The organism is Sporosarcina cascadiensis, assembly GCF_009650995.1.
GTDB classification, from domain to species: domain Bacteria; phylum Bacillota; class Bacilli; order Bacillales_A; family Planococcaceae; genus Sporosarcina; species Sporosarcina cascadiensis.
This window is the reverse complement of sequence record NZ_WHVV01000013.1, coordinates 1-96026: the sequence shown is the minus strand read 5'-3', so window position 1 is coordinate 96026 and position 96026 is coordinate 1. Positions and strand designations below refer to the sequence as shown.

The following is a 96026-nucleotide window of genomic DNA, read 5'->3' as shown; positions in this document are numbered from 1 at the left end:
GCGAAGGACGGATTTGGCTTTGATCAGATGAAAAGTCATGATTTCACAGTCAATACCGCTCGCATGATGATCAGTCTGCTTGCCTACAACCTGACGAATTGGCTGCGCACGCTCAGCTTTCCGACCACTTCGAAAGGCATCCAGATCGGAACGATCCGTACACGATTAGTGAAAGTCGCGAGTAAATTGGTGAAGTCCGGGCGCTACTTGCATATGAAGATCTCTTCCCACTTCGTCTACGATCGCTTTTTCTGGGACGTGCTGGCACGAGTCCAACGTCTCCAATTCAATTGAAGTAGAATAACGTATTTAAAAAAAGCGGTTGGAACCAAGGGAGAAGTGCGCCCAAAAACTAAAAGAAATCTCCAATTAAATTCCAAACGTGTCGATAAAGTAGTTTAATGGCCTAGCAGATCACTTACAGGCCAAAAATTTGTGGGAACTTTAGGTTTTTCATCTGACCATGAATAATTCAGGTTAAAGTATATTGTTTTTTGGCTTTTGGCTGCATTACTATCAATAATTCCAGCCTACATAATATGGTATTCCCGTGCTGATCACTTAGTTTCTAGTATTATTACGGCTTTACCAATCTATGTAATTGCATTTGAAGGATATAAAATCTATCTTTCCACAGTGGAATATTATGAAAGATATGCGAACGTCGAAAATGTTCTTGTAAGTGATGGAAATTATTATTATATGCTTGGCATTGAAATATCATACGCTTTAATGATTATTATGATTTTGCTTTTTGTACCGAAAAGAAAAAAGCAATGTTTATATATTATTCCGCTTTCCGTAGTCGTATTTTTTGCCTTAGTGACAGTAATACCTTAGTTATTAGGATATCCCAATGAGCCAATTTTCAAGAATTGGGCGTGTTTTCTTTATAGTGATCGCGCCTTTAACGCAATAAATATTCTGCACTTTAGATTAAGGTACAGGATTTTTTAGAATCTAAATGTAATATATAATTTACATTTGAACAGTATATGTTACAATAGAAGTACAAAATAGAGGTGACAGTATTGAAAGAAATCCCAGTAAAAAATAAGGTTAAAATTACTCGTATTGAAAAAGGGAATATGACACAAATAGATTTAGCTAACTTGGTCGGAGTTACTCGACAGACCATGAATCTAATTGAAGCACAAAAATATAATCCTTCTATTCGAATATGTCTTTTAATAGCTCGATTCTTAGAAAAACCATTAGACGAACTTTTTTGGATAAATGATTAAAAAATTTTGAGTTGGAAAGGAGAATTATTTTGCGTTTACCAAAATGGAGTTTATTGATGTTCAATTTGTTATTGTGCGTTGCATTTGCGTATGTGAGTATTTCATCATTTTCAAATGGGGCAACAGTTTGGTGGATATGGGGGCTAGTCGCTATCATATATGGATATACCACTATCAACCGATTTATAAAGGGATATAAGGAGGGCTGGTCTACCACTGAAATCGTAGGAGATGAACGTACTTGGAATGCTCGACTCGTATCGTGTTCCATTGCTTTCATTTATATACTGATTTTCTTAACTGTTGGCATCTTCACCTTCTACACGGACTATCTTGTCTTTGACCCTGTTGTCTATATGGTTTTGGCAGCAAGCACAAGTGTAGCTGTATTTGCCACAGCTCAAATTGTACAGATGATACAAAAGAGTTAATGGAGGGCCGTGAGCGGTATAAAGCAATCGGGCGTGATTCCTGCCGGAAGGATTTGCGCTCAATCAGTAATTCGGCCATTTTGTTTGCTTGCAGGTATTATTTTCAAGGGGGGGTAAACTATGCTTTTACAAGCAGGTATTACTGGTTTTCAACCGACACTATCAATTGGAGAGAGCGAATTTAAAGCAGTTTGTTATTCTTCATTTGGTTCAAACAGGGTGACTTTTGTTGAGGGTTCAGGTTCAATGAAAAACTTCTACGAATGTATAATTAATCGGGAGAATAAAAGGGTTCATGTCCTTCTTAATAGCCATTATCCATTCGTGGCGTTTACAACTTCCCGTGAAGCTGAAGATCATTATTTGACTTTCATTAACGATATTGAGCTATCAAATACCTTTAAACCTTATTATAAAGTATTATATCTTGAGCAGCTGAATGAACCTGTAAATTATACTCAACAAGGCAAAAATATAATTATTAAAAATGAAAACAATTTACACCAAGATGAATTGAAACAACTTGTCTATTGGAAACCAAAAACAGTAGGGGAAATCGTGTTTAATTATTGGGACTAAGTATTATAGAAAGTCAGATTACAAGTCCTTCGGCAATGTCTACATGACCAACCGTACTTCATTCGGATGTCAGCTGGAAACGGTCGCTCCCGATATTCCTCTTCTATAATTATACTGCCTGAAACATTTAGCTTGCGCCAAACCCACGCCTCATAGATCAATCCCCAATTCTTCAAAAGAAAAAGTCTCCGTTGCTTCTACATCCTCGTATTCAGCACTGCTGAATGAAAATGTGACCATCTCTTTCATCGCTTTCAACTCCTATTTCAAACTGCTGTTTTCATTCTCCAGAGGATTAAGCATGCTATTATACAAGTCTTCCATTTTCCCAATAAATACATCAAAATCATTGACTGTCATCTGAACGCCTTGACCGAAGCCATTTTCCCGCAGAACAGAATACAGCGTCTCATAGTTGCTTATACTTGGATTCGCGTCCTCCGCAGTTTCAGGCTCAATGCCATTCAGTAATTAACAATCATTGTGACGCCGCGCTCCGTTACCAATGTGCTGTGCTTCAATTCTTCCATCCAGTATTTATTTGCGAACTGGAAAGTACCGAGGCGGTTTTGCAAAGTGTAACTCCCCAGATTGATGAAGAGCGGTTTGAACTCCGCCAGCTTAATAAACTTTCACTGCTTCATAGCTAAAACCGCAATACTCGTAGTTTTGCTTTCTATACATATCCTTCGGAGTATCTTCCCCATCGGCTACCAAAATGACTGTTTTGTTCGGGAATACTTCCATCGCGTATTTTTGCAATCGGCTTCCAATGCCTTTATTCCGAAATGATACATCAACAAATAGATTATCGATTTCCACTGTTTCCTCAGCAGCAATCAATCCACAGAGCCGGCCGGTTTTCCTTTATAAAAGGCTAAGACTTGATGAATATTCGGCTCGCTGAATTGCCGCTTCAGTAAATCTGTCTTCTGCTTTGCGAATTCTTCTCCATACTGCACATCACTTAGATACTGTAAATCAAGGAATATCTCCAAATTATCTTCCGTGACAGCCTGAATATCTATGCCTGAATTCATTGTTACTGAAGGGAAATGGCTCGGCTGAATCGCGTACAACTCCAGAAATCCGATATCGTAGCCTTTTCCTTGTAAATATGTATTCAGTTCATATGGCAGCTCTACACTTTCCGGAAAGCAGAATTTCACATGGTTCTGACCTTTGCTGACATGGAACGTCCTGAGAAACTCTTCCTTATCTTCAAAATCCTCTATAGATGGCAAGTCTTTAAATGCAATAAAATTACTGTCATATCTGGACAGCATCTTGGGGTAATGAACATGTCGGTATTGATTAGTTTCCGTGACGATGTTACCCAGTGTATATATATTGGCAAACGTTATTTTTTTCATTTGTTAATTCTCCTCATCTGCGAAAGGTCGTTGTAATTTGGAGATGATATCCCTTAATTCCAGCAAGTCGTCGATAACAACATCCGCCTGTGCCAGCTCATCTTCACGGGCAAAATCAAAATTGCAGCCAATTGCCAGTAAGCCGTTTTCTTTCGCAGCATGTATATCGGACAGGCGGTCACCCACTACAGCCCCGTCGGTAATATAATATTTCTCCATAATACTCCCGACCAAATCGGATTTATTTAATGAATCAATTTGCTGGATGCTGAATGTTTCTGTCACCCATTGATCCAAACCATAATAGTTCACGATGGCAGCCAGATAATCGACCAGTCCGTTACTTGCTATGTAGATTGAACAGTCCTGCTCTTTCAGATAACCAAAGATTTCTTTTACGTTCGGATACAAGGCTCCGTTCCCGTTCCTGATATTCTCCAGCAGTCTGTCGAGAAAATAGGCGTCCGTATAGTTTCTTTCTTCTATTGAATGATGAGGCAGCAATGTTTCCCATACTTTCGGTAAAGGAGCTCCCATCATTTCACGAAACTTATCAATAGGTGCGGCATCGTTCCACTTTTTGATTGACTGCAAGTGAACGAATGTATCATCCAGTGCCAGCTGTAAAATAGTATTTGTCTGAAAAAGTGTACCATCCATATCAAAAATTATTGACCGTGTCATCGTTGCCCCTCCTAGTTTAATTCCTTGTTCATCTGCTATACCATCCCCAATGAAATCATTCAAACAATCAATTCATGCACTTCGCCCATGATGAACATTGTCAGACCGATTATCGATAAAGCGATTCCTACATAAAACGGCCATGGATTGTCCTCTTTTTCCCGATCGAAAGTAAACAGCGTCACAATGCAAAAAGCCAATGCGATAACCGAAATGATTCCGTATTCCGGACCAAAGGCAAATGCAACTCCGCCGAATATCATTCCCAGGAGACCGTACGGGTTTTGAGTAGGTATCCTATCCAGATATTCCTTTTCGTCAGCAGAACGTTCTTCGGTTTTATTTCCCCAAACATCAACTTCTTTCAGTCTGTTCAAGAAATCAATCACTCTGTCAAAATGCTTCATGCAGCACACCTGCCCTATTATCGATGTCAGAACCGGCCATCAATTCATCGGCCCAACTATTGTGATCAGACGCCCTGTATAAACATCCAGCACGACTGTCGGCCTGATCTCTTCAGATGTACGGTTACTTCCCAAGCGGTTGAACGTATGGCTAACCTTACTATCTGTCCCCATTTGCGTTCCTCTCCTTTTCGTTTTATCGCACAGTCACACCTCTTTTTTCTTCCACATAGTAAAATTATATAGAAACTGAATAACCATACACAGAATCAGAAACAGTCCTAACCATACCTTTGCCAAAATGCCCCAATCCGTATAAACGTTTATAATAAATAAAAGTAAGATGATAAGGGGAATGTTGATCAATGTCCTATTCATCTTGCGCCGATAGGAAAGCTTAAAATAATTTAATGAAAAACCTTTGTCCACTTTTACAGAATTCCGGAAAATAAATGAGAATAAAATAGTAACAGCCAGCCCTATACAAATAGGTAGAATAAGATCTACCATACTCTCCCCCTCCTCGTCTTCTTAAACTAACCAAGCAAAAGGTAAAAACAGCCAATAATCATCAATAGTCGTTATGCTGATATACCACAAGATCATTCCAATAACTGCAAAAATCACATTTTGCCAAGGTCTCTTCACCCAGCTGAACGAGTGAGCCAGCGCCAATGACCAAAAAATAAAAGGCACGATGAGAAGATAAAGCCCGATGGACCAGCTTCCGAGGAAACTGACCACATACATGACCAATCCCGCCAGCCAATACGTTCTTGCTACATTTTTAACTATGGCTAAAATCATTAAAAGGAAGCCGACTAAAAATAGTCCATAAAAAATGAATGTCCACATAGACACTTTACCTCGCTTTATTTTTGATAAAGTCCTTGCCGCGGCAAGATAAGATTATTTACTTCTTTCCAAAACTTTCACGTTGAAATCTCGCCAGTAATCCATCCCTTAATGAATGTCTCTAAAGATGCAACATCCCAGGTCCTGCTGTCATCTTCTTGGTTCCACACATAAATATCCTCGGTTTGAATCGTTCCGTTCAGTATTCGATTGCAAAACAAGTCTCCGCAGCCATTATCAGAGAAAAACAGCAACTGGTCGAACGACATATACATTTCCTTATACTCGTCAAAGTTTCTAAAGAACATATTATCTTCGATGATACGAGAAACAGGCCAAATCAGATGACAATCAAAGCTGTCGAAAACTCCATTTGTTTCACTGTATAACTCCAGTAACTTCCTCGGCAGATCTACACTTAGTTCGTCAGCCAGTAGGAAGATTTCCGCTTCAGATGCTGGTTCGGCGAATGAATGGTCTTTTGAGATTTTATTTATATAGGACTTCCACATGCACTCTATTACACATCCTTACAGCAGATTGGCATAAAGCAAACCATAGCGATCTACGTTTATAATCAAAAGAATTCAAGTTGCCAATATGATAACTAGCATCAGCCAATACACCTTGCTTTTTGATTTCCTCATGCCATTCATTCCTTGACAATAGCGTTAGTCAGCGCCACTAATAAAATGTTCAGCCTGGCCTTTGACCAGATCAATATAAGCATCTTTATCAATGGTCAGATCACCTAGTTCCTCGATGTCTCCCTGGATATGAACGGTGTCATTTTTACAATCTACAATGACCGTCATATAAATTTTCTCTTTGTATATGACAGTACAAGTAACTTGTTGTGCCACATAATCTACTTCGGGTTATTCATGGCGGACTTGTCAGAATTAATTTGCTCGCCGTTCATCTCCTGTCAACACCCCTCTCTGCATTCCTATCTGCTGCTTTCATTCCGCTGATGAACTAGCAGAGTAACAGCAACCTTCATATACTGTCCGGCAAATGATGGATATACATTTCCAGCGTATCTGTATGGGCTGCCAGAGTGGATACCGTCTCGGGATTCGGATTTACATAAATGACCGGATAGTCTTTCTCGTCCAATTCCTCACGAACTACAAACGCCAGTTTTTCTTCATCTAATGAAAATTGAGCATCCACGCCTTCCTTATTGCCGCGCGCATCCAGTCTGATCCATTTGCCAAGCTTTGCTAGATATACGGCATTCAAGGCATGGAGGGAGTATCCTTTCTCCGGCGTATCAAATAATAGTAACCGCTGATAACAAAATCCGGCCGGTATGCTCTGAGACCGCAAGAAAGCTGCCAATAAATTCGACTTCGCATAGCAAATTCCTTCCCTCTCATGCAACACTTCCGAAGCGTTACAAGTGATCTTTGAACTTTGGATATCCCAAGAATGAGAAACTTCATCTCTGACGAATTCAAAAGCGATTTTTGCTTTTTCTATATCGGTCTGTGAAGAGTTGAAAAGCTTAGCGGCATGTTCTTTAATCAACGGATCGGAAAAATCTATTTCGCTAGTTTCCTGTAAATAGTCGTTCAAATTATTTGATTCGCAAATCATAACCTGACTTTCCCCCATTCATTATCTCTTAATATACGAGTCGACCGCAGTTGGCTAACCATCATTAAAAAACAGTTTTCAGCCAAGTCAATATATAAATCAATGTCATCGGCTCAAACCACACCAGGCAGAATAAAATAATGAAAAAAGCTGCAGCTGATATGACCTTAACCACGCCTTTTTCCCTTCTCATAAAAGCGAAAAAGCTTAAAATTATACCGACTAGTAAAAGGATAAGCCCTAGTAATACAACTGGTTCCATCATGTCTGCGGCCGCCCAATTGATCGCGTTTCCAGAACGATGAAAACAAGTGACCACATGCTAAAAGGTTTTCTCACATTATACTACCTCCTTAGGACTGATACTTTTCTAGATTTTCATGTAAGTATTTTTGCGATTCCCCTCTTGGAATGCTCAGGTTTCCCCACTCATCACCCTTCAATTGCTTTCCGATATACACCATTTGACCAACATGATAAGAATAATGAGACATTTGTCTTTCAATCGCTTCCAGCACAGTGTGTTTCTCGCCTCTTATAGTGATTTCATTCAGTAAGTCTTCAGCTTTCAAATCACTCAAAGCATCCAGAAACACCAGCCAGCCTTTTTCCCAGGTATTCCTCAGTTCTTGTTTCGAGCTGATATCATCTTCAAACTCCCGGTCTCGATTCCGGTAAGACTTCTCCCCGTCCGTTGTCAAAAAGTCCGTCCACCTGGAGACCATGTTGCCGCTTACATGCTTTACAATGACGGCCATGCTGTTTGAAGCATCATTTAATTTCCAATGAATGTCTTCTTCTGATAATTGGCTAATCGTAGAGTCGCCCAATTTTTTTACACTGTTAAACCGTTTCTGAACAATCTCCAAGTATATAGTTGCTGCGTCCATATATGCCGCCCCCTTTTTATGGAATATATGCTGTAGAGTTATACCACCCCTATTCCTACTTGGCACTTTCATAGAAAGGTACCACATAAAACCGGAAAGCATCTCTAAATTCTCCCCGCAAATTATCGAATGAATAGGCAAGGTTTTTTCTGGACATGTACTTCGAATCCACCAGATATTCGATGCGATCTTCCAATTGAAACATATTATGTATGCTGTTCAGCAGTTCACGCCGCTGCTCCTGTGTGTAGTCCTCTTGGAGAGTAAAATCCAATAAAATATCCCGGCTGTTTTCTGTAAAGTGCAGGATAACTTCTAATTGCTCTTGGTTAATGGCTGCGGGATCGGTCCCGACCAGCCAGTTCTGTTCAAAAACAGGGAGCAAATACTGAGTCTGGACGACCATTTTATTTATTTCTTCCGGAGAACTTTCATAGGCTTTCTCCAGATCTTCCCGGTAGACTTCTGTAAATTCATTCAGCAATTCCTCATACGTCTTATTGTTGTAGAGTACCTCTGTCGGTTTATACGTATAGCTTTTGTACAGACTGAATGGCGAAAAAGGATAGAACCATGTCATGAAGGAAACAAATATGATGAATAAGGCTGAAAGAATTCCAGTTTTGACGAGCCTGCCTTTCTTTTTATTCACAGCTTCTCTCTCCTTTCCATTGATGACTTCAATTGAGCTTCACGGCAGATGACCGTTCCCTTTTTATCTTCACGAAATAAATAATATATCCCACTATCAGCAACCTTATATTAATGATCGTCCTCTCCTTTCCAATCTCTCCTGCCCACTCTCCTTTACTTACGCAGAAGACATGTAAATGGTTGCAAAATTTTACAACTCGTCAATGAATGCAAACACTTTCCGAGTCATACACTTGCTCTGTTCCTGCCAATCCAGGATACATTCTGTGCTTAGGTCGAAATAACATCAATCACAGCAGGCTCCCCATTTATTAAAATATTAATCGTATCCGTATTATCGCCCGTTGTGAATAAGTATATATTTCGTGTAACATCGCCAGCTTCTCCATTTGTGACGTCCAGCTTGATTGTCGCCACATTCTCGATTGCCTCGACACTCGCTTCCACCTCGCCGGCAGAGTGGAAGATTAGATAATTCACATGTTCTTTATCAATAATTAATTGCAGCTGTAGATCGGAAACAATTTTCTCCTGGACGCGGTCAGGTACCTTAGACACTTCTTTCAAACCCAATTCAGGGGAACTACAAGCCGATAAAGCTAAGACTATTAGCACTAACATAACCCATACCTTTTTCATCGCCCGAACTCTCTCCATTCTCTTACACTCCAAACTTTTGCAGCCTGCTGGACAAACTATCAATCCTTGACGACTGTCATATGAATTTTTTCAGGATTAAATCTAATATTCACAAACGCGTCTGGTTCTGATGCACCTTTCTTTTTATTTTTGAAATGCAGTAGTAAAACCTGATCCCTCAGCTCGACATCTACATCGCTGTATTTATTCGAATGGCCATAGAGAAAATAACGTTCATTCAGTTCATCATTAATCTCGTACACTCGCGTAGGCGTTTGCTCTGATTCGTTTAACCAGCTCTGAATTATCTGCTCATCTTCCTTTTCAATAAAGTCCTTTTCATAGGAGAAAGTAAACTCATCGTTAAGCAGAGAATCCTCTTTATCGCTGTTCACACAGCCTGCCAATAATAGAAGAAGCAGACCAATCCATCCTGGGTATCTCATGGCATCTTCCCCCTTCATAATAAACGCATCTATTACGAACTTGTCACCTCATTCTCTACATCTCTGGATTCCGTTCATTCATACTTCTCCTGTCATACAATAATAATCCAATGGCGGCTCTAATAGGTCGGATTTTTCAAATTTATTTCAAATGTATCAACTCCAAATTAGAACTAAAAAAACGCCCGGATTTTTTCGGGCGTTCAGAATATAACGATATAATAATGACACTACTTTAACACTTCTGCTTTTTTCTCTCTGCAATCACGCTTACGCTTCCTAAGGCGAACAATAACAAGACACCAAGCAACGTTAATGTAGACCACTCCAGTCTCGGATCGAATGCTTGCAAGAAAAAGGTGAACACAGGAATAAAGCTCAAAGACATCATGACTAAAAAGGGTTCACAGTATTGAATTCCTTTTTGCAATAAATACATGGGGATTAGAACACCGGTCAGCGTAATTACTAAAATCCAGCCTATGTTTTCAGCCATATAATCGACTATCAAGTCATATGTGAAAATGAACGATAACAAAATAATCCCGTAAAATCGTTTGGATAAGATCATTGAACTGGTCCAGCCAATCGTACTCAGCTGTTTAGAGTAAATAGTACAAAGCACAGCTCCCAGTCCGCACGAAATACTCGCTAATATACCAAGCAGCATCTTCCCATCAAATTGCATAGCCACTGCCGACTGGCCAGTAAACACTGCGTAAATTAAAATCATTGTCGTCATCAAAGTTCCTAACGCGATTATCAAGGTCTCTCGCTTAACAATTTGCCTTTGCGATAGAGCAATCAAGACGACAAACAAAGGGCCAATTCCCATTTCCAATGAACTCACGATGGCCGGTTCAATATACTTTAATGCAAAATAAAATCCCATGAAGGTCAACATGGAAGCTAGATTCAGCTTCAGCAAAGGATACTTAGCCTTCCCCCATCGATAAGATATTTTTTGCCTTTGTGCAAACCAGTGAAAATAAAAAGCGGTGATAAAAAAACTGATTCCGGTGAATAAAAAAGGATGAATAGCCTGTACGCGGTTTCCATAATAAACCTGGCTGCCCGCTGTCAGAATTGCGGACAGCAGGAGGGCCATGACACCTATCCAATAAGTGCTCTTGCTATGAGGCGCCACATGCTCCATAAAACCGTCCCCTTATCCTGCTTAGTTGATATGTTCGAAATTACCGACGGCGTAATTGAAAGATTCATCCTATAATTCCTGAATCATTTCCACTCGATTGCCGAATGGATCCCTAAACTCAAAACGGTCGAAACCTGGAATCGGAACTCCTTCTATGACTTGAACATGAATTTCTCCTAACACACTTCTCCAATGTTTTATGTCATACACCAAATACGCTAAATGGGCTTTAGTTGTCTTTCTATCAAAACCATCTTCAGTCCCTACATGAACTTCTCGATCGCCGACCTTTAACCAAAATCCTCCGCGGCCTTCTAATGACTCTGGTTTCTCTATTTCTTCCAGCCCCAATATGCTGCAATAAAACTTTTTCCCTTCCTCTTCCATCCCTTTTGGAATAGTAATCTGTGCATGATGCAGTCCAAGAATCATTTAAATTTCCCCCTCTTTTCAGATAATCATATAACTTGCTTTAACTTACTATCTTATCGCTAAAACGCTATAAATCAATACAAAAAGAGGACATCGATTCTCCTGCAAATGATGTCCTCTTTTTATCTATATTTCCCTCGTAATTCACACTATAACTGTCTTTGTGAAAGTGTAAACGCGCGAAAGTGTCCCGGCACTGCACGAAAAATGGTGGTAAACGAACCAAAAACAGCTTCAACCGAGCGTTACTCAGTCCGCAACGCGCCATTCACGATTTTCAACGAACCAAACCCGCCGCGAACCGCACCATTCCACTGCCGGCCCACTTCCCTGCCCGCTAAGTCCGGCCGTTATTTCACCACAGTCACCGGACAGTTCGCATGCTTGAGCACTTTGTGGCTGACGCTGCCAAGAACCATTTCCTGAAATGCGTTCAGGCCGCGGCTGCCCATGATAAGCAGATCTGTGCCTGAAGAGTTCACATGCTTGATGATCTCCTGACTTGGATTGCCCTTAAGTGTGGTCAGTTCCGAGTAGATGTCTGCTTCTTCCGCCATCTTCAGTACGGGATGCACTTTTTGTTCCCGCTTCAGCGCCATGCTTTCCGGTGTTTGTGTCAGCAGCCGCTCGTCCATTGCTTTACTCAAATCCGCTACAAAAATAATATCCAGCACCGCATCAGGCAAGTAGCGGGCAAGGAGCACGGCATGCTCAGCTGCACGCATTGCGTTTTCTGAACCGTCTATTGCTACAGCAATTTTCATTTCATTCCACCTCACAATAACTTTTCATATAATAATTCGCTTGATGAATTCAGCCCTTTGATTGTTACCTCTATCCCTTTATCCGCGAGCTTCTGCTTCAGCTTAAAGATTGCACCGACCGCCGACTCATCCCACAGCTGACTGTTTTCAAAATCAATCACGATAGTTTTTTCAGTTACCGAATCAAACGAGTGAAGGAACTTCGTAGTGGAAGCGAAGAACAAAGGACCGCTTACCTTATAGACGCCCGATTCATTCGTAACACTCACGCGGGAAATCTTTGCAACAAAAAACAGCGAACTCATAATGACTCCAGCCACTACGCCGATTGCCAAGTTATGCGTATATAAAATGATGCCGACTGTAATCAGCATGACGAGCGATTCTGAACGGGGCGCAGACCGCAGGAATTTGAATGAACCCCAGTTAAATGTCGTCATACTTACCATCACCATGACGCCGGCCAGTACAGGCATCGGGATTTTCACTACGATATCCCCCAGCACAATGATTAGAAACATCAGGAATACACCAGCGGTAAATGTCGACAGCCGTCCTCTTCCTCCTGATTTCATGTTAATCATGGATTGACCGATCAGCGCGCAGCCTGCCATGCCGCCGAAAAATCCGGTGATGAAATTGGCGATACCCTGTCCGCGTGCTTCCCGATTTTTATTGCTCGGCGTATCGGTCATATCATCGAGCACCTGCGAGGTCAGCAATGATTCCAATAAACCGACAACCGACAAAGCCAATGAATACGGCAGAATGATTTTCAAGGTTTCAAAGTTCAGCGGGATATCCGGCAGGAAAAATGCCGGCAATGTATTCGGCATCGTTCCTAAATCGCCGATGGTCTGCAGTTTGATGCCGCTGAACAGGGCCACTGCCGTCATGACGACAATCGCAATCAGCGGTGCCGGTATCGCGGTGAAAAAACGCGGTACTGCGTAAACTAAAATCAAAGTCGCGATGGCAAATACATAGGTCATGCCGCCGGAGCCCACCAGATATGGCAGCTGCGTCATGAATATCATAATGCCGAGTGCGTTGACGAAACCGAGCATGACGGAGTTCGGGATAAACCGCATTAAATTCGCGACACCCAGCCCTCCCAGTATAAATTGAATGATTCCTGTTAAGACGGTAGCTGCAAGAACATATTCCAGGCCGTGATCTGCCATCAAGCTGACGAGAACCAAAGCCATCGCGCCGGTAGCTGCAGAAATCAGCCCCGGTCGGCCGCCGACAAATGATGTAATGACTGCAATAGTAAATGAAGCATAGAGCGCGACACGCGGATCGACTCCGACGATGAAGGCGAATGCGAGCGCCTCCGGAATAAGTGCCAGTCCGACGACAATTCCCGCCAATAAATCGGCCCTTACATTTCCAAACCATTGCTGCTGTAAAGAGTGCATAACGTTCCCCTTCCGTGTTATTTATCTCGAGACAGCATATCACCTTGAGTTATTTTCGTATAGGATTTTTTCTCTTTTTTGCAGCTCGCCGTCAATTTTCGTCATGATAAACAAGCACTCTTCAATCTCATATTCATTCCAGTACTTTGTATAATACTGAAAGCATTTTTCCGCATGCTTCTTCCATTCGTGAAGTTCTTTCACAGTGCAATGTACCATTTCTTGCTGCACAGCTTTGCGATCCATTGTCCATCACCTCATCAATTAATAGGGGTTCCCTGGATGCCGGCCATTTTTCTTCTTGTCTGCTGTACGATTCTTGTATAAATTCCCTCTCTTAAACTCCGCCACGTCATACACCGCCACATAGGCATGCTTGTCCACATCCCGAATGATCTCCTTCATCTTACTGTCTTCGAGACGATGGATAATGCAAGTGATTTCCATGAAGTTTTGATTGGAATAGCCTCCTTGCACCGTTTGGTACGTGGCACTGTGACCCAGACGGATGCGAATTTCCTCAATCATCGCTTCAGATTCATCGGTCATGATTTTATATGCCTTTGAACCGCTCAGACCGACTTCCATAATACTGATCACTTTTGACGCGATGAAATAAGCAATCGCGGACATGATGGCCCCTGTCAGCCCGAAGACGAATGAAACAATGATAAATACAAAGATATTCAAAAATAAAATCAAGTCGCTCGTCGCAAACGGCAGTTTTCTTGAAAGCAGTACGGCGAGCATATCAATACCGTCCAGTGCGCCGCCGTTCCGCAGTGCCAGCCCGATTCCGATCCCGATAATAATGCCGCCCACTACCGTCACAAGCAATGCATCGCCCTGTACAATAATCGGCACATGGTGCATGAGCGAGGTGCTGATCCCGAGTGCAGCAATCCCGATGACAGACAGCACGGCAAACCGGCGGCCGATCTGAAAATAGCCCAGAATGACAAACGGGATATTGAGTACCGCAATCAACATACCAAGTGGTACGCCGAATAATTGCGAACCTACAATACTCAGTCCCGTCACACCTCCGTCTGAGACTTTATTCGGAATAAGCACGGACTCAAGCCCATATGCCGTAATGACAGAGCCGGCCACTACCATAAATGCTTGAAAAAAGTTCCGAATCCATAGATGCTTCTGCTTTACCATTTTCACCATCACACCGCCTCTTTCCATTTTCATTTCGTGTGCTTTCTTTTAGTATACCCACTGCGGCATTTGGTCAGTCCCTAATTTAATGAAGGTGCCGCTGTTTCGCTATGAGCGCCCCGAGATGCCGTATGATCAAGTTCACTGGCTCTATGATCACTTGGAAGTCGCCTATGAGCGGCGAAACCTCTGCTATGAGCACCCCGGCGGAATCCATGAGCGCTTAGCCGCTTTCTATGATCATCCGGCCGTCAAGTTTTTGGGAATATGGTATGATGTAGAAAAACATGAACGGGGTTTTCATCTTGACACAAAATGAGGAGCAGAATCAGACGACCTGTGACTTGTACCGGAGCGCCATTGAGTTTATCGGAAAGCGCTGGACAGGAATCATCGTCTATCAATTATTTGAAGGACCGAAACGCTATCACGAACTGCTGAATTCCATCGACGGTATTTCGGACCGTCTGTTATCCGAACGGCTGAAAGATTTGGAGCAGGAAGGGCTGCTCATCAAGCATGTGCTCGCTGACGCACCGAAAAAAGTCGAGTATGAGCTGACGCCGCCGGGTTATGAATTCAAGAAAGTTTTTCAGGCCATGATGGACTGGGCGGCGACAAAGGAAGAGTTCAAGCGACAAATGAAATGACGGACGCCTGTGCAGCAACCATGGAATTCACATGCTTGCTGCACAGGCGTTTTTATTTGGAAGATGAATTATAAAGCCTTTGTAAACTATCGGGATGCTCGCAGATCCGGTGATAAAGTACAGTCAGGAGGAGTTGCTATGGAGGAACGGATATTGCTCGTGGAAGATGACGCGGAAATCGCACGGATCATACGGGACACGCTGCGGCTGGAAGGCTACCGGGTAACGTGGGCAACGACGGGCCTGGAAGGATGGGAGGACTTCCAAGCCGGGCAGTATGACACGGTGCTGGTCGATTGGATGCTGCCGGAAATGGACGGAATCACATTGTGCAAAAATATCCGTCTGGCGAGCGACGTGCCGATCATCATGATCAGCGCGCGCAATGAAGATGAAGATAAAGTGACGGGGCTTGATATCGGTGCGGATGATTATGTAGCCAAGCCGTTCAGTTTGACGGAATTAACAGCGCGAGTGGCGGCCCAGCTGCGCAGATGGCGGCGTTATAACGGACAGGAACTGCAAGCAGAGCAGACAGTATATCGTGCCGGACTGCTGATTGATTGGCAAAGCGAACGGGCATTTCTCCACAACACGGAAATTTCATTGACCCGCAAGGAATTTGAACTGCTGAAACTGCTGGCGCAGCATCCGGAACGCGTCTTTTCCAAAGAGGAACTTTACCGCCACGTCTGGCAGCAGGCAGAGCTTGGCGAAACCCATACAGTGACGGTGCATGTGAAGGCACTACGGGAAAAATTGCAGGATCCGGTCAAAGAACCCCGCTTCATTCAGACGGTCTGGGGAAAAGGCTACCGCTTTATCGGTGACCTGCAATGAAGATCAAAACGTGGCTTTTGCTGTCCTATCTTCTCGTCATGCTGCTGCCGATCGCTGCGGGTTATGGACTGTTCGCCTGGATCAACTCCTACCATCAAGATCAGAATGTAGAAGAATATTTGGACAGCTGGCTGGAAGTGCAGAAAACAGAAGAGCTATTACAGGATCCGTCACTCTACCAACTGAATGCTGATTGGAAATCGATCGACAGTTTGGCTAACGATCAAATTTCGATTACGCTTTACTTGAGTTCGGGATATATGCTGTATTCTTCCCATCCGTTGAAGCCTCTGTCATTCGTTTCAAAGAACGACCTCTATGAAGACTTTTTTAAGCTGCAGCGTAAATTCGGAACTTATATTTATAAAGAACCCGTTTTTGTCGGCAATTCGCTTGTCGGAGTCTATGAAGTGGAATTGCCGCGTGATCAATGGACGGCTGCGGTCAAACAGCGAACATGGCTCGTCGTCGCTTTATTTACCGTATTTTTCCTTGCATTGTTCATCGCAGTTGCTCTGCTCGTCAACCGCAAATTAATTCGGCCGCTGCAGTTGCTGATGGAACAGATGGCATCTTTCGCAAAAGGGAAAAACGTTGCACCTATGCCAAAACGGAATGATGAAATTGGTGAGCTGGCTGAGAGTTTTGCCGCTATGCAGGCAGAATTGGAATCTGCCAAGCAGAAACTCGCTGCGGAACAAAAGCAGAAAGAATTGATGATTGCAAGTATTTCCCATGACTTAAAAAACACCGCTTACTTCGATTCGTGCTTATACGGAAGCATTGCAATCAGGGATGCGGTCACCCGCAGAGCAATCGGAATATTACGATGTCATTGTCGCAAAGGCAAATTATATGCGGCAAATGCTCGATGATTTATCGATGTATACATTATTGCAATCCAGCACATATGACATGGAATTTGTGGCAGTCGAAGGCGATGAGTTTTTCGATATGCTGCTTTCCGGTTATCAGACGCTATGTGATGAGAAGCAAATTTCATTGGATATGCAGGTGGATGTGACCGGAGAATTTGCAGTCAATGCCAAACAAATGATGCGGGTTGTGGATAATGTAGTTGCGAATGCTATTTCGCATACTGCAGTTGAAGGAAGCATCGGTTTATCTGCAACTGATGCAAAGGTGGTCCCTTCTTGGACATATGATTTTGTACAGCAAGCAATGACGGCTGATGACGGTTTATATTTAATTGTACAAAATGAAGGGAAAGGTGTATCCGAACAGCAGCTCACTCGTGTGTTCGAACCACTTTTCCAAGCAGACATGGCGAGGACAAAAGCCGGCGACCGCGGAAATGGGCTCGGCTTGAGTATCACAAAACAAATTATTGAAAAACACGGCGGCACGGTTCGAATGGTGTCTTCTGAGGCAATCGGCACGGCGATCATTTGCTGGCTGCCGCCAAGTAAAGGAGAGGAAAATGGATGAATTGGTTGAAACCATCCTTATCTATTATGGTCCTGCTGTTTTTCGCAGTCGGACTGGCAGCATGCACTTCTGAAGAGAGTCAGTTTTCACCGCAGGAGGTCGTCAATGCCGCACTGAAAGAAGCGGATGAAACTACGTCATACTACGCCGAATATACGATGCATTTCAGTGACGATGAAAGTGATTTTTCTGCAAAAGAGTGGGTGTCTGAAGATGGAAAAAGAAGAGTGGAAATCGCATCTGGGGACGGGGATGAGCAGAGTATTGCAATCAATGACGGTCAGCAGCTGTCAGTTTATGATCAAGCAAGCAACACCGTCAATATCATGAAGTTTTCTAGCGAAGACCAAGCAGCGCTCATGCAGCAGTCTCCCCGCCAGCAAGCTGAGCATTTATTGAAACTAATAAAAGACACACATGATTTCACCAATGAAGCGGATGAAAAAGTTGCCGGACGAGATACTTTCCACATAGTCGCAAAGACAAAAGACGATGCATCCTTGATTGGCGATCAAGATATCTGGATCGATAAAGAGACCTGGATGGTACTGAAATCGGTTTCAAAAAGCGCTCATACTGAACTGACACAGGAATATACGAAGATTGATTTCAAGCCCAAATTGGAAGAAGAATTATTTGTCTTAGATTTCCCCGAAGATGCGACTGTTGAAGTAATGGATGATGAAAGTTACGCACCAAAGGAAGTTTCATTGGAAGACGTGAAGGAATCACTTGGTTCGTATTATCAAATACCTGAAACAGACGGACTTCAATTAGACCGGATTACTGTATTAGAAGGAATTGAGGATCGTCCGGAGTATTCGTTTGACTATAAGAGAAATGACTTGCCCGCCTTTTCCCTGACTGTTTTAAAACCATTGCCGAATGCAGTAGACTTCGGACAAGTGGGTGCTGAAGAGGAACTGACCATCCGCGGGCAGCAGGGAACGAAAATGGACAGCAGCGGATTCCGGTTCATGGAATGGGAAGAGAACGGATTGCAGTATAATATCATATTGGAAAACCCCGAAATTGATTTTGACGAGGCACTAACCTATTTAGAATCGATGAAGCTGACAGAAGAATAGATGAGGAGGAATTCTTGTTGAATTGGTATTTGACAGTCATCATGTTTTTGCTGATCTATTCAATCAGCGTCACCTTGCTGTATTTGAAGCAGAGTAAAAAATAAACTCAAGTAATCCATGCCCCCGCACATAGATGCAGGGGTATTTTTTGAATACTCCCATACTTCCCTCACAGCTGATAAAAAAGAATTTTTTAAGTCTTTTTCACTAGCTCATAGTAAACACTATGAAAAAGAGCTATACTATAAGCACCTACTTTCATCGGTAGTTTCATATTTTCACTGAACACTCGTTCTTATTACATATAACTCATGAAAATCCGATGATCATTAATTGTCAGTCAGGAGAGTGGAAAAATGGGTACTTTCAAAAGTATTCGGGGGAAGTTGCTGTTTGGTTTTTCGGTGGTCGTTCTATTAATCGTGCTGGTCGGGTCATATATGATATATACCCTGCAGCAAAACAATAAGTTAACACAAAATATTTTGGAGAAGGAGCTGCCACTGCTGATTGCAGATGAGCAGCTGTCTCTAGATATGGCGAACCGCATAGCTACATCGAGAGGCTTCATCCTGACAGGAGAGCAGCACTATCAGGATTTATTTGATGAATATACTGCGGACAGTGCAGCTCATCAAGAAACCATCCGTAAACTCGGCACCAGCCAGGAGACGATGGATCTGATGGACCGCACTGTCAAATGGCGGGAAGCGATCACGGATGATGTATTTACAGAGTATAAGAGAGGCAATGAGGAGGAAGCCCGCGTCAATCTGCTCGCATTAAATGAGGAAGCCCTCTCCTTGATGGGCGCCTATGAAGAGACTGCCAGTAACCGGGAGCAATTCATCATTGAACTGGAAAAAGAGATGCTGGCAGGCGGTAAAACAACTGCCGTCGTAGTAACCAGTGTGATTATACTGGTGATACTGCTGAGCATTGCCGCCGCGCTCGTCACATCGAATTCAATTACCCGGCCGCTTGGAATTGTCAACGACCGCATGAAGCGGCTGGCAGACGGTGATTTGACCGGCGAACCGCTTGAGACTCATCTCCGGGATGAAATTGGACAGCTGATTGCATCTACGAATGAGATGAACAGAAGCACTCATCATCTGCTCGACGAAATCGGGCATGTATCCTCCACTGTTTCTATACAGAGCGAGGAGCTGACCCAGTCAGCTAATGAAGTGAAAGCCGGCACGGAGCAAATTGCCACGACGATGGAAGATTTGGCACACGGTACTGAGTCGCAGGCAGACAATGCGTCCAGCCTGTCAAGCAATATGGAATCTTTTGTGCTGAAAGTCGCTGGTGCCAATGAAAGCGGACGTTTCATTCAGCAGTCTTCTGATGAAATTTTGGGAATGACGGTTGAAGGCAGCGAATTGATGAATTCCTCTTCCAAACAGATGGGATTGATCGATAAGATGGTGCATGAAGCTGTCCTGAAAGTAGAGGGGCTGGATCAGCATACCCAACAGATTTCAGAACTCGTCTCCGTCATCCAAGACATTGCGGCACAGACCAATCTGCTCGCCTTAAATGCAGCAATTGAAGCTGCGCGAGCCGGCGAGCACGGCAAGGGATTTGCAGTCGTGGCTGATGAAGTCCGGAAACTCGCTGAGCAGTCTTCCGCTTCCGTAACGACCATTACCGATATCGTCCGTCGGATTCAAAGCGAGTCCAGTATGGTGACAGATTCGCTTCAAATGGGTTATAAAGAAGTCGAGGAAGGAACGGGCCAAATCGAGCGAACAGGAGAAACCTTCCAGAAAATCAATGAGGCCGTAACAGCAATGACTGAACGAATCCGCGGTATGGCACAAGATCTGCAGGCTATTTCGACGAACAGTGAAGAAATGAGCAGTTCTATCGAAGAAATTGCTGCCATCACAGAAGAATCCGCAGCTGGAGTACAAGAGACATCCGCTTCTTCCGAGCAGGCAAGCAGCGCGATGGAAGAAGTCGCAAAAAGTTCGGGTGACTTGGCAGCGTTGGCAGAAGAACTGAATAATCTTGTCCGACAGTTTAAACTGTAATTATTTCAAATCTTAAAAGCGCCTGTTCTGTAACCTTCAGAACAGGCGCTTTTCTAATTGCCTTTCAAGATTCATTCCAACACTCACATCCTACGCATTTACACTGACAGCATTCATACTTTCCAAAAGAGTTTTCGCATCATCATTCAAGTACATCAGCGAATCCTTTCTGCTAATCAGCGGTGCCTGATCTTTTACAATCAATTTAAACGCCCGTATGTCAAAATTGGAAGCATAACGGTTTATTGCGTGGAGCATATTGATATCTTTTTGGCTCAGCTGCTCACCGCCTCTGTCTGTGACAAATTGGAACAGCTCCTGTGCATTTCGATTGAGGCGATGTTTTCCCCGTTGCAGCAAGGTCTTATTCTGCTCCATATACTTTCTGGCAGAAATAAAATCCAGTTCATCCACACATTGATTAATTGCTTTAAATAACTCTTGGGCATTCATGTTAACCACTCCTTTTAAACTATTATTACAGTATACCTTACAGAGTTCTAAAGTTCTATAAAAATATGCTTTTAGGCTCACTAAAGACTTTTCCCTTTAAGGCATTATCACCCATACCATCCTTAAAAACACAATGGATGATCATAGAGTAATCTAAGCGGCCGTAACCCAAAAAGGAGCCGCCCGCAAAGCCAATTAAAAATGACTTTACGGGCGGCTCTCATTAGTTATCTGCGTAATCCAGCCGGCTTCTTCAGCGGATTCTTCTCCATTAAATATGAAATGAACGTTGCGTCTTCCGCCAGTTTCGAATGTGAATGATTCAACAACACTGCAAGATTTTTCGCATCATCCAGCGCTCTGTGCGCCTGCTTCACGTCAATCCGGTGTGCGTTCAGCAGCTGCTGCAGTTTGCCGTTTTCAAAACCATAATCTTTCCATCTGATCTGCCGGACGGAACAATACCAGTCCATATCAAGCGTTTCGGGCAGCAGCCGGCTGACGAACCCCCTGTCAAATGCAGCATTATGCGCCACGATCCCATCTGCCTGGCTTAAAATTGATATGATTTTATTCATATCAAGCGACTTCCCTCTCACCATCCGATCATGGATCCCTGTAATTCTCGTAATCGTCGAAGGTATCGATTGAAATGGCTCCTGAAACTCGCAATACTCGTCTGTCACACGGACAATCCGGTTATTTTCAAATTCCCCGAGCATGACTCCGAGTTCAATCACTTCACTGCCTTCCGCACTCATACCCGTCGTTTCCACATCTATAAAGGCTATCTGTTTATTCATTGAAAAACTCCTTCTCTGTCAATTAATCACTAGCAACTGACTCTTCCAGCGCCGTCTTTTCTTCTATTATACCAGCGCACCCATGTTCTGCAGTAGCATCTTGCTCTGATCATTGACAGGTTGCCAGACAAATCTGTCTGCTGTATACTAGCATTGCTAACATAATTGTCCGTACGGGTGCTTGAGTGAATCAGGCTGAGATAGCAGATGAAACCACTGCTGACCGTGAATCTGATCTGGGTAATGCCAGCGTAGAGAGCGTGTTCGATGGAATAATCGGGATGAATTTCCCTCCTCGGCTGTCTGCTCTTTCAGACGGCTTTTTGTTTAGGCAAAAATAAAAGGAGTGGAATCTATTGAAGAAATTAAAGTTTACAGATTTGCTGATCACCATCATGATCGGCGTGGTCTTCGGCATCCTCATGAAATTCTGGGATGACCTTTACACGGTAGTCAAACCAATCATGCCGGTTGCCCGCCAGCTTATCTATGGAATGTGGTTCATGGTGGGACCCTTCGCCTACCTGCTCATCCGCAAACCCGGCACCGCATTGATTGCCAGTATTGCAGGTGCAAGTTTATCAGCGTTTGCAGGCCACGGTATTGAAGTATTAATGTACGGATTTGTACAGGGTCTGGCAGCTGAATTAGTATTTGCGGCAGCCCGCTATAAACGATTTTCCATGCTGGTTGCAGGACTTGCAGGTGTTGCTTCCTGTGCTGCCAGCTTCACACTTGATTTGGTGTACGGTTATGCCGCGCTCGAAACTTGGGCTCTCATTGTGAAATATGGACTGCGTGCGATCAGCGCATTTATCTTCACCGGCATATTTGCTGTACTGATTGTCCGCGCTCTTGAAAAAACAGGTGTGACCTCTTTAATCCGTCCTGTTGATAAAAAAGAATATTCGATGCTGGACCGGTAACATGAAGATGGTTCATTCGAAACAATGCCCGGCCGGCGTCACCAATCTGCGTCTAAAATTTCCGGGTGAGGATTCATTAGTTTTCAAAGATCTCTCGTTTTCTGTGCAGCGGGGTGAAAAAGTTCTGCTGCTCGGACCAAGCGGCTGCGGAAAATCGACACTGCTTCAAGTACTGAGCGGCATCATTCCAAACTCCATTGAGCTGCCAATGAAAGCAGACCAAATTGAACTGCCTGAATCTTGGGGATTCGTCTTCCAAGATCCTGATACGCAATTCTGCATGACGTATGCAGATGAAGAACTGGCATTTGTGCTGGAGAATCTGCAAGTGCCGCGGGATGAAATGGCACCTTTGATTGAAGAAGCGCTCAAGCGTGTAGATCTGCAGCTGAACACATCACATTCGCCAATTAACGAAATGTCGCAGGGCATGAAACAGCGTCTGGCGCTGGCTTCTGTATTGCTGCTGGAGCCCGATGTCCTGTTTCTTGATGAACCGTCCGCCCTTTTGGATCCCGATGGTACGGAGCAGATCTGGTCTTCCATTAAACAGGCGGCAGCTGATAAAACAGTGATCATTGTAGAGCATAAAATTGATTTGATTGCCGACTGGGTAGACCGGGTTGTACTGTTCAGCGACAATGGAATAATCATCGCAGAAGGTCCGCCGGCGGCTATTTTCGCAGATTATCAAGAAGAATTGAAGCGCTATGGCATCTGGTATCCGGGCGTGTGGAAAGAGTATCTGGAACTGAATAGTTTCCGCTCGATGATGCACAACCGCAAGCCCGCCGGTTCTTCCAATAAAATTCGATTAAAAGACTTTACCGGTTTTCGCGGAAACACACCGAAAATCCAGGCAGAATGCGCAGAGGTGAAGTCAGGGGACTGGATTACGATTACAGGTGAAAACGGTACAGGCAAAAGCACTCTGCTGCTGTCACTTATGCAACTGCTGCGAACAGAAGGTATTTATGAAGTGAACGGCGAGCCTGTTATCCAGAAAAAGAAGAAACGGCCCCTTCCAAAAGGCCTGTCCCTCGTCTTTCAAAATCCCGAACTGCAATTTGTCACGAACTCGATTGCGGAGGAATTGACCGTTTCATTACACGGCATGCCAAAAGATCAGGCGGACATGTATGCCGAGGAGCTGATGCATTTGTTTAACTTGCCGGATTCAGCCGGCCGCCACCCCTACCAGCTCTCAACAGGTCAGAAACGCCGGCTTAGTGTCGCAACCGCGCTCACTCCCGAAACTGATATTGTGTTGCTGGACGAGCCGACTTTCGGACAGGACGCCCGCAATACGTTCGCGATACTTGAAAAACTTGAACAGCTGCGGACAGAAGGCGTCACGATTCTAATGGTGACGCATGATATGGAGATTGTTGAACACTTTGCTACATCAGTCTGGACAGTAGCTGACGGCATAGTGCACACGGATTCTGCGGGAGGTGGCCGGAATGCTCGCATGGTTCACGCCTGAGCGCAAAACATGGCTGTTTCAAGTGAATCCTGCGCTGAAATTTGTCGTGTTCTTTGCACTATTACTCATCACGCTCTTTAATCAAAATTTCCCGTTTGCTGTCTGGCAGGCTGTTTTCTACGGAATGTTGTTCTATCTATTCAGCGGCTATTCCATCAGGAAGCTAGCCCTGCTGTCGATTCCGCTGCTGATTTCATTCCTGTCTTCCGCACTGACACTGATCATGTTCGGTAAAGGAGATACCGTGCTATGGCAGTGGTATTTAATCAAGATTTCTGAAGAGAGCATACAGCACGGTCTGCTGCTCGGCAGTAAGTCGCTGTCATTCGGATTTGTCGGCTTCACATTTCTGCTGACAATTCAGCCTGTGCTGTTTTTCTACGCGATGATGCAGCAATTCCGGATGCCGTCAAAATATGCGTACAGCTTTATCGCGTCATTCCGGCTGATCCCTGCCGTAACGGAAGAACTTCAGATTCGCAGGAATGCGTTGAAAGTCCGGAATATCCAATTTTCTAGAGGTGTTAAAGGCGTTTACGAACGTCTGCAGATGTACACCGTTCCCCTGTTTGCAGAGAGTATCCGCCGTGCGCAGCGCATTGCGGTTGCCATGGAAGCCAAGCAGTATCAGATGGGCGCAGCGAGGACGTACTATTACACTACTCACTACAGCCGGATGGATACAGTCTTTGTGATCGTGATGATTACAGTCATTGCCACCGCCTTATCGCTGGCTTTTATATAAGGAAATCAACTAATTGTTTACAGGCCAGCTGTTTTCCGGCGACCTCTATGTCAACCCGAAAACAAAGCTGGTATTGCGGGAAGAGCATATCCCCGATATCATCCGATCGATTGAGACGGTACTGTCACATGATTATGAGGAAATGTTCTGCTGCCATGCGGGCTATGTGAAGGACGGGCGCAAAGCGATGGAGAAGAAACTGGAGTATCTCACCGGGCTGGGTCAGAAAGTATTGGATTTGCACGGAGAAGGCTGCGATGATAGAGAAATACAGAATCATCTGTTCCCGAAAAAGTATCCGATTACTAAGTTTTCATTCGGAGAGTGGGACTCGATTCATATGATTCGGTCGATCTTGGCGTAAGAAGGACTTTCTCGAACCAGATTTGTAAGATCACTTACTATATAAAACACAGCCCTTGATCCGCCAGATCAAGGGCTATTACAATTAATGTTATTTTTAAATAACCTGTTGTGAAGAATCATATGTTTCCCGAACTTTCATTGGGAACTACTTAAATTTAAACACAACCCTACATTGCCTATTAATTTCCCCATAAACCTTTTACAAAATGACCAATGGTATTGTAAAAGAGGATTTTACCGATAATTATAACGGCGAAAATAAGGAGTGCTGAAATTACATACGCTTTTGTTTTCAACTCACAATATCCCCTCTCGCTCATCGCTTCCTTCTGTTAATCAGAGAAGTCTAAATTTGCAGGTTGCACAGACAGATGCCTCTTTGAAAGCATATTGGTAACGGGCACATTGAGATCTACTTCTTCAAAACGGAATCCATCCATCCAGACCTTGCCTGCACCGGACAGCAACACACCGAAATGAATCGACACACTCTCGGGCAGCACATCTAAAACGACGGCATAATGGTTCCATTCCGTTGTTCCTGAAATTGCACGTGAATCCATATTATCAAACTGAATCGGATCGCCAGAAGCATTATCAATCCGCATCCATGCGCCGCACTTCGTTGCATTTTCTGATTTCAAATAACAGGACAGCCGCACTCTTTTTCCATTGTACGCAGCGGATTGAAACTCCTGCATCAACGTAGCAAACTGCTCCTCACTGTTCTCTTCCGTAGAATATAAAACAGCCGACTGCTTTCCTGAATGAAAAACTTGAGTATCTAACTTGGCTTCATACAATTCTATGTTCGTCCCGCTCAACATCCAGCCCTTGATCTCTTGATGTTCCATACCATTCTCCCCCTCTAATCTAAACATTTTCATTAGCTTGCGATACTGACCTGGCGGAAAATTATATATTTCCTTAAATGCCCTGGAAAAAGCCTCTTGCGAATTAAATCGTAATGTAAAAGCAATAGTAATTACGGTTTCATTCGAATTCACTAGTAAATTAGCCGCCACAGCCAATCGTCTATATCTAATGTACTCTCCTATCGTTTTTCCAGTTTCTTTCTTAAATACCCGCAACAAATGGAATTTGGAGTAACTTGTGAGCGCCGAAAAATACTCTAAATCCAAATCTTCCAGCAAATGCTCCTCGATACAGGCAATGACGGTTTGAGTCACTTCGCTATATTCCATCTCCACCACCTCATTTCCATCATACCTGACTTTCTCACTCCTTTTTTGATGCAAATTGCTAAGGTTTTTCTGAAATATAGCTTGTTCTAAGAAAGGGATAAGTCTTATGTAAATGAAATAAAAGACACCTCCAGTTTGGAAGTGTCTCTCTGTTAAAGCATGATAACCGTCTATCCCAACTTTATTTGTTCAGTCGGTGCTTTGTGTAAATCCGAGCACTTCCCTGCCTTCAGCAAGAAACTGTCCGATTCATTCGGAAACTTTTCCTGCAGCAATTTTGCAGTATTAAGAATCCGGTCCAAGTCCAAATTGGTTTGGATCCCCATTTCTTCAAAACCATGTACAAGATCTTCCGTTGCAATATTGCCGCTAGCATTCGGAGCATACGGGCAGCCGCCGAGCCCGGCCAATGAACTGTCAAAATCAACAATTCCTTCTGCCAGGCCCGCCACTGCATTCGCGAATGCCATTCCTCTTGTATTATGGAGATGCAGAGAATACTGAAATTCAGGGAACCGCTCTTGTAAACCAGAGACAATTCTCTTTACACTTTCTGGATTAGCCATGCCCGTCGTATCCGCCAATGAAATATCAGTTATGCCCAATTGTTCGTAACGTTTACAAATTTCAATATGCCGCGTAATTGGAACTATTCCTTCATATGGACAACCGAATGCAACAGAAATAGAACCGCTGACTTTTATTGGAGAAGACTCTGCTCGCGCTGCCAATTCTTCAAAACCGCGCATCGCGTCCATAGTCTTAGCGTTCGCATTGTTCAAGCTGTGTGAATCAGTTGCGGACAGCATGAGTTTTGCTTTATCCACTTTTGCGGCAATCGCACGTTCAAGACCCTGCAAATTTGGTACGAGTGCTCGAAGAATAACGCCATCAGGACGGTCAATCGCTTGCAGCACTTCATCAGCATCGCTCATTTGCGGGACTGCTTTAGGATGGACAAATGAAGTGACTTCCACCTGCTTAAAACCACAAGTCAAAATACGATTGATAATATCGATTTTCATTTCAGTCGGTACAGACTGAGGCAGGCTTTGAAATCCGTCTCTTGGAGAAACTTCAGTAATGATCACCTTTTTAGACTTTTCCATTAGTGAACGCTCCTTATATGATACTTCTTTCATGTAATGATTGAATATCTTCATCTGACAGACCAGCCAGACCTTTCAGGATTTCTTCATTGTTCGCCCCTAAATCAGGGCCAATCGAACGGATGGAACCAGGCGTTTCAGAAAACTTCGGTATAATCCCTGGCATCTTGATTTTTCCGAGTCTTGGGTGCTGCATCTCTACAATATTCTCACGCGCTTTAAAATGCGCATCTTCGAAAATATCTTCTATGCTGTTGATCGGACTGACGGGGACGCCAAAGTTATCAAGATGATTCTGCAATTCATCACGATTCTTTGTTTTCACCCAATCCGCTACAATCCCATTCGTCAAATCAAAATTCTCCAGGCGTACAGCATTTTTATAGAATCGGTCATCCGCCAGCATATCCTGACGATCCATAGCTTCTGCCAGTCGTTCAAACGTACGGTCTGAACTCGTGACCAACACAACCCAGTGTCCGTCTTTTGTCTGGAATGTACCTGCTGGGCTGGAGTGTCCGCTCAATCCTGGCGAACGTTCTTTAATGATGCCGTTTTGATCGTAATCGGTCACTAAAAACTCCATCATACGAAAGACCGTTTCATACAAACCGATATCTACAAACTGGCCTTTTCCATCTTCGCCGGCATCCCGGTGGTATAAAGCTGTCGATACAGCAAATGCCACATATACACCCGTAATATAATCCACCAATGAAAATGACGGACTGATTGGCGGCCTGTCCGTATAGCCATGCAAGTAAGTAAATCCGCTGAACGCGGTAGCCGGAGTCCCAAAACCAGCTTTATGTGAGTAAGGCCCTGTTTGTCCATAGCCCGTGACGCGTATCATAATCAGGTCATCATTTACTTTTTTCAAGTCTTCATAACCGACATTCCAGCTTTCGAGAGTGCCAGGCCGGAAATTTTCGATGACCACATCCGATTTCGCAACAAGCTTTTTTAAAATTTCCTGTCCTTCTTCATGATGCAGATCAAGCGTCAGTGATTTTTTATTTCTTGCAAGTGTTGGCCATCTTAATGGCTCTTCTTCCTTAAAAGGTCCCATTCCCCGCAATGTGTCACCTTTATTTGGTATTTCAATCTTGATCACGTCAGCTCCGAAATCCCCCAGTAAAGTCGCTCCATACGGGGCAGCAATCATCGTAGACAAATCTAAAATCCGAATGCCGTCTAACGGCCCCTTACTAGTCGTCTTGTTGATTATTCTCCCCTCCAGTGTCCGAAAAGCATGCCTCTGTCAGTTGACAGGGACTCTTTTCTTTATTTATAGGGGCGGCCAAAATAACCCAGCTTCTCGCAAGTTTCTTTTGCACCTGCCACCAGCGTTTTCAATAATTCAGTTTCGCGTTCATCTGTTAATCGCTGGATTGGTCCTGCGATTGTCAGACTCGCAATCATTTCCTCTTTATTGTTAATAATCGGGCAGGCGATAGCAAAACTGCCTGGCACCCGCTCCCCTTTTGTGATCTCATATCCTTGTTCCCTAATTCTTTGAATATCAGCACGAAAACTTTTTTCATCAAAGTCTTCTTCCTGATATAAATCATTGATTACACTATCCATTTCTCCGTCAGAGAGGAATGCGATCAGTACTTTTCCTGAAGCGCCGCGTCTGGCGGATTTACGGTCACCAATACGTACAAAGTTACGGATATCCAGCGGACTGTCCACTTTCTCTACACAGATACGGTCCGTACCGTCAAGAATATTGAGCTCCACTGTCTCGCTCATCTCTTCAACAATTCTTTTCATGATTGGCAATGCAGCCACTCGGAAATCAAGGTTCCCTGCATAAATACTGCCTAGCTGAAAAAATTTGAAGCCCAGCGCATAACGGTGATTGTCTTTATTTTGTTCAATATAATTAAATGCTTCCATCGTACTCAGAATTCTGAATATCGTACTCTTCGGATACCCGGTCTCTTTCTGGATTTCACTGATGGACAATGTTGTTTTATCCATAGAAAACAGACTTAGTACAGCAAACATTTTTTCGAATGATTTATTCATATTATAACCCCACATCTGACTGTATTTAGAACATACGTAATGTCTAAGAATTTTGTTAAATAACTTTAAAACTATCATATTTTGGATCAATAGTCGATAGCTTCAGGTCAGTGTGTTGATTGTACAATTGCATATATGACGGAAATACAACAGCACCTTCTGCAGCGGAACTTTAGCTTCCCTCTGCAGAGAATGAGCAGCTGTTTACAGCTCTAAATTACACTACTTTTTGTTCTTTAATGATCGTACGTTTTACTAGTTCTCCGTTTTCGAACCACTGCCATACACGTGCACGATGCTGACCGTCCGGGCTTAGGTTAATCATTTCATACAAGTATTTATTTTCATCGTTTACATATTTCCACGTCAATACAATGGTGTTTTCATCAATTTCCCAAGAATGACCGTTGATGCGATCCGTATCGAAAATGATGTGCTTGTCTTTATAGGAACCCGGGAATTCAATTCTTTCCGATTTTCCGTCAGCCCATGTATAGGTGTTTGTCTGAAAATACGGATACTCTTCATTATCATCACGTAAATGGCAAGTTAGATATGAATCATGCTGATCCAGAACTTTCCCGCTAGGATCTACTACTGTATAAACACCTTTCCATTCTCCCTCATGTCTTGCAAACACTGGCATCTCTTCTCTGATATTCATCTTACATTCCTCCAAAAATAGTTTTTATATGTTATCTTTCATAAAACACATGTTAGTTACCGATTACACATCATACCACCAAGGATCTTTTGCCCCAGTATTGATCAAAAATGCTTTTTTTCGGATAAAACGTTTGATAGATGCGGAGCCCATTCGTGAGCCGCCCATTCCGGAGAATTTGAATGAATTCTTTTCTCCTTCGTACATGATCGCTGTCAGAGCCGCGTCATTTATACTGATCGCTCCTGCTTCCAGCTGACTTGCTACGCGAACAGCATCTTCTTCTGTCTCGCCAAATACCGCCCCCCCGAGACCGAATCTGGTGTTGTTTGCGTACTCTACAGCTTGCTGCTCGTTCTTCACCTTCATGACAGGCAGCAAGGGACCGAAAGTTTCTTCCACTAAAACGTCCATATCGTGATTCACATTTGTCATAACGGTCGGACGGCACCAAAGACCTCCGGATAGCTCCTCAATTTCACCGCCGCTATGGACTTTTGCACCTTTTGATGCCGCATCCTTCAGCTGCGCTTTAATGATTTCCGCTTGCTGCTTGGTGATAATCGGACCTACTTGACCGTCTTCAACTGCCGGGTGCGCCAGCTGCATCTTCTTTGCCTTTTGTACAAGCTGCTCGACAAATTCGTCGTAGGCTTCTTCTACTACATAGGTTCTTTCAATCGATAAACAGGACTGACCTGCATTTGCTACGGAACCCCAGAGAATTGCAGAAGTGGCTCTTTCCAGATCAGCATTTTTCAGAACGATGGCAGGATCTTTACCGCCAAGTTCGAGAGATGCAGGAATGAAACGCTTTGCACAGGATTCCGCAACCAATCTGCCCGTTTTGACACTACCTGTAAAGGCAATGAGATCAACTTCTCCAATAATATTCGCACCCGTTTCGCCGGCCCCTGTCACTACTCGCAGTGAATCTTTTAAGACAGGTGTAGCATGTATAGTCGCAAGCAGCGGCTCAACAAACCTTGGTGTGAATTCACTTGGTTTAATAATGACTGTACTGCCTGCTAATAAAGCAGGAATCGCATCAATCAACGACAGCAGTAGCGGAAAATTCCAAGGACTGATCACGCCAACAAGCTGATACGGTTTAAACTCCTCTTCAATTTTCAAAAATGGAATCGAAGAATCTTTTCTTTCTTCCGGTTGAAGGATCTCCGGCGCCAACTTGCACCAGCGGTCAATCATTGAGAGGATTGAGTTGAATTCTAGAACCGTTTCACTGGCACGTCCCGTATCAGCTGTCAGTGCTGCAATAATTTCTTCTTTATGATTTTCTATTGAAACTTTCCAGTGCTGCAATACTTCTCCTCGTCCCTGGACACCAAGTTTCTGCCAGTCAAGCTGCGCATTGCGCAGCCCGCTGCAGTATTCAGAAAGCTCAGCCGGAGACGGCGGTGTAATCTGATAATCCATTTCCCCATTGCGCGGATTTCGAACTGCAATTCTGGTCATTTTATCACGCTACTTTTCTTTAAATTTTCAATCACTTCAAGCTGTGACTGGATAAAATGACTCCGTTCTGGTTTCTTTCCTGCCAAACTGTTTGCTGGATAAACGCTTATATCGCTGTAAATCGGTGCATACAATTCCAGTCGCTGACGGGAGAGAATATTTCCCATCCCTGGTCTCTGTCGAGCACGGCGCAGTGCAGCCAAATCGATTTCTGCATTTGCTACCATACTCTCTCCAGGTCCTGCTTCCGCAAGAATCAATCCGCGGTAATCAATTACAGCAGAGGATCCATCGGTGGAAGCCATCGGGATGGGTATGTTCGACATACCTGCAGAGTTTGCAGAAACCACATACGTCATATTTTCAATAGATCGCGCCAACCTTCCGATATGCTTCTGTGTCAGCTGCGGACTCGCCACTTCCGAAGAAGAATGGAGCAGAATTTCAGCTCCTTTTAAAGCCATAGAACGCGCGATTTCTGGATACAGGATTTCTTCCGAGGCAATTAGTCCAATATTTCCAATTGCCGTTTCAGCTACCGGGAAGACGCCGTCAATTCCGTAAATTTCCAAGTACTCATCCCAAACATCATGTGGTGTCGGTGCAAACAATGAATTCAGCCTTCTATAGCGCAATACCACATCACCCGAAGGATCAATTAGAAAGCTCGTCTGAAAATACAGATCCGGGAAATGGGGATCCAACTCATATGCATTGCCCGACAAGAAAATCTGCTGGTCCTGCGCTATTTTACCAAGCGCTTCATACTCCGGCCCATCCATTTCAATGCAGGCCTTATTCTTCCATTCTTCAATTGATTCACCCATTGGAAATCCAGTAAGAAAGTATTCGGGCAGGACAATCAGCTTTGTATCTTTACCAATGAAGTTCATGCTCGCCTTGATCTGCAATGAGACACGCTCGATGGTCTCCATCATTTTCGCCCGAATTTCTGAAGGGTCTTTCAATTGATTTACCGCATCACAAGTAACCTGTAAAGCCAATGCACGATAAGATAAGATTGAAGTTTCTTCTACTTCATTTCTAGTCAATAAGATCACCTCTGCCTATTTTCATTGCGCAGGTATTGATTCGTCTACAATCACTTCTGCTGTTTTCATTTTGTCATTGTCATCTTGATCCACTTTGATGAAGATGGATGCTACCATGAATATTAGCGTTCCGAATATCAGGAAGCCGATTCCCGCAATAAACGATCCGTTCATCGCAGTAATCAAGAAACCAATTGCCATCGGTGAAATAAATCCAGCAATTTGACCCGAGAAGTTAATGAGCCCTGCTGCCGATCCTATGATATTGGATGGGAAGGCTTTGTGCGTTACAGCCCAGAAACCGCCCATGCCGGCCTGCATGAATAATCCAACCATTGCCTGGAAGAATATCGCCATCGCTAATGATGAAGTAACATACATCGCGTAAATAAAGATGGCCCCGAACAAGCCTGCAATAATAAACATATATCTTTCACGTCCAAGGAATACTGTCCCTACCAGATAACCACCAAGGAGAGTACCGATGACTCCGACTGTTGTCGGAATAGCAGACAGCATCCCTGCGTTAAATAAGTTCAGTCCTCTGTCCATCATGAGATACGACGGCAACCAGCTTGCGAAGCCCCACATGTAAATACAGACGCCGAACCAGGCAATAACGAAACTCCACATTCTTGGCAACTTCAATAATTCTTTGAAAGTAAGCTTTGGATGGTTTGCATTTTCTGCTTCGAGCGCCAATTGATCGCGCTTTGGAATAATCAGATAGGACAGTGCCAGGAATATGCCGACTATTGCGATAACGATAAACATAGCGCGCCAGCCGAACGCAACGATAATCGGAACCGCAATTAACGGTGCAAGTGTCAGACCTACTGGATCACCTGATTTAATGAACGCTTGAGATCTTGGTCTTTTTTCCCTAGGAATATACTCAGCAATTGCTTTCGTACTTGCTCCCGGGAACCCGCCTTCACCAAGTCCAAACAAGAAACGAATGATGATTAAAGATGTGACCGACCAAGCCAGTCCGCTTAATCCCGTAAATAATGACCAAGCCATAATAGACACGACAATTACTATTTTCGAACCGAGCTTATCAGCCAGCCAGCCACCAGGGATGGTCATAATCGCGTAACCTAGAAAGAAACTGCTTAGAATAATTCCTTTCATCGAAGCGTCAAGTGCAAACTCTTCCCCTATCCCGGCAATAGCCAGACTCATAACCATGCGGTCGAAAATTGATACAACTGCCCCCAAGAATAACACAGTAACAATAAACCTCTGACTTTTCCCCAACCTTTTAAAATAGCCCAAAACGCACCTCGCTTTTTCAAATTTAGAATCTATTCAAAATAGTTTCCAGGTTTTTTATCTTCTTCTACGCACCCGATTTGATATTCTGACAATCGGATTTTATTGATTAAAATGAAGCTACCCACTGTTCCCATGTCTTACCTGCAGTCTTCAGGACATTTTGATAAAATGCTGTCCAGCTCGTTGCGTTCGGTGTAGGATCCACTTCTTCTAATGAGGATTGGTAAATTGGATAATGATCCTTGACTTCTTCCTTAATCCATTCCGGCAGATCATCGAAGCCGTCTAACACTTGACTTCTTGCATGGAAAACCAGATTGCCGGGATGTTCTGTTTCATCTAAGCCCATCCATGGTGTCCACGGACTGACTCTTGTCCAGGAATTCGTGATTGGAACAATACCTTCAGGTGTCTTATTACCTTTCATACGGTTCAGATATTTAGTTGGTACTTGGAAATCAAAAAACTCTGCAGATGTATAAACACCATTTTTCACATTCATTGGATCGTTAATCTGGTAACGCTGCTTCAGATCGTAAAGCGGGAAGGCATCGGCATGAAATACATATGTTTCACCGAGGCGTTCCGGTGCGTCAAGCGGGAATGCGCCAATCTCTTTATCTCCAACTTTGATAACGTTTCGCAAACTTCCGTCAACTACACGATAGTCAAAGTTCACATGATCATTTTCAATATGTGAAACTGGGAATGTCTTGCCTGTGACCGGATTTCTCCAATCCTTTAAGATTTCACCTGTTTTTAGATCTGTATAAAAGACGATTTCTCTCGTCAGGATTTTGAAATCATTTGTTCCTTCAACCTGTACTGCTTTTCGGATATTGTAGCCTTCTACACCAAACAATGCCTGGCCGTGTTTTAAGTCTTTGTTGAAAATATCTCCCGGCACGTAAGCATAGGCCTTACCTTTAATGTGGTATACCATGTCTTCGCCGTCAGGACGGGCTAACGCATGAAAGAACAGTCTTTCTTTCGGATCTTTAATTGTTTTATAGAGTGTTGCGGGATCTTCCCACTTTTCCTTTACCGCTTCCTTAGAGTCAGCAGCCGCTGCTCCACCGGGTTGAAAACCAAAACTTGCAACCAACAAAACAATCATCAAAATCCCTTTCATTAGCAACGAACTCTTTTTACCGCCAGCTTGATTGATATACCTATCCAATAAACGCGCCCCCTTATAATTTAGAAATATTTCGCGTGCTCAAAATATCTGCTTCATTGTTTCGGGTGATACTGGTATTACAGGTCTTCTTTATTGACGTAAGTTGTTTTCAGGGGACCGTCTGTGCGGAAAAATGTCAGACAGCCCCACTCGGTACTGAAGTCACCATGAGGAATTTCAGCAGGGCGCCAGAAATAACTGCCCTGTTTAAAATCGCCCCGGCTGGTTCCCATCTCTCCGTGAATCTGAAATGCTTCTTCCATCACCGGATGAATCTCATAGCGCTCATCCCTAAATTGCGGAAGAACACCAAGCAGCCACGAACTCGCGCCGGTAACTGGATCTTGAAACAGACTCTTCCTCATCGCACCGGTTGGGAAACCCGGTGTAATCGTTCCCTGCCATGCTACATCGGATGTTTTCTTAATTACGACCTCTTGGTTGTCTGATGAGTTGTTTCCATCTGTTAACTCTAATCGTCCGTCTGTCATCCATAATAATGTGCAGGCTTTCTCAAACGTCAGCGCTTTCAATTCGACATCTTTCTGAATGAAAACATGCGTCATATTCGATAATGTCTTCTTTCCGATTTTTGCCTCCCCTTCTAGTAAAAGCGCCTCAATTGATGCGTTATACGAAGCTCTTTCACATGTTGATCCTGCTGATATATATATGAGACTCGTCGATGCACCATTGTCAGTATCTGTACTGAGCAGCTTTTGCGATATTTCTCCCGTAAATCCAGGCAATTCAATGGGTTGCCATTCCATCTCATGAATATTGACGAATTCTATATGTTCTCTAGCCATATGTTCAGCACCCCTTAACTTGTTTCATTATCATATTGACCTTCTGATGTAGCTGCCGCGTCCGTAGTCCATTACAGGCTGTCCGTCTTTGACAATCATCTCACCTCTGCTGATCGTATAGACAGGCCACCCGTTTACTTCTTTTCCTTCAAAGACACTATAATCCGCAACGGAATGCATTCTTTCCGGTGTAATGATTTCTTTCTTCTCCAGATCTACAATGGCAAAATCAGCATCTGCTCCCACTTCAATTTTTCCTTTGGAAGTTAAATTGAACGACTCTGCCGGTTCATAGGAAGTGATTTCAGCAATTCTTTCTAACGGAAGGCCCCGCTTTATGTGACCCTCTGTAATCATCACCGGTAATAAGGAACCTACACTTGGAAAACCATAAAGTGCGTCAAAGACCCCTTCACCGCCTCCATACTTTTTGGCACGTGAACTCGGGACATGATCTGTTCCAATTGCGTTAATTGTGCCGTTTTTAATGCCTTCCCATAATCTGTCGGCATCATGCTGGCTATGCACGGGCGGTCCTACTTTGGCATCCAGACCCACTTCCGAATCTTCCGTTAAGCTGAGATAATGTGCACACGTTTCAACTTTCACGCCTTTTTCATGAAGCCAAGGTGTTGATTCAAGAACATCAACGCTTGCCGCTGACGTTAAGTGAACGATGTAGACGTTTCCGCCAACCACTTTATTTAAATACAATGTGCTCATCAGTGATTCTGCTTCAGCAAAACCAGGGCTGGTTAAAGACCATGTACGTAAACCGTCTTCTGCACCTTCTGCTTTATATTTTGAAATTAAGCTCCTATTAATATCCATGTTTTCGCAATGAACGGCGAGCAGCAGTTTTGGTGAAACTGACTTGAACTTTTCCAGAATTCTCATTAAGTCATACGATGACAAATCCAGGCCGTTGCTAATTTTAAATTTACCATTTAGTTGCTTTTCATAATTCCTGAAAAACTTGAATGAAGTCAGTCCAAATCTCTCCACTGTTTCTTCTAGCTCATCCAGATGCTGTTCCGTTAAGATTCCCAGGCTGTATGTAAAATCTATATAGCTGTTTTTCTCTCCGATTGCCTGCACCCTTGGGAAGAAGTCCAAATAACTTTCTACTTGTCTATCATAGTTGACGACTGTTGTTACACCGCCAACAGCATGTTGTTTCGTATCTAGAAAGTCCTCTTCGACTGAGTTATAGATTCCAAGATGTTCATGTGCATCGACTAATCCCGGAAAGACATGCAGCCCGGATGCATCGAGTATTTCATTCGCTTCAATTACTTCAGCATTTTCAAAAATACCGACGATCTTTCCGTCTCTTACACCTATATTGACGTTCTTTACTCCTTGTTTTGGAAATACAACTGCTCCGTTCGTAATGAGTAAATCAATTTTCATGTAAAACCCTCCATTCACGAATTAACTAAGACTAGTTTCTACCTGTTGCACTTCATTGAAGTAGTTCAGAATTTCTTCGGATGTTTCTACATCACAATACTTCATCCATAGATCCAGCAATGCTGCTTTATGGGATAATTCGATTCTGTCATACACGCAATCTTCTACTACTGCTACGTTAAAGTTGTGAGTCACAGCATCAACAGCAGTTGCACGGACACAGCCGCTTGTCGATCCACCAACAAGTATCAGTGAATCTATTCCCATCTTGATTAAATAACTAATGAAAGGAGTTCCGAAGAAAGCGCTTGCATAACTCTTGTCAATAACCAAATCATGATCATCCGGCGCCAGCTCCTTCACAATATCAGCCGCAGGATGCCCGTCTATATACTTCGTGTTGTCTCGCTTTGCTTTGGCTGCAAATGAATCAAAGTTTGATGTTTTCTTCTGTACATTTCTTGTATAGAATACCGGTATATTACTTTCCTTAGCCGCCCGTTTCAGCTGCTCGATTCTACGAATTGCCTTCCAGCCTGCTTCACCGCCGCCGCTTGGCCACTCATCAAGCTGCTCTGCAATCGGCTTGTCAGCACCGACATAATTTAACTGAACATCAATGATTACTAATAGAGGTTTTTTACCCAATCCCCGCTTTGCTCCATATCCACCCTTTTCAATTACCAGACGGTCATTTTCAGTAATGGCATCTTCCCAAATAGGTTTCATCAATTAACAATCCCCTTTATATCTAATATTTTATTCTATAATATGGAACTCGTTTCAACTACTGATGAAAACTTTACCTATGACTCAATCGGATGTCAATATGGTAATTTCACTTATTTCTATCCTATGGTTTTTTAAAATAGAGAAGTATCTTCATACTTTTATAACTTTCCAGTTTCATAATGCGGAACGCGTTTCGTTTATCTGATTTCTATATTAAAGACTGTTTTATAATAAGTCAACAACAAATTGTGCCTATTCTAAATTTATCAAATTCTATTCTTTATGGAGTTGACTTTCTCTTTACACGACTATATTATTAACTGAAACACAAATATAGAACGCGTTCCTCATTATGAAACGACATGAAGAGCTGCCTATTACATGAAAGAAAGGTGATTATTTTATGGAGCAAACACTTATAGAGAAGATTATATCCAACCATTCTTCACATCCCGTTATGGCAGGTGATATCGCGATTGTAGATGTAGATTTGGTAATGGCAACAGATACTACAGGGCCACTTACTATTAAAGCTTTTGAAAATATGGGCGGTACAGAAGTGTGGGCTCCTGAAAAAATGGTACTGGTGATCGACCATGCATCACCAGCTCCAAACGAAGGAATCGCCGTGCTTCATGACTTAATGAGGAAGTTTGCCAAAGAACAGAATATTAAACTTTATGATGTGGGTGATGGAATTTGTCATCAATTAATGATTGATCATGAACACGTAAAGCCAGGGCAGCTTGTGCTCGGGGCGGATTCACATACTTGTACGTATGGCGCTCTCGGTGCCTTCTCGACTGGAGTCGGTTCGACAGACTTAGCGGGTGCTATGTTAACTGGTCAAACATGGGTGAAGGTCCCCGAAACAATAAAAATTAATCTAACTGGAACACTTCCAGAAGGAGTCGTTGCCAAAGACCTCATTTTACATTTGGTCGGAAAATTAGGAATTCAAGGTGCGACCTATCAGGCAATTGAATTTACTGGGGAAGTCATTGAAAGAATGACCCTAGACAGTCGTATGGTTATGGCAAATATGGTCATCGAAATGGGCGCCAAGGCAGGGTTAGTAGACTTGAAGGGGCTGGATTTACCTTACGAGTTCGATATGCTTCAACCTGATAAAGACGCGAACTATATTCAGGTCCTGAATGTAGATGTCAGCAATTTAGAAATACAAGTCGCTGCGCCGCACTCTCCTGATAATATAAAAAACATCTCTGAAATTGGAGATGTTTCGATTCAACAGGCATTCATTGGAAGCTGCACGAATGGAAGATTAGAAGACTTGCACGCAGCTGCTGAAATTTTGAAGGGGAAAAAGATTCATCCGAATGTGCGCTTAATTATCGCACCTGCATCCAGGCAAGTTTTTCAGGATGCGTTATCTGATGGTACAGTTGAAATCTTATCCGCTGCCGGCGCATCCTTCCTGCCTTCTGGCTGCGGACCATGTGTAGGCACTCACCAAGGAATACCTGGAAATGGGGAAAACGTAGCTTCTTCTACCAACCGTAATTTTCAAGGTAGAATGGGTAACCGAAACTCGAACGTTTACTTGGGATCTCCCGCATTCGTTGCATCTGCAGCTTTGCACGGTAAAATTATCAACCATAATGAATGTAAGAAGGAGGCTATTGACTCGTTATGATACTTAAAGGAAAAGCACACGTATACGGAGACAATATTGACACAGATCGCATTATCCCTGGTAAATACACAAAAACTTTAGACATGCAGCAATTAGCCGATCATGTTCTTGAAGACGTGGATCCGGACTTTCATAAAATCGTCCAGCCCGGAGATATGATTGTTGCAGGTGAAAACTTCGGCTGCGGTTCTTCAAGAGAACAGGCTCCTTTAGCCATTAAGGCGGCTGGCGTCTCAGTTGTAATTGCACATTCATTCGCCCGTATATTCTTTCGAAATGCAATTAATATTGGTCTTCCGTTGATCGAATTAAGTTCTTATAATATCCAAACCGGATATGACTTGGAAGTCGATGTCACAAATGGAATCGTTAAAAACCTTTATAATAACGAGGACTATCAGGGAGCGAAGATGCCCGACGTTATGGTGAAGATCTTGAGTGAAAATGGTTTAGTTGAATACTTGAAGAAATATAAATCCTATTCTTAATAATCTTTAGTTTTTAAGAACTCAATATCCGATCACCATATTTTCTTCAGGTGAATGCGATTCGATCCATATGATTCGTTCGATATTGGCGGAAAGATAGTCTGATATAGAGCAAACAAAGGACAATTTCATTTCATAATATCAGGAAATAAGAAAGGCCCGTGCATATTAATAAAATGCATGGAGCCTTTCTTATTTTGCCATTTCTTATCCATTCTTCAACCTCTGCTTCATATAACTGCTGCCAGCCCGATTGATAGAAAGTTTTGGAAAGTACTAATGGTACCCGACTGTCTTCGAACGAATTCAAACATCGCCTAAATCTTTACTTTGCAAATCTCCTTTCGTCGCCGTCTGATAATCTTTCTTCAATTGAATCGTCACCGCACCGTCCATCTCCAAATACGCCCGCTGAATTTCATCCATCGAAAAAACTCCTTGTTTGCGCAGCGCATGTTCCAACTCACGTTTGTCGATGCGGTTCTTCCGCATGGTTTCCCTATCCGGCTGTCCGTCTTTGATCAGGAGTTCTCTTTCACCTGTAATGATGACCTCAATTTTGTCGGATTTATACATAAAATAATCAAACAGCATCTTAATCAGGCACCAGCCCAGCAGTGTCAGTAGCACGGTATACCACTTAACCTCCGTATCATACAGACCGTTCCCGACGATTTCCGAAAGCAAGATGCTCCAAATAAAATCGATCGATGTCAGGTTGGAAACTCCCTTCGCACCTGTCATCTTCATACAAAATACCAACGCTAAAAAACCACTGACCAATTTAAGTCCAATCAACCAGGCTTCCATGATATCTTCCCTCTCCGAAACTACTTTGTTTTACTTAGTTAGTTTCCCTTAATTCGGCAGGTTGAATCATGAAAATAACGGTAAATTAAGGATTCACATTATTTGTCGGTCTTCAAATGTTTGATTTGCTGACCCTATGAGCGAAACCTGCAGTTATGATCACCGACCTGTAAACGGGATGGCCTCACACCAAAAAAACCATGCAGGAAGTCATTAGAAAATACGCACACAGCCCTTATCTTTAATTAGCTAGAATATCATATACGTCTTACTCCTATAAAGTACAGTTGCCTGTATTTATTTAGTACTTTCAATCAATGAAAATAAAGCGCCGGCTCTTTAGAAGAGCTGACGCTTTATTTTTATGCTATCCGCCTTTTTGCAGCAGCAATTACTTATTCTTCTTTTTCATCGGGATATGAACATGACGCTCTTCCGCTACTTCAATCGCACGGGAATAGCCGGCATCTGCGTGACGGATGACCCCCATACCCGGATCTGAAACGAGTACGCGCTTAATCTTTTCAGCTGCCTCATCTGATCCATCAGCCACCAGTACCTGACCTGCATGGATGGAGTAGCCCATTCCAACACCGCCGCCGTGGTGCAGACTTACCCAGCTCGCTCCGCCGCTTGTATTCACAAGTGCATTCAGGATCGGCCAGTCAGCCACTGCATCACTGCCGTCTTTCATGGATTCTGTTTCACGGTTCGGCGACGCGACCGATCCGCTGTCTAAGTGGTCGCGGCCAAAGACGATCGGCGCACTAATTTCTCCGCTTGCCACCATTTCATTCACTTTGAGCGCGAATTTATGGCGCTCTCCGTATCCAAGCCAGCAAATACGTGCAGGAAGTCCCTGCCATGCCACCATTTCCTGCGCCATATCAATCCAGTTTGTCAGCACTTCGTTATTGCTGAACATTTCCTTCGCCAGCTTATCTGTCTTGTAGATGTCTTCCGGATCGCCTGACAGCGCCACCCAGCGGAACGGTCCGTTACCTTCACAGAACAATGGACGCAGATAAGCGGGGACGAATCCTGGGAAATCAAACGCATTCTCTACTCCTTGTTCTTTCGCATAATGACGGATATTATTTCCATAATCAAATGTTTCCGCTCCGGCTTTTTGCAGGGCTAGCATCGCTTCCACATGCTTCGCCATTGTCTCTAAAGACAATTTCTCATACTGATCCGGGTTTTCTTTGCGAAGCTTCAAAGCTTCTTCGTATGTCATGCCGTTCGGCACATAGCCGTTTCTCGGGTCATGCGCACTTGTCTGGTCCGTTACAATATCGGGAACAATTCCGCGGTCTGCAATTTCCTGATAGACATCTGCGCAGTTTCCGACAAGACCGATCGATCCCGGCTCGCCTCTATCCGTAAGTTCTTTCACTTTCGCCAATGCTTCATCTAGATCCTCATAGATAAAGTCACAGTAGCGTTCTTTAATTTTCCGCTCGATGCGATTTTTATCTACTTCCACGACCAGAATCACTGCTTTCGCCATCTTTCCTGCCAATGGCTGCGCGCCGCTCATTCCGCCCATACCGCCTGTTAAAATAAATTTCCCAGTCAGGTCCGGACTGCCGAATACTTTCTTTCCTGCTTCGACAAAGCTCAGATAGGTTCCCTGAAGAATTCCCTGTGCACCGATATAGATCCAGCTGCCCGCCGTCATCTGTCCATACATCATGAGTCCTTCTTTATCGAGTTTATTGAAGTTCTCCCAGTTTGCATATGCCGGCACTAAGTTGGAATTGGCGATGAGTACGCGCGGGGAATTTTCAAATGTCCGGAACTTGCCGACCGGCTTGCCTGATTGGATCAGCAACGTTTCATCGTTCTCCAATTCCTTCAGCTCTTCAATGATGGCATGATAGCTTTCCCAGTTGCGCGCAGCTTTTCCGATTCCGCCGTATACGACGAGCTCGTCCGGATTTTCTGCTACTTCCGGGTCTAGGTTATTCATGATCATCCGCATAGCGGCTTCCTGCGTCCAGCCTTTACAAGTCAATTCAGTTCCGCGCGGTGCACGGATATTTTTTAACGGTGTATTATTCAAATCAAACCACTCCTCTTATTTAGCTACATAGCTTGAAATAACCATTTTTTGAACTTGAGATGTTCCTTCGAAGATTTCCAGAATGCGCTGGTCACGGTACAGTCTTTCCACTTTGTATTCTTTCATATAGCCATAGCCGCCGTGAATTTGCACTGCTTTGTTGACTACACGGTTGGAAGCTTCTGATGTGATCAGTTTTGCGATAGAAGCTTCTTTAGACAGACGGTAACCTTTCTTATCTTTGAGGCTGGCAGAGTAGTAGGTGTACAGACGGCTGACAGCAACATCTGATTCCATTTCTGCCATCATCCATTGCAGTCCCTGATAGTTAGAGATTGATTTTCCAAATGCTTCACGCTCTTTTGCATAGTTGACAGTTTCGTCAAGCGCTGCCTGTGAAAGACCGACTGCCATAGCCGCAATTCCGATTCGTCCGCGGTCCACGACCGTCATGGCGATTTTGAAGCCGTCTCCTTCTTCGCCGACTAAATTTTCTTTCGGAATTCTGACGTTTTCGAAAATGACTTCATCTGTCTTCGCGCCGCGGATGCCCATTTTATCATCGCCTGCTCCGAATGACAGACCAGGCGTGCCTTTTTCAACGATGAACGCACTGATGCCTTTTGTCCCTTTAGATATATCTGTTTTCGCATAGACAACCAGAGTATCAGCATATGCACCGTTAGTAATGAAAATTTTGGAACCATTGATGACATACTCATCTCCATCAAGTTTTGCGTTCGTTTTCATTGATCCCACATCTGTTCCGCCGACCGGCTCTGTCAGACAAAAAGCGAATAATTTTTCGCCCTGGCATCCAGGCACCAAATATTTTTCTCTCTGTTCTTTATTGGAAGCAAGATATAAACCGTCAATTCCTAAGTAGTGTGCAGTCAGGATAGAACCTGTCGCCGCACAGCCGTATGTGATTTCCTCGACAGCGATTGCTTCAGCAATTGCATCTGCACCTACCCCGCCATCCTCTTCCGGGTAAGCAATGCCGAGAAGACCGAGTTCAGCCATTTTGGGAATATGCTCTTCAGGGAAACGGTTTTCGCGGTCGATTTCTTCGGCTTTTGGTGCGATTACTTCCTTTGTAAAGTTTCTAACCATGTCACGTATGCTTTTTTGCTCATCTGTTAAGTCGAAATTCATTATTCTTCACTCACTTTTCAGTAGTTTTTTTAATCATATTGTTATGCTCACCTAACGCAGGACTTGGTGATTTTATTTGCACAGGCGTCGCCGACAGTTTTACCGGGTTACCTGGAATTCTTGTTTTCCCTGCTACAGGATGCTCTACATCAAGCAACATTTCGCGTTCTTTTATATGATCAGATTCGCTGATTTCTGCAATATTTAAAATTGTGGAACAAGGGACGCCTGCCTGGCTGATTAAATCAACCGCTTCATCAGCTGTGTAGCCTGACAGCCATTCCTCAAGAATTACTTTAAGCTCCGCTTCGTTCTTTCCGCGCAGAATATCTGTTTTGAAACGCTCATCTTCCAATAACTCTTCCTTGCCCATTACACTGCATAGCTTTACGAATAAAGGTTCATTTGCTGTCGCAATCACGATACTGCCTTCTTTCGTTTCAAAGACATCGAACGGCGCGCTGATCGGGTGACGGCTTCCTATACGCTCAGGAATCACGCCTTCGGATGTATAGCGCATGACGTTGTGCTCGAGCAGAGAGAAAATCGTATCGACCATTGCAACGTCGATCGCCTGGCCAATACCCGTACGCTCGCGGTGGAATAATGCCACCATAATACCGTATGCCGCATAAAGCGCCGCACTCATATCACCAAGGGAAGCACCTGAGCGGGTCGGCGGATTGTCAGGATGACCTGTAATACTTGCGATTCCGCCCATCGCCTGAGCAACCAGATCGTATGCGGGACGCTTTTTCAGCGGCCCGTATTGTCCGAATCCGGAAATAGAGCAATAGATTAAACCTTCGTTGACTTCTTTCAGCGTCTCATAACCCAGTCCGAGATTTTCCATTACACCAGGACGGAAGTTTTCGACGATTACGTCAGCATCTTTAATGAGTTCCATTAAGCTCTCACGGTCATCAGGATCTTTCAAATTCATTTCGATACTCTTCTTGCCGCGGTTTAAAAACATGAAGTAACCGCTCTCTCCATTTTGGAAAGGGCCGAAATGACGCGTATCATCCCCCAGTTCAGGACGCTCAATTTTTATGACTTCAGCTCCCATATCGGAGAGCATCATCGTACAATAGGGGCCTGCCAGAACCCTCGAAAAGTCCAATACCTTTATTCCTTCTAATGGTTGATTCAATATTATCCGACCTCATTTCCAGCGCGTAATAAAAGCGCTTTCATTACCTTATTTCTACTTTATCAAAAGGTGGATTTTTTCACAGTAGAAAATTATACGATAAAGTACACTTATCTACTGTTGTTTTGTATACTTTTCAATCTTGGGTTTTCTGCAACAAAAAGAGTTATGCAATGAGTCACATTTAAAGGACTTTTTGCATAACTCTTCTTTTATTCAGTATTTAGTGGATAGCACACTGTTCCGATATGCAGTTGGCGTCATGTCTACATGATTTTTAAATACCCTGCTGAAATACTGTGAGGAACTGTAACCAACAGATTCAGCGACCTCATAAATTGTCATATTCAAGTCTTCTAATAGATGCTTGGCTTTCTTCATCCGTCGTTCGGTCAGATAGTAGCTGAATGAACTGCCAGTCGTCTGTTTAAAAATGGCACTGACGTAGTTCGGGCTTAATTCCACTTGCGCCGCCACTGTTTCAAGTCCAATATCTTCGTGATAATGATCTTCAATGAATTGCAGGATTCCCTTTACTGACTTCAAGGACTGTTCATTATGTCCTTCGTCGACTTGCTCGCTATATTCCGTAATGATGGTCTTTACGCAAGCATCAATTTCAGCAAGTGTTTCTAATTCATGTAATTCTTTTGCATGCTTAATTTGCAGCGGCATCATATTTTTCGGACTGGCTCCATTTTGAATTGCGGATTTTGACAGCGAAAACAACAGGTCTAGAACTTGCAGACGGAATTCCTCCGGTTCAATATGAACATGAGACGCAATCGAACAATAAACATCTTCCCACTGCTGACGAACGCCATCCAGATCGCCCAATGAAAATTTCTCCGTTATCGATTGAATTTGCATTTTGTAGTCATAGTATTCCGTTGTCTCAAAGTAATCCAGGTCTTCTATATGAATAATCGAATTCTCGGTTGAAAATAGACGGTATGCCTGTGCTTGCTTACTCTCTTGATAAGAAAGATGCAAATTACGCGCATCTTCAAAGTAATTGCCTATACCAATAGTGACGGTATAATCTGTTTTCCGATTAATTTCTGCACGGATTTTTTCTGCATACTCAATCGAGAGTGCTTTATAATTCGCTTCGTCTACCTGCACAGGCAGCGCAAGCAGAATCGCATACTTCTCTTCCGTCACGAGTACTTTCAACGATTCATAATGTAAATGAGTTTCGCGGATTGCCTGGAGCACTTCTTCTCTCAGCGCATTCTTCCACAGTTCGCCTTTATTTTCCACCAGCCAAGAAAAGTGGTCAATACTTAAGAGAAGAACGGTATTTGGGATGAGAGACAGCTCTGCCAGTTTACTGCGCTCCCAAATCTCTTTCGCATTTTTACTATTGCCGTACAGCAGATCGTACGCGAGACATTCCCGTATAGACCGCAGCATATAAGCCGTATCTCTTTTCTTTTGTCTTCTCTCTCTCTTCAGGTCAGCCCCCGCTTTCATTAGAACCGGCAGCAATTTTTCGGGATCAGCACAAGTTTCTAAGGTATCCAGACAGTCATAAGCGCCGGCTTTTATCAATTGTTTCATTTCATTAAATGAAAAGGTGTCCTTCAGAAATATGATTTTCAGCTGTACGTTTTCCTGCAGTATAGAGGTAAATGTCCCTCTATACTCCACCTCTTCATCCAATGAAATATCGGCAATCAGTAAATCCAGGGCGCGAATCATCTCTGCTTCTTTCAGGCTCGGGATCCATATCACCTGAAATCCCTCTTGTGCTGATAAAATCTGAAATAAAGCTTCATGATGATAGACCCCTACAGTGATCATCGTGTAATCACCCCTTTTTCATCTTAATTTTATCGAGTGCCGTCTGTGCCTCTTCGTATCCAGCATCTGCATGCCTGATTATGCTCATGCCTGGGTCCACGACTAATACCTTTTTCAAACGGTCGGACGCGTCTTCACTGCCATCCGCTATGACCGTCATGCCCGAGTGAACAGAGTTTCCGATCCCGACGCCCCCGCCATTTTGAATACTGACCATCGAAGCACCTGCACTGGCATTTAACATGGCGTTTAAAATAGGCCAGTCTGCCACTGTATCACTGCCATCCATCATATTTTCTGTCTCTCTGAACGGCGCCGCCATTGTGCTGCCTTCGGAATGATCGCGCGTAATCGCAACGGGTGCAGACAGCTCGCCGGAACGCACCATTTCATTGATGATGACACCCACCCGCTCCCGTTCTTCATAATCAAGCCAGCAAGTGCGGGCCGGCAAGCCGTAGAAATAAATCTTTTCCTGCACATATTGAATCCAGCGCGACACCCTATGATCATGCGCAAACTCTTCCAAGATCATGTCGTCAATTTTATAGATATCATTCGGATCACCCGACAGCGCAATCCAACGGCAAGGCCCCCGTCCCTCACAGTAGTGGGAGCGCAAGTATTCGGAAGCAAAGCCCGGAAATTCAAAAGCCCGTTCGTACCCCGCTTCATATGCTTGTTTCCGCAAATTATTTCCATATTCAAAAACGATGGCTCCACGTTCTTTAAACGTTACCATCGCCCGAACGTGAGGAATCAGCGAATCCTTCACCAACTTCAAATAGTGATCCAGATTTTTCTTGCGAAGCGCTTTCGACTGTTCCATATCCAGACCGCTCGGAATATAGCCCACCTGAAGATCATGCACAGAAGTCTGATCGGTTACGATATCCGGAATAAAATCCAGTTTCAGTGCTTCCCGATAGCGGTCCGCCACATTGCCGGACAGTGCAATCGCCAATGGCTTCTTCGCTTTTGCCGCTTGCTGCGCTAGCCGGATCGCTTCTTCTAAGGAATCCACTTTAATATCACAGTAATTATTTTTCAGACGCTGATTGATTTTATCTTCAGAAATTTCTACGACAATACATACTCCGCCGTGCATTGTGACAGACAGCGGCTGGGCTGCACTCATCCCACCAAGTCCTGACGTCAGCACGATTCTGCCCTGCAAGGTGTCGTCAAAATGCCTCTTGGCAATTTCACCCATTGTTTCAAATGTTCCTTGCAGCACTCCCTGGACGCCAATGTATGCCCAGGATGCAGCAGTTGATTGACCGTACATCGTCAGACCTTTTTCATTCAATTTGTCAAATGCTTTGTCTGTTGACCAATGAGGAACCAATACCGAGGAAGCATTGACGATTCGCGGAGAATGAGGAAAGGACGGAAACTTTCCTACCGGCTTGCCTGATTGAATAAGCAAGGTTTCAGTCGGCGACAGTTGTTTCAGTTCACGAATGATCGCTTCTACTGATTCATGATTTCTGGCCGCTTTTCCTCTGCCGCCATATACAATTAGGTCTTTGCTGCTTTCAGCAACGCGCGGATCCAGGCTGTTTAAAAACAGACGCAGCAATCCTTCAATCTCCCAATTTTTACAGCTGATTTCCGTACCTGTCGGAGAAATTAATACGTTTGGCATCTGTAGAACTCCTTTGTCATTCTCTATTTTCATTAGTATATTATAGCTTTTTACCGAGCAGTGAAGTTACTATAACTAATTCCACACTCAGTGCAATATGACATACTTTCTCTATACCAGCAAAGGCGCAATTGCGGGGTCGGCCGTTGCCATGAGACAACTGGCGTGGTCTTCCCCAGCTGGCTCATGGCGTAAGGCAATCTCCAAGCCCCGAAGCGAGTTTAAACTGCAAACACATACTACGTTTAAACCACCCGCAAGGTCGAGATACGGAACCCGTACGAACTAAATTCATACAAAAAAGAACTGCAGCATGAGATAACTTAATCATACAACGAACATGTGCTGAAATCGCTTCTTTTGGATGTGCTATACTGATGGGAAGAATAATTGCAAAGCGGAGGGTTGTCAGATGGATCATCGTTCATTAGTTTATTTCACGACGCTTATCGAAGAAGGAAGCTTTACCCAGGCAGCGAAGGCACTTTTCATCTCGCAGCCGTCTTTAAGCTCTGCCATTAAAAAGTTTGAAGACACAGTCGGACTTAAATTGATTGACCGGAGTACGAGAAATATCTCTTTGACAAAAGAAGGAGAGATTATGTATGAAGAAGCGAAAAAATTACTCAGCCACTTTAATTACTTTCAAAAAGAAGCCATCCGTCTAAAAGAAGACGGACCGCTTGAGCTGCATATCGGCTTAATCGAATCTGTACGATTTTGGCTGCCAAAGCTGCTCGCCTCCTATAGCACGATTCATCCGGATATTCATATCAAATTACTTGAAGTGCTGGGATTCGCTCAAGTGGAAGCTGCCTTGAAAAATTATCAGATTCACCTGGCGATTACTAATCAGCTTTTTGAAAGCGAAGAAATCGAAATGAGCCCGATCTATACAGAGAGACTGGTCGCTTTATTACCCCAAGGACATCCTCTTCAGCATACGGAACATCTCTCCATTAGTGATCTAAAGGGCGAGGAATTCATTATCTGCAAAGAGGGATTCCAGACACGCAACGATATTCTGAATGAATTCCGGAAGTCCGGTATTAAACCTACTATTCATTTTGAGATTGAGCGGTTCGAAACAGCATGCGCCTTAGTAGAAGAAGGTCTCGGCATCACGATTGTTCCAGAGAACTATCTGCGGAAACCAGACCATCCTTCACTGACGGTAAAGAAACTGACCAACAGCAATCTTTCACGGACTGTCTATATTGCTTATATGAAAAACCGCTATCTGCCGCCGGTCATAGAAGAGTTCATTGAAACGACAAAAGAGTTTTTCAAAGATATTTCCTGATCAGCTTGTGCGTTCAGGCATCACATTCTGAACAAATTCTGGTGTTTCGCCCCGGATTGCACGGATGACATTCAAACTGGTACGAGATCGAAGTTCGTACTCGGATTCTTCAGATACATAAGAAGAATGCGGTGTAACAAACACTTCTTCCATATGAAGAAGCTCCTGATCTCTGCCAGGCGGTTCTTCCGTCAATACATCAAGACCCGCACCCGCAAGATGACCTTCTTTCATCACTTTCACCAATGCGTCTTCCTGGATAATCGCCCCTCGGCACGTATTAATGAGGATGGAGCCTTCTTTCAATCGTTTTAATCTGTCGTAATTAAGCAATCCTTCCGTTTCATCAGTCAGCGGAACGTGCAGGCTCAAAATATCCGATCTCTCCAGCAGTTCATCGAGCGTTACGGACTCCACGCTATATTCAGTAAACGCCTCTTTCGGCACAAACTCATCGTGCGCAATTACGTTTACACCAAACACTTGGAATTTCCTAGCCACTTCTTTAGCGATGCGGCCAAAGCCGAGCAGTCCGACTGTTCTTCCCTTAAGCCGTTTGATCGGCAGTGTATCAAGCGGATTCCAGGCAAAACTTTTCACTTGCTCGTTATAGGCACGCAGTCTCCTCGCTACAGACAATGACAAGGCAATGGTATGGTCGGACACTTCGCCGATACAGTAATCCGCCATATTCGTTACGTATATTCCTTTATCGCAGGCAGCGTCCAAATCAATATGATTAAAGCCTACTCCAGAAGCAGCAATGATTTTACAGTTCTCCAGTTCAGAGATAATATCTGCGCCGCATGGAAAACCGATTTGCGCTACAATACCGTCCGCATATTTTCCAAACGTTTCAAAATCCTCTTTTACAGTGTCACTTCTCGTCACTTTATATTCAATATCGTAATCGTCGTAAATCTCCTTCTCCACATCATGCGTAAACCATTCATCATCTAAAATCCATACCTTCTGCTTTGTCATAGTCCAACATCACTCCTTCTCATTTTGATGTAAAATTCCCACCAGAAGTTCATTTTGCTCCTTAGTTCCAATTGAAATGCGGACATATTCATTCAAGCCCCATGGCGTGCATGGACGAATAATCAGCCCTTTTTCCAGCAGCTTATTAAATAATGCCTGTGCATCGGACTTGATGTGAACAAACAGGAAATTCGTGTAGGACGGAAACACTTCAAATCCTAGCTTTGTAAATTCCTCCGTCAGATACTTCTTGCCTTCTTCGTTCATTTGATAATGTTCTTCCGTAAAATCATTGTCATCCAGCGTAGCTGACGCCGCTTCTATCGCTACCCGGTTCACAGCAAACGGCTCACGCAGACGCAATACAGGTTCGAGCAGTTCTTCCGACGCAACAGCATAGCCTACACGCAAGCCTGCCAAGCTGTAGAATTTCGAGAACGTACGGATGGTAATGATCGGATGTCCGGCCTTGAAGTAGTCAATTCCCGTCTTATACGGTTTCTCACGGACATATTCGATATACGCTTCATCGAGCACAACTGTTACATGGTCAGGAATTTCTTGTATGAATTTCTCCAATGAAGAATCCTCCACAATTGTGCCGGTAGGATTATTCGGATTACAGACAAATACAAGTTTTGTCTTATCCGTAATCTTCGCTTTCATCGCATCCAAATCAAACTGCCAATCCTTTGTAAGCGGCACTTCCACAGGAATTCCGCCCATCAGAAGTGTAGACGAACGGTAAGCGGGGAAAGTAGGGCTTCCGTAAACTACTTCATCTCCTTCATCAATGTACGCACTGACCACCAATGAAATAATATTATCTGCACCGTTGCCTGTGATAACTTGTTCAGGCTGCACTTCATACATCTCTGCCAGACGCTCACGCAGTTTTGTCGCAGATGCATCCGGATACAAATGCACTTCCTCAATTGCCTGCTTCATCGCTGCTTTTGCTTTGGGGGAAGGACCGAGCGGATTTTCGTTCGACGCAAGACGGTGCACTTCCTCCAGCTGCAGCTCCTTCTTTACTGCTTCAATCGATTTGCCCGGTATATATGGTGCGATATCTTTTACACTGGTTCTCCAATTCATTTGAAATACAGCTCCTGTCTTCTATGATGTAATTATTTCGCCAATCCCGGCAAGAATGTAGAAAGTGACGGAATCGCAATTATGATAACAATAATGATCAGCATCGCAACGATAAACGGAACAAGCGCACGGCTGATTCGTTCAATTGAAACTTTACTGATATGCGAAGCAACGAATAAGTTTACTCCAAGCGGAGGTGTAACATAACCAACAGCCAGGTTACAGACCATGATGACGCCGAAGTGAATCGGATCAATGCCTACCGCTACCGCCACCGGCAGCAAAATAGGTGTCAGAATAACCACTGCAGAAATCGTGTCAATAAACATTCCTACTACAAACAAGAACGCACTGACCAGCAGCATCGTAATAATCATATTTTCAGAAATTCCTGTGATGAAATGCGCAATCGTCGCCGGAATCCGTTCGATACTGAGCAAATATGCGAAGGAAATAGAGAAACTGATGATGATGATTACCGGTATATTCAACAGGGTTGCTTCTAAAAATACACTGTAGAGACTCTTTAATGTCAGTTCTTTATAGACAAACAATCCGATAAACAATGCATACATACAGGCAACTGCCGCAGATTCTGTCGGAGAGAATAGCCCGCTGTATATACCGCCTAGTATGACTACCGGAATCAGCAATGCCCATTTCGCATAGTTGATTGCCTTCAGCACTTCCTTGAATGTCGGGAATTTACCTTCAGTAGGAAAATCACGCTTTTTCGCTGTCCGATACGAAACGAACATTAACGCCAGCCCGACGAGTATCCCTGGTATAATTCCTGCTAAAAACAGTGCGCCGATGGATACGCCGCCCACAATCCCAAACATGATAAAAGGAATACTCGGCGGTAAAATAACTCCAATGGAGCCGGCAGTGGCAGTAACGGCAGCAGCAAACGGCTTGTCATATCCTTTTTTCGCCATATTGGGAATCATGAATGAACCGATCGCTGCAACCGTCGCAGGACCTGAACCAGAGATTGCTGCAAAGAACATACTGGCAAGAACCGTACCGATGGCTAGACCGCCCGTTAAGTATCCGACAAGAACGCCTGCCAAGTGCAGAAGACGTTTTGAAACTCCGCCTGAACTCATCAACACACCTGCCAGGATAAACAGTGGAATCGACAGTAATGAAAACGAATCAAGAGAAGTGAAGGCCTGCTGCACAATGGAACCGAGCGGCAGATCTGTTGCAAAAACCATTGTGAACAATGCTGATGCGCCAAGAGATATCGCGATAGGAACGCCGATAAGCATAAGAGCAAAGAAACTGATAAATAATACAGCTATTGTCATTGTTCCACCCCCTCAATCTCTTCTTCGAGCAGTTCTCCTTTTATAATCCCTCTGAATTGCTGGATAAGTCTAAGCGCCATGAAAAAAGCTCCAAGAGGGATTACAGAATATGGAATCGCCATTAAAATTCCACTTGAAGGGGCTTTTTGGCCGGTCTCTATTAGCTGCAAAATAAAAAACGTACCCTTATAAGTAATAAACGCCATAAAGGCGAAAAATAAAAATGTAGATAATAAATCTAAAACTTTTTTAAATTTATCATTCATTAAATCCCTCAAAAAAGTTACCCGGATATGTCCGCCCATTTTAATGGCTAAACTGGAACCAATCCACACTTGTGCAACGTGGACATACCGCGCAAATTCTTCTCCCCATACAATACCGCTGCCGAAAAAGTAACGGAAAAGAGCCTGGGAAAAAATCATCAGCAAAATGGCTGCCATCGTCGTAACCAAGAATATTTCTTCAAACTTTTCAATAAAGCGTAAAAACTTCTTCAATGTTTACCATCTCCACTCATTCAATATCCAGCGTGGTGTTTTCATTCGTCTATCCTATCTGCCCTGGAAACGTGTTTGCGCCTGGCACAGTAAATCATTTCGTTAACCGAAGAAAGCGAGAAAAATTTCACCCGGCCATCATCAAAATGTATGATAACCGGGAAGAAATTGTCTGACTATACTATTATTCTCTAATTAATTCCATCAAATCATGACCGATTTCTTTTTCGTACTTATCATATACCGGCTTTAACTTTTCAATGATTTCCTGTTTTGTTTCTTCAGGCAGCGTATTTACTTTCAGCGTTTCTCCCAAAAGCTCCATTGCTTTCGCATCGTACTCAACAGATACTTCTCGTTCGTGCTTCGTAAATGCTTCGCCTGCTTCATCGACTACCTTTTGAAGATCTTCAGGAAGTGAATCATAGAACGCTTTGTTCATTACAAGTGCTTCTGCAGTAAATGAGTGATTCATGATTGTCATATAATCTTGAACTTCATACACTTTTGAGCTCTCGATCAACTGACCTGTCGTCTGCATGCCGTCAAAGATATTTTGCTGAAGAGCCGAATACAATTCACCGAATGCATATGGCTGAGGGTTTGCCCCAAGCTCCTTCAGGCTGTCCAAGTGAATGTTGTTTTCCATAGTACGCAGCTTCATTCCTTTGAAATCTTCAATTGTTTCGATTGGTTTTACGTTGTTCGTCATCTGTGTCATTCCTGCACTGCCCCAGCCTAAACCTTTCAGCTGATTCTCTTCCAGCTTTGCATTCAAGATATCTCCAAGCTCGCCATCCAGTTTGCCGTTTGCATCATCTACGTCATCAAATACGAACAGGAAGTCGAGCGCCATAAATTCTTTAACGAAGTTCGTCAATGGTGCAGTCGCGGGGCTTACAGCCTGAATATTTCCTGCCTGAACTGCTTCGATTGCTTCTCGTTCAGAAGCATAAAGTTCACCATTTGAAAACACCTCAACCTGCAGTCTGCCATCTGACTTATCTTCTGCCACTTCTTTAAATTCCATCAAGCCTTTGTGCAGTGCTGAATCTTCCTCTACTGAGTTTGAAATCGTTATTTTATATTTCTTGTCTGAAGAACCGGCATCCGCCTTCTCACTATCACTGCCGCAACCTGCTGCTATCAGTGCCAGCGACATCGCCGCACCCATCATCATTTTCTTCCACATATTATTGCCCCCTTTTTATTTATAAAAATAGTTAGTCTAATAATCTGCTAAACTAGTGTTAATCAATTCTGTTATTATAAGGAAATTTAACCGCTTACATTTCACCATTTAATTTCAGGTAAGGTAATATAAGGTAACAATGCGCGATAATAATTCAAGAGCCTCCTTTACAGTGATTGTTGTTGTAAAAACTTTCATACTTTTCTATTACCTTACCGCAAGTATATTTTAATCGTCTAACTATTACCAATCGCTTTTTTGTATATAGTTATAGCTTTTGGCTATTTATCAGAATACGTTATTAGACTTTATTAAGAAAGTTCTTCATTATGAAAGTCAGGTTTATGTATTTCTATAATTGTAGGAACCATTTTATTTATCCATATTGGCATTCCAGTATGAGTAAACAAAATCACAATAAAAACCCCTCTCTTGATTATCATTTTTGCAAGAGGGGGCTGTTTCAATCAATACTTTTATTTTTAAGCAAGTTTACTTTAAAAAGACTTTCACCATCATTGGAGAATTTGAATGGGCGCAGGATCTTTCTTCTATTTAATACGAAATCATTTCTTCTGCAGATATTCATTGTTTTACTCAGTCCCGCATCTCCAAATAGGAAAGGGACACCTTCAAATTTGCATTGCGTACGCGAATTTCATTCAGCAGCTCTTGATCTTTGGTCTCCACCTTGCTTCGAATTGCAAAGGTGTAAAGAATCATTGTTCCTAAGTTTGTCGTTTCTATTTGACGAAGATGATACGCTTCTGTTTTTTCATTCAAGATATCATCAAATAGATTCTCGTGATTCAAGTTTTCAGGGACGGTCACTTTTAGAATTTGCGTATCTTTCCCTTTGCCGTAATCGACCTTGTACAGAAGGTAGAAAATCAGACTGGCAAACAGCGTCAACGCGATGGCAAGAGGAAACTGAAAGAGTCCGGCAGTCATCCCAACACATAATCCGAAGAAGATATACGCAATATCTTTAGCGTTCGTGACAGCACTCCGGAAACGGATGAGTGAGAAAACAGCGAATAGACCAAATGCGACGCCTGCATTATCGCTTACGACGTTCATAACTACCGATACGACCACACTCATCATAACAATCGTGTGAACGAAGGCTTGCGAATAACGTTCGCCGTTAAACGTAATTTGGTATACTTTCGTAATAATTAAGCTGAGAACAGCAGCCAGTGCCATCGCGGTAATACTCATCCACATGGTAGGGCTTCCTTCCAATCCATTAGATGAAAACAAGTTCGTGATTTGATCCATTTTCTATTCCTCCTGTAATCGGTTCTTTTAATTCTTTCGGTTCCAAATAGTCAGCCTGCGGCAATACATCTCCGCTCAGCAATTCCATACTCGTACAGAACTTCGAGGCGCTCCGCTGTTCACATTGTAGCTCCTGTAAAATACGCGCAAGCCAAAGCGGCACGCTGTGATCAACTTTCACTTCTAATACGACAAGATCGGGATCTATGAAATACTCTCCGTAGGGGCCGTTTTCGATATGTAGATCGTCTTTGCGGCAGCGTAAATCAAAATCAAGCGTGATTCTCAGTCCGGAATCATGGATGCCGTGGAGCGCATGCCGGCTGTATGATACGACCATTTCGGGACGCAAGCGATAGAACGTACGGAAATAATCAATCTCCTTCAAGACCTGCGTATTTGAGGTTTCATATTGATCTAGCCCTGCCTGGCCATCTTCTTCAAGGTATCGGTAGGCTTCTTTAAGCGGCAGCAGCATCCGTCGTTTATTGACCACTTTCTGATGTTTCTGTTTGACCTCAAAAAAAGCTGTACTGTAGAGATCCGCATCGTTATAGACACGCAAGCGCAGTTTCTGCCGGTACTTCAATTTATTTTTCGTCTCGAAATAAATTCCTTTTTCTGCATTGTCGAAGTACAAGCTAGTGACCGAGTATTTTCCGTCGATTCCATTTTTATCGTTACGCATGACAGGTCCGATCCGTTCTGTTAGTTCGGCGTATTGGCGTCGAGTGATTAAGTATTTTTGTTCTTTTCTGCTGAAGATTTCAATCGCCATAGTAATCTGCTCCTTTTTGCTGTGATTCTATAAAGCCTATATTAAATGGCGAACCTTAAATGAACCTTAAAGAAATTCGGTATTAAAAAAGAGATCACACTATGTGATCTCTTACTTTGGCAGCTTGACTATAAAGATAGAACCTGCCGGCTGATTCTTTTTCACCTGAATGGTCCCATCGTGCATCGATACAATCCACTGAGCAATGGATAATCCCAGTCCCATTCCTCCCGTTTCCCTAGTCCTTGCTTTGTCTTCCCGATAAAATCGATCAAACACATGGCCAATATTTTCATCTCTGATACCGATTCCCGTATCGCTGACTTCAATTACTGCTTTTAGATCTTCCGTATAGGTTTTCACGCTGATCCTGTCGTTTTCACCTGTATATTTTAAGGCATTATCCAATAAAATCACTACCAGTTGATGAAGGCGTGTTTCATCTGCTTCTATCGTAAAAGGGCTTTGGCAACTTAGCGTAAAATGCTTTTCCTGTGATTCGGCAATTTCCTGATAAGGCGCGCATATATTCTCGATGAATGAATCCAAATGAATGGACTGCTTTATAATTTGCGTCTCTGCAGAATCCGCTCTGGCCAAAGTCAATAAGTCGGAAGTTAGTTTCGATAAACGCCTTGTTTCCGATAGGCTTAACGCGATGTTTTCAAAACGGTCTGCAATTCGTTCCTGCGGCACCGTGAGAAGAAGTTCCAATTTATTCTGGATAATCGTCAAAGGTGTTCGAAGTTCATGTGACGCGTTTTCTACGAACTCCGCCTGCTTGTTCCAAGAATGAATGATGGGCTTCATCATCTTTCTGGATAAAATGAAACTCGCAGAAATGGAAAGAACGATAAAGATTACCGAGCAGATAATAATCAGTTTTTCAAAGTTGGCAATAATCGTTTGTTCTGCATCGACATTCACCATCAATTGTGTAAAGACCGTTTGATCCTGATCATTCTGATCTTCAAAAAGAATGTATCTGAAGTGGTACAGATCACTGATTTTCGTCATTGTAATCTCGTTCAAATTCGTTTTGTCCAACGTATAACTTTCTAAATAATTTTCATAAAATAATGTTCCGATTTCATCTTCATTCAGAATATTCCCCGACCCGTCCCAATGAATGACAATCATTCGTGGATTCAGCATACCTTTTTGCCTCTCATCAGTCCGTGCAGGCGGGTTTAAGTTACCTTCTTTAGGAGGCAGCCTCAGACTTTCCGGATTATTGCCGGTCAATCTCTCTTTAAATGACAAAAGTTCTTCGTCTGTTTTCGAGAATAGCGTGTTCTGCACTTGGCTGAAAATAATAATGCTGAAGATCGTAAAAATCACTGTAAATGCGATCAAATTAAGAAACATGAATGTCAGCTGCTGCTTCTTGAAGATTAGTCTATTAAACATTTCCTTCACCGCGGTCTTCCAGCATATAACCTAATCCGCGGAAAGTCTTGATGTATTGATCATAACCAAATACCTTTAAACTTTTCCGTAAATTGCTGGCGTATACTTCGACCACAGTCGTGGAAGTATCAGATTCAAATCCCCATATGCGGTCAAATATCTGTTCCTTCGTCAAAATAGCATTTTTATTGTTCACCAAGTACTCCAGCAAATCAAATTGTTTTCCATTCAGCTTAAGGGCCTTCCCGTGTATCTCGGCAGTTTTATTTTTTATATGCAGATGTAATTCTTTAAATGTCAGGATATTTTCTTTAAATAAGCCACCTGTTCTTCTTACCATGGCCTCGAGCCTCAATAACAATTCTTCCCGGTGGAACGGTTTCACCAAATAGTCGTCCGCTCCGACCTTAAAACCTTTAATCTTATCATCAATTCCGTCTTTGGCTGTCAGCATAATGACTGGAGTCGTAATATTTTTCTTTCGTAAATTATCCAATACTTCATAGCCGTTTAAATAAGGAAGCATAATATCCAGGATAATGACATCAAAAATATTCTGTTCTGCAAGAAACAGACCTTCTTCCCCATCGTACGCCTGCTCCACATCGAATATTTCCTTAGTGATATCGCAAATTGATTCAGAAAGATATTTGTCATCTTCAATGATCAGCAGTTTCATATAGTGCTCCTCTCGTTTCATCACTCACAGTCGCTTCTGGTTACGTACGATTATAAAACTAACTCGAATAAAAGCAAACTTTAAATCAACATATCATTTTTTAAGGTTTGTTTAAGGTTCTTCCTGAATAATAGGAATCACAGCAAAATATCATCTTACAAATTAGATGAAATCTTATTCAGGATAAGGAGCTTAATGATGAGAAAACAACAATCAAGATTTATGAAGATATCCGCCTCTCTTTTGTGCACTTCACTTTTATTTGCTTGCAGCAATGATTCGGCTAGCGTGAAAAATACAAGCGAGGCTATAGTTAAAGCCGAAAGCTTGAGTACGATCGGCAATCAGGAAATAGCGAGTGTAATCAGCGAGAAAGTGCAGTATGCCGATGAAGATTTTTATTCAGATTGGGAAAATGCCACGTCTATTCAGTTGAACGGCAGCAGTGCCAGTTCAAAAGGTGATGGAGTCGTAATCAGTGATAAACATACAGTGACGATCAAGTCGGCAGGCGTATATACGATCCAAGGCAAGCTGGATGACGGACAAATCATCGTAGAGACGGAAGACGACGGCATAGTTCGGTTAGTACTGGATGGAGCAGAGATTCATTCTTCTACTTCTTCTGCTATTTATGTAAAACAAGCTGAAAAAACTGTGATTTCATTAGAGGAGGGCACTGAAAACGTCTTATCTGACGGTGAAAATTATGTGTATGAGAATTCAGAGGAAGATGAACCGAATGCCGCGTTATTCAGTAAGGATGATTTGACGATCAATGGCAGCGGAAAGCTTGTTGTCAATGCTAATTTTAATGACGGGATCACTAGTAAGGACCAATTAAAAATCACGGGCGGCAACATGGAGATTCATGCTGTTGACGACGGTATGCTGGGCCGGGACCTCCTCGCTGTAAAAGATGGCAGTATTCATATTGAAGCAGACGGAGATGGAATGAAATCAACCAATGATCAAGACGTTTCAAAAGGAATCATTGCGATTGAAGGAGGCACCTTTGATATTCTGACGGCTGACGATGGCATTCAAGCAGAGACTTCCCTGCTGATTGCGGACGGAGATTTCACTGTTTCTTCAGGAGGCGGCAGTTCTGAAAATATAAAGAATACCGGAATGGATCGGGCGGCAGTGGGAGAAATGGATTCTGACACCAAAGATGAAAGCACTGATTCTTCCACTCTGAGTGCAAAAGGTTTGAAGGCTAATGAAGAAGTAGCCATTGGCGGAGGGAAAATTATTGTTGATTCATTTGACGATGCAATTCACAGCAATAATTCTATCACGATTACGGGCGGCGATTTACAAGTGGCTGCGGGTGATGACGGAATTCACGCAGATACGTCCATCCTGATCAAAGGAGGCAGTATCGATATCACGAAGAGTTATGAAGGGATAGAAAGTGAAGCGATCACTATCTCAGACGGAAAAGTTCGTCTGAAGGCATTAGATGACGGCATTAATATTAGCGGCGGCGAGAACTCAGATCAGACTGCACAACAAACAGCTGCTTCTGACCGTCTGCTTTCGATTAGCGGAGGCTATATTTATGTCGATGCAGACGGGGACGGACTTGATTCGAATGGTTCCATTTCGATGACAGGCGGTACAGTACTTGTTAATGGGCCAACGAATAACGGCAATGGCGCTTTGGATTATGACCAAGATTTTGAGATAAGCGGCGGTGTATTGATTGCTGCAGGAAGTTCCGGGATGGCGATGGCTACTTCAGAAGAATCAACTCAGAATACCATCTTGATGAGCTATCCGAAAACCCAAACGGCAGGAACTTTGATTCATTTAGAGGATAGTGAAGGGCAGAATATCGTAACGTTTGCACCCGAAAAAGATTATCAATCAATCGTCATCAGTTCACCTGACTTAGCAAAAGATGGTTCCTACACTCTTTCTTCAGGAGGAATATCTTCCGGCAAAGAAAGTGACGGTCTTTATGAAGGTGGAGACTATTCAGGAGGGGAAAAAACAACGGAGTTTTTGATTTCAGATTCTGTCACATGGCTTAATGAATCTGGAATAACCACCACGAAAAGTGTCGGACCTGGCGGTATGGGCGGTCCAGGCGGAAAAGGTGCTCAAGACGGCATGGATCGTCCAGATGGAATGCAAGCCAATGGGGACAAACAACTGCCGCCTCAGGGAAAGGAAGATCCATTCGCTGATTTAGATCAAGAGACAAGAGAACAAGTCCAAAGCATTCTGGAACAGCAAAGAGATGGTTCCATTACATCGGAAGAGGCAAAAAAACAACTGGAGAAATTGGGGGTAGAGCTCCCGCAGCGGAGAGAACCTGACTCACAAGACAAACCAAAGTAATAGATTCTATAAATGAAAATGAATATTATATGCATGCTATTGCGTTTATTCTCTGTACCGAATGAGAATTTGAAGGAGCTCATCCGCTGCGTTTTTTACAGAAAGGTTGCAATCCGTCAGAACAACAGGTAGAATGATAAGTAATTAAACATTCTCTTATTTCGAAAACTTCGAAGTAAGGATAGAGGCGCAAAGACCATCAGTACACAATCTGAGGATGATGAGATCCGATGAAGATTGTAGAAAGGGGAATTTGCCGAAGCTGAAGAGAGCTCATTTTCTCTAGGCTGGTTCTGGGCTGAATAAGTGCAGAATTGTCATATAGGCGACTATATGGAGGGCTATCTTATGCAGAGAAATAATTCGTTATTTCAAAGCAGCAGCGACCCTCGTTGCTGCTTTTTTGCGTTCAATGATCAACTCGCCCTCCACCCTCTATGTTTTTTCAATAAAAAGATAGGATGTGGAGAACAGATGAATTTCGGACAGATTGTAACAGCTATGGTAACTCCTTTTGATGAAAGAGGAGAAATTGATTTCGCAGCCACGGAAAACTTGATCAATCACTTAATTGCCAACGGATCAGACAGCCTGGTGATTTCAGGCACTACAGGAGAATCCCCTACACTGACACTTGAAGAGAAAGTGGCATTATTCAAGTTCACAGTACAAATCACTGCAGGAAGAGTTCCGGTAATTGCGGGAACAGGCACGAATGGTACGAGAGAATCTATTGAACTGACAAGACATGCAGAAAACGCGGGAGTAGACGGTATCATGCTCGTTACGCCCTACTATAATAAGCCATGCCAGGAAGGTCTGTATCAGCATTTCAAAACAATTGCTGACACGACTGCTTTGCCTGTCATGCTTTACAATATTCCGGGACGCAGTGCTGTGAATATGGAGCCGGAAACGATTATCCGTCTGGCTGAAGTGCCGAATATCGTCACGGTGAAAGAAGCAAGCGGAAACTTGGAAGCGATGGCTGCTATTATCGATTCTACTCCGGATAATTTCACCTTATACAGTGGGGATGACGGACTGGCACTTCCTGTTCTAGCGATCGGCGGAGCGGGTGTTGTTTCTGTTTCCGCGCACGTGATAGGCAATGAAATGCAGTCGATGATTCAGAATTTCAAGAGCGGAAACCTTCAAGAAGCGGCACAGCAGCACCGCCGTCTGCTGCCGATCATAAAAGAAATGTTCTCTGCACCGAATCCGTCACCAGTTAAAGCTGCGTTGAATTTAAAAGGCGTAGCGGTTGGCGGCGTGCGCTTGCCTATTCTGCCTCTGCCTGAAGCTAATTTACAGACTTTGAAAAATGTTTTAAACTTGCATAAAGCAACTGTACTATAAAACGATAAAGGACACCTGTTTTTTACAATGAATCATTCATTGTAAATCAGGTGTCCCTTTTTAACATTTTCCGAAAGAAGTCTCCCTCTTCAAGCGTGTGATGGGCCAAGCCCAACGGTAAGAGGGAGATGAATTTCGGTTGGCGATAGCCAAATGGTCTTTCGTTCCCCATTATGATACAATCAGTCGTAATAATAGAGGGGTTGGTATATCCATGCATCTAGATAGTAATAATCATTCAGTGTTCTCACTCTATTACCATCTCGTGTTGGTCGTCAATTATCACAGAAAAGTGATGGACAAGGCGATCTCAGAGTATGCAAAAGACATGTTTGAACGGGTAGATGAAAGTTATAATATTTCTTTTGTCGAGTGGAATAATGATCAGGATCATGTCCACATACTTTTCAAGGCTCACCCAAACACGGAACACTCCAAATTCATCCATGCTTACAAGAGTGCGAGTTCGAGACGGATCAAAAAAGCATTTCCACAAGTGAAGAAGAAGCTTTGGAAAGAGTTCTTTTGGTCCAGAAGCTTCTGTCTCCTTACATCGGGCGGAGCCCCAATTGAAGTCATCAAAAAATATATCGAAAATCAAGGAATGAAGTGAGGTGACAGGAGATGGCAAACAAAGCGTATAAATTCCGAATCTACCCAACAAAAGAACAAGAGCAGTTAATGATGAAGACCTTTGGTTGTGTCCGTTTCGTCTACAATAAGATGCTTGCCGAACGCAAGGAAACCTATGAGCAATTTAAAGATGACAAAGAGATGTTGAAAAAACAAAAGCACCCGACACCCGCCAAATACAAAGCAGAGTTTGAATGGCTGAAGGAAGTAGACAGTTTAGCTTTGGCGAATGCTCAAATGAATCTGCAAAAATCCTACCGCAACTTCTTTGCAGGTAGAGCCAAGTTCCCCCAATTCAAAGCCCGCAAAGCGAAACAGTCCTATACAACGAACTTGGTAAACGGCAATATACGACTGTTGAATGGCCATATCCAATTGCCGAAACTGAAAACAGTTAAGTTAACACAACATCGAGACATTCCCCCACACCACAAAATTAAGTCTTGCACCATTTCCCGCTCTGCTACTGGAAAGTATTACATCTCGATTCTGACAGAATATGCGCACAAACCCGTACCGAAAGAAGTCAAAGCCCTTGTAGGACTAGACTTTGCGATGGATGGCCTGTATGTCGAAAGCGAGCAGGGAGAGAAAGCCAATCACCCTCGCTTCTATCGGCAGACACAAGAAAAACTGGCAAAAGAGCAGAAAGTCCTTTCACGCAGAATGAAAGGGTCCGCCCGCTACGAAAAACAACGACTCCGGGTCGCTGCAGTGCATGAGCAGGTGGCAAACCAGCGAAAGGACTTCTTGCACAAAAAATCTCGTCAGCTGGCAAACCAGTACGACGGCGTCGTCATCGAAGACCTGAATATGAAGGGAATGTCCCAATCCCTTCATTTCGGTAAAAGTGTAGCGGATAATGGATGGGGAATGTTCACCACATTTCTGCAGTATAAGCTAGGGGAACAAGGAAAGCACCTCATCAAAATCAACAAATGGTTCCCTTCGATTAAAACCTGCTCCCATTGCGGACATGTAAAACAGATGGCCCTTTCTGAACGACGCTACGCCTGCGAGTGCGGGTTCGTATGCGACAGGGATTGGAACGCCGCCATCAACATTAAAAATGAAGGGAAAATGATGCTAGCATTATCCTGAAACACAAAGTATAAACTCTTGGGACAAGAGGGTTAGCTCGGTCTGTTTTCGTCAGCTACTAAAAGTGGCGATAAGTCGAGAAGCCCCCACTTCAAACAACCCAAAAGGGTGTTAAGTGGTGGGTAGTTCACGCTATCAATAATCGATTAGCCAGCAGACGTCCTCGGACTAGAATTCCAGCCCATGCTGCCAGGATAGCTTTGATGAAACCGCCAATTAAGAACGGGACGAATCCTGCCATAAATGCAGCTGTCCAAGATAGTTCAGCCACAAATTTCAGCCAAACTGTTCCGAAAATCAGCGTAACAAACATGGCAATTATATTTGCAACTATTGCTTGCGGCAACGTAAAACTAGTGCGTTCCATATAGTACCCCGTAAGGAATGCCGCCGGAATAAATCCTATCAGGAAACCGCCTGTCGGACCAAAGATGACACCCAATCCTGAAGACATACCCGAAAAAACAGGAATCCCTACAGCCCCCATCATCAAATACACGAGTACTGAAATCGTTCCATAGCGAGACCCTAAAATAGTTGCGGCTAACCCGACTGCCAGTGTTTGTCCTGTAATCGGAACGAGCGGCAACGGGATGGTCAGCTGCGCCATGATCCCTATAATTGCTGCAAATAATGCAGATACAATCAACATTTTTAATCTTGAACTTGATTCAGTCATCTCCCGTAATCCCCTTTAGTAAACATTAATATAATATCAGTTAACGATTATTTTATAGCAGACTTATTTTTGTGTCAACTATCTAATTGTAACTTCTAACACATATCTTTTATTTCAGCGAGACATGAATCAAAAACCGCACCCTCTCGTCAGACAGCGTCTGGCAAATGAGGATGCGGTGTATTTTAGCTAAGTCTTACTCCGGAAAAATCCGCACATCAAACGATGCAAATGCAATCCGTTCATTTTCGCTGATTTTAGCGAGCATTTCTCGCTGCAGAGCGGTCTTCATACTTGTACCATTTCTATAATCTGCTGCATATCGAAGAGTCAATATAATGCCCGCATCATTTGTATCCACTGAAAACACCGGCTGTAATCTTTCCTTTTCTTCGGATAGGGTAAAGTTTTTTCCAATCAACGGTACCAGCATTTCCTCAAAGTACCTGTTGCCTGCATCTGTCATGATTTTTTCAGCCGCTTGCCAATCGCTGTCAAATGCAAGAGTGTATTTAATTTCATGCCACAGAAATTCGTTCTTCACACCAATCAGCTTCATTGATTCATCGAAAATAATACTGTTTGGCAGTTTGATTAGACGGCCCGTATGAGAGTCGGAAGATAAATTATTACGCACTTCCAGCAACTTGATAAATACTGGATTGATATCAATGACATCACCGATTATTCCATTAATTTCAATGCGATGCCCTACTTCCAGATACTGTTGATACTTCATCACAAAGTATCCAATAATATTAGTCGTCATTCCCCTGACCATGAAAACGACAAACACGCCGATCAATAGAGAGATCAATATTAGGGCGTTAATTGCTTGCACCCAAATGAATAGGACGGCAATGACAGTCAATGTTAGGATACCTTGTTTAGTCGCCTTGCGAAGCTGATATCTCCGTTTCATGTCATGGACATTGCTTGTAATCATTTTTTTACACACTGAATGCAGAAATAGCCCAATCAAGAGAATTACAGCGGACAGCGCTATTTTATTCAAATAAGCACCCGGTGTCTTCAATGTAGAAGAAAGACCATCCGCAAGTCCTGAAAAATACTCTGTTAAAAATTCTGGCATGGCTGAACACCTCTATTTACTGTTTGCCATTAGTATAACCTGAAATTCAAATTTACAGGGTTTTGCTATTCTTTCACCTGAAATACCGCGATGTTTCCTACGATATCTTCCTTTCCCAAACTTGTTTTCACATAGGCCGTTTTAGAGTCCGCGCTCCAGCCCCCCGAGTATGAAATCACGCCATACTTGTCCACGTTTTCCATAATCCGCGTGCTATTGACCAGTTTTCCGTCCACCAGTTCCGCCATATAGACATTGGATCGGTACTCGCCGCCAACTTGCACGGGCGTATCATACAGAATTTTTCTTTCATCAGGCGAAAGTTTGTAAGTACTGTTCCACTTACCTTCTTCATCCTCACCGCCCGCCAATAGCTTTTCCACATGTTTAGTTTGCTTATCCCAATAAAAAATCCCCAATTCACTATCGATCATTCCTTCAAAAAGAAAAGAACCATCTTGAAGTCTTGAAAAATTGCTCATTTCTTTTCCCTCTCCTTGGAAACTAAATACATTTTTAATCGTACCGTCTTCCTGAAGTCGATAGATTCCATAACCATCTTTTTCACTGCTCGCAACAATATAATAGACGCCATTTTCTTTCTCTATATAATTCAGTACATAATCTTGAAATCCGCTCATCCCCCATGTCTGACTCTGATTGATTTCGGGATCAAACCGGACAATCATCTCTTTTTTATAGTGATAATAGAAAATGTCTTCCTCTACAAATAAGATTTCATCCGGTCCAGCGTTTTTTAGCAACTTTTCGTCTCCATTTTGCAGATTATGGGCATATACTTCTCGCGCTTTATCATCATAAGAAAGTGCCCATTTTCCATTCTCTGAAACCATAAATGCTTCACGATCCGCTACTTTCTTTTCGGTCCCCTGCGATAAATCCAATGAATACAGCAGACCGTTTTCATTGTATGTGACCACGTCTTTGTTGATAGGCTGATTAAAGGGTGCATGAGAGATTCTTTTCACCACTTCAATATCCGGCTGCCTTTCAACCTCCAAGCTTCCGTCAGCCAGCGCACTTTCTAATTTCACGTCTTCATTGATTACAACCGTCGTTCCCTGCATTTTTGCTTCTCCCGGCATGGAACATCCTCCCGCAAGCAAACTCATTGCAGCAACCAACAGCAGTCCTTTACCTGTTTTACCATTCATATTTTCTTCCTCCTCTTTGTGTATAACAACAGCTTACACAAAGGATATTGCCAATCTTTCCTCACTTGTTGCCGTCTTGTTGCCATTGTGGAAAAACAATTGAAACATCCACTATTCCTCCCTGATCCTCAAAAGAAATCGTTCCGCCATGCCTTTCCGTCAACTGCTTGGAAATCGTTAGTCCAAGCCCGCTGCTGCCGAGTCCTTTCGTGTGAATAAACGGCTCAAAGACATGCGTTGCAATTTTTTCAGGTACTGGCTGGCATGCGTTTCTGACTGTGACCGCCGTTTCAGAAAACTTTACAACTATAGGCGTACCCGGACTGCTGTATTTAACTGCGTTATCCATCACATTAATGAAAATTTGCCGAAGCTCATCCTGATTTCCAAGGACGATAAAACCTTTGCCTTCTATATTAATTGCAGTCTGTTGTTGTTTAGCTTTGATGCTCAGATCTTCACAAATTGAAGAAACCAGCGGCAATATATGGATTGGCTTCTGCTCTCTTCTAACGATATCTGACTCACTTTTCGACAGTTCAATTAGATCGATCACCATCCGATTCATCCGTTCACTTTCCATCCTAATTTTTTCCGTCGCTTTATGTAAAAAATCAGGATCATTAAAGTTCGGTTCACCAATGATCTGTGCGTAGCCAGAGATCGTAGCCAGGGGAGTTTTCAGTTCATGTGTAACATTATTGAAAAATGAAGTACGCGTCTTCTCAAGCAACAGAACTTTGTCTTTCTCTTCTTCGACTCTTTCAATATGCTGTTCAATATGATGCTGCATTTCATTGAAGCTGACCGCTAGCTCTGCGAGTTCATCTTTTGAATTCACGCGCACTTTTGTGTGGTAATTCCTCTCTGCTACTTGCTTTGTTGCTTTCGTCAACCGGGTCAGAGGCTTCGTGATCTGCGTTGTAATCACGAATGAAATTAAAAAGACTCCGATAAATAGTGAAATGATGAGGACAGTAAAACTTCTCACGACACTTTCATTCCGTTCAAAAAGATCCGTGTAATCTGCTGTAAAACGAAGAACACCAATAAATTCATCTTGGATATATAAAGGATAAGCAAAATAAATCAACGTTCCTTTATCTGTATCTTGCTGTGTAAATGACGCTTGGTTTGCAAATGCTGCCTTCAATTCAGGATAATCTGCTTCCTGACTATTCGTTTGATATACCTGGTTCTCTATAAGCAGCGGCTGATCAACCGGAACCGTCTCATAGATGAAACTCCCATCTGGACCGTAGAGCGCCACGCTTTGTTTCTGTAATTTGCTCAACTCCTGAGCAATCCGGCTGCCGTACTCCGTTATCAAATTATTTTGAGCTGAGTGAATCTGGACAAACTGCTTACTGTATTCCCGTGTTGTATGCTGCAGTTTTGCCATATCACTCTCAATCAGCGCCTGACTGTTCGCTTCCAATGAATCTTTCATAATCTGTTGCACAAAAAATGCGGCGAGAGTAAACAAGATAAAATAGCCGATGAGGAATTTCTTTCGGATAGTCCATTTCATTCGCTTACTCTCCCCTCATCTTGTATCCGATACCAAAAACCGTTTCAATCACGGATGGGAAGCGAGGGTCATTCAGCTTTTTTCTCACTCGCTGCACATGGACATCGACCGTTCGAATATCGCCGTCATATGAAAAATCCCAAACGGTATCGAGAATTTCTTCCCGGGAAAACACCTGGTTTCTGTTCTGCGCAAATAAAAGCAGCAACTCATATTCTTTCGGCTTCAGGGCCACAGCCTGTCCATCCTTCAAAACCGTATGAGAACGAGGTTCGATTTGGATCTGTTCATTAACATTCAAGTACGAGGACCGTGATACTCTCTCTTGACGCCGAAGTAGCACCTTGACACGGGCTATCACTTCCCGCACATCAAAAGGCTTGGTCATATAATCATCTGCCCCAAGTTCAAGGCCGATGATTTTATCCACGATATCATCCCTTGCAGTCAGCATAAGAATCGGCACATTACTTGCCGCTGTGATTTTTTTACAAATATCAAACCCAGTCATATCCGGCAGCATCAAATCAAGAATGACCAAATCCGGCGTAATCCCGTCAAACAGATGAAGCCCCTCCTGACCTGTCGCTGCGCCATGCACACGAAATCCTTCCCTGCGAAGTGCATATGCAAGAATATCCAATATGGATTCTTCATCCTCAATGATCAAAATCGTTCGATCGATCTCCATCGTTTCAATCCCCTTTATTCTTACAGTACGTTTACTCCAGTTTACTAGAAAGTTGTTGCCAAGATGTTGCTGGTTATGTGAATTCAGAACAAAAAATGCCTAACCTGCAATGAACATCAAATGGATTGCAGACCAGACACTTTATATTCATTATTTTTATCACTTCACATACAAGGCAGCCAATCGCTGCTGATCATCGAATGTAATTTCATACACACGCTTGTCTTTTGTATATTCTGCTGGAAGTATTACAACAAAATAGCTTTCCCGCTTACTGACAGAGGCATCTCCAAAGCTTGAAAACTCGCCTGATTCCTTTAGAACATCGACAGTCTGCTGCAGCTGCTCTACTGTCAGTGCATCTTTCATCGTCTCATCAAACATTGCACGCAGTTCATCAAAGTTTTCTTCATTTAATAACGTAACAGCTTCTTTAGACCTCTTGATATGAGCTTCTACAGTAGATTCATCTACTTTGTTTTTACCGCAGCCTGCCAGCAGCAAAACAGTTACCGCCACAAGTACAGCCATTTTCTTCATCATACTACTTCCTCTCTTTCAGAAACCGCCAAACTAATTTCGGACATTTTCTTTCGAAAAAGCTAAGTCACCTTCTCTTTTCACGCTTCTCCATTTTGTATGGTTTTTTTCCATAATAGCACAGCTTACATGACTTACTAATGCACATCATGTAAGACTACATTCATATAGAAAGAAAACACCTGAGACTATCAAGAATCAGGTGCTTTCCGTTACTTTACAGCTTCAAATGTATAGGTCTGCTTGTGATTTGACGGTGGCGTTCCATACTGGAAATCCGCTGAAACAGTGATGTCAGTAAATCCGATACTTTGGAGGACAAGTCTGAACTCCTCCACGCCATACCAGCGTAAAGCAAAACGCTGTAATTCTGTTTGAATCAATCGGCCTTCACGCCACTTTTCATACTTCAAATGAGAAATTTTCTGTTGATTGAACAGATCAGCTTCCATTAATTTTTCTTCTAAAGTGATAGTATCTCCATTTGGCAAAGAAAATAAAGATGTTCCTGAAAATTTCCCTGTTTGCTCAAATGAAAATTCGGGCAGGAATAAGTCCAGCATCAGCTTCCCTCCCGGCAGAAGATGTTCATATAAATTCTTTAGCACCTTCACAGCATCCTCACGCTTTTCAATCAATTGGAAAGAGCCTGCCGGAATAATGATAGCGCTATATTCATGGGGCAATGAAAGATTCAGCAAATCAGCTTCATATAATGTGGGTGTTAATTTGCGCTCCTTGCATCGCTTTCGACATAGAGCCAGCATATCCTGAGAATAATCTGCTCCCTCAATACGAAAACCTGCCTCGAGAAGAGGGATCATCACTCGCCCTGATCCAACCATCGCTTCTAAAATGCGTCCTTTACTATCAGCAAGCCTCTCTTTGTAATAACTGATTTCATTACCAAAAGAATGGCCGACAGGTTTCGTTACATCATAAACTTCCGTGCACAGTTCTCCATAATAACTAAAAGACATACTCCATAACCTCCGTGTTCTGTTTTACGAAAAAAGAGGTTGTCAGACAGGATTATTTATCCTTTCTTCACCTCTATAATTTCTGAATTCTTGCATGCTATATCCATTATCATTATCATCACTCACTTTCAGCATTAATATAGTCATTCTATCATAACTATATAAGTTGAATTAAAAAATCTGAATTTTCGTCAATTGCGAATGAAGTACCATTGAATGCGCTGGCAGCAAAAAAAACCCCTCTCGCATCCAAAGCAGATGAAAGAGGGGTTAATCAATTTAATTTTTTCAATGCATTATAAATTACTTCAGGAAATCCTTCTCCATAAAAGCGGGGTTCGGATATTTATAGAAACCTTCCCCTGTTTCACGTCCAAGCTTGCCTTTATCGATATACTCCGTTTTCAACAGCTCGACAAGCTGCTTGAACTCCTCCTTGCCAGTTGCTTCCGCTTTTGTCTGCACAATATTGTAGGCAGTCGTGATACCGACGACATCCAGAATTGCGAACGGACCCATCGGTGCACCTGTCGCAATCATCCACGTTTTATCGATTGTATGCGCGTCAGATACTTCTTTCACAAGCAATAACTCTGCTGCATCTAAAAAAGGAACGAGCAATGAATTCAAAATGTAGCCGGGCTGCTCTTTTTGAAGAGGCAGTGCTACCATTCCGATTGCCTTTGCGAATTCCATGACATGATCAAAGTTGGCCTGTTCAGTTCCAGGATGCTTCATTACTTCCGCAGTATTGTTCTTCCAGATTTCATTGGCAAAATGCAGTGCCAGGAATTTTCCGGGACGGCCAGTCGCCTCTGCAAATTGACTCGGCAGCAAGGTAGAAGAGTTCGTCACAAATAACGTTTTTTCAGGCGCAACTTTTCCAAGTTCTTCATAAAACGGCGTCTTGATCTTTGTTACTTCAGGAATAGCTTCGATAACCAGATCTGCATCCTTCACCGCTTCGCCAAGATTGCTGTAAAATGATAATCTCTTGAAACCTTCTTCAAACTCTTCGTCCGTTGTTCCTAAATCTTTTTGGTAATAGGGCTTTAAATTAGTAATTCGCTCTTTCGCTTTAGCGAGTGCCTCGTCGCTAATATCGTAGACACTCACATTAAATCCCTTATACGCAGTCTGAAATGCGATTTGACTTCCGAGCACACCGCTGCCAGCAACTGTTATGTTTTTGAAATTCATAGTTCCATCTCCTTAATAAATTGGATAGTACCCTTCTGCTTCATTGTATACCCTAATTTATTATATTAAAATCATTTTAGCTTGAATAAATTCTAAATGTACAGCAAAACTTTTCACCCACTCATTATAGTAGGATAAATTAACCAAAAAAGATTAACTTACAGCTCGCTTCGTGGTACGATAATGAAAATATAAAACGTTACAGAGAGCGGGGATGAATCATGCCTATGTGTATAAAACTAGCCAGAAATCCTGTACTTCTCTCATGTATTACTTTATTTGTTTTCACCTTCTTCTTTTATGTACCTGTAAGCAGCACAAGTAATGAAAAGGTTTCTGCAGAGACCCTTGAGCTAGGAACATATTATGATATTCTGCGGGACCCCACAAACAACATTACTATCGATGATTTGATATCAGGACAATACGACACTTCATTTACGGCTAGTACAGAAAAATATTTGTCCATCTTTCATACAGATGACACTATCTGGCTCAGGCTGAATGCCGATGAAATTATTCAGGATAAAGAGCAACTGTATTGGTTGGAATACAACGATAAGATCGAGTTCCTGACTGTTTATTCGGTGAAAGAAGACGGCTCTTATGATCTGCAAGAAAGCGGACTATACAATTTAGAAGAACAGAGTGTCAACTACCCCTCTTTCCTTTTTAGCATGGATGATCCTTCTATAAAAGAAATTTATTTAAAGTTAGATGGCCAGTTGCCATTGACTATTTTTACAAAACTATATTCTAATAATAGCTTCATTGAAAATGTTGTCTCATACAAATTTTACTCTGGCAGTTTCTACGGCTTCTTACTGGCTTTGTCCCTGTACAATTTATTCTTATATTTTTCTTTCAAAGAACGATCTTATTTATACTACACTCTCTATATGTTCAGCTTTATGCTATTCCAAGGAACCATGAACTCTTTTGACGTGGAGTTACTGGGTCATGTTCTTCCTGCATGGCTGTTGACAAAAACGCTTGCTCTCAGTTGCAACATCATGATTGTCTTTATGATTTTATTCGGGAAAGAATTCCTTGAATTAAAGCAACACCTGCCTAAAAGCAACAGACTGTTAAATATGGCAATAGTTATATCAATCCTATCGACAATCGGCTTGTTTTCTGGATTCAGTCAATACTATTCCGATTTATTCATCACAACATTTTCGCTTTTCGTACTGATCTTTCTTTGGATTTCTGGATTTCGCTTATTATGGAAAGGTCATAAGTCTGCCCGATTTTATATGCTGGGCTGGAGCGTTTTATTGGGATCTATGATAATTCAAGCTTTAGTCATGTTGGATATCCTTCCATTAACTTTGGCAGTTTTCGAAGAAATCCCTGCCTACAGCGCAATGTTTGAATCATTAATCTTATCACTGGCTCTGGTGGATAAAATCAGCTTGATCATTAAAGAAAATCAACAGACACAGGAAGAGTTAAATGAAACACTTGAAAAGAAAGTACTGGAGCGAACAATACAGCTCGAACGTATACAAATTGAATTAGAACATCTGGCAAATACTGACCGGCTCACTCAAATACCTAACCGTGTTTTGCTGGATCACGTATTAGACCGTGAATTTGAAAGAGCAGCAAAGGAAGGTTTGCCATTTTCCATCGTATTAATTGATATCGATTACTTTAAAAATGTTAATGATACATTCGGTCATCAGATCGGCGATTATGTATTAGTGGAAGCAGCGAAATTATTCAAATCATCGGTCAATGGCTCAGATACATTGGGACGCTGGGGTGGAGAAGAATTTTTAGTCATTTGTCCCTCCACTACATTGGAAGAAGCTCTGCAACTTGCTGAGAAGACACGTGAAAAATTAGCAGATTATCATTTTGTAGACGTAGGCAAGAAAACAGCAAGCTTTGGTGTCGCTTCCTACATTCCCGGTGATACGCCAAATACGATAATATCAAGGTGTGACAACGCGCTGTATAAAGCGAAGGAAAAAGGCAGAAACCGCGTAGAATTTATTAAGATGATGAATGACGAAAAGAATCTGGGTTAGTAATCAGAAAGCTGTTATAGCATTGTCTGCACTTTAAAATACGATCCCCCAAATTAAAAACAGCTTCACTTCAAAGATGCCGTTTGAAGTGAAGCTGTTTTTACTTCTTTATTGAAACAATTTCCATACCTTTTTGAGCCAGCAGATATTGCAAACTCATCCGGAATGTAGTAAATGCCTGAATCTTACCAAATCCTGAGACATTAGACAGAATTAAATTTTGTGCGAAAGCCGGTGAAAAACCTACAAAGATTGTTTCAGTGCCCATCAGTCTCAGCACATTGATCAACTCATCAATTTTTTCACTTAACAGCTCATATCCCATATTTTCTTCAATAGCGAGTGTGCTGATGTCAGTAAAATCAATGACTACTGTATTCACTATATTGTCCCCGATTGTTTTAACGATTTTATCTTGGACATGCATAAAACGCTCAACAGAAAGCGCTCCAGTCAGTGGAACTAAAATTGTTTCCGGTACAATGGAAGGAATAATCGGTGCAGATAAATCTTCAATCAGTTTTTCATATAGTTTTATCTTATCTTTCAACTCGTTGATCTCTGCTGTTTGACTTTTTTCATCAATCGTCATAGTGCTCCACCTTTTCTTATCATATCCTGTGTTCGAGTGTTTTATTGTTTAAGTATACCATATGAATTGTAATTACAAGTATGTAAAGATAGGTCGGTGACCATTATATAACAGTCTATGCCAGTATTTCATAACCATTTGGAAGTTAGTTTTCCACTCTGACATGATCTATTATTCTTAACGACTAACAAGTGATCGGCCAGCAACTTTTAACACATTACTACGTCAGTTCAATGAGCATATTGAAGAAGGAGTTCGATACGATTGTCAATTATTCTACTGGCGGGTTTTTTAATTTTGATGCTATTATTATTATTTAAATCCTTGCTGCTGCGTTTGGTTCCGGATGACAATCTGATGACACGAAGTCTGTCTAAAGTTGTCTGGTTCCAACATGCAGGATGGAGCGGGTTGTTTTTATTTTTACTGAACGCATTACTTTTTGGAATAGCCGGACTATCACTATACGGAACTACATACTTATCGGTTCCATTTCTCCATCTCGTCATCATGCTTTTAGCTGTAATCGCCAGTTTGTATTGTTGGATTTCAATCGGACATGCGGATATTAAGGACAGAAAAGGACGTTTGTTTATGGCGGTGCTTGGCAGCAGTTTCTACTTTTTGCTGTGCAGCGGCTGCGTCTACCGCATGCTTACATTGTCTGCTGACAGTCCGGAGCAGGACCAATTTATGGCTTTCATCGGCTTACTCATGATCAGCATCGTTACACTGACAGCCTGGATCGCCTGCCTTATAATTACTGCCGGCAATCGCAGAACTGCAGAATCCCCTTTGCAATAACGGAAAAAACTACTGCGGTCATGTTATGGATTGCAATATATACTGCCTGCACGGCTATTTTGTCGAATAAAACCTGGTAAGCGCTTTCATCTTCTTGATATCAGTTGAATACAATTGATCAAGGAGGGATTTTATGAAACTGGCAAGAAATATCATCATCGCTCTCGTTGCAGGTGTTTTCGTCGGTCTGATCTTGAATCTCTTTGCACCCGGTCTATTTTTAAAAGCTGATGCATTTATATTTAAGCCATTAGGTACAATCTTCTTGAATCTCATGAAAATGCTCGTGGTACCAGTCGTCTTTATCTCGATTGCACTTGGAACGATTGGCATCGGTGATCCAAAAAAGCTGGGTCGAATTGGAGGAAAGACCATTGGTTTCTTCCTCATCACGACTGCCATAGCGCTTGTGATCGCCCTTTCGCTTGGACTGCTGTTTAAGCCTGGAGCAAGCGGTAATTTCGAGACTTCCACTGCCGTTTATGAAGCACAGGAAGCCCCGCCGATTGCAGACACTTTATTAGGCATTATCCCGACAAACCCTATCACAGCCATGGCTGAAGGCAATATGCTTCAGATTATATTCTTTGCAGCACTGGTAGGTTTCGGTATTGCCATGCTCGGCAAGAAAGTCGGAAAAGTGAAAGTTTTATTCGAGCAAGCCAATGAATTGATCATGTACCTGATCACCTTCGTAATGAAATTTGCGCCATACGGGGCGTTTGGCTTGATCGCTTCCGCTATCGGCAGTCAGGGTTTCGACGCACTCAGGGCCATGGGCATGTATATGGGCGTTGTCCTCGGCGGTCTGTTCATTCATTCTATTCTGATATACGGCGGTGCCGTCGCGCTGCTCGGAAAACGCAGCCCTGTCTGGTTCTTTAAGAATTTCTTTCCTGCACAAGTGGTCGCTTTCAGTACATCGAGTTCAGCTGCGACACTTCCTATTTCATTAAAAACGGCTCAGGAAAAGTTGAAGGTGCCGGAGTCCATTAGTTCATTCACACAGTCGCTCGGTGCCACGATCAATATGGACGGCACTGCAATAATGCAGGGGGCAGCCGTTATTTTTATCGCGCAGGCCTACAGCATCGATTTGTCGACGGGACAGTTGCTGATCGTTATCCTGACTGCAGTGCTTGCAAGCATCGGAACAGCTGCTGTGCCGGGGGCGGGGCTTATTATGCTGGCCATGGTACTGACAGCTGTCGGTCTTCCGGTGGAAGGAATTGCATTAGTTTTGGGAGTTGACCGCCTGCTTGATATGGTGCGCACAGCCGTAAATATTACAGGCGACGCGGCATGTGCAGTTTGCGTAGCACAATCGGAAGGGGTGCTTGGGGAGCCGGACAATAACGGAGCAAAAATGATGTAATAACAGGAAAACGTAAGCATAAAACCCCTTCTTCTAAAACATTAGAGGAAGGGGTTTTCAGAGTGTTTATGGGAATGCAGTAACGTTAGATGGTCCTCCTAGCAGTTCAAAACCGTCTATGAAAACCTGGTATCTTATTGCGATGAGGAGTTTTCTTTTTCCTCGATCGGGACTGCACGATACACAATAAACGAAAGGATAACTGCTACAATTGACATCGCAAATGCAATAAAGTATACCAATTCTACACCTGATACTAAGGCCAGACTTATCGCAGCAGGATCATCCGGCGCCGCTGATTGCTGAAGTACATGCAGTTGGCGTGCATTCATGATACTAATGAAGACAGATACCCCAATTGCGCCTGCAACTGGCTGAAGCGTAGACATAACGGCTGTGCCGTGCGGATAGAGCCGTTTCGGTAGCTGGTTCAGTCCGTTCGTTTCGGCGGGCATCATGATAGCAGAAACTGACAGCATGATTAAGATATAGCCGACGACAACGACCCATACCGGTGTATTCACCGTTAATTGACTCATCATAAACATCGTGCCGCTTAAGACTAACGTTGCCGGAATCATCAGCACACGCGGCCCAAACTTATCGAATAGTGAACCCATGAAAGGCGACATAATTCCATTTAAGATACTGCCGGGAAGCAGCACCAATCCTGCAGTTGCTGCCGTCAATGCAAGAGGTCCCTGCATATAGATGGGCAAGATGATTTCTGATGCGAACATGGCCATGATAATGATCAAAAACATGAATACCGCATGTGTAAACATTGGGTAACGGAATACGCGCAGATCCATTATCGGCTCTTCCAGCTTCAGTTGTCTCCAGGCGAACAATGCGATACCCACAACACCTAGGCTGATCAGCAGCCAGACGCTGGGCGTTTGAAAACCATCTGCACTTTCCCCTACTGAACTGAATCCATAAACGATGGAGCCAAACCCGATGGTAGAAAGAATTAATGAAATAAAATCAATTTTCGGCTTCGTTACTTCAGATACATTAATCAAAAATCTGTAGCCAAACGCAATGGAAAACAGCGCGAATGGAATCACCATAATAAACAAATAACGCCAGCCCAGATACTCTACAATCACACCTGACAGCGTCGGCCCGATAGCAGGAGCAAACATAATGACAAGTCCGATAATCCCCATGATTTTACCTCTTCGATGAGGCGGATAAATCAATAAAAATACATTGAATATGATCGGCATTAAAAGTCCTGTTCCGACTGCTTGAATCAACCGTCCGGTCAATAAAATCGAAAAAGTAGGCGCACTGGCACAAATGACCGTGCCCACCGTAAATACAACCATTGTGCTAAGAAATAATTGACGTGTCGTGAACCACTGCAAAAGCAGTGCTGAAATGGGAATCACAATCGCCATGACCAGCAAAAAGCCAGTGGCCATCCACTGCACCGTTGCCAATGAAATGGCAAACTGATCCATTAGCGTTACCAGCGCAATATTCAATAATGTTTCATTCAATATAGCAAAAAATGCTCCGATAATCAGCGATAACATGATGGGCATTACTTTAACATTCGGGTTATCCACTAAGTATTCGTACTGTTTCTGTTCCAATTAAAAACCTCTTTCATATAAGGGGGTACACACCCAAAAATGTCCAGACATTGTAAGTATGTCAGCTTCGTTATTATACAGTGGATTGCCTGATACATTCCACTATTCAAGAATACTCTGCAAGAAATCAATTTCATGCAAATAACGTAGATTGATTGACATTGTATAGTGAATATCAAATAATAATAGGTAAACGTTTTCAAATAAATCCATACATCATCACAGAACTCTGTCCGGCACATCAAATACTTTGAGAACTGTTCCATCAAAACCACACAGGATTCGTTCTCTCTAAGGAGCAATACGTATGGCTTTCACAAGTTTAGATCAGCTGATAAAGCTTGCTGAACAGGAGCAGACATTTATCTATGAAGTAATGATCCAGTCTGAATTGAAGCAAAAAGGACTGTCGAGAGAAACAATTATCAATAAAATGTCGGAGCAATTTACAGTCATGGAAGAAGCTGTACGCAAGGGCACAGCAAGCTCTGTCATGTCACGAACCGGACTGACAGGCGGAGACGGTCACCGCCTGCATGACTATGCAGAAAAAGGACAGTCTTTTGTACATCCCACAACTTTACACACCGCGGCCAACGCATTTGCAGTATCAGAAGTAAACGCCAATATGGGACGAATTGTCGCCACACCGACTGCCGGATCCGCGGGTATACTCCCTGCCGTTCTGGTTCACGCGCTTGATAGCGGCAAATTCACGCGGGAGCAGATCGTCTTGTCCATGTTCACCGCTTCCGCACTCGGCCTTGTCATCGCAAACAGAGCATCGATTTCAGGCGCCGCCGGAGGATGTCAGGCGGAAGTGGGATCTGCCACCGCAATGGCTGCAGGAACTTTGGTGGAACTTGCAGGCGGAACTCCGCAGCAGGTCGGCCACGCCATCGGCATTGCCCTGAAAAATTCATTGGGACTGGTCTGTGATCCAGTCGCCGGGCTGGTGGAAATTCCCTGTATTATTCGCAACGGCCTGCACGCAATTACCGCACAAGCTGCAGCAGACATGGCAATGGCCGGTGTTGTCAGCATCATTCCGCCTGACGAAGTCATCCATGTTATGCATGAAGTAGGGCAGCAAATGCCTGAATCACTGCGTGAAACAGGTATTGGCGGACTTGCAGGCACACCTACTGGCAAAAGACTGAAGGAAGAAGTGTTCGGGAAAAACCAAAGTGGAGCAGAAGAAAACAGCAGCGGCCCCGCAAAATACCACAGCGCCTATGAAATTATCGGCCCTGTGATGATCGGCCCTTCAAGTTCGCATACAGCAGGTGCTGTCCGAATCGGAAATGTTGCTAACCAATTGCTGAATGAACAACCTCTGTTCGCGAAGTTCTCCTTGATGGGCTCTTTTGCGAAAACATATCAGGGTCATGGCACCGACTTGGCACTCCTTGCCGGCGTAATGGGGTTTACGACAACGGATGATAGAATTCCAGATGCAAAAGAGTGTGCAGAAGAGACAGGCTTGCAGTATGAATTCACAAACCGTGTACTCGGCAGCTATCATCCGAACTCTGTGCTTGTCGAATTAAAAGGACAGACCCGCAAAGTTAAAGTTCTCGCCAGTTCATTGGGCGGCGGTAAAATCGAAGTGCAGGAACTGAATGACTACCCGCTGAAGTTTTCCGGCGAACGCCCTGCACTCATCATCTTTCACACTGACAAAAAAGGCGTTATCGCGGATCTGTTGGGCATCCTTTCGAAAAAAGGAATTAATATTGCCCGCATGGCGAATGAACGGTTTGCGATTGGCGGCCCTGCCATCACCATCTGTGAGATTGATACTCAGGTCGGCGAAGAGATGCTGGCTGAACTGAAACGAGATGTTCCGATTATTGATGATATTCTACTCGTTGAAACAGAATAGGATAGCAGGCAAAAATCAGGTCATGAGACAATTCTGCATTGTTCTCTTGACCTGATTTTTATTTACTGTAAATCCAGTTCTTTCAGCAACTCACGAACTTCATCCGTTGAATTGGTATCCATTAACTGATTTCTTAATTCAGCGGCTCCCCTGAAACCTTTTACATAGATCTTGAAAAAGCGCCGAAGCGGCTTAAACAGTCGCGGTTCCAGTTCTGTTGAATATTTATCGTGGAGATCCAGATGCAGGCGCAAAAGATCTAGCAGTTCTTCACTGCTGTGCTCTTTCTTTTCCTTTTCAAAAGCAAAAGGATTAGTAAAGACGCCCCGAGCAATCATCACGCCATCCACTCCGTATTTCTCGACAAGCTCCATTCCGGTTTGGCGATCAGGAATATCTCCGTTAATTGTCAATAACGTATCTGGCGCTATTTCATCACGAAGTTTCTTAATCTCCGGAATCAGCTCCCAATGCGCATCAGCATGGCTCATTTCCTTGCGGGTACGCAAATGAATCGATAAGTTGGCAATATCCTGCTTCAATACGTGTGTCAGCCATTCGCGCCATTCGTCTACATCCGAATAACCGAGACGTGTCTTGACACTGACAGGCAGCCCTCCCGCTTTTGAGGCCTGAATGATGGCTGCAGCGGTTTCGGGATGACGGATCAATCCGCTCCCCCTTCCTTTCGTTGCCACATTGGGAACAGGACAGCCCATATTGACATCCAGCCCTTTAAAGCCCATTTCCGCCATTCCAATACTCATTTCACGGAAGTGCTCGGGCTTGTCCCCCCAGATATGTGCGACAATCGGCTGTTCATCTTCTGTAAACGCCAGACGTCCGCGCAGACTGAAGATCCCTTCTGGATGACAGAAACTTTCCGTATTCGTAAATTCTGTGAAAAACACGTCAGGCCTTGCCGCTTCCGCCACAACATGACGAAACACGACATCCGTGACATCTTCCATTGGTGCTAATATAAAAAACGGACGCGGTAAATCGCGCCAAAAGTTATTACTCATTGGTTACTTTCATTCCTCTCATAGTAACTTGCATCTGCAACTAAAAAATTCGATTCTCTGCTCAGTAAGTACCTGATGCAGATGCCAGTAATACTATTATACAAAAAGAACGCCGGCATATTCCACTATCTCGGAAATTTGCCGGCATTTTGATATTGAAAAGATTCTTCTATAGCAATTGCGTCTTTATTTTTTCCCCCACTTATCCTTGAAAATCAAATCCTCCAAGGCTCTTCTTTTCTCCCACTTGGCAGTCTCCAAAATAGGGGCTGCCGGATAATTCTCTGTGTAGCCAATAGATAAAAGCGCAACCGGCTCAACATGAGGCGGTATTTCCAAGATATCCCGGACATCATTCTTTTTATAAAAACTCACCCATCCCATAGCAAGTCCTTCCGCACATGCTGCCAGCCACATATTTTGGATGGCGCAGGCAGTTGAAAGAATGTCCGTTTCAGGAATGGAGTTACGCCCCAGCACATGCGAACCGCCGCGCGTTGGATCGCATGTTACGCAAATAGTAATAGGCGCCTCCTGTAAACCCTGGACTTTCAAACCGAGGAATTTCGTCTCTTTTTCTCCTTCATCTTCGTAATGAATAGCAAGCGCCCGTCTTTCCTTTTCCGCAGCCCATGCTAATTTTTCTTTCGTCTCTCCGGATGAAACGACGATAAAATTCCAAGGCTGCATAAATCCGACTGAAGGTGCCTGATGTGCTGCATTCAATATGTTATGTATCACGTCCTGAGAAATTGGCGCCGGTAAAAAACTCCGCACATCTCTCCTATTATAAATCACCTTATAAACCGCATTTTTTTCTTCGTTTGAAAACATGGGCTATCTCTCCTTAGTATGTTGATAGAAATTACTTTCTTGAATAATGGGTCTGCACCAAAATCGGTTCTTGAAAACTTGCCATGTAAGTAGTATAAAAATCATGCTGCAGTTAAAACCCGCTTCGGCGCTGGGGGGATTGCCTTACGCTATGAGCCTACTGGCAAAGAGCATGCCAGCAGTCTCACAGCAATGGCCGACCCCGCAGTTGCGCCTTCGCTGGTGTGGGGAATGTATTTCATGCTGCTTTTTGGCAGAGTACGAGTCTGGTAGCTTGTTTGCTAGGCTACGCAATTGTATAGATTATGAGGATCTGAACCTTTGCAGAATGATAAGTAGTGCATGAAACACTTCACCTATCGTAATAATCTCGAATATTATGCTCATACTGCATTTCCACGCAAAAAGTATTGAAAAACAAGCCAGTGTACCGGAGTGGAAGGCGGCGACTCTGGGAGGATCAGCCCGACAGGTGAGACGACTTGCGGGAGCTTGCGACCAAGTCGGCTCACCGCGGGCCCTCCAGAACGCGTCCGCCTGGAACGCAGGGGAACGGTCTCCTACCCACTCACCATCCTATACTGCGTAATCCCAGAAAATCTCAAACTGCTCATGAAATAGACTGTCAAGAACAGATTTTGGCGTAGACTCTGAATAATCATTGTGAAAATGAGAAGTTCCATTTACTCTTCCAATGAAACTCTGCAAGTTATGTCTACTATACTACAAACACCCACTGAACATTCACCTTTTCTAGTTCGATTGGCTGGGATCATGCTGAAGATGAGAGGTTGCTGCCGGATCTTAGCAGATACGTTTTATGTTATGATAGAAAGAAAATTTTCTACAGTGGAGGATATTATGAAGAAAGTTGCTGTAATACAAGACCTGTCATCGTTTGGAAAATGTTCATTGACTGCCGCTATTCCTGTTTTATCTGTAATGGGCGTGCAAGCCTGTCCTTTGCCTACAGCGATCTTATCTGCCCAAACGGAATATCCCAGCTATTTCTGTGATGATATGACAGCCAATATGCCTTCTTTCATTCAGGAATGGGATAAACTGAACGAACATTTCGACGGGATACAGACTGGTTTCATTACAGGAAAAGAACAGATTACACACATTCTAAACTTCTTAGATTTATTTCATAAAAAAGACACTGTATTGCTGGTGGATCCGGTAATGGGGGATATAGGAAATGCCTATAATAACTTTGATGAGGAGTTATTGGAGCGCATGAAGAGTCTTGTAAAGCACGCAAATGTCATTACACCCAATTTAACAGAGTGCTGTCTCCTGACCGGTATATCGTATAATAAACTTCATCGCTATTCAGATGAAAAGGACTTTTTTCAGGCCATTCAAGAAGCCGGAGTGCAGCTGTGTCAGGAAACTGGCGCGCAAGTCATCATTACAGGAATAAATCCGCCTTCCCGATCTTCCAATGAATCAATCGGCAATATGTACATAGACGGAAAACAATCTGTATATAGTTCCGTTTCATTTAACAATAAAAGCTATTCCGGCACAGGTGATTTATTTGCATCCGTCATCATGGGCTGTCTGATGCGCGGCGAGACCATTGCGCAGGCAATTCCACTGGCGGAAACTTTTTTAACAGCAGCTATTCAGGATACATACCTGGCAAATACCCCTGCTGTGGAAGGAGTTAATTTCGAGAAATTTTTAAGATTGCTATTGTAAGTGTAGTCAATTTGAATTCTATTAAGTAGCTGTCTTAAGCGTAATTATGCTGAGGACAGCTTTTTCTAACGGAACACACAGTGCAACGCGCGAAAAACACCCCTGAACGCACCAATAACTCCCACAAACGAGCCAACGAGCACGTCAACCGAACCAATAACTTGCTGCGCCGCTCCAAACCAGGTCTTATACGCACCAAACCCATAATTCACCGCACCATTAAACTTCAACACTTCTCACTGGAATATCAGTCCACACAAAAAGACCGTTCATAAGTCAAAATGAATGTGACTTATGAACAGCCCTCTTTACTTCAATATTATTATACTCGCCGAACGACTATTTCGTTCTCTACAACCTCTACGCTGACCTTCTCAACAGAATCCTCTTCTAAAAGCAGGTCTGTCAATGGGTCTTCAATTTTATCCTGAATGACTCTTCGAAGCGGACGCGCACCGAAACGGCTGTCATATCCCAATGAAACCAAAGCTTGTTTAGCTTCCACAGTAATATGGATGTCGATTTGATTTTCCTCGATAGCTTCCTGAAGATCTTCAAGCATCAAGTCCACGATCACTAGCAAGTCTTCTTCTGCCAGTTCATTGAAAGCCACAATCGAATCAAAGCGGTTCAAGAATTCCGGCTTGAAGTAATCACCCAGCGTTTCAAGCATCGCTACAGACTCATGTTCGGCTTTATTGAAACCGACAGTCATTTTCTTCACACCAGTACCCGCGTTGCTTGTCATGATAATAACCGTATCTTTAAAGCTGACAGTGCGGCCGTGAGAATCAGTCAATCTGCCGTCTTCCATGATCTGCAGGAACATATTCTGCACATCAGGATGCGCTTTTTCAATTTCATCCAGGAGCAGAATAGAATACGGATTGCGTCGGATTTGTTCTGTCAGCTGTCCAGCTTCTTCATGGCCGACATATCCTGGAGGTGAACCAATAATCTTGGAAACCGCGTGTTTTTCCATGTACTCACTCATATCCAGTCGAATTAGTGAATCCCGGGAACCGAATAACTCTTCCGCCAGCACTTTCGTGATTTCTGTTTTACCGACGCCGGTAGGGCCTACGAACAGGAACGAACCAATCGGACGGTCTTTGGATTTCAGACCTGCGCGGCTGCGGCGGATTGCTTTGGCAATTTTATCGACCGCTTCAGCCTGTCCAACTACTTTTTTGCTGAGGTTTTCAGCAAGACCTTTCATTTTGGCCTGTTCTGCAGTTTGCAGTTTCGTAACGGGAATACCTGTTTTCTCTTCAACAATCTGTGCAATATCTGCAACAGTAACGATCGTCTGTGCTGTTCCTCCATTTTGTCTGGCAGCATTTATTTTTTCTTTCAGCTGCATCTCTTCCTGATGTAAAGTGGCTGCTTTCTCGTAATTTTCCTGCTCTGCCGCTTGCTCTTTCTGCTGAACAACTTCCTGCAGACGGGTAGACATGAAGTCAGAAGATACGTGCGTAAGATTCAAGCGCGCACCTGCTTCATCGAGCAAGTCGATTGCTTTATCCGGCAGGAAACGATCCTGTATATAACGCTCGGACAAGCTTACACAAGCCTGTACCACTTCATCCGGATAAGACACTTCATGGAAACTTTCATAACGATCTTTAATGCCGTTCAATATTTTGATTGTATCTTCAGCAGACGGTTCTTTTACGATAATCGGCTGGAACCGGCGTTCAAGTGCCGCATCTTTTTCAATCTGACGGTACTCTTTTAACGTTGTCGCCCCAATCAGCTGCAGGCTTCCGCGGGCCAGTGCAGGTTTTAAAATGTTCCCTGCATCCATCTGAGAACCTTCTGCCGTTCCTGCTCCTACAAGCAAGTGAATTTCGTCCACGAACAGCAAGACTTCATCCCGAGATTCGAGCTCTTCGATCAGCTGCTTCATCCGTTCTTCAAATTGACCGCGAATTCCTGTATTGGTAACAAGTGATGCCACATCCAGCACATACACTTCTTTATTACGCAGCTTGGCCGGTACATCACCTTCATGAATCTTCACCGCGAGTCCTTCAGCAATAGCTGTTTTACCGACGCCCGGTTCCCCGATCAATACGGGATTATTTTTATTTCTTCTATTTAATGTCTCAATTACTCGTTTAATTTCTGTCTCCCGGCCAATAACCGGATCAATCAATCCATCTCTTGCATCATTCGATAGGTTTTTACCCAACTGATCCAGCAAGCCAGGTGCACGGCCTTCTGCTTCTTCTCTGACTTGAACATGGCCTTTCTTGCCGCCATTTTCTTGGAAGAAGTGGCTGACTTCGTTGCTGAATGAAGGCATATGACCGGCAGCCAATTGACCCCGCATCTCTTGATAGCACGCTTGGCAAATATGCACCTGCATCGCATGCTGATTAATTTGAAGTCTAAAACTCATTGCTGCTTCGTTCTTTCCGCAATGTTGACATTTCATAGTTGGCTCCCCCTTGTAAGTTCATTTTGAACGGTCAAGTCAGGATTACTGACATTGACTATCTTTGATCTATACCCATATTTTACTCTGACGTACTTTGACCTTCAACCATTATGCTTGTCTAATTACGAACGGCTCACCATATTTTTATAAGAACCCAAGTCATATAAAGGTTTTTATTATGAAAGGTTGGATAAACTGAATGTATAGGAGGGATTCCAATGAATCTGGTCATCGAGTGGAGTTATCGATCGAAGAAAGGCACAGAAACGTTCTTCCGTTCTGAAGAAATGCCTGCAGCACAGGCCTTGCTGATTGCAGAGGATCTTGATAAAACCGGACGTACAAAACACATACAATTCTTGGATCAGTACGACAGTTCCTGGACGCTGAAGGAATTGAAAAGTTATGTAAAGGGAATTGAAACAGAACCGCATAATATCATTGTATATTTTGACGGAGGATTTGATTGGGAAACAAAGATGGCGGGGCTTGGCTGTGTTATCTATTACGAACAGAATGGAAAATCATTTAGATTAAGAAGGAATTTAGCCATCAAGGGCCTCATCTCCAATAACGAAGCGGAATATGCGGCACTTCATCTCTGCCTGCAGGAACTTGAGATTCTTGGAGCACACCACTTACCCATCAAGGTGCTAGGCGATTCCAAAGTTGTCATCAATCATTTAAATGAGGAATGGCCGGTGATTGAAGAGAGCCTGTACAGCTGGGCAAATAAAATTGAGGATAAGATGAGGGCTATGGGGTTTCAGCCTCAATATGAACACGTGTCGAGGAAGACGAACAGTGAAGCAGACCGGCTTGCGGCACAGGCGCTGGCTAATGTAGAAGTACTGGCTATTGTGGAGAGAGCTTAGTAAAAAAAGGGGTGGGTTGACATGACTGCTAAACATACTGACGCAGTTTCCCCCCTTACTCTTGCCGGCCAAACGAGATTTGATTCCGACCGTTATTTTTTGAAGAATACAATGCCTGATCTGCTCTCGATTGCAGGGAAATCTCTGTATCTCCCGGTAATTTGACCGCGATTCCAATACTGATCGTAATATTGTATGTGTTCCAGTCAGCATGTTCTACGCGGAAACGGATCCTTTCGGCAATTCTCAAGGCTTCCGTTTTACTGCAGTGAGGAAGGATAAACGCAAATTCTTCGCCGCCATACCTGGCCGCGACATCTTCTTTTCCAGACTCTTCTTTTAATAACAATGCCAATTTCCTCAATACATTATCGCCTGTCAAATGTCCAAATGTATCATTTATATTTTTAAAAAAGTCAATATCTATCAACAAGAAAGCGAGCTGAATAGAGCGCTTATCCAGATCCGTGAAATAAGAAGACAGCCTGTCCTGTAAAAAGCGCCGATTACTGAGCCCTGTCAGTCCGTCCGTGATGGCCAGATCCATAAGTGTTTTATTTAACGTTAATAACTCATTCTGCTTAAATTCTAGTTCACGCCGCAAATCGTCCAGTTCGGCTATTTGCTTCCTTTTCATCAAATTGCGTGATTCAGTTTCCCTTTTGGCTGCTAGTATTGACTGTTCATATTCAAATCGATTCTTCATTGGCAGACATGCGCAATCGTTGAATACTTCCCCCTCCCGTTCATTACGCAGAGCGTTCAGAAGTACAGAAATATTCTGTCCGTCTTTGGTCATGAACGTAAAGAACATCTCTTCCACTTTATTCTGCAGACGGATCATTGGAAAAAAGTAAAGCTGGTAAAAGGATCGACTCGCACTTGGCAAAATCTGATGGATATGCTGTCCTTCCAATTCATGAAGGCTGTATCCGAGTAAACGAAGCATCGTCTCGTTGATTTCCACAATAAATCCACTGTCATTAAGCGTCAGATAACCGCACGGAGCAAAATTAAGCTGTTTATCCATTCGTCACTGTGTTCTGATACGCTGCTGTCAAATAATTGCTGATCAACCGTACCGTCTCCTCTGGATGACTCATGTGAGGACAATGACCTGTAGAATCCATTATATTCAGCGTGCTGTTCGGGAGATGATGGTGCATATACTCCCCTACTTCAATCGGCGCAATACTGTCATCGGAACATTGAAGAATCAATGACGGCACGGTAACTTTTCGAACGTCATCCCGATGATCCGAGAAGAATGCTGCAATTGCAAACTGGCGGGCAACAACCGGATCTGTAGAACAGAAATTATCCTCTAATTGCTGCGAAAGTTCGGGACGGTCAGGATTTTTCATTATGACTTGCGACAGATAATTCGCCCAGCCGATATAATTCATCTCCATCATCTGAATCAAACCATCTTAGTCTTCTTTTTCAAACCCACCATAGTAGTCCGGGACTTCATTCAAATAATAAGGTGACGGACCTATCATAATAAGATGTTCAAATAACCCGGGCTTTTGAATGGCAGCCAGCATACCGATCATACTGCCAACTGAATGTCCGATAAATACTGCATCTTTCACTTCCAGCGCAGCGCACACATCGAGAACATCCTGCGCATATCCATGAAGATCGCTGTACTTATCCGCATCATATGCCTGGTAATCAGACTGGCCGGATCCGACATAATCGAATAACACCACACGAAAACGTTCTTCAAAATAAGGAGCAGTCAGATTCCAGACATTCAGGTCACAACCGAATCCAGGTGCGAACAGAATCGTCTTCTCACCATTCCCCGATACCTTGACGTTATTGCGAAAGAGGATATTTTGATTCATAATAAAGCCTCCACTTTAATTATATATATACAAAGTAATTTATATTTTTTCAAATCCAATTAGTTCATTAATCCTAAATAAAGTATATAATAATTAACGGTTTCTTTCAATTACAGTGCATGCCGCTAACACAGTTTACCTGCAGCATCTTTAATATATTATTGCAGTTTCTTTTGATAGACATGAATTTCACAGGGCACAGCCAGCATTGGAACCAATTGAGGAAAGGAAGCTTCCATTGTTTCCATATATGCCTTTTGATAGCCAAGCCGCATATACCATTGTCGCAAACCTTCTTTTACTTCATGCAAACCTTGTTGAGGCACCAGCAATTCCAGCTGCATGTAAAAGAAATCTTTTTCTTTAAATTCCTCTTCAACAAACTGAATTAACTTCCGGCCAATACCAGCTCCCTGACATGCATCGTCCACAGCCAGCATACCGAATTCCGCTGTATCCTCACTCATCTGACATACACGTATGCATCCGACAATCTGCCCATTTGTCCAAGCCGCAGCTACCTCTCCGTTGCCTATGTACTCTGCCACTTCTGTCGTTGTGATGCGGGCGGCACCATCTTTCCATAACCCTTTTTCAGATGCCGCATACACACGGTTCACGATTTTCGTGATATGTTCTACATCCACCGTGTTGGCGCCGGCATCAACCGGTAACATTCCTATTTCTATCGCCTGCTTCATTAGCGGGACCCCTTCCAACAATAACATTATTTCACTTGATGTTCTTCTCTGAATTATACAATTTATTTTAACATATAGGACTGTTTTTGAAACATTTTGTTAGTTTAAATGCTTACTAGACATTGAGTATGGGAGAAATCAGTTATCAATAAGGATTTTTCAAAAAAAATAAGCATCGTCTGCAAGCGATGCCTTCCCATAACACTATACTGACTGCTTTTAAGTGGGTAAATCAATCCGTATACTATTTCATTTCTCTATAAATGTTGCGCGCTTTTCTTTCAGCTTGCTCCTTGCTCTTATCAAAGACTGTAATCAACTTATTTCCAAAAATAAAATTCCACTGTTTTGACAACGTCGTTCACCTCCCTTTACATAGCTTTCTATTTGATCTATACCTGTTTATCTGAACTGTTAAACCAGCTGGCAGACTTACCGGTTCTTCCTGTATTTTTCACTTTCTATAATTACTTCACGCTGCCTGCTATTCAAGACGATTTCATGAACTTTTCACACGTATTCTTTACAATTCTTTATAGCAGGTTTACAATTTCTACATATTATATGGTTATAGTATTCAATAGGACGTTAAAAGTGACCATATAAAAAGGAGAGATTTCATGACAGGATATATGACACAGCCAGTGAACCGGATTTTCAGCAGTACTTGCACAGAACAGGTTCATAGTTTGCGGGTGATGTCATTCAATATCGCACACGGGATGGGAATGGATGGACGAGTAGATCTTCGCCGTACGGCAGAGGTAATCGAAAATTCCGGTGCTGATATAATAGGATTACAGGAAGTGGACAATCACTTTTCCGAGCGCAGTGGATTTACCAATCAAGTTGCCGATCTGGCCAGATGGCTGGGAATGAATTATAGTTACGGAGCAAATGTAATTGAACCTCCATTGCTTCCCGGACTGCCGGCCAGGCAGTATGGCAATGCACTGCTCAGCAGATTTCCGATTAAATATACAAAGAATCACCTTTATACCAAAGCCTCTTCATTCTCGGAAGACCCCGAACTAAGAGGATTGCTTGAATCTACGATCGATCTCGGCGGAACGTTTCTTAGTTTTTTCAATACACATTTATCGCTTGGGGAAAAAGAGCAGCGGGAGAACTTAAAACAATTATTGGCTATTACCAATGACTCCGTATTCCCTGCTGTAATTACAGGGGATTTTAACTTATCACCTGAGCACCCCCAATTAAGCGAGTTCAGAAAAGCTTATACAGACTCATTCAGCAGGACGGGTATGGAAACCGCTTATACATTTCCTGCTTATTATGAAGATGTCCGATCAGCTGTAACGGCTATTCCTGCATCCAGAATCGACTATATTTTTACTGATCAAAGCACCATTATTGAAAAAACTGAGGTACTGGAAACATCGGCTGCCGACCACCTGCCCATTATTGCCGATCTTCTGGTATAGAAACACTGTAGACGCAGTAAAAGGCACAGTTCCTCACAGGATCTGTACCTTTTTTAAATTACTCGGCAAGAAGCAGTTTTACATCGCCGACACCAAGATCAATTTTCAAATTAATTTGGACAGCAGAATGACCATACGCTTCATTCACATAGACGCCTTTACCCTTCGAAATGAAATCTTTTGCTCCAATGCTGCCGATTCCCTTTGAAACAGTCACTTTCACTCCGGTTTCTTTTGGCAAATGAATTTCCGCATCGCTTACCCCTAAGTCAATTTCTCCGTCAAAGCTCTCCTTCCATCCTCCGCCCAGCTTGATTGTCGTATCACTTACTCCCGCATCGACTGATAAGCGGCTGAGCCTGATACCTGACAAGTTCAATTCCGAATCGGAGACTCCCATTTCGACATCCAGGTTCACGGGTACTTCATTTGTCAGTTGGAGGTGCCAATCATTTCGATTTTTCCGCAAAGCTGAAATCCCTTTCATCTTCTGCTGAATCTCGAGATATCCAATCGTTTTTTTATTCTTGTAGGTTACCGATGGATACCACTTTTTCACATTTGTATCGACGGTACCGTTCACCCACTCCTGCGAACCGCCCTCAATCAAAAGATTGCCGGCGCCAAAGCGAATATCTACATCCAGAGACTTTGCCACGTCCTTTTCAATAGACAAATCACCCGCCATCTGATCCGATTTTAACAAGCCGTACGCCCAGGAGCCAACCATCCACATAAGTCCGGCGGCCACAATAATAATCATAATTTTTCGCATCCCAGCACCCCTTTTCCCCTATTATAAGCGAATCCCGGTAAAGTTGAGTCCATCGAATGAATGAACTGCGCATCAGACTAAAGACTGAGCGATTCAGTATACGCGGGACGAAGGCTGAAATATGTATCACTGCACTATCGACGGTTTTCTACTAATAAAAAAGCAACGGGGCTGGGACATAAGTAGAAATTTCAATGTAATTAATGAAAAGATTAAAAATAAAACCGCGTGAAACCAAGGCTCTTGTAACTTGGCTTCACACGGTTTTTGTATTTTATTGAGTTTCGTCCCAGCCTCTTGCTTTTTTGTTTACAATTTCGTATCAATTTCTTCAGCTGTTACTTTCTTGCGTCTCAGAAAGAGACCGAGCACGGCTCCAAAAATCGCGATATACACCATGACCTGGAAAGTGTCCGCAAATGAATGGGCACCGATTTCAGCCGCCGCCTGTTTCATGACTTCCGATGAAGGAGTGACGGAACTCTGTCCGGCTGCTGCCGCCTTGAATTCATTTGAGAATTTTGTTGTATAACCGGTCAGGATGGTCACAAGTGTGGCGACTGATAGTGAATTGACGACTTGCTGCATGGAGTTCGTCAGTGATGTCACACGGCTGACGAGATGCTGCGGCGCCATGTTGAACAAGTGAGTGTTCATCGGCATTGTCATCAGCCCCATACCGGCCCCCGCCATGATCAACGGCAAGATAAGATCTTTACCGGTTGTCGCGGCGTCAACGTTTGCATACTGCATCGTTGCGCCTGATACCAGACCAAGACCGACCACAACCAGCCAGCGGGCACCAATGCGGTCAAATAAATAGCCGGCAATCGGCATAATCGCCATCGAAGCAAGTGCCTGGGGCAACAGAATCATTCCTGTATCAAAAGCACCGAATCCGCGTACCTGCTGTAAAAACTGCGGCAGCAAGAATATGGCACCGAATAAAGCAAACTGACCGACCCACTGCACAATAATACCGAGAGAAAAATCAACTGAACGGAAGATTTTCAGCTCCAGCAGCGGTGTTTTGCACGTCAGTTCGCGAATGATGAACGCAATGAGCGCAATTCCGCCAATCACCAGGCCGGCAATTGTTTTCGTTGAAGTCCAGCTCGTACTGCCTTCAATCACGCCGAATGATAAACCCGCAAAGGCAATCGGTGCAAGTATAATTCCTAACTTATCAATTCCAGCAACTGTTTGACGTTCGACAACAGGCAGGGTCTTATGCCCGATGTAAATGGCGATGAGCCCCACGAAAACATTAATGACAAAAATCCATCTCCATGAATGAAATTCCACAAGCCACCCTGCAAGGACAGGACCGATAGCAGGGGCAAATAAAACTGGAATCCCCATCAATGCCATTACTGTGCCGACTTTTTGCACAGGACTCAAATGATAAACGTAAGCCATGGCAATAGGAAGCACGCATCCTCCGCCGAGACCCTGCAATATACGGAACGCAATGAGCAGTCCAACGTTCTGCGGGAATATACACAGGATCGAAGCAAACGTGAACAGTCCGATGGAACTCAGGAAAATCAGTTTTGCTCCATATCTATCTGAAAGCCAGCCTGCAAGCGGAATGACGGATGCCTGGGCAAGCATGTATCCTGTGACTGTCCACTGAATAGTGGCGAAGTCTGTATTCAGGTCTTCCAGCAAAGTAGTCAGTGCCACGTTCATTGATGTGCTGTTGAGCACCACCATGAATACCCCTGAAATAATGGCAAGCAACGGAACGAGGATATTCTTTAAACGAAAATTATTTGGTTCAATTTGTGCTGCTCCCATTCTCTCATACTCCTTTTTCGTAAGGGGTTTGACCAGAATCAAACCCTATTGTTATACTAACAGGGGACAATTGTCCTCCAGAAAATATAATATCGGACAACTGTCCTGTATGTCAATTAAAAAGAGATGATTTATAAAAATAGAAGGAGCGGTTTTTAATGCCCAAATCAAAAGATCAGAAAGATTACGATACCTTGATACGTTCCGTTTCTCATGAGCTGTTTGAAGAGCACGGCGTGGAAAACGTATCGATGCATCAGATCGCCAAGAAGGCTGCCATTGGACAGGCAACACTCTACAGGCGCTATGCGAATAAAGGAGAGTTATGCATGGCGATCCTCAGCAGCGATACGGCAGCGTTTTTGCATGAGCTGGATCTGTTTATGGAGAAATCGCGTGAGGAAGAATTGCCTGCACTAGATGTATTAAGCGGGGTGATTGAAAAAGCCGCACAATATATTTGCAGCAAGGCCAAAATTCTAGTCATTGTAAAAAATGAGTACGGCCGCAATCTTCTTCTGCTGCAGTATAATCATCCGGTATTTATGCATCTGCAAGAAATTATCGAATCCATCTATGTCAAAGCAATGAATGAAAATGAAATTATTCCTATCGACGTCCCGCTGGTCACTCAGTTACTCATCGCTGCTTTAAACCCCGATCTTTTTCTGCATAAGCAATCAGAGGAAGATTTTGACGAAGCGGCTATGATTGACGGCATAAAACTGCTTTATGTAGAACGGCTGAAGAAGTAGAGTTATTGGCACCCTGATTAAAATGAAAGAGACTTAAACAACCGCGACTGTTTCAGCATCCACGATTGTTTAAGTCTTTATCATTTCTCGGCAGAAGACTCCCTCTTCAATCGTGTGAAGGGCAAAACCTAACGATAAGTGGGAGATGAATGCCGGTTGGCGATAGCCAAAGGGATTCTAACTGTGATAGAATAGGAACATATATTCCTATATGAAGTGAGGTGAAAACAATGCTAGTCAACAAAGCCTATAAGTTTCGTATCTATCCAACCAAGGAACAGGCAGTCCTCATCGCTAAAACCATTGGATGTAGTCGTTT

The 96026-nt window shown here is 43.2% G+C and carries 97 protein-coding genes, 1 pseudogene and 2 riboswitches; of the genes and pseudogenes, 31 read left to right on the top strand and 67 right to left on the bottom strand.

Annotation, left to right across the window (positions count from 1 at the left end; translation table 11 throughout):
- From GDZ68_RS13875 to GDZ68_RS13860, 4 genes are all read left to right on the top strand, one after another.
- Window positions 1-294: transposase (locus GDZ68_RS13875; RefSeq protein WP_194841172.1), on the top strand; the 294-nt coding region annotated here is incomplete at its 5' end.
- A gap of 737 nt (window positions 295-1031) precedes the next feature.
- Entirely contained in the window at window positions 1032-1244 is a 213-nt protein-coding gene (locus tag GDZ68_RS13870) for a helix-turn-helix transcriptional regulator (protein WP_153722901.1), read from the top strand.
- 29 nt (window positions 1245-1273) lie between these two features.
- Complete coding sequence (locus tag GDZ68_RS13865) at window positions 1274-1675, top strand: hypothetical protein (RefSeq protein ID WP_153722900.1); 402 nt, start codon at window positions 1274-1276, stop codon at window positions 1673-1675.
- Window positions 1676-1795: 120 nt separating this feature from the next.
- Window positions 1796-2254: a hypothetical protein gene (locus GDZ68_RS13860; protein ID WP_153722899.1), complete on the top strand. Its 459-nt coding sequence runs from the start codon at window positions 1796-1798 to the stop codon at window positions 2252-2254.
- 621 nt (window positions 2255-2875) lie between these two features.
- Here the strand turns inward: GDZ68_RS13860 and GDZ68_RS18245 are convergent.
- From GDZ68_RS18245 to GDZ68_RS13770, 20 genes are all read right to left on the bottom strand, one after another.
- A complete protein-coding gene (locus GDZ68_RS18245) occupies window positions 2876-3097 on the bottom strand; it encodes a GNAT family N-acetyltransferase (RefSeq protein ID WP_228551112.1) in 222 nt (73 codons plus the stop codon).
- A complete protein-coding gene (locus GDZ68_RS13855; RefSeq protein WP_228551111.1) occupies window positions 3094-3627 on the bottom strand; it encodes a DUF5613 domain-containing protein in 534 nt (177 codons plus the stop codon). Before GDZ68_RS13855 ends, GDZ68_RS18245 begins: the two co-directional genes overlap by 4 nt.
- A gap of 3 nt (window positions 3628-3630) precedes the next feature.
- Complete coding sequence (locus tag GDZ68_RS13850; protein WP_153722898.1) at window positions 3631-4311, bottom strand: HAD hydrolase-like protein; 681 nt, start codon at window positions 4309-4311, stop codon at window positions 3631-3633.
- A 59-nt stretch (window positions 4312-4370) separates the two neighbouring features.
- Entirely contained in the window at window positions 4371-4718 is a 348-nt protein-coding gene (locus GDZ68_RS13845; RefSeq protein ID WP_153722897.1) for a cell division protein FtsK, read from the bottom strand.
- 39 nt (window positions 4719-4757) lie between these two features.
- Entirely contained in the window at window positions 4758-4892 is a 135-nt protein-coding gene (locus tag GDZ68_RS18320; RefSeq protein ID WP_255425149.1) for a hypothetical protein, read from the bottom strand.
- Window positions 4893-5249: 357 nt separating this feature from the next.
- A complete protein-coding gene (locus GDZ68_RS13840) occupies window positions 5250-5573 on the bottom strand; it encodes a hypothetical protein (RefSeq protein WP_153722896.1) in 324 nt (107 codons plus the stop codon).
- 77 nt (window positions 5574-5650) lie between these two features.
- The gene (locus GDZ68_RS13835; protein WP_153722895.1) at window positions 5651-6085 is read right to left on the bottom strand and encodes an SMI1/KNR4 family protein; all 435 of its coding nucleotides are present in this window, start codon (window positions 6083-6085) and stop codon (window positions 5651-5653) included.
- A gap of 159 nt (window positions 6086-6244) precedes the next feature.
- Window positions 6245-6388, bottom strand: coding sequence for a hypothetical protein (locus GDZ68_RS18125; protein WP_194841171.1), 144 nt, complete (start codon window positions 6386-6388; stop codon window positions 6245-6247).
- A 184-nt stretch (window positions 6389-6572) separates the two neighbouring features.
- The gene (locus tag GDZ68_RS13825) at window positions 6573-7193 is read right to left on the bottom strand and encodes a transglutaminase-like domain-containing protein (RefSeq protein WP_228551110.1); all 621 of its coding nucleotides are present in this window, start codon (window positions 7191-7193) and stop codon (window positions 6573-6575) included.
- A 46-nt stretch (window positions 7194-7239) separates the two neighbouring features.
- A complete protein-coding gene (locus tag GDZ68_RS13820; protein ID WP_153722894.1) occupies window positions 7240-7440 on the bottom strand; it encodes a hypothetical protein in 201 nt (66 codons plus the stop codon).
- An 88-nt stretch (window positions 7441-7528) separates the two neighbouring features.
- Window positions 7529-8065: a DinB family protein gene (locus tag GDZ68_RS13815; protein WP_153722893.1), complete on the bottom strand. Its 537-nt coding sequence runs from the start codon at window positions 8063-8065 to the stop codon at window positions 7529-7531.
- Window positions 8066-8120: 55 nt separating this feature from the next.
- A complete protein-coding gene (locus GDZ68_RS13810) occupies window positions 8121-8717 on the bottom strand; it encodes a hypothetical protein (RefSeq protein ID WP_153722892.1) in 597 nt (198 codons plus the stop codon).
- Window positions 8718-8989: 272 nt separating this feature from the next.
- Window positions 8990-9376, bottom strand: a complete 387-nt coding sequence (locus GDZ68_RS13805; protein ID WP_153722891.1) for a hypothetical protein — start codon at window positions 9374-9376, stop codon at window positions 8990-8992.
- 41 nt (window positions 9377-9417) lie between these two features.
- Window positions 9418-9804: a hypothetical protein gene (locus tag GDZ68_RS13800; protein WP_153722890.1), complete on the bottom strand. Its 387-nt coding sequence runs from the start codon at window positions 9802-9804 to the stop codon at window positions 9418-9420.
- A 235-nt stretch (window positions 9805-10039) separates the two neighbouring features.
- Complete coding sequence (locus GDZ68_RS13795) at window positions 10040-10960, bottom strand: DMT family transporter (RefSeq protein WP_153722889.1); 921 nt, start codon at window positions 10958-10960, stop codon at window positions 10040-10042.
- A gap of 69 nt (window positions 10961-11029) precedes the next feature.
- Window positions 11030-11392 (bottom strand): VOC family protein, encoded by a 363-nt coding sequence (locus tag GDZ68_RS13790; protein WP_153722888.1) that lies wholly within the window; start codon window positions 11390-11392, stop codon window positions 11030-11032.
- Window positions 11393-11742: 350 nt separating this feature from the next.
- Entirely contained in the window at window positions 11743-12156 is a 414-nt protein-coding gene (locus tag GDZ68_RS13785; RefSeq protein ID WP_153722887.1) for a universal stress protein, read from the bottom strand.
- A gap of 11 nt (window positions 12157-12167) precedes the next feature.
- A complete protein-coding gene (locus GDZ68_RS13780) occupies window positions 12168-13577 on the bottom strand; it encodes a SulP family inorganic anion transporter (RefSeq protein ID WP_153722886.1) in 1410 nt (469 codons plus the stop codon).
- Window positions 13578-13616: 39 nt separating this feature from the next.
- Entirely contained in the window at window positions 13617-13823 is a 207-nt protein-coding gene (locus GDZ68_RS13775; protein WP_153722885.1) for a hypothetical protein, read from the bottom strand.
- Between the two features lie 18 nt (window positions 13824-13841).
- A complete protein-coding gene (locus tag GDZ68_RS13770; protein ID WP_153722907.1) occupies window positions 13842-14771 on the bottom strand; it encodes a YitT family protein in 930 nt (309 codons plus the stop codon).
- Between the two features lie 97 nt (window positions 14772-14868).
- On the opposite strand from GDZ68_RS13770, the gene GDZ68_RS18120 reads away from it, so the two are divergent.
- The 7 genes from GDZ68_RS18120 to GDZ68_RS13745 all read left to right on the top strand — a co-directional run bounded on the left by GDZ68_RS18120 (window position 14869) and on the right by GDZ68_RS13745 (window position 20813).
- Window positions 14869-15063: a hypothetical protein gene (locus GDZ68_RS18120; RefSeq protein ID WP_194841170.1), complete on the top strand. Its 195-nt coding sequence runs from the start codon at window positions 14869-14871 to the stop codon at window positions 15061-15063.
- Window positions 15050-15394 (top strand): winged helix-turn-helix transcriptional regulator, encoded by a 345-nt coding sequence (locus GDZ68_RS13765; RefSeq protein ID WP_228551109.1) that lies wholly within the window; start codon window positions 15050-15052, stop codon window positions 15392-15394. Before GDZ68_RS18120 ends, GDZ68_RS13765 begins: the two co-directional genes overlap by 14 nt.
- A 138-nt stretch (window positions 15395-15532) precedes the next feature.
- Entirely contained in the window at window positions 15533-16234 is a 702-nt protein-coding gene (locus tag GDZ68_RS13760) for a response regulator transcription factor (protein WP_153722883.1), read from the top strand.
- Entirely contained in the window at window positions 16231-17109 is an 879-nt protein-coding gene (locus GDZ68_RS18240; protein ID WP_228551108.1) for a HAMP domain-containing protein, read from the top strand. Before GDZ68_RS13760 ends, GDZ68_RS18240 begins: the two co-directional genes overlap by 4 nt.
- Window positions 17030-17683 carry a sensor histidine kinase gene (locus GDZ68_RS18235; RefSeq protein WP_255425148.1) on the top strand — a complete coding sequence of 218 codons (654 nt, stop codon included), beginning with the start codon at window positions 17030-17032 and terminating at the stop codon, window positions 17681-17683. Before GDZ68_RS18240 ends, GDZ68_RS18235 begins: the two co-directional genes overlap by 80 nt.
- Entirely contained in the window at window positions 17680-18771 is a 1092-nt protein-coding gene (locus GDZ68_RS13750) for a LolA family protein (RefSeq protein ID WP_153722882.1), read from the top strand. Before GDZ68_RS18235 ends, GDZ68_RS13750 begins: the two co-directional genes overlap by 4 nt.
- A 356-nt stretch (window positions 18772-19127) precedes the next feature.
- Entirely contained in the window at window positions 19128-20813 is a 1686-nt protein-coding gene (locus tag GDZ68_RS13745; RefSeq protein ID WP_153722881.1) for a methyl-accepting chemotaxis protein, read from the top strand.
- A 90-nt stretch (window positions 20814-20903) separates the two neighbouring features.
- Here GDZ68_RS13745 and GDZ68_RS13740 read toward each other — a convergent pair whose 3' ends face one another.
- Together GDZ68_RS13740 and GDZ68_RS13735 are read right to left on the bottom strand one after the other, a co-directional pair.
- On the bottom strand, window positions 20904-21266 hold the full coding sequence (locus GDZ68_RS13740) for a hypothetical protein (protein ID WP_153722880.1): 363 nt from the start codon (window positions 21264-21266) through the stop codon (window positions 20904-20906).
- Between the two features lie 227 nt (window positions 21267-21493).
- Window positions 21494-22069, bottom strand: a complete 576-nt coding sequence (locus GDZ68_RS13735) for an exonuclease domain-containing protein (RefSeq protein WP_153722879.1) — start codon at window positions 22067-22069, stop codon at window positions 21494-21496.
- 163 nt (window positions 22070-22232) lie between these two features.
- Window positions 22233-22344: riboswitch (TPP riboswitch) on the top strand.
- A gap of 81 nt (window positions 22345-22425) precedes the next feature.
- Between GDZ68_RS13735 and GDZ68_RS13730 the strand changes: the two genes are divergently transcribed.
- Genes GDZ68_RS13730 through GDZ68_RS13715 form a run of 4 tightly spaced genes read left to right on the top strand, consistent with a single transcriptional unit; the run spans window position 22426 to window position 25590 of the window.
- Window positions 22426-22995 (top strand): ECF transporter S component, encoded by a 570-nt coding sequence (locus GDZ68_RS13730; protein WP_228551107.1) that lies wholly within the window; start codon window positions 22426-22428, stop codon window positions 22993-22995.
- A 1-nt stretch (window position 22996) separates the two neighbouring features.
- Complete coding sequence (locus tag GDZ68_RS13725) at window positions 22997-24481, top strand: ABC transporter ATP-binding protein (protein ID WP_153722878.1); 1485 nt, start codon at window positions 22997-22999, stop codon at window positions 24479-24481.
- Window positions 24459-25226, top strand: coding sequence for an energy-coupling factor transporter transmembrane component T family protein (locus GDZ68_RS13720; RefSeq protein WP_153722877.1), 768 nt, complete (start codon window positions 24459-24461; stop codon window positions 25224-25226). The genes GDZ68_RS13725 and GDZ68_RS13720 overlap by 23 nt, the downstream gene beginning before the upstream one ends.
- 13 nt (window positions 25227-25239) lie before the next feature.
- Window positions 25240-25590, top strand: coding sequence for a hypothetical protein (locus GDZ68_RS13715; protein WP_153722876.1), 351 nt, complete (start codon window positions 25240-25242; stop codon window positions 25588-25590).
- Window positions 25591-25924: 334 nt separating this feature from the next.
- On the opposite strand, the gene GDZ68_RS13710 is transcribed toward GDZ68_RS13715, so the two are convergent.
- The 12 genes from GDZ68_RS13710 to GDZ68_RS13655 all read right to left on the bottom strand — a co-directional run bounded on the left by GDZ68_RS13710 (window position 25925) and on the right by GDZ68_RS13655 (window position 38541).
- A complete protein-coding gene (locus GDZ68_RS13710; protein WP_153722875.1) occupies window positions 25925-26797 on the bottom strand; it encodes a helix-turn-helix transcriptional regulator in 873 nt (290 codons plus the stop codon).
- Window positions 26798-26967: 170 nt separating this feature from the next.
- Window positions 26968-27906, bottom strand: a complete 939-nt coding sequence (locus GDZ68_RS13705; protein WP_153722874.1) for a hydroxymethylglutaryl-CoA lyase — start codon at window positions 27904-27906, stop codon at window positions 26968-26970.
- Window positions 27907-27919: 13 nt separating this feature from the next.
- A complete protein-coding gene (locus tag GDZ68_RS13700; protein ID WP_153722873.1) occupies window positions 27920-29131 on the bottom strand; it encodes a CaiB/BaiF CoA transferase family protein in 1212 nt (403 codons plus the stop codon).
- 59 nt (window positions 29132-29190) lie between these two features.
- Window positions 29191-29940, bottom strand: a complete 750-nt coding sequence (locus GDZ68_RS13695; RefSeq protein WP_194841169.1) for an IclR family transcriptional regulator — start codon at window positions 29938-29940, stop codon at window positions 29191-29193.
- Between the two features lie 217 nt (window positions 29941-30157).
- On the bottom strand, window positions 30158-30604 hold the full coding sequence (locus GDZ68_RS13690) for a DUF3598 family protein (protein ID WP_153722871.1): 447 nt from the start codon (window positions 30602-30604) through the stop codon (window positions 30158-30160).
- Between the two features lie 63 nt (window positions 30605-30667).
- On the bottom strand, window positions 30668-32080 hold the full coding sequence (locus GDZ68_RS13685; protein ID WP_153722870.1) for an aldehyde dehydrogenase family protein: 1413 nt from the start codon (window positions 32078-32080) through the stop codon (window positions 30668-30670).
- A complete protein-coding gene (locus tag GDZ68_RS13680; RefSeq protein ID WP_228551106.1) occupies window positions 32077-33132 on the bottom strand; it encodes a nitrilase-related carbon-nitrogen hydrolase in 1056 nt (351 codons plus the stop codon). Before GDZ68_RS13680 ends, GDZ68_RS13685 begins: the two co-directional genes overlap by 4 nt.
- Window positions 33133-33153: 21 nt before the next feature.
- Window positions 33154-34410: an MFS transporter gene (locus GDZ68_RS13675; protein ID WP_153722869.1), complete on the bottom strand. Its 1257-nt coding sequence runs from the start codon at window positions 34408-34410 to the stop codon at window positions 33154-33156.
- A 106-nt stretch (window positions 34411-34516) separates the two neighbouring features.
- Window positions 34517-35590 (bottom strand): DUF1838 family protein, encoded by a 1074-nt coding sequence (locus GDZ68_RS13670; protein ID WP_153722868.1) that lies wholly within the window; start codon window positions 35588-35590, stop codon window positions 34517-34519.
- A gap of 77 nt (window positions 35591-35667) precedes the next feature.
- Window positions 35668-36399, bottom strand: coding sequence for a DUF4437 domain-containing protein (locus GDZ68_RS13665; protein ID WP_153722867.1), 732 nt, complete (start codon window positions 36397-36399; stop codon window positions 35668-35670).
- Window positions 36400-36429: 30 nt separating this feature from the next.
- The gene (locus GDZ68_RS13660; RefSeq protein ID WP_153722866.1) at window positions 36430-37812 is read right to left on the bottom strand and encodes a dihydroorotase; all 1383 of its coding nucleotides are present in this window, start codon (window positions 37810-37812) and stop codon (window positions 36430-36432) included.
- Window positions 37813-37833: 21 nt separating this feature from the next.
- Window positions 37834-38541 (bottom strand): isochorismatase family protein, encoded by a 708-nt coding sequence (locus tag GDZ68_RS13655; protein WP_228551116.1) that lies wholly within the window; start codon window positions 38539-38541, stop codon window positions 37834-37836.
- Between the two features lie 406 nt (window positions 38542-38947).
- Here GDZ68_RS13655 and GDZ68_RS13650 point away from each other — a divergent pair, with 406 nt between their 5' ends.
- Together GDZ68_RS13650 and GDZ68_RS13645 are read left to right on the top strand one after the other, a co-directional pair.
- On the top strand, window positions 38948-40201 hold the full coding sequence (locus GDZ68_RS13650; RefSeq protein ID WP_153722864.1) for a 3-isopropylmalate dehydratase large subunit: 1254 nt from the start codon (window positions 38948-38950) through the stop codon (window positions 40199-40201).
- Entirely contained in the window at window positions 40198-40689 is a 492-nt protein-coding gene (locus tag GDZ68_RS13645) for a 3-isopropylmalate dehydratase small subunit (RefSeq protein WP_153722863.1), read from the top strand. The genes GDZ68_RS13650 and GDZ68_RS13645 overlap by 4 nt, the downstream gene beginning before the upstream one ends.
- Before the next feature lie 306 nt (window positions 40690-40995).
- On the opposite strand, the gene GDZ68_RS13640 is transcribed toward GDZ68_RS13645, so the two are convergent.
- The 6 genes from GDZ68_RS13640 to hutU (GDZ68_RS13615) form a co-directional block, all read right to left on the bottom strand.
- The gene (locus tag GDZ68_RS13640) at window positions 40996-41499 is read right to left on the bottom strand and encodes a DUF421 domain-containing protein (protein WP_153722862.1); all 504 of its coding nucleotides are present in this window, start codon (window positions 41497-41499) and stop codon (window positions 40996-40998) included.
- Window positions 41500-41890: 391 nt separating this feature from the next.
- Entirely contained in the window at window positions 41891-43564 is a 1674-nt protein-coding gene (gene hutU / locus GDZ68_RS13635; protein ID WP_153722861.1) for a urocanate hydratase, read from the bottom strand.
- A 15-nt stretch (window positions 43565-43579) separates the two neighbouring features.
- Window positions 43580-44719 (bottom strand): acyl-CoA dehydrogenase family protein, encoded by a 1140-nt coding sequence (locus GDZ68_RS13630; RefSeq protein WP_153722860.1) that lies wholly within the window; start codon window positions 44717-44719, stop codon window positions 43580-43582.
- Window positions 44720-44729: 10 nt separating this feature from the next.
- Window positions 44730-45872, bottom strand: coding sequence for a CaiB/BaiF CoA transferase family protein (locus GDZ68_RS13625; RefSeq protein ID WP_153722859.1), 1143 nt, complete (start codon window positions 45870-45872; stop codon window positions 44730-44732).
- Window positions 45873-46088: 216 nt separating this feature from the next.
- Window positions 46089-47678: a helix-turn-helix domain-containing protein gene (locus GDZ68_RS13620; RefSeq protein ID WP_153722858.1), complete on the bottom strand. Its 1590-nt coding sequence runs from the start codon at window positions 47676-47678 to the stop codon at window positions 46089-46091.
- Window positions 47679-47685: 7 nt separating this feature from the next.
- Complete coding sequence (gene hutU, locus GDZ68_RS13615; RefSeq protein WP_153722857.1) at window positions 47686-49326, bottom strand: urocanate hydratase; 1641 nt, start codon at window positions 49324-49326, stop codon at window positions 47686-47688.
- Between the two features lie 412 nt (window positions 49327-49738).
- Here hutU (GDZ68_RS13615) and GDZ68_RS13610 point away from each other — a divergent pair, with 412 nt between their 5' ends.
- Entirely contained in the window at window positions 49739-50629 is an 891-nt protein-coding gene (locus GDZ68_RS13610) for a LysR family transcriptional regulator (RefSeq protein ID WP_153722856.1), read from the top strand.
- Here GDZ68_RS13610 and GDZ68_RS13605 read toward each other — a convergent pair whose 3' ends face one another.
- From GDZ68_RS13605 to GDZ68_RS13565, 9 genes are all read right to left on the bottom strand, one after another.
- Entirely contained in the window at window positions 50630-51613 is a 984-nt protein-coding gene (locus GDZ68_RS13605; protein WP_153722855.1) for a C-terminal binding protein, read from the bottom strand.
- Window positions 51614-51622: 9 nt separating this feature from the next.
- Entirely contained in the window at window positions 51623-52711 is a 1089-nt protein-coding gene (gene hisC, locus GDZ68_RS13600) for a histidinol-phosphate transaminase (protein ID WP_153722854.1), read from the bottom strand.
- Window positions 52712-52743: 32 nt separating this feature from the next.
- Entirely contained in the window at window positions 52744-54024 is a 1281-nt protein-coding gene (locus GDZ68_RS13595; protein WP_153722853.1) for a TRAP transporter large permease, read from the bottom strand.
- A complete protein-coding gene (locus GDZ68_RS13590; protein WP_153722852.1) occupies window positions 54021-54524 on the bottom strand; it encodes a TRAP transporter small permease in 504 nt (167 codons plus the stop codon). Before GDZ68_RS13590 ends, GDZ68_RS13595 begins: the two co-directional genes overlap by 4 nt.
- A 184-nt stretch (window positions 54525-54708) precedes the next feature.
- Complete coding sequence (locus GDZ68_RS13585; protein ID WP_153722851.1) at window positions 54709-55716, bottom strand: TRAP transporter substrate-binding protein; 1008 nt, start codon at window positions 55714-55716, stop codon at window positions 54709-54711.
- A 597-nt stretch (window positions 55717-56313) separates the two neighbouring features.
- Entirely contained in the window at window positions 56314-56997 is a 684-nt protein-coding gene (locus GDZ68_RS13580; protein ID WP_153722850.1) for a DUF4956 domain-containing protein, read from the bottom strand.
- Complete coding sequence (locus tag GDZ68_RS13575; RefSeq protein WP_153722849.1) at window positions 56966-57775, bottom strand: polyphosphate polymerase domain-containing protein; 810 nt, start codon at window positions 57773-57775, stop codon at window positions 56966-56968. Before GDZ68_RS13575 ends, GDZ68_RS13580 begins: the two co-directional genes overlap by 32 nt.
- 111 nt (window positions 57776-57886) lie before the next feature.
- On the bottom strand, window positions 57887-59185 hold the full coding sequence (locus GDZ68_RS13570) for a sensor histidine kinase (protein WP_153722848.1): 1299 nt from the start codon (window positions 59183-59185) through the stop codon (window positions 57887-57889).
- Window positions 59178-59864: a response regulator transcription factor gene (locus tag GDZ68_RS13565; protein WP_153722904.1), complete on the bottom strand. Its 687-nt coding sequence runs from the start codon at window positions 59862-59864 to the stop codon at window positions 59178-59180. Before GDZ68_RS13565 ends, GDZ68_RS13570 begins: the two co-directional genes overlap by 8 nt.
- Before the next feature lie 198 nt (window positions 59865-60062).
- Here GDZ68_RS13565 and GDZ68_RS13560 point away from each other — a divergent pair, with 198 nt between their 5' ends.
- From GDZ68_RS13560 to GDZ68_RS13545, 4 genes are all read left to right on the top strand, one after another.
- Window positions 60063-62213: a carbohydrate-binding domain-containing protein gene (locus tag GDZ68_RS13560; protein WP_153722847.1), complete on the top strand. Its 2151-nt coding sequence runs from the start codon at window positions 60063-60065 to the stop codon at window positions 62211-62213.
- A 174-nt stretch (window positions 62214-62387) separates the two neighbouring features.
- A riboswitch (Lysine riboswitch) is annotated at window positions 62388-62565 on the top strand.
- A 122-nt stretch (window positions 62566-62687) separates the two neighbouring features.
- Window positions 62688-63572 carry a 4-hydroxy-tetrahydrodipicolinate synthase gene (gene dapA / locus GDZ68_RS13555; RefSeq protein WP_153722846.1) on the top strand — a complete coding sequence of 295 codons (885 nt, stop codon included), beginning with the start codon at window positions 62688-62690 and terminating at the stop codon, window positions 63570-63572.
- 214 nt (window positions 63573-63786) lie between these two features.
- On the top strand, window positions 63787-64185 hold the full coding sequence (tnpA, locus tag GDZ68_RS13550) for an IS200/IS605 family transposase (RefSeq protein ID WP_153722845.1): 399 nt from the start codon (window positions 63787-63789) through the stop codon (window positions 64183-64185).
- A gap of 11 nt (window positions 64186-64196) precedes the next feature.
- Window positions 64197-65306 carry an RNA-guided endonuclease TnpB family protein gene (locus tag GDZ68_RS13545; RefSeq protein ID WP_153722844.1) on the top strand — a complete coding sequence of 370 codons (1110 nt, stop codon included), beginning with the start codon at window positions 64197-64199 and terminating at the stop codon, window positions 65304-65306.
- A 127-nt stretch (window positions 65307-65433) separates the two neighbouring features.
- On the opposite strand, the gene GDZ68_RS13540 is transcribed toward GDZ68_RS13545, so the two are convergent.
- The 8 genes from GDZ68_RS13540 to GDZ68_RS13505 all read right to left on the bottom strand — a co-directional run bounded on the left by GDZ68_RS13540 (window position 65434) and on the right by GDZ68_RS13505 (window position 73195).
- Window positions 65434-65985, bottom strand: a complete 552-nt coding sequence (locus GDZ68_RS13540; RefSeq protein ID WP_153722843.1) for a biotin transporter BioY — start codon at window positions 65983-65985, stop codon at window positions 65434-65436.
- Window positions 65986-66181: 196 nt separating this feature from the next.
- The gene (locus GDZ68_RS13535) at window positions 66182-67078 is read right to left on the bottom strand and encodes a mechanosensitive ion channel family protein (RefSeq protein ID WP_153722842.1); all 897 of its coding nucleotides are present in this window, start codon (window positions 67076-67078) and stop codon (window positions 66182-66184) included.
- 65 nt (window positions 67079-67143) lie between these two features.
- Complete coding sequence (locus GDZ68_RS13530) at window positions 67144-68253, bottom strand: hypothetical protein (RefSeq protein ID WP_153722841.1); 1110 nt, start codon at window positions 68251-68253, stop codon at window positions 67144-67146.
- A gap of 61 nt (window positions 68254-68314) precedes the next feature.
- Window positions 68315-69784 (bottom strand): sensor histidine kinase, encoded by a 1470-nt coding sequence (locus tag GDZ68_RS13525; RefSeq protein WP_153722840.1) that lies wholly within the window; start codon window positions 69782-69784, stop codon window positions 68315-68317.
- A gap of 4 nt (window positions 69785-69788) precedes the next feature.
- Complete coding sequence (locus GDZ68_RS13520) at window positions 69789-70469, bottom strand: response regulator transcription factor (protein ID WP_228551115.1); 681 nt, start codon at window positions 70467-70469, stop codon at window positions 69789-69791.
- Window positions 70470-70634: 165 nt separating this feature from the next.
- Window positions 70635-71018: a DUF3887 domain-containing protein gene (locus GDZ68_RS13515; protein WP_153722838.1), complete on the bottom strand. Its 384-nt coding sequence runs from the start codon at window positions 71016-71018 to the stop codon at window positions 70635-70637.
- Between the two features lie 209 nt (window positions 71019-71227).
- On the bottom strand, window positions 71228-71995 hold the full coding sequence (locus GDZ68_RS13510; RefSeq protein WP_153722837.1) for a class I SAM-dependent methyltransferase: 768 nt from the start codon (window positions 71993-71995) through the stop codon (window positions 71228-71230).
- Window positions 71996-72298: 303 nt separating this feature from the next.
- Window positions 72299-73195 carry a 3-hydroxyacyl-CoA dehydrogenase gene (locus tag GDZ68_RS13505; RefSeq protein ID WP_153722836.1) on the bottom strand — a complete coding sequence of 299 codons (897 nt, stop codon included), beginning with the start codon at window positions 73193-73195 and terminating at the stop codon, window positions 72299-72301.
- A 221-nt stretch (window positions 73196-73416) separates the two neighbouring features.
- Between GDZ68_RS13505 and GDZ68_RS13500 the strand changes: the two genes are divergently transcribed.
- Entirely contained in the window at window positions 73417-75234 is a 1818-nt protein-coding gene (locus GDZ68_RS13500; RefSeq protein WP_228551105.1) for a sensor domain-containing diguanylate cyclase, read from the top strand.
- A gap of 100 nt (window positions 75235-75334) precedes the next feature.
- Here GDZ68_RS13500 and GDZ68_RS13495 read toward each other — a convergent pair whose 3' ends face one another.
- Window positions 75335-75826: an STAS domain-containing protein gene (locus GDZ68_RS13495; RefSeq protein WP_153722835.1), complete on the bottom strand. Its 492-nt coding sequence runs from the start codon at window positions 75824-75826 to the stop codon at window positions 75335-75337.
- A gap of 264 nt (window positions 75827-76090) precedes the next feature.
- Between GDZ68_RS13495 and GDZ68_RS13490 the strand changes: the two genes are divergently transcribed.
- Together GDZ68_RS13490 and GDZ68_RS13485 are read left to right on the top strand one after the other, a co-directional pair.
- Complete coding sequence (locus GDZ68_RS13490; protein ID WP_153722834.1) at window positions 76091-76630, top strand: hypothetical protein; 540 nt, start codon at window positions 76091-76093, stop codon at window positions 76628-76630.
- 133 nt (window positions 76631-76763) lie between these two features.
- Window positions 76764-78005 (top strand): dicarboxylate/amino acid:cation symporter, encoded by a 1242-nt coding sequence (locus GDZ68_RS13485; protein WP_153722833.1) that lies wholly within the window; start codon window positions 76764-76766, stop codon window positions 78003-78005.
- Between the two features lie 134 nt (window positions 78006-78139).
- Here GDZ68_RS13485 and GDZ68_RS13480 read toward each other — a convergent pair whose 3' ends face one another.
- On the bottom strand, window positions 78140-79558 hold the full coding sequence (locus tag GDZ68_RS13480) for an MDR family MFS transporter (protein WP_228551114.1): 1419 nt from the start codon (window positions 79556-79558) through the stop codon (window positions 78140-78142).
- 358 nt (window positions 79559-79916) lie between these two features.
- On the opposite strand from GDZ68_RS13480, the gene sdaAA reads away from it, so the two are divergent.
- Window positions 79917-81494 carry an L-serine ammonia-lyase, iron-sulfur-dependent, subunit alpha gene (sdaAA, locus tag GDZ68_RS18360; RefSeq protein WP_153722831.1) on the top strand — a complete coding sequence of 526 codons (1578 nt, stop codon included), beginning with the start codon at window positions 79917-79919 and terminating at the stop codon, window positions 81492-81494.
- Between the two features lie 62 nt (window positions 81495-81556).
- On the opposite strand, the gene GDZ68_RS13470 is transcribed toward sdaAA, so the two are convergent.
- A complete protein-coding gene (locus GDZ68_RS13470) occupies window positions 81557-82519 on the bottom strand; it encodes a tRNA dihydrouridine synthase (RefSeq protein ID WP_153722830.1) in 963 nt (320 codons plus the stop codon).
- 186 nt (window positions 82520-82705) lie between these two features.
- A complete protein-coding gene (gene bluB, locus GDZ68_RS13465) occupies window positions 82706-83353 on the bottom strand; it encodes a 5,6-dimethylbenzimidazole synthase (RefSeq protein WP_153722829.1) in 648 nt (215 codons plus the stop codon).
- Window positions 83354-84214: 861 nt separating this feature from the next.
- Here bluB and GDZ68_RS13460 point away from each other — a divergent pair.
- Window positions 84215-85060, top strand: a complete 846-nt coding sequence (locus GDZ68_RS13460) for a pyridoxamine kinase (RefSeq protein ID WP_153722828.1) — start codon at window positions 84215-84217, stop codon at window positions 85058-85060.
- A 322-nt stretch (window positions 85061-85382) separates the two neighbouring features.
- Here GDZ68_RS13460 and GDZ68_RS13455 read toward each other — a convergent pair whose 3' ends face one another.
- A complete protein-coding gene (locus tag GDZ68_RS13455; protein ID WP_153722827.1) occupies window positions 85383-87500 on the bottom strand; it encodes an ATP-dependent Clp protease ATP-binding subunit in 2118 nt (705 codons plus the stop codon).
- A gap of 221 nt (window positions 87501-87721) precedes the next feature.
- Between GDZ68_RS13455 and GDZ68_RS13450 the strand changes: the two genes are divergently transcribed.
- Entirely contained in the window at window positions 87722-88378 is a 657-nt protein-coding gene (locus GDZ68_RS13450) for a reverse transcriptase-like protein (protein WP_153722826.1), read from the top strand.
- Between the two features lie 55 nt (window positions 88379-88433).
- On the opposite strand, the gene GDZ68_RS13445 is transcribed toward GDZ68_RS13450, so the two are convergent.
- From GDZ68_RS13445 to GDZ68_RS13435, 3 genes and pseudogenes are all read right to left on the bottom strand, one after another.
- Window positions 88434-89408 carry a GGDEF domain-containing protein gene (locus GDZ68_RS13445; protein ID WP_153722825.1) on the bottom strand — a complete coding sequence of 325 codons (975 nt, stop codon included), beginning with the start codon at window positions 89406-89408 and terminating at the stop codon, window positions 88434-88436.
- A pseudogene (locus GDZ68_RS13440) lies at window positions 89401-90231 on the bottom strand (alpha/beta fold hydrolase). The gene GDZ68_RS13445 and the pseudogene GDZ68_RS13440 overlap by 8 nt, the downstream one beginning before the upstream one ends.
- Before the next feature lie 158 nt (window positions 90232-90389).
- Entirely contained in the window at window positions 90390-90932 is a 543-nt protein-coding gene (locus GDZ68_RS13435; RefSeq protein ID WP_194841168.1) for a GNAT family N-acetyltransferase, read from the bottom strand.
- Window positions 90933-91552: 620 nt separating this feature from the next.
- Here GDZ68_RS13435 and GDZ68_RS13430 point away from each other — a divergent pair.
- The gene (locus GDZ68_RS13430) at window positions 91553-92377 is read left to right on the top strand and encodes an endonuclease/exonuclease/phosphatase family protein (protein ID WP_153722823.1); all 825 of its coding nucleotides are present in this window, start codon (window positions 91553-91555) and stop codon (window positions 92375-92377) included.
- A gap of 58 nt (window positions 92378-92435) precedes the next feature.
- Here GDZ68_RS13430 and GDZ68_RS13425 read toward each other — a convergent pair whose 3' ends face one another.
- Window positions 92436-93152, bottom strand: coding sequence for a toast rack family protein (locus GDZ68_RS13425; RefSeq protein ID WP_153722822.1), 717 nt, complete (start codon window positions 93150-93152; stop codon window positions 92436-92438).
- A gap of 309 nt (window positions 93153-93461) precedes the next feature.
- Window positions 93462-94952, bottom strand: coding sequence for a DHA2 family efflux MFS transporter permease subunit (locus GDZ68_RS13420; RefSeq protein ID WP_153722821.1), 1491 nt, complete (start codon window positions 94950-94952; stop codon window positions 93462-93464).
- Window positions 94953-95110: 158 nt separating this feature from the next.
- Here GDZ68_RS13420 and GDZ68_RS13415 point away from each other — a divergent pair, with 158 nt between their 5' ends.
- Window positions 95111-95707 (top strand): TetR/AcrR family transcriptional regulator, encoded by a 597-nt coding sequence (locus GDZ68_RS13415; protein ID WP_153722820.1) that lies wholly within the window; start codon window positions 95111-95113, stop codon window positions 95705-95707.
- A 230-nt stretch (window positions 95708-95937) separates the two neighbouring features.
- The coding region (locus tag GDZ68_RS13410; RefSeq protein WP_153722902.1) for a helix-turn-helix domain-containing protein at window positions 95938-96026 on the top strand (89 nt) is incomplete at its 3' end.

Coding starts and splice junctions, on each gene's coding strand:
- GDZ68_RS13860 (WP_153722899.1), top strand. CDS start 1,796: ATGCTTTTACAAGCAGGTATTACTGGTTTTCAACCGACACTATCAATT.
- GDZ68_RS13855 (WP_228551111.1), bottom strand. CDS start 3,627: ATGAAAAAAATAACGTTTGCCAATATATATACACTGGGTAACATCGTC.
- GDZ68_RS13850 (WP_153722898.1), bottom strand. CDS start 4,311: ATGACACGGTCAATAATTTTTGATATGGATGGTACACTTTTTCAGACA.
- GDZ68_RS13845 (WP_153722897.1), bottom strand. CDS start 4,718: ATGAAGCATTTTGACAGAGTGATTGATTTCTTGAACAGACTGAAAGAA.
- GDZ68_RS18320 (WP_255425149.1), bottom strand. CDS start 4,892: ATGGGGACAGATAGTAAGGTTAGCCATACGTTCAACCGCTTGGGAAGT.
- GDZ68_RS13840 (WP_153722896.1), bottom strand. CDS start 5,573: ATGTGGACATTCATTTTTTATGGACTATTTTTAGTCGGCTTCCTTTTA.
- GDZ68_RS13835 (WP_153722895.1), bottom strand. CDS start 6,085: ATGTGGAAGTCCTATATAAATAAAATCTCAAAAGACCATTCATTCGCC.
- GDZ68_RS18125 (WP_194841171.1), bottom strand. CDS start 6,388: ATGACGGTCATTGTAGATTGTAAAAATGACACCGTTCATATCCAGGGA.
- GDZ68_RS13825 (WP_228551110.1), bottom strand. CDS start 7,193: ATGGGGGAAAGTCAGGTTATGATTTGCGAATCAAATAATTTGAACGAC.
- GDZ68_RS13820 (WP_153722894.1), bottom strand. CDS start 7,440: ATGATGGAACCAGTTGTATTACTAGGGCTTATCCTTTTACTAGTCGGT.
- GDZ68_RS13815 (WP_153722893.1), bottom strand. CDS start 8,065: ATGGACGCAGCAACTATATACTTGGAGATTGTTCAGAAACGGTTTAAC.
- GDZ68_RS13805 (WP_153722891.1), bottom strand. CDS start 9,376: ATGGAGAGAGTTCGGGCGATGAAAAAGGTATGGGTTATGTTAGTGCTA.
- GDZ68_RS13800 (WP_153722890.1), bottom strand. CDS start 9,804: ATGAGATACCCAGGATGGATTGGTCTGCTTCTTCTATTATTGGCAGGC.
- GDZ68_RS13795 (WP_153722889.1), bottom strand. CDS start 10,960: ATGGAGCATGTGGCGCCTCATAGCAAGAGCACTTATTGGATAGGTGTC.
- GDZ68_RS13790 (WP_153722888.1), bottom strand. CDS start 11,392: ATGATTCTTGGACTGCATCATGCACAGATTACTATTCCAAAAGGGATG.
- GDZ68_RS13785 (WP_153722887.1), bottom strand. CDS start 12,156: ATGAAAATTGCTGTAGCAATAGACGGTTCAGAAAACGCAATGCGTGCA.
- GDZ68_RS13780 (WP_153722886.1), bottom strand. CDS start 13,577: ATGCACTCTTTACAGCAGCAATGGTTTGGAAATGTAAGGGCCGATTTA.
- GDZ68_RS13775 (WP_153722885.1), bottom strand. CDS start 13,823: ATGGATCGCAAAGCTGTGCAGCAAGAAATGGTACATTGCACTGTGAAA.
- GDZ68_RS13770 (WP_153722907.1), bottom strand. CDS start 14,771: ATGGAAAGAGGCGGTGTGATGGTGAAAATGGTAAAGCAGAAGCATCTA.
- GDZ68_RS18120 (WP_194841170.1), top strand. CDS start 14,869: ATGCCGTATGATCAAGTTCACTGGCTCTATGATCACTTGGAAGTCGCC.
- GDZ68_RS13760 (WP_153722883.1), top strand. CDS start 15,533: ATGGAGGAACGGATATTGCTCGTGGAAGATGACGCGGAAATCGCACGG.
- GDZ68_RS18240 (WP_228551108.1), top strand. CDS start 16,231: ATGAAGATCAAAACGTGGCTTTTGCTGTCCTATCTTCTCGTCATGCTG.
- GDZ68_RS18235 (WP_255425148.1), top strand. CDS start 17,030: ATGCGGTCACCCGCAGAGCAATCGGAATATTACGATGTCATTGTCGCA.
- GDZ68_RS13750 (WP_153722882.1), top strand. CDS start 17,680: ATGAATTGGTTGAAACCATCCTTATCTATTATGGTCCTGCTGTTTTTC.
- GDZ68_RS13745 (WP_153722881.1), top strand. CDS start 19,128: ATGGGTACTTTCAAAAGTATTCGGGGGAAGTTGCTGTTTGGTTTTTCG.
- GDZ68_RS13740 (WP_153722880.1), bottom strand. CDS start 21,266: ATGAATGCCCAAGAGTTATTTAAAGCAATTAATCAATGTGTGGATGAA.
- GDZ68_RS13735 (WP_153722879.1), bottom strand. CDS start 22,069: ATGAATAAACAGATAGCCTTTATAGATGTGGAAACGACGGGTATGAGT.
- GDZ68_RS13725 (WP_153722878.1), top strand. CDS start 22,997: ATGAAGATGGTTCATTCGAAACAATGCCCGGCCGGCGTCACCAATCTG.
- GDZ68_RS13720 (WP_153722877.1), top strand. CDS start 24,459: ATGCTCGCATGGTTCACGCCTGAGCGCAAAACATGGCTGTTTCAAGTG.
- GDZ68_RS13710 (WP_153722875.1), bottom strand. CDS start 26,797: ATGGAATATAGCGAAGTGACTCAAACCGTCATTGCCTGTATCGAGGAG.
- GDZ68_RS13705 (WP_153722874.1), bottom strand. CDS start 27,906: ATGGAAAAGTCTAAAAAGGTGATCATTACTGAAGTTTCTCCAAGAGAC.
- GDZ68_RS13695 (WP_194841169.1), bottom strand. CDS start 29,940: ATGAATAAATCATTCGAAAAAATGTTTGCTGTACTAAGTCTGTTTTCT.
- GDZ68_RS13690 (WP_153722871.1), bottom strand. CDS start 30,604: ATGAATATCAGAGAAGAGATGCCAGTGTTTGCAAGACATGAGGGAGAA.
- GDZ68_RS13685 (WP_153722870.1), bottom strand. CDS start 32,080: ATGACCAGAATTGCAGTTCGAAATCCGCGCAATGGGGAAATGGATTAT.
- GDZ68_RS13665 (WP_153722867.1), bottom strand. CDS start 36,399: ATGGCTAGAGAACATATAGAATTCGTCAATATTCATGAGATGGAATGG.
- GDZ68_RS13660 (WP_153722866.1), bottom strand. CDS start 37,812: ATGAAAATTGATTTACTCATTACGAACGGAGCAGTTGTATTTCCAAAA.
- GDZ68_RS13655 (WP_228551116.1), bottom strand. CDS start 38,541: ATGAAACCTATTTGGGAAGATGCCATTACTGAAAATGACCGTCTGGTA.
- GDZ68_RS13650 (WP_153722864.1), top strand. CDS start 38,948: ATGGAGCAAACACTTATAGAGAAGATTATATCCAACCATTCTTCACAT.
- GDZ68_RS13645 (WP_153722863.1), top strand. CDS start 40,198: ATGATACTTAAAGGAAAAGCACACGTATACGGAGACAATATTGACACA.
- GDZ68_RS13640 (WP_153722862.1), bottom strand. CDS start 41,499: ATGGAAGCCTGGTTGATTGGACTTAAATTGGTCAGTGGTTTTTTAGCG.
- GDZ68_RS13630 (WP_153722860.1), bottom strand. CDS start 44,719: ATGAATTTCGACTTAACAGATGAGCAAAAAAGCATACGTGACATGGTT.
- GDZ68_RS13620 (WP_153722858.1), bottom strand. CDS start 47,678: ATGATCACTGTAGGGGTCTATCATCATGAAGCTTTATTTCAGATTTTA.
- hutU (WP_153722857.1), bottom strand. CDS start 49,326: ATGCCAAACGTATTAATTTCTCCGACAGGTACGGAAATCAGCTGTAAA.
- GDZ68_RS13610 (WP_153722856.1), top strand. CDS start 49,739: ATGGATCATCGTTCATTAGTTTATTTCACGACGCTTATCGAAGAAGGA.
- GDZ68_RS13605 (WP_153722855.1), bottom strand. CDS start 51,613: ATGACAAAGCAGAAGGTATGGATTTTAGATGATGAATGGTTTACGCAT.
- hisC (WP_153722854.1), bottom strand. CDS start 52,711: ATGAATTGGAGAACCAGTGTAAAAGATATCGCACCATATATACCGGGC.
- GDZ68_RS13595 (WP_153722853.1), bottom strand. CDS start 54,024: ATGACAATAGCTGTATTATTTATCAGTTTCTTTGCTCTTATGCTTATC.
- GDZ68_RS13585 (WP_153722851.1), bottom strand. CDS start 55,716: ATGTGGAAGAAAATGATGATGGGTGCGGCGATGTCGCTGGCACTGATA.
- GDZ68_RS13580 (WP_153722850.1), bottom strand. CDS start 56,997: ATGGATCAAATCACGAACTTGTTTTCATCTAATGGATTGGAAGGAAGC.
- GDZ68_RS13575 (WP_153722849.1), bottom strand. CDS start 57,775: ATGGCGATTGAAATCTTCAGCAGAAAAGAACAAAAATACTTAATCACT.
- GDZ68_RS13570 (WP_153722848.1), bottom strand. CDS start 59,185: ATGTTTAATAGACTAATCTTCAAGAAGCAGCAGCTGACATTCATGTTT.
- GDZ68_RS13565 (WP_153722904.1), bottom strand. CDS start 59,864: ATGAAACTGCTGATCATTGAAGATGACAAATATCTTTCTGAATCAATT.
- GDZ68_RS13560 (WP_153722847.1), top strand. CDS start 60,063: ATGAGAAAACAACAATCAAGATTTATGAAGATATCCGCCTCTCTTTTG.
- dapA (WP_153722846.1), top strand. CDS start 62,688: ATGAATTTCGGACAGATTGTAACAGCTATGGTAACTCCTTTTGATGAA.
- tnpA (WP_153722845.1), top strand. CDS start 63,787: ATGCATCTAGATAGTAATAATCATTCAGTGTTCTCACTCTATTACCAT.
- GDZ68_RS13545 (WP_153722844.1), top strand. CDS start 64,197: ATGGCAAACAAAGCGTATAAATTCCGAATCTACCCAACAAAAGAACAA.
- GDZ68_RS13540 (WP_153722843.1), bottom strand. CDS start 65,985: ATGACTGAATCAAGTTCAAGATTAAAAATGTTGATTGTATCTGCATTA.
- GDZ68_RS13535 (WP_153722842.1), bottom strand. CDS start 67,078: ATGCCAGAATTTTTAACAGAGTATTTTTCAGGACTTGCGGATGGTCTT.
- GDZ68_RS13530 (WP_153722841.1), bottom strand. CDS start 68,253: ATGAATGGTAAAACAGGTAAAGGACTGCTGTTGGTTGCTGCAATGAGT.
- GDZ68_RS13525 (WP_153722840.1), bottom strand. CDS start 69,784: ATGAAATGGACTATCCGAAAGAAATTCCTCATCGGCTATTTTATCTTG.
- GDZ68_RS13515 (WP_153722838.1), bottom strand. CDS start 71,018: ATGATGAAGAAAATGGCTGTACTTGTGGCGGTAACTGTTTTGCTGCTG.
- GDZ68_RS13510 (WP_153722837.1), bottom strand. CDS start 71,995: ATGTCTTTTAGTTATTATGGAGAACTGTGCACGGAAGTTTATGATGTA.
- GDZ68_RS13505 (WP_153722836.1), bottom strand. CDS start 73,195: ATGAATTTCAAAAACATAACAGTTGCTGGCAGCGGTGTGCTCGGAAGT.
- GDZ68_RS13500 (WP_228551105.1), top strand. CDS start 73,417: ATGCCTATGTGTATAAAACTAGCCAGAAATCCTGTACTTCTCTCATGT.
- GDZ68_RS13495 (WP_153722835.1), bottom strand. CDS start 75,826: ATGACGATTGATGAAAAAAGTCAAACAGCAGAGATCAACGAGTTGAAA.
- GDZ68_RS13485 (WP_153722833.1), top strand. CDS start 76,764: ATGAAACTGGCAAGAAATATCATCATCGCTCTCGTTGCAGGTGTTTTC.
- GDZ68_RS13480 (WP_228551114.1), bottom strand. CDS start 79,558: ATGCCCATCATGTTATCGCTGATTATCGGAGCATTTTTTGCTATATTG.
- sdaAA (WP_153722831.1), top strand. CDS start 79,917: ATGGCTTTCACAAGTTTAGATCAGCTGATAAAGCTTGCTGAACAGGAG.
- GDZ68_RS13470 (WP_153722830.1), bottom strand. CDS start 82,519: ATGAGTAATAACTTTTGGCGCGATTTACCGCGTCCGTTTTTTATATTA.
- bluB (WP_153722829.1), bottom strand. CDS start 83,353: ATGTTTTCAAACGAAGAAAAAAATGCGGTTTATAAGGTGATTTATAAT.
- GDZ68_RS13460 (WP_153722828.1), top strand. CDS start 84,215: ATGAAGAAAGTTGCTGTAATACAAGACCTGTCATCGTTTGGAAAATGT.
- GDZ68_RS13455 (WP_153722827.1), bottom strand. CDS start 87,500: ATGAAATGTCAACATTGCGGAAAGAACGAAGCAGCAATGAGTTTTAGA.
- GDZ68_RS13450 (WP_153722826.1), top strand. CDS start 87,722: ATGAATCTGGTCATCGAGTGGAGTTATCGATCGAAGAAAGGCACAGAA.
- GDZ68_RS13445 (WP_153722825.1), bottom strand. CDS start 89,408: ATGGATAAACAGCTTAATTTTGCTCCGTGCGGTTATCTGACGCTTAAT.
- GDZ68_RS13435 (WP_194841168.1), bottom strand. CDS start 90,932: ATGAAGCAGGCGATAGAAATAGGAATGTTACCGGTTGATGCCGGCGCC.
- GDZ68_RS13430 (WP_153722823.1), top strand. CDS start 91,553: ATGACAGGATATATGACACAGCCAGTGAACCGGATTTTCAGCAGTACT.
- GDZ68_RS13425 (WP_153722822.1), bottom strand. CDS start 93,152: ATGCGAAAAATTATGATTATTATTGTGGCCGCCGGACTTATGTGGATG.
- GDZ68_RS13420 (WP_153722821.1), bottom strand. CDS start 94,952: ATGGGAGCAGCACAAATTGAACCAAATAATTTTCGTTTAAAGAATATC.
- GDZ68_RS13415 (WP_153722820.1), top strand. CDS start 95,111: ATGCCCAAATCAAAAGATCAGAAAGATTACGATACCTTGATACGTTCC.